The sequence below is a fragment of the Pseudomonas sp. SP16.1 genome (genome assembly GCF_052682975.1).
Map to the genome: position 1 here is coordinate 555,597 of NZ_JBQYFZ010000001.1, position 106,300 is coordinate 661,896.

Genomic DNA, 106,300 nt, shown 5'->3' on the forward strand with positions numbered 1-106,300 from the left:
CAGGCCGGGCGCAGATGCGGGCGGTGCGGCAGCACGAAACGCAGGGGTTTGACGATATGCGGCGCCTTGGCCAGCAGTACCTCGCGTTCGGCCAGAGCCTCGCGCACCAGGCGGAACTCATGATGCTCCAGGTAGCGCAGGCCGCCGTGGATCAGCTTGCTGCTGGCCGAGGAAGTGTGGCTGGCCAGGTCGTCCTGTTCGCAGAGGAACACCGACAGGCCGCGCCCGGCCGCGTCCGCGGCGATGCCCGCGCCATTGATGCCGCCACCGACCACGGCGAGGTCATAGACTTCGGCAACAGGGCTGGTGAGATGATCGTGGGGCATGACGGACGCTCGCTATTGAATTCGAATGTATGAATGTTCACTTTCGAAAACATGCTAGTCGAATGCTTTTACATTCGCCAGCCCGTGGCGCGCTTTCGCGCCGAACGGCTCAGACCAGCTCGAGATGGACCTTGTGCTCGTGCAGCAGCTCCGCCAGCGCCGCGGGCGGAGCGCAGTCGGTGAACACGCGATCGATCAGGGCGACGGAGCCCAGGCGCACCACCGCGTTGCGGCCGAACTTGCTCGAGTCGGCGGCGAGGAATACCTGGCGGGCATTGTCGATGATGGCCTGGGACACCCGCACCTCCTGGTAGTCAAAATCGAGCAGGCTGCCATCCTCGTCGATGCCGCTGATGCCGACGATGGCGTAGTCCACCTTGAACTGCCGGATGAAGTCCACCGCGGCCTGGCCGACGATGCCGCCGTCGCTACGCACCGTGCCGCCGGCCACCAGCACCTCGAAATCAGCCTTGGCGCTCAGCTGGGCGGCCACGTGCAGGTTGTTGGTGATGACCTTCAGACCCTTGTGGTCGAGCAATTCGCGGGCGATAGCTTCGGTGGTGGTGCCGATGTTGATGAACAGCGAGGCGTGGTCGGGGATGTGCGCGGCCACCGCCTCGGCGATGCGCTGTTTTTCCTCGCGCATCTGCCCGGCGCGCATGCCGTAGGCGGTATTGTGGATGCTCGACGCCTCGCAGGCGGCGCCGCCGTGGGTGCGCCGCAGCAGGCCGTGTTCGGCCAGCTGGTTGATGTCGCGACGGATGGTCTGCGGGGTCACGGCGAAGGCCTGGGCCAGTTCGTCGATGCTGACGTAGCCGCGGTCGCGGGCGAGATTGAGGATGTCGTGTTGGCGAGGGGCCAGGTTCATGGCGGCTTCCTTTGGTGACTTGCCATTATAGGCTGCCCTGCGAGCGGTTTTCGGCTAAGGTACGGCAATCTTTCCGGATTGTTTTCACATTCGAACATGACTCCAGCGATCGATCTGTTGAAGAAGGCCAAGGCCGAACACCGGGTGCACAGCTATGCACACGATCCCAAGGCGCCGTCCTATGGCCTGGAGGCCGCGGAAAAGCTCGGCCTGGCGCCGGAGCGGGTATTCAAGACGCTGCTCGCCGCCAGCGACAAGGGCGAGTTGCTGGTGGCGGTGGTGCCGGTGGCCGGCAGCCTCGATCTCAAGGCACTGGCGCAGGCCGCCGCGGTGAAGAGGGCCGACATGGCCGACCCTGGCGCGGCCCAGCGCGCGACCGGCTACCTGGTTGGCGGTATCAGTCCGCTGGGGCAGAAGAAGCGCCTGCGTACCTTCATCGACAGCTCGGCCCTGGCCCACGCCAGCATCTTCGTCAGCGCCGGCCGGCGCGGCCTGGAAGTGGAGCTGGCGGCCGAGGTGCTGGCGCAGCATACCCAGGCCGCCTTCGCCGATATCGGCCGCGAGTGAGGAGTTAGAAGCGTGCGCCGCCCACCCGGTGCGTAGGGCGGATCAGGCTTGATCGATCCAGGGCGTTGCCCAGTGCATCCGGGCAGAACCTTCGTCGACTGCAGTGTGCTGCGGCGGCGGATACCGACATAACAACAAGGAAACGCGCATGTCCCAGTACCTGCTAGCCATCGACCAGGGCACCACCAGTTCCCGCGCCATCATCTTCAGCGCCGAGGGCCTGCCGGTGGCGCGTGCCCAGCAGGAGTTCCGCCAGTATTTCCCGCATGACGGCTGGGTCGAGCACGACGCCGAGGAAATCTGGAGCTCCACCCTCGAGGTGTGCCGCGAAGCCATCGCCAAGAGCGGGCTAGGCGTCGATGCCATCGCCGCCATCGGCATCACCAACCAGCGCGAAACCACCCTGGTATGGGACGCCGTCAGCGGCGAGCCGATCCACCCGGCGATCGTCTGGCAGGACCGGCGCACCGCCGACTACTGCGCCGGGCTCAAGGCCGCCGGCCACGAGACCATGGTGACGGCCAAAAGCGGCCTGCTGATCGACCCCTATTTCTCCGCCACCAAGCTGCGCTGGGTGCTCGACAACATGCCCGGGGCGCGCCAGCGGGCCGAGCGCGGCGAGCTGCGTTTCGGTACCGTCGACAGCTTCCTGCTGTGGCGCCTGACCGGCGGCAAGGTACACCGTACCGACGCCAGCAACGCCTCGCGCACCCTGATGTTCAATATCCACAGCCAGCAGTGGGACGCGGAGCTGCTCGAACTGTTCGACATCCCCGCCAGCCTGCTGCCGGAGGTGCTCGACTGCGCCGCCGAGTTCGGCCATACCGACGCCGCACTGCTCGGCGCCAGCATTCCGGTGCTGGGCATGGCCGGCGACCAGCAGGCGGCGCTGATCGGCCAGGCCTGCTTCGAACCAGGCATGGTCAAGAGTACCTACGGCACCGGCTGCTTCATGATCCAGAACACCGGCAGCCAGCCGGTCAGCTCGAAGAACCGTCTGCTGACCACCGTCGGCTACCGTCTGGACGGCAAGGTCACCTACGCGGTGGAGGGCAGCATCTTCGTCGCCGGCGCGGCGGTGCAATGGCTGCGCGATGGCATCAAGCTGATCGGCCATGCACGCGACTCCGAAGCCCTGGCCGAGCAGACCGGCGATGCCTGCGGCGTCTTTCTGGTGCCGGCCTTCACCGGCCTCGGCGCGCCTTATTGGGACCCCAAGGCGCGCGGCGCGATCTTCGGCCTGACCCGCGACACGGGGATCAAGGAGATCGTCACCGCCGGCCTGCAATCGGTGTGCTACCAGACCCGTGATCTGCTCGAGGCCATGCGCCAGGACGGCGCGGCGGCGCCCAGCGCGCTGCGGGTGGACGGCGGCATGGTGGAGAACAACTGGCTGATGCAGTTTCTCGCCGACATCCTCGGCGTCGGCGTCGAGCGCCCCGAGGTCACCGAGACCACCGCGCTCGGCGTCGCCTACCTGGCCGGCCTGCAGCTGGGGCTGTATGCCGACCTCGAGACGATCGCCAGCCATTGGCATCGCCAGCAGCGCTTCGAGCCGCGCATGGACGCGGCGCACCGCGAGCGCCTCTATGCCGGCTGGCTGGACGCGGTGAAGCGGGTGCGCAGCGAGGGCTGAGGTGAGCGTGCTGTAGTAGCAGCCCGCCTGCTGGCGATCTTTGGCGGTTGAGGCATCGCCAGCAAGCTGGCTCCTACAGGAATGGTGGACAGTGCATACGCTGAGGGGATTTCAATGGCGGTGCCTGCGTTAAGTCCTGGGAGTGGGGGCGAAGGCCCGTAGGGTGGGCTTTAGCCCACCAGCGGTTGTTGGCCTGGGCTAAAGCGGATCGCCGCCCGGCCCACCCGACAAGGCCCCCGCCCTGCGCCTTCCTTGGAGCGCCCGGCAACAGCCGAAAGGACATGGCCATTTCAGTTGCCCGCCAGCATTACCCCTTCATACTGGTTGGTCAGCTCGTGCATCTGCCATAGCAGGGTCTCGGTGGTGGTGGCGATCACCGTGGGTACGTAGCGCGAATCGCCGGCGAGGTCGAAGCCGGCGCGGCTGAAGCGCCACTGGGCCTCGGCCTGTTGCAGGCCCTGGCGGATGGCCGGGGTGTTCTGCCGGGCCTGTTGCAGCTCGGCCAGGGCCAGCTCGAATTCAGTCACGGCCTGGTCGAACTGGGCTTGCAGGCCCTCTACCGGCAGGCGCCAGCTGATGGCCAGGTAGAGTTTGGCGATACGCTGGCTGAGCATGCGCTGGCGGCCGCTGCGGTTGACCAGTACCGCGCTGTGCCCGCCACTGTGCTGTTCCAGCAACTGCACCACTTTTTCACTCTGATTCAGCAGCTGATCGCTCAGGGCCAGTACCTCTAGGGCGCCCGGTTTGTCCGGGCGGCTGAGCACCCGTTCGCGGTACTGCTGCCAGGTCTGTCCGGCCTGCTCCAGTGCACTGCGCACTTCCGCTGTGGGGGCGTACTCGTTCAGGGCCAGGTAGTTGCTTTCGAACTTGGCGATGCTCTGGTCGAGCTGCCGAGCGGCTTGTTGCGGACGGATCTCGGCGCCAAGCATCAGGTAGCTCTTGGCAATACGCTGGCTGAGCATGCGCTGCATGCCGGACAGGTTCATGGCCTCGGCGGCGCTGATAGCGGCCCAGGCCGGCTGGCAGGCGGCCAGCAGTACCAGCAAGGTGGCGAAAAGACGGATGTTCATGGGCTTCTCCACAGGCGCGCGGCGGGGCCGCGCGCCCTCTGCTGGGGTCAGTAGCTGTACTGCACTTGCAGCCAGAGCTTGTCGGTGTCCACGGCGAAGTCGTCGGCGTCGTAGCGCGCCGCCTTGACCAGGCCGGTCAGGCCCTTGAGCCCGGGAATCGGCCGCGCGTAGGAGAGGTTGTACTCGCGGCCGTAATGGCTGCTGCCGCGCTCGGCGCGATAGTCGTGGTACATGGCCAGCAGGTTGCCGCCGAGCAGCGGCAGGCCGGCGCTGAAGTAGCTGTCCTCGATGCCGTCCGCCGGAGTCAGCAGGAAGATGTCGGCCCAGCCCTGGAAGGCGTGCTTGGTCGCCAGCGGGGTCTGAAAGGCGCGGTTGCCCGGACCGCTGTCGCCACCCAGGACCTCGTGACCGGCCTTGAGCGCCACGCCCTTGAGGCTATAGCCCAGCTCCATCAGGTAGTACTCGCTGTCCAGATCCAGCGGATTGTCGGCGTAGTCGCTCTGCCGGGCATATTCCAGGGCGTAGCCGACGCCGGCCACGGCGCCGTGCAGGCGCAGGCCGCGGGTTTCACTCGACTGGCTGCCGGCGGCGAGGTTGTCCAGGCCCAGGCGGTACTGGTAGGCGGTAGCGGTCAGCTCCGGCATCGCCACGTACTGCGCGTTGAACAGGTGGCTGTGGCCTTCGATATTGGCGGGGTTGGCGGCAGTGTCGAAACGGTTGTCGCCGGGGCCGAAGATGCTGTTGACGTTGTCGACATAGGCGTAGCTCAGGGTCAGGCCTTCGACGGGCTTGAGCTGCAGCAGGGCGCCGTCGTAGGTCTGCTCGTTCTGCCGCCAGGCGACGCCGCCGACGAAGCGCTGGTTATCCAGGTTGATGCGCTGGCGGCCAAGCACGACGCTGCCGTACTGTTGGTCGTAGCGCAGCAGCGCCTGGTTGATTTCGCTGCCGTCCGGATCGGCCACCACCGAGTAGTCGCTCTGGCCGTTGCGCGTGCTGTTGTAGCGGGCGTCGCCGATGCGGCTGACATTGTCCGCCTCGATCAGTGCCGACAGGCCGTACCACTTGCCGCTCTGCACCCCGGCGCGGGTGCGCAGGGTCTGGGCGTTGGCGTTGTTCAGAGGATTGTCCTGGTCGACGTGCTCGTAGCGGTAGCGCGCATCGAGGATCGGCTTGGCCTGGCTGAACAGGTTGCCGAAGGCCTCCTCGGCGAGGGCGGCGTGGCTGAAGGTGGTGCTGGCAGCGGCAAGCGCCAGCAGGGTCGGTTTCATCATGCGCATAGCGGTCATTTCCTAAGGGCCATAGGGACTGCTGCCGCCTCGCACGAGCGGCATCACAACGGCAACAGATCCTTGAACGCAAAAAAAAACGTCACGGCGCCCATGGCTCGCAGGAGCAGGGTGCGGTGACGTCGTTGTCGGATGTGTGGCAGACACGCCGTTGTGCTGACCGGGGTGGGGCTAAGCAGGCCCTGTGCCAGAAATTGCAACTATTTGATTTTCATAAGTTTTGATGCTTTGTAAGACGATTTGGCGATAGCGCGATGCACCCTGGCCGCTCGTCGTGCCTTGCCGGGGTGCACAGCTGTACTCCTGCATTGCCGCGCGGCTGTAGTGGGCAGGCGATGCGCGGTTGCGGCATGCTCGGTCTGATAACGGATCGGGAGTCCCCCATGCAGCTCGAGTTTCACCAGGTCGACGCCTTCACCGACCAACCCTTCGCCGGCAACCCGGCCATGGTCTACCGCCTCGAGCGCTGGCTCGACGAGGCCCTGATGCAGCGCATCGCCGCCGAGCACAACCTGGCCGAGACGGCCTTCCTGGTGAAGGAGGGCGAGCGCTGGCACATCCGCTGGTTCACCCCGACCAGCGAGGTGCCGCTGTGCGGCCATGCCACGCTGGCGGCGGCCTGTGTGCTGTTCGATCTTTATGAGGAGCCGGGCGAAGCGCTGGAGTTCGTCTGCCTGTCCGGGGCGCTGCGCGTCAGCCGCCAGGGACCGCGGCTGGAGCTGGATTTCCCGGTGCGTCGCGCCGAGCCGGTGGAGCAGGCGCTGCAAACGGTCGTGGCGCAGGCCCTGGGCCGTGCGCCGCGCCAGGTGCTGGCGCTGCGCAACGGCGACGGCAGCGTGCAGGAGCTGATGGCGGTGCTGGATGCCGAGGCCGAGGTGCGTGCCTTCGCTCCGAACCTGCCGGCGCTGGCCGAGCTGCCGGGGCTCGGCGTGCTGATCACGGCGCCGGGCGAGCGCCACGACTTCGTCTCGCGCTATTTCGCGCCGACGATCGGCATCGACGAGGATCCGGTGACCGGTTCCGCCCACTGCATCCTCACGCCCTACTGGGCCGAGCGCCTGGGCCAGCGTGCGCTGAGCGCCTGGCAGTGCTCGACGCGCGGCGGCGAGCTGTTGTGTCTGCTGGAAGGGCAGCGGGTGAAGATCGCCGGCCACGCCCGGCATATCGCCAGCGGCCGGCTGTTTATCTGAACCTGTGCAGTCCCGGCGATTGCCCTATCGCCCGCACGCGGGCTCCTACTGCCGGAAAGCTGCAAGCGCCTCATCGCTGGCGCCCCCGGTGGCGGCGGATCAGTCGCTGCTGACCCGGCGCACGCCGTCCGACTCGCCGAGCGGCACATGAGCCGCCACGCTGCCGAGGGCCGGGAAGGCCACCAGATGGTCGGCGGCGATGCGGATACCCACCTCGTCGCCCGGCAGATGGTCGGCGTGGCTGGGGAAGATCGACTCCAGCTGGCTGCCGGTGGCCAGTTGCAGGCGGTAGAGGGTGGCGGCGCCGAGGAAGGTCTTGCCGACGATACGCGCCGTCAGCGAACTGCCCGGGTCCGGGACTATGTCGTCCGGGCGCAGCAGCACGTCCACCGCGCTGCCGCTGGGCCAGGTATAGGCGCGGTTGCCGCGAATCGCACCGAGCTCGGTCTGCACCGTATCCGGGCCGAGCAGCTGGCCGCGAATGAAGTAGCCCTGGCCGATGAAGCTGGCGACGAAGGGCGTCGTCGGCTCGTGATAGAGGTTGAAGGGCGTGTCCCACTGCTCGAGGTGGCCCTGGTTGAACACGCCGACATGATCGCTGACGGCGAAGGCTTCTTCCTGGTCGTGGGTGACCAGGATCGCGCTGGTGCCGCGTGCCTTGAGAATCTCGCGCACCTCATGGCTGAGGCGCCGGCGCAGTTCGCCGTCGAGGTTGGAGAAGGGTTCGTCGAGCAGCAGCAGCTGCGGTTCCGGCGCCAGGGCGCGGGCCAGGGCGATGCGCTGTTGCTGGCCGCCGGACAGCTCGTGGGGGTAGCGCCTGGCCAGGTGGCCGAGCTTGACCAGCTCCAACAGCTCGGCAGTGACGCGTTCGGCATCGGCTTGCTGGCGAATGCCGAAGGCGACGTTGTCGGCCACGCTCAGGTGGGGAAACAGGGCGTAATCCTGGAACACCATGCCGATGCGGCGCTTCTCCGGCGCCAGGGTGAAGCCGGCGCGGGAGATGACTTCGCCGGCCAGCACGATCTCGCCTTCGAGCACCGGTTCGAAGCCGGCGATGGCGCGCAGGGTGGTGGTCTTGCCGCAGCCCGAGGGACCGAGCAGGCAGCCGATGTCGCCGACCCTCAGGTGCAGGTGCAGGTCCTGCACCACCCGGTGCGCCTGGTAGCCGCAGCTCAGCCCGCGCAGTTGCAGCAGCGGCTGACTCATGCGTGGTGGTACGCCGGCTCGACCAGCAGTTCCAGCAGCGCCTTCTGCGCATGCAGGCGGTTCTCGGCCTGATGCCAGGCGACCGAACGCGGGTCGTCGAGCAGGTCCTCGCTGATCTCCTCGCCGCGGTGCGCCGGCAGGCAGTGCATGAACAGCACGTCGTCGGCGGCGGCATCGAGCAGATCGCGGGTGACCTGGTAGGGCTTGAAGCGCTGCAGGCGCAGCTGGGCTTCGTCTTCCTGGCCCATCGAGGCCCACACGTCGGTGCTCACCAGGTGGGCACCGGCCACCGCCTCGCGCGGGTCGCGCAGCACCTGCACGCGCTCGCCGGCCAGCGCGAGGAAGCGCGCGTCCGGCTCGTAACCCTCGGGACAGGCGACCCGGAGCTGGAAGTCGAACTGGATCGCTGCCTCTATATAGGAGTTGCACATGTTGTTGCCGTCGCCGATCCAGGCCACGGTCTTGCCGGCGATGCTGCCGCGGTGCTCGAGGAAGGTCTGCATGTCGGCCAGCAGTTGGCAGGGGTGCAGGTCGTCGGACAGGCCGTTGATCACCGGCACCCTGGACTTGGCGGCGAATTCGGTGAGGTTGCTGTGGGCGAAGGTGCGGATCATCACCGCGTCGAGCATGCTCGACATGACGATGGCGGCGTCGCCGATCGGCTCGCCGCGGCCCAGCTGGGTGTCGCGCGGGGAGAGGAAGATGGCCTGGCCGCCGAGCTGGATCATGCCGGCCTCGAACGACAGGCGGGTGCGGGTCGAGGCCTTCTCGAAGATCATGCCCAGCACGCGGTTCTTCAGCGGCTCGAACAGTACGCCGCGATTGCGCAGCTCCTTCAGCTCGATGCCGCGGCGGATCAATCCCACCAGTTCGTCCGGTGTGTAATCCATCATCGAGAGAAAGTGTCTGGCGCTCATCGTTAACTACCTTTTTCACTACGGGTCGCAAGCCCAGGACCGGATACAAAAACCGGCGAAAACAGCGGAGCTTGCGGCAGGAGGCCGCAGGGTGCGACGAAACAGGGGGAAGGCGCGATCTTATAAGGAAATGGCGAGAAGGCGCAAACTGCCCGCCTGGCCATGCCAAAAGGCTGTTTTGTAAGCCTTTTCCCAAAGCTGCGTGCGAGATGTCACAAAACTGACATCCGTGCTTGCACCTTGCCACTGCCCGCTCCTAGGATGCCGCCGCCTTTCCGAGGCAATGCACTGCCCCCGCAATGGGGTATCCATGGAAAATTGTGCAAAGGAGTTTTGCATGAAACACGTAGCCTACGCCGCCGCTTTCTCCGCTCTCGCCCTGCTGACTGGCTGTGCCAGCCAGAACGTTAGCCAGCCGGCCGTTCCGCTGAACGGTACCGTCAAGACTAACCTGCAGGCCGACGTGAAGGTAGGCGAGCCCATCTCCGGTCAGTCTTCGGTGAACATCCTGTTCAATGTGTTCAAGCTGGGTGGCGACAGCCAGTTTGCCGACGGCGTGACCTATGGTGGTGGCGAGGGTGGTTTCGCCCTGGGTCTCGACCCGGTGGCTTCCGCCAAGTCCGCAGCTGCCTACAAGGCAGTCAAGGCCTCGGGTGCCGACGTGATCGTCGCCCCGCGTTACGAAGTGAACGTTCAGGATTACTTCGTGTACAAGACCGTGAACGTCAAAGTGACCGGCAACAAGGGCACCGTGACCTCCATCCGCTAAGCCGGATAGTCGCGACCCTGAATCGGCAGGCATGATGCCTGCCGATTCATGAGACGAACGCTGCTGGCGTCGTCTTTCCAGCCGGCCCATAGTTCCTTTCCCGCGACCCGACCGGTCGTCTCGGAGCAGAACAAGAGGCCAGGCCATGACCAAGTCCCTCCATTACCGTGCGTGCCACCTGTGCGAAGCCATCTGCGGCCTCGCCATCGAGACCGAGATCCAACCTGACGGCAGCACGCAGATCCGTTCGATCAAGGGCGACGCCCAGGACAGCTTCAGCCGCGGCCATATCTGCCCCAAGGCGGTGGCGCTGCAGGACATCCAGAACGACCCCGACCGCATCCGTCAGCCCATGCGCCGCATCGGCGAGCAGTGGCAGGCCATCGCCTGGGACGACGCCTTCGCACTGGTCGCCGAACGCCTCAGCGCGATCCGCACCGAGCATGGGCACAACGCCGTGGCCGTGTACCAGGGCAACCCCAGCGTGCACAACTACGGGTTGATGACCCACAGCAACTACTTCCTCGGCCTGCTGAAGACGCGCAACCGCTATTCGGCCACCTCGGTCGACCAGTTGCCGCACCATCTGACCAGCCACCTGATGTACGGCCACGGCCTGCTGATCCCGATTCCCGACATCGACCGCACCGACTTCATGCTGATCCTCGGCGGCAACCCACTGGCCTCCAACGGCAGCATCATGACCGTGCCGGACGTGGAAAAGCGCCTCAAGGCCATCCAGGCCCGCGGCGGCAAGCTGGTGGTGGTCGACCCGCGCCGTAGCGAGACCTCCGCCATCGCCGACCAGCACCTGTTCGTCCGTCCCGGCGGCGATGCGGCGCTGCTGCTGGGCCTGCTCAATACCCTGTTCGAGGAGGGCCTGAGCCGCGCCAGTCACCTGCCGGTGGCAGGGCTGGAGCAGGTGCGCACGGCCATTGCCGAATTTACCGCCGAGGCCATGAGCGAGCGCTGCGGCGTGCCGGCGCAGGCCATTCGCCAGCTGGCGCGGGATTTCGCCGCGGCCGACAAAGCGGTGTGCTACGGCCGCATGGGCGTTTCCACCCAGGCCTTCGGTACCCTCTGCCAGTGGCTGGTGCAACTGATCAACCTGGTTACCGGCAACCTCGATCGCAGCGGCGGCGCGCTCTGCACCACGCCGGCGGTGGACCTGGTGGCGAGCACCTCGGGCGGGCATTTCAACCGCTGGCAGAGCCGCGTGTCCGGCCTGCCGGAATACGGTGGCGAGCTGCCGGTGGCGGCCCTGGCCGAGGAGATGCTGACGGCTGGCGAGGGACAGATTCGCGCCTTGGTCACGGTGGCCGGCAATCCGGTGCTGTCCACGCCCAACGGTCGCCAGCTGGAGCAGGCGCTCGATGGTCTGGAGTTCATGCTCTCGGTGGACTTCTACATCAACGAGACCACCCGTCATGCCGACCTGATCCTGCCGCCCACCGCGCCGCTGGAGCACGATCACTACGACACCACTTTCAACGTGTTCGCCGTGCGCAACGTCACCCGTTTCAACGAGGCGATCCTGGCCAAGCCGGATGGCGCGCTGCACGACTGGGAAATCTTCGTCGGCCTGGCCAAGGCCTTCGCTGCGCGCAACGGCCTGGAGCTCAAGCCGACCCTGGCGCCGGAGCAGATGATCGACATGGGCCTGCGCTTCGGTCCCTACGGCGATCAGAGCGAGCGCAAACTCAGCCTGGCGGCGCTTCGCGATCACCCGCACGGGGTCGATCTGGGGCCGCTACAGGCGAATCTGGCTGCACGCCTGAAGACCCCGAGCAAGACCGTGCAGGCCGCCCCCGAGCTGCTCTTGGGCGATCTGGCGCGCTTCGCCGCGCAGATGCCGCCGGCGGCGGACCAGCTGCTGCTGATCGGTCGCCGCCACGTGCGCAGCAACAATTCCTGGATGCACAACTACCACCGCCTGGTGAAGGGCAAGCCGCGCCACCAATTGTTGATGAACCCGACCGACCTGGCCCGCCGCGGTCTGATCGACGGCCAGCGCGTGCGGGTACGTTCACGGGTCGGCAGCATCGAAGTGGAGGTGGCGGCCAGCGACGAGATGATGGCCGGCGTGGTCAGCCTGCCGCACGGCTGGGGCCATGCCCGCCCCGGCGTGCAGATGGGCATCGCCCGCGAGCAGCCGGGCGCCAGCGCCAACGACCTGACCGACGAGCGCCAGCTTGATGCGCTGTCCGGCAATGCGGTGCTCAACGGCGTGCCGGTGGAGGTGGTGGCCGCGTAGCTGCGATACGGGTCGTATCAAGGCAAGGTGGCGACGGCAAGGCCGAGCATTGTGCTCGGCTTTTCGCTACAATCGCGCCACCGTGGCGACCGTCGGGTCGCGAAGTCTATGCTGAGGTGCCCAATGGATATCATCGAAACCATCAAAGAGCAGATCGCCAACAACACCGTTCTGCTGTACATGAAAGGCTCGCCCAACGCGCCGCAGTGTGGCTTCTCCGCCCGTGCCGCGCAGGTGGTGATGGGCTGCGGCGAGAAGTTCGCCTACGTCGACATCCTGCAGAATCCGGAAATCCGCGCCAACCTGCCGAAGTACGCCAACTGGCCGACCTTCCCGCAGCTGTGGGTGGCCGGTGAACTGGTCGGCGGCAGCGACATCCTCACCGAGATGTACGAGAAGGGCGAGCTGCAGACCCTGATCAAGGACGCGGTGAGCAAGGCCGGCGCCTGAGTCTCGCGTGATCCAAGCAAAGAACCCGCCTCGGCGGGTTCTTTCGTTTTTGCGGGTAATGAACCAGGGGGCCGTACGCACCTCCTCTGGCCTCGAAGGGCTGGTGCGCACGGCCTGGGCGGCCCCGCGACACCCTACGCTACTTCTTCAGCCACTGCCCGTTCAGCTGGATGAACTGGCCCTGGGGCGTGCGGTCGATGGCCTTCTTGCCGGCGATGGCCTCGACATCGGCCAGGCCGATACCGTTGTCTTTGGCCACCTTCTGGTATTCGGCGCGGCGCGCCTGGTTGATCAGGCGGGCGATCTCCTCGGCCTGGCCGCCCGGCTTGACCACGCCGAGGTAGCCGTTGGGCTGCTCGCCCAACTGGCCGCTGGCCTTGGCGGCGCCGAGTGCGCTCATCGCCTGGTTGAGGTTCAGCGCATAGGCCGGCAGGCTCAGGCATAGCGCCAGCAGCAGGGTGGAAATATGGCGGATCATCGCGTTTCTCCTCAGAACAGGCCGCTGTCTTTGCTGAATACGTCGTCCAAGGCCTTGTCCACCTTGATATAGATCTCGTGTTCGACCTTGACGTTGAGATTGATGTTGATCGGCTCGTTGGGCATGGCCAGTTGCACCGTCGGGGTACAGGCCAGGCACGCGAGCCCCAGGCTCAGGATCGCGAGGAAGCGACACAGACGCATGGGCGCTACTCCTTTGACTCTTGAGGGACGCGCTGGCGCATCCGTTGCTGAATCCGTTGCTGGATGATCTCGCTCACCTTGGCGGTCAGTTGCAGGCTGGCCAGCAGGGTGGGGATGTCCTCTTCCAGGTTGATGTTGAAATGGATCGGCCGGCCCTGCTCGATGGCCGGGTTGCGCCCCTGCAGGCGCATGCCCAGCCTGAGCGTGCCGGAGCGATCATAGTCGAGGCTACTGCCGAGCCGATCGTAGTGGAAGTCTTCGAGGGCGTCGCTGACCAGTTTCATCGCGGGGTTGGCCTGGCCCATGGCCTGGATGCGTGGTGAATGGAAGCGCAGCCGGCCGCCCGGCGCGCGTGCCTCGATGCGGCCGCCTTCGACGCTGACGCCCTGCCCATCCAGGCGCAGCGGGATCACCCCGTCGAGCAGGCCGCTGCCCTGCAGGCCTTCGGCCGGATAAACGCGAAACAGCTGCTGCAGATCCAGGCCGCTCAGACGCAGCGGCAGCAGCTGGCTGGGGTTGTCCAGTCGCCATTCGTTCGGCGCCAGGCTCAGGCTGCCGCCGAGTATCCCAAGCTCGGCGCGCTGATGGCTGAGCACGCCGCCCAGCGGGCGGGCCAGTGCCGCCTGGTAGCGGGCCTGCAGCTGCAGGGGGCCGAGGGCGATGCCCGGGTCGATCTGCTCCACGCTCAGTTGCGGCACTTCCAGCTCCAGGCGGTTGCCGGCGATGGCCAGGTGCAGCGCTCCCGCCACACCGGTGAAGCTGCTGCGGTCGTAGATTCCGCCCAGGCCGCCGGCATTCAGCGCCAGCTGCGCCTGCAGCGGCTTGCCCGGCGGCAGGCGCAGTTGCGCATCGCCCCGCAGACGACCGTTGTCCAGCGACAGCAACTCGGGCCAGTCGCTCAGGGTCTGCGGCAGCGGATTGCCGGCGCGCAGGAACAGCTCGTCCAGTTGCGCCTCGGCGCGCGCCTCGCCCTGGGCGTCGCGCGTCAGGCGCAGCGCCAGGTTCAGCCCCGAGTCGGCCTGCAGGGTACCGGCGAGACTCTGCTGCTCGGCCGAGGCCAGCAGTCGGCCCTGCCATCGCCAGCCCTGCGCGTGCAGCTGGGGCAGTTGCAGGCGCTGCGTGCTCAGGGCCAGCGGGCCTTCGAGTTGCGGCGTCTGCGGCGCGCCGTGCAGGCGTAGGCCGGCCAGCTCGCCCCCCAGTCGCTGCAGCTGCAGATCGCCGCCGCGCAGACGCTCGGCCCTGAGACGCGAGCCGTCGCCGAGGGCGAAGTCCAGGTGCTGGGCATCGGCGCTACCGCTTAGTTGCAGTCGCAGCTGCAGGTCGTCGAGCCGGTTGCCGGCCAGGCGGGCCCGGGCGGCGTCGGCATCGAGGCGCAGGTGCGCCAGGGTCAGCGCCCAGTCCTGCTGCAACTGCAGCTCGATATTGGCCTCGCCCTGCAGGCGCAGCGGTCCCTGGCCCTGCAGTTGCGCGTGCAGGGCCAGGGCGCCGGGTGTGCTCGTGGGCGTCGCGCGCGGGGCGATCTGCAGGCGCAGCTGTTGCGGGCGCAATCCGTCTGGCAGCGCCGTCAGCCAGGGCGCTCCCTGGGGATCGAGCATCAGCTCGGCATGCAGTTCGCGTGCCTGCCAGCTGTCGCCGCCGTTGTGCAGGTCCAGCGCCAGCTCGCCCTGGACCAGACCCAGTGCGGGCAGCGGCCAGGGCTGTTGCAACAGGGCGTCGAGGCGCAGCCAGCCCGGTGCGGCGAGCATGTCCTGCAGTCGCCAGGGGCCGGGCGCCAACTGCACCTGCCAGCGCGCGTCGATGCGCGCCTGCTGGGGCGTCGCCGGCAGCGGCCTGGGATCGAGCAGCAGCCATTGGCCCAGCCAGTCGCCGAACCAGGCCACGTCACCCAGCTGCGGCATGCTCAGGCGGCCGCCCCAGTGCGTGGCACCGGCTTGCGTGCGCACCTGGCTGTCCAGCTGCAGCTGGGGTTCGCCGTCCAGCCGCAGCTCGGCACTGGCCTGCAACGGCCCATCGGATGCCGGGGCGTGCAGTGCGGCCAGCAGCTCGGCGCGGTGCGAGCCGTGCAGCAGCGCTGCCTCCAGGCGCAGGTCGGCGTCCTGCAGTCGCAACGTCGCCTCGCCGCGCAGCGAGCAGCGACCGCTGGCGCAGGGCAGCTGCGCCTCGGCCCGGCGCAGTTCGATGCGCCGCGGCAGCCAGGGCAGCGCCGTGCCGAGCCGTTCGAGCAGCGCGCGCAGGTCGCCCGGCTGATCCGTGGCGTTCGGCTCCGCCTGCCAGTCCAGCAACGGCTCCTCCATCAGCAGGCGATAGCCTGGGCCCTCGCTGGCCAGCCAGTACAGCTGCAGGTGCCGGGCGAGTAGCTGCAGGTGGCCCGATTCGCCCTGCTGGCGCAGGCTGAAGCCCTCCAGACGCAGGCCGCGGGGCGACAGACTCAGCTGTTGCCAGTCGAGGCTGATGCGCTGTTCTTCCAGCAGGCGCTGGGCACGGTAGGCGGCATAGCTGCCAAGTAGCAGCAGCGATATCAGGATCGCCGCGCAGGTGCCCAGCCAGAAGCGCCGGCTGCCCATGATCTCTCCTCGCTCTGGGTCTGCCCGGACGGTACCGCAAGGCTGGCCGTGCACCAAGCCATGGCATGCACATCGCGGCTCGCTTCGGGGATTGCGGTCGGTGAGGGCGGCTGCTCCCGCCGCGGGACGCTGGCGACCCGCCGTAGGGGGACGATATGCCCCTAAACAGAGCGCTGCGCCGATCTGTCGCAGGCAGTTGTGCACATTGATGACGCAGCCTGTCATATCACTGTCAGAGTCGCCGCTAACCGCTTGATTTTTCGTGCCTGATTTTTAAGTCAATGAAAAATATGCATTTTTTCGTTGGTGAAAAAATCGTCAGTTTGTCTGCGGCCCGCATGACACCGGGGCTCGAGGAGCTTTCGAGCAAGTTGTGCACGGAGTTATCCACAGCTTTTGTGGATTGTCCCGGGCGCCCGCTCTAGAACACTCATCGAGCGTTCTGGCAAGGCTTTACCTGGGCGAAAAAAGGAGTAGAGTGGCGCGCCCTTACCGCTACCCCCGCATTCTTATGCCTCGCGCCTTGCCCCTCGCCAGAGACTCCCTGCAATCGCCGCTACCCATGCGTGTCGCCCTCTGGCTGCTCGACAGCCCGCGCCTGGGTCACGCCGCCAGCATCAAGCGCATCGCCGGCAATCTGCTCAAGCAGCCGGCGCGCCAGGGCTGCGTGCAGGCGCAGAGCCGCCTGGGGCAATTGCTGTGCCGCGACTGCGGCAATCCCCGTGACCGGCGCATCGGCTTCGAGCTGCTGCGCCAGGCCGCCCGCGCCGGCGATCGCCGCGCCCAGCTGGAACTGGGCCGGCTGTGCGCGCAGGCCGGCGTCAACGAGCCGCAGCAGGCTCGCCACTGGCTGGAACAGGCCGCCGCCCAGGGTTCCCACGAGGCCCGTCGGCTGCTCGAGCGCCTGCCGCACTGACCCCGGTGGTAGCGCTGGTTATACTGCCGGCGGCCTTATACGGAGCGTCTATGCCATTCGATCCCCTATCCCTTGCGCTCGGCGTCGTCGCCGCGCTGCTTCCCCTGCTTGCCGGGTTGTGGACGCTGCAGCGCCGCCTGGCCCGCGAGCAAGCGCAGCAGGCCTTGTTGCAGGAGCGCCTGGAGCATGCCCAGCTGACCCAGGCCGGCCTGACCGCCCAGCTCGACGACTGCCGCGCGGAGCTGGCCGAGGTCAGCGAGATCAAGGTCGAGCAGCAGAGCGAGCTGGCCGGCCTGCGCCGCGAGAACGAATTGCTCCAGCAGGAACGGCAGATTGCCCGCGAGGCGGCGCAATCCTGGAATCAGCAGCGCGAGCGCAACGAGGCCGAGCTGCGCCGACTGACCGCCGAGTGCGCGGCGCTGTCCGCCGAGCTGCAGGAGCACAAGGACAACCAGCAGCAGCGCCTCGATGACCTGCAGGGGGCGCGCGACGACCTGCGCGCGCAGTTCGCCGAGCTGGCGGCGAAGATCTTCGAGGAGCGCGAGCAGCGTTTCGCCGAGACCAGCCAGCAACGTCTCGGCCAGTTGCTCGACCCGCTCAAGGAACGCATCCAGGCCTTCGAGAAGCGCGTCGACGAGAGCTACCAGCAGGAGGCGCGCGAGCGCTTCTCGCTGGGCAAGGAGCTCGAGCGCCTGCAGCTGCTCAACCAGCGCCTGGGCGACGAGGCGACCAACCTCAGTCGCGCGCTCAAGGGGCAGAAGACCCAGGGCAACTGGGGCGAACTGGTGCTCGAAAGGGTGCTGGAGCACGCCGGTCTGGAGAAGGGCCGCGAGTACCAGACCCAGGTCAGTCTCAAGGGCGCCGGCGGCGAGCGCTTCCAGCCCGACGTGCTGATCCGCCTGCCTGGCGACAAGCAGGTGATAGTCGACGCCAAGGTCAGTCTCAACGCCTATCAACAGTACGTCGCCGCCGACGACGAGGCGCTACGCCAGCAGGCGCTCAAGCAGCACCTGATCTCCCTGCGCGGCCACCTCAAGGGGCTTTCCGGCAAGGATTACCAGCGCCTGGAAGGGCTGCACAGCCTGGATTTCGTGTTGCTCTTCGTGCCCATCGAGGCGGCCTTCGCCGCGGCGCTGCAGGCCGAACCGGGGCTGTTCCAGGAGGCCTTCGAGCAGCAGGTGGTGATCGTCAGCCCGACCACCCTGCTGGCGACCCTGCGGGTGATCGACAGCCTCTGGCGCCAGGAGCGCCAGGGCCAGAACGCCCGCGAGATCGCCGAGCGCGCCGGCCAGCTGTACGACAAGTTCGTCGCCTTTATCGCCGACCTGGACGAGATGGGCAGCCGCTTGCAGCAGCTCGACAAGGCCTACGCCTCCGCGCGCAACAAGCTGGTGGACGGCCGCGGCAACCTGGTCGGGCGGGTGGAGAACCTCAAGCTGCTCGGCGCCCGCGCCGGCAAGAGCCTGCCGGCCGAGTTGCTCGAGCGCGCCGCCGATCTGCCGGCGCTCGACGAGCTGGACGAGTGACGGGCGCTGCGGCTGCGCATCTGGTCTTCGGCCCAGGCTGACCGCGATCCCCGTGTGCCCGTGGCCGTGCGCCTGCAGGCCAGCCATGGCGGCCCGGCGGCGGACTATCCCGGGACCGCGCGAGCGGCTTCCCAGCGCTCGACATGCTCGCGCAGCCAGTCGGCCAGCGCCTGCGGTTGCGCCAGCAACTGCCAGTGACCCGCCTCGACGTTGCGTCGGCGCAGGTTGGGCGCCCAGTGCGGCAGCTGGTCGAACAGCTGGGGTTTCACGAACCGGTCGCGCAGCGGCACGATCAGCTGCACCGGCACCCGCGTGTTGCGTGCGCGGGGGCGCAGCAGGCGGCGGACGAAGTTGGCGCGGTACAGGCGCACGCCATGCGCGCCGTCGGCGCGCTGGGTGCTGCTCGGCGGCAGGCCGCGCACGCCCTCGAGGCGGTGCAGCAGCCAGGGCCAGGCGCGGGCGAAACCCAGACGCCAGCCCAGCTCGGGCAGCAGCGGGGTGTGGAAGAAGGCGATGTACCAGGAGCTGAGCAGTTGCCCGAGCACCTGCAGCCATGCGGCGGGACGCCCGCGCCGCAGGCGCTCGCGCAGCCAGTGGCCGACGTGATCCAGGCAGGGCCCGGAGATGCTGGTGTAGGACGCCAGCAGCGGCTGGATGCGTGGCTCGGTGACCGCCTCCCAGCTCTGGATCGAGCCCCAGTCGTGGGCGACCAGATGCACCGGACGCTCCGCGCTGGTGGCCCGGATTACCGCCTCTAGATCGCCCGCCAGCCGCTCCAGGCGATAGTCGCGCAGCCGCCGCGGCACCTGCGAGGCGCCGCAGCCGCGCACGTCGTAGGCGACGATGCGGTAATCCTTGGCCAGCTCGCGCACCAGTGGCAGCCAGATCTCGTGACTGTCGGGGTAGCCGTGCACCAGCAGCAGGGTCGGCCCGTCGGCCTCGCCCCAGACGTAGGCCTGCAGGCGCACGCCGTCGCCCTGCACCTGAAGGCGTTGCGGCGCCCGTTCGCTGCATTGCTGCGGCGCGTTCATCGGGCGAATTCCGGGGGGATGCTGGGCGTGGGCATGGCGGGCTCCGTGAGTGGCTGACCATTACATCGAATGCTGTAAGGGGCATTGTTGGCTGGCCGGCGCGCGCTTGCCTAGCCGATCCACACTCGGGCGGGCGGCCCTGCCAGGGTGTTACCGGTTGCGCCGGAGCCGCTCTGCGCCGGGGCTTTCCCCGTCTTTTGCCGGTTCGCCGCGAGCGCCGGGCAGGGCAAGTCCAGCCCTTGGTTGGGGGCGTCGGTACGGTTGTTGCCGAAGGAAACGCGCCGCTATGATCGCGGCATGCCCCAAGTCTCCCTGTTTCTCCAGCGACTGCTCGGCAGCGCCGCACCGGTGGCGGCCGTCGCCAGCGAATATACGGTCGACGAGCTGGCGCGGGCCGCGCAGACCAGCGTACGCAACGTGCGCGCCTATCAGGATCGCGGCCTGCTGCCGCCGCCGGTACGGCGCGGGCGGGTCGCCATCTACGGCGGCGAGCATCTGGCGCGGCTGCAGCTGATCGGTCAGCTGCTCGAGCGCGGTTACAGCATTGCCAGCATTCGCGAGTTGTTCGAGGCCTGGACCCAGGGGCGCGACCTGGCCCACGTGCTGGGGCTGGAGCGGGCCATCCGCGGTCCCGGCGAGCCGGAGCAGCCCGGGCGCCTGGCGTTCGTCGAGCTGCAGGCGATCTTCGGCGAGGATCTCGATGATGCCGTGATCGGGCGTGCCCAGGCCCTGGGCCTGCTGCAGTTCGCCGGCGACCACCTGAGCGTGCCCAGTCCCAGGCTGCTGGCCGCCGGGATCGAGCTGTACCGCGCCGGCATCCCGCTGCCGGCATTGCTGGACGAGCTGGAGTCGATCCGCGGGCATGTCGAGCAGGTGTCCGCCGGCATCGTGCGGATGATCGTCGGCCACCTGGTCAATCCGCTGCTGCAGAGCTCGTTGCCGCACGCCGATCAACTGGAAGACCTCAGCGCCCAGCTGTTGCAGCTGCGCCCGCTGGTGGAGCAGGTGGTCGAGGCGGAGCTGGCGCGCGGTCTGCCGGAGGCGGCCAACCGCGAGCTGAGCGAGCGGGTGCATCGGTTGCTGCAGGGTTTTCTGCAGCGTCCCTAGACTGCACTTGCCGGCCGCTCAGCCGCGCAGGGTCAGGTGACGGCTGAGCAGGGCGCGCAGGGCGGCCGGCTTGACCGGCTTGGGCAGGTAGTCGAGGCCGGCGGCATGCACCTCGGCCACCAGCTCCGGGCGGCCGTCGGCGCTGATCACCACGCCGGGCACCGGTTCGCCCAGGCGCGTGCGCAGCCAGGCCATCAGCTCGGTGCCGGTCTCGCCCTCGTCGAGGTGATAGTCGATCAGCGCCAGCTGCGGGCGCACGTCCTCGCTGAGCAGGTGCTCGCATTCCAGGCGGTTGCGCGCCGTCCACACCTGGCAGCCCCAGCGCGACAGCAGGCTGTGCATGCCGGTGAGGATGCTGTCCTCGTTGTCGATGCACAGCACCTGGGTGCCCTGCAGCGGCTGGCCATTGACCTCGCTGGTGGTCGCCGCCCTGGGTTTGGCCGTCGGTTTGCGCGCCAGCGGTACACTGACGCTGAACACGCTGCCCTTGCCCGGCCAGGAACGCACCTCCAGGCGGTGGTCGAGCACCCGGCACAGGCCGTCGGCGATCGCCAGGCCCAGGCCCAGGCCCTTCTCGGCGCGGGTCTGGTGGCTGTCCAGGCGCTTGAATTCTTCGAATATCACCTTGCGCTTGTCCTCGGGGATGCCGGCGCCGCGGTCCCACACCTCCAGGCGCAGATGCTTGCCTTCGCGGCGTACGCCTAGCACCACGCGGCCCTTGGCGTAGCGGAAGGCGTTGGTCAGGAAATTCTGCAGGATGCGCCGCAGCAGCTTGATGTCGCTGTCGATCCACTGGCGGCTGCCGCGCACGCGCAGGTCGATGCCCTGTTCGGCGGCCAGCACGCCGAACTCGGCGCCGAGGGTGTCGAACAGGTTGGCCAGGGCGAAGGGATGGCGGTCCGGGGCGATGCGGCCGTTCTCCAGGCGCGAGATGTCCAGCAGGTCGGTGATCAGATCCTCGGCCGAGCGCAGCGAGCTGTCCAGATGGCGCACCAGCTCCTGCGCCTCGTGCGGCAGGGCCTCGTCCTGATGGGCCAGCGCCGCGGAGAACAGCCGCGCGGCGTTGAGCGGCTGCATCAGGTCGTGGCTGACCGCGGCGAGAAAGCGCGTCTTCGACTGGTTGGCCGCCTCGGCATGGGCCTTGGCTTCGGTCAGCGCCTGGTTGAGTTTCGACAGCTCCTGGGTACGCTCGGCGACGCGCCGCTCCAGGCTTTCGTTGGCTTCCTTGAGGGCGCGTTCGGCCTCGCGGAACTCGGTGATGTCGGTGAAGCTCATGACGAAGCCGCCGCCGGGCATGGGGTTGCCGATCAGCTCGATCACCCGGCCGTTGGGGAACACCCGCTCGTAGCTGTGCGCGGTGCCCTGACGCATCCAGTACAGGCGCTTGGCCACGTTCTCCTCGAGGTCGCCGCCGCCGAGCATGCCGCGCTCGGCATTGAAGCGGATGATCTCGGCGATCGGCCGGCCGACGTAGATCAGCCCCTCGGGGTAGTCGAACAGCTCCAGGTAGCGGTGGTTCCAGGCCACCAGGCGCAGGTTCTGGTCGACCACGCTGATGCCCTGGGTGATGTTCTCGATCGCCCCCTGCAGCAGGGCGCGGTTGAACTGCAGCACCTCGGACGCCTCGTCGACGATGCGCACCACGTCCTCGACCTGCATCTCGCGCCCTTCGATGGCCGCCTTGACCACCGCGCGGGTCGACGAGGCGCCGAGCACGCCGGCCAGCAGGCGTTCGGTGTGGGCGATCCATTCGCTGTTGGCCGGCTGGTTGGGATCGAACGGCTTGCCCTGGCGCAGGGCGAAGCGGATAAAGCTCTGCCGTGCACGCTCCTCGCCGACGAAGCGGCTGGCCAGCAGCAGCAGGTCTTCCACCTGCACCGCCAGCAGGCTGCGGCCGCTGGGCTTGGTGCCGAGGTCGTGGCCGATGAAGCGACCGGCCTGCCAGTGTTCCGACACCCGCGTGCGGGAGAACCAGGAGACCCAGGCGAACAGCAGCATGTTGCCGGCCAGCGACAGCACCACGCCGCGGGTCAGCGGGTCGACCTGCAGGCCGATGGGGGCCTGCAGCAGGGTAGTCAGGCCCGGGAAACTCTCCAGCGACCAGCCCATGCCGCGCGCCGCCAGCGGCAGAACCAGGGTGTAGAACCACAGCAGCGCGCCGACGATCAGCCCGGCGAACACGCCGCGACGGTTGGCCTGCTTCCATACCAGGGCGCCGAACATGGCCGGCGCCAGCTGGCCGATGGCGGCGAACGACACTTGGCCGATGGTGGCCAGGCTGGCGCCCTCGCCGAGCAGGCGGTAGCAGACGTAGGCCAGCAGCAGGATCAATACGATGCTCACCCGGCGGGCGGTGAGCATCCAGTGACGGAAGGCCTCGAACGGCCGCTCGGTGTTCTGCCGGCGCAGCAGCCAGGGCAGCAGCATGTCGTTGGAGATCATGGTCGACAGGGCGACGGACGCGACGATCACCATGCCGGTGGCGGCGCTGGCGCCGCCGATGAAGGCCAGCACTGCCAGGCCCGGATGGGCCTCGGCCAGCGGCAGGCTGATGACGAAGGAGTCCGGGGTGATGCCGGCCGGCAGCAGCATCTGCCCGGCCAGGGCGATGGGCACCACGAACAGCGCGGCCAGCACCAGGTAGGCGGGGAACACCCAGCGCGCCAGGCGCAGGTCCTTGGGTTCGATGTTTTCCACCACGGTGACGTGGAACTGCCGCGGTAGGCAGACGATGGCGATCATCGCCATGCCGGTCTGCACCAGCATCGCCGGCCAGTTCACCGCCTCGGCCCAGAACGCGTCCAGCTCCGGCGTGCTCCTGGCCTTGGCGAACAGGTCGTTGAAACCGCTGTACAGGCCGAAGGTGACGAAGGCGCCGACGGCGAGGAAGGCCAGCAGCTTGACCAGCGACTCGAAGGCGATCGCCAGCACCATGCCGCGGTGGTGCTCGGTGACGTCGAGGTTGCGCGTACCGAACAGGATGGTGAACAGCGCCAGGGCCAGCGACACGATCAGCGCGGTGTCCTGCGCGCTGGTGCCGGTGTCCAGGGCGTGCTCGCCGATCAGCAGGTTGACGCCGAGGACGATGCCCTTGAGCTGCAGGGCGATATAGGGCAGCACGCCGACCAGGCAGATCAGCGCCACCACCACGGCAAGGGATTGGGACTTACCGTAACGGGCGGCGATAAAGTCGGCGATCGAGGTGATGTTCTCCTGCTTGCTGATCATCACCATCTTCTGCAGCACCCAGGGCATGCTCAGCAGCAGGATGATCGGCCCCAGGTAGATCGGCAGGAACGACCACAGCTGCTCGGCGGCCTGGCCGACCGCACCGAAGAAGGTCCAGCTGGTGCAGTACACCGCCAGCGACAGCGAGTAGACCCAGGCGCGCACCTTGGGTGGCATCGGGGTGCTGCGCCGGTCGCCATAGAAGGCGATGGCGAAGAGGATGGCCATGTAGAGCAGGGCGACCGCGGCGATCAACCCGGGGGACAGCGACATGCGGACTCCGGAACGCAGGAGGAAAACAGGAGCGCCGGTAATGCCGGCGGCGACACGCTCCAGTGTTGCACCAAAGCGGATGCGCGTCAGTTGCGACCAAGGTCGCAGGGCGCCAGCCGCGCGCTGCGACAGGGCTCGATTGTGCCGCAGGCGCGCGCCTGATAGCGTGACCGGCTGGCGAGGCTGTCCGAGGAGGGACCCATGTTCAAGCCGCAACTGGTTACTCTGCAGCGCGGCGCGCTGCGTCTGGAGCCGCTGGCCGACGCCGATATCCCGGCGCTGGTGGCGCTGGCCGAGGCCAACCGCGAGGAGCTGCTGTACATGAGCGGCACCCAGCGCCTGGACTGGTACCGCAGCGCCCTGAGCGATCTGCGTGAGCAGCGCGCCCTGCCGTTCGTCATCCGCCTCGGCGAGCAGCTGGTCGGTACCACCCGTTTCGGCGACTTCATGAACAACCTGCCTGCCTGCGAGATCGGCTGGACCTGGCTCGACCGCAGCCAGCACGGCAGCGGCCTGAACGCCAGCATCAAGTACCTGATGCTCAAGCACGCCTTCGACAACTGGCGCATGGTTCGCGTGCAACTGAAGACCGCCGCCAGCAACCTGCGCTCGCAGCGCGCCATCGAGAAGCTCGGCGCCCGGCGCGAAGGCCTGCTGCGCAACCACCGGCGCCTGGCCGACGGTCGCCTCGACGACACCGTGCTGTACAGCATCACCGATCAGGAGTGGCCGCAGGTGCGCGAGAAGCTGGAGGCGCGCTTCGGCGCCTGAGCCATGCAGCGGTCGGCCGGAGGGGAGCGCGCGCGTTTCAGCACCAGCGACGATCTGCACGGGCTGGAGCTGTTGTCGGCGCGTTTCATCGAACACCGTTTCGCCCCGCACGTGCACGACGGTCACGTGATCGCCGTGCTCGAGGCCGGCGCCGAGCGCTATCGCTACCGCGGCGTCGAGCACCTGGCGGGCGCCGGCAGCATCGCCCTACTCAATCCGGACGAGGTGCACACCGGCTCCAAGGGAGTCGAGCAGGGCTGGCAGTACCGGGTGTTCTACCCGCAACCCGGTACCTTCGAGGCGCTGCTGGCTGAACTCGAGATGCCGCCTTCCGCGCCGCCGATGTTCCAGGACAGCGTGCATCACGATCCGATCCTGGCGTCGCGGCTGAGCGCCTTGCACCGCCTGCTGGAAGAGCCACAGGCCGATGCCCTGCAGCGTCAGGCCCTGTGGCGCGAGGCAATGCTCGAGCTGCTGCGGCGCTACGCGCGCCTGCCCACGCCGCGCGCCGCCGGGCAGGAGCCGCGGGCGGTGGCGCTGGCCAAGGAACTGCTGGCCAGCCGGCTGTGCGAGCCGCCGTCACTGGAGGCGCTGGCGGCCGCGGTCGATCTGTCGCCCTTTCATTTCGCCCGGGTGTTTCGCCGCGCCACCGGCCTGCCGCCGCACGCCTGGCTCAAGCAGCGCCGTCTGGAGCAGGCGCGCGCCCTGCTCAAGGGCGGCTGCAGCGCCGCCGGCGTCGCCGCGCAGCTGGGTTTCGCCGACCAGAGCCATCTGACGCGGCAGTTCAAGCAGGCCTATGGCGTCGGGCCAGGCGAGTACCGCCGGGCCCGTCGCCAGTAAATCCGCGAGATCGGCCCAGACTCGCTGCGCACGGCGCACCCTGGCGGCGCAAGATCGTTCAAGAATCCTCCCCGGGGCGCCGTCTAGACTGAGCGGCCCAAGGAGGTTGCATGTCCCGTCATCACGAATTCACCCAGGGCGCCCGCGATATGCTGCCGATGCTGCTCGGCGCCATGCCCTTCGGCATCATCTTCGGCAGCCTGGCCGGCGCCGCCGGACTCAGCCCGGGGCAGACCCTGGGCATGTCGGCGCTGGTGTTCGCCGGCTCGGCTCAGTTCATCGCCGTCAGTCTGCTGGCCGGCGGCGCCGGTATCGCGGTGGTGCTGCTGACCACCTTGGTGGTCAACCTGCGCCATGCCCTGTACAGCGCCAGCCTGCAGCCCTACGTGCGCCACCTACCCAAGCGCTGGCGCATGCCGCTGGCCTTCTGGCTGACCGACGAGGCCTATGCGGTGGTGCTGCAGCGCTATGCCCGCGGCGACAGCGCGGCGCATCGGCACTGGTACTTTCTCGGCGCGGCGCTGGCGATGTACGGCAACTGGCTGCTGTGCACCCTGATCGGCGTGCTGTTCGGCCAGGCGGTGCCGAATATCGGCGCCTGGGGGCTGGATTTCGCCATGCTGGCGACCTTCATCGGCATCGTCGTGCCGATGCTCAGGAGCCAGCCGCAGGTGGCGGCGGCGCTGGTCGCTGCGGCGGTGGCGCTGGCCTGTCATGCGCTGCCCTACAAGCTCGGGCTGATGGCCGCGGCGGCCAGCGGCATCCTGGTAGGGGTGTGGCTGGAGCGGCGCGAGCCACAGCTGCAGGAGGAGGCGGTGTGATGGATGTTTGGTTGCTGATCCTGGGCATGCTGGCGATCACCTTCGCCACCCGCTATAGCCTGTTCGCCTTTCCCGACCTGCGTTTCCCGCCGCTGGCGCGCCAGGGCCTGCATTACGTGCCGACCGCGGTGCTGAGCGCCATCGTGGTGCCCGGCATGCTGCTGCCGGACGGCGCGCACTGGGCGCTGAGCCTGGACAACGCCTACCTGCTCGCCGGCCTGGCGGCCATCGCCATCGCCGCCTTCAGTCGCCATCTGCTGGCGACCATCGGCGGTGGTCTGCTGGTGTTCTTCCTGCTGCGCTGGGCGTTCGGGCAATTGCCGATCTAGTGTGCGCGGATTCCGCTTCGTCGCTACGCAATTCGTGGCCGGCGGTGCGCACGGCGCACCCTACACCAAGGCGCTGATCTTCAGCCCGCGCTGGCTCAAGCGCAGGTACTGCTCGCTGGCCACGAGCAGCAGCGCCTGGTCATCCACCGTCAGCTCGCAGCTCGGCTTGCCCTCGGCCTGGCTGCGATAGCGGCTCTGTTCGGGGCGCCGCTGCAGGCACTGGTAGCGCTGGCTGCGCGCCTCGATCTTGAGACTGAGCAGGTCGACGTAGGCCACCTGCAGCTCTTCGCTTTGCCCTATTTCCAGGGCGCAGCGCCGCAGCAGCGGGGTATGGGTGAAGGGCGAGGCGGAGAGCATGACGTGCTGGCAGTGCTGCAGATCGGGGCGCGGCTTGCCGTTGTGCAGCCAGTTGCCGCGGATATCGCGTTGCAGGCAGAGCTTGCGCGGACCGTGGTTGTCCACCTTGAGCCAGAGGCGGCGGAAGCGCCAGCGCGGGTCGCAGTCGAGCAGGTAGCTGGCGACCATGCTGTCACCCCCGAGGCTCTGCATCAGGTGGCTGCTGGCGTGGATGCCGGCCTCGTCCTGACCCAGGCGCAGGGTCTCGACGCCGGGGTTGCTCCAGGGTTTCCATACCAGGGTTTGCTGCATCGGGCGACTCCATGCCGTGTATCGGTCCACCGGAAGTGCCGCGCGGATCGCGCCGAGCCCCTTCCCTGGTGACTCTCATGGCGCGCAGGATAAACCTTGCGTTTTGTGATGTCTGTCAGCCTTTGCCGACAGTTGCGCAAATCGTTGCGCAGCCGACTCAGTCCTGGCGTCGTAGCGGCGCCTGCTCGAACTGCACGCCGTCCAGGCCGTGGACCATCAGCGCGCGGATATTGCCGTGGTCGCTGCCGTCCGGGGTGGCGCGCACGCTGCGGTAGTGTTCGCCGAAGCAGCGCAGGGTCTCATCCAGGCTGAAGCCTTCGAGCAGGGCCAGGCCGAGGGTCTTGCACGAGCCTTCGTTCTGCCCGGCGGCGTTGTCCACCGTGCCGTTGCGAAAGGCGCTGGGCTGGTAGTGGTAATGCGCGGCGACGAAAGCCAGGGTCTCGGTGAAGGTGAAGTCGTCCTGCTGCAGGCGGCGGCGGAAATCGGCGAGGGCGCTCATGCCTGGTTCCCCTTGTCGAAGGCGGCCTGCTGTTCGGGCGTCGCTTCCTTCTGGTACTTGGCCTTCCACTCGGCATAGGGCATGCCGTACACCGCTTCGCGGGCCTGGTCCGGGCTCAGTTCGACGCCGAGGTCGTCGGCGGCGGCCTTGTACCACTTGGACAGGCAGTTGCGGCAGAAGCCGGCCAGGTTCATCAGCTCGATGTTCTGCACATCGGGGCGCGAACGCAGGTGCTGTACCAGGCTGCGGAAGGCGGCGGCTTCCAGTTCGAGGCGTTCTTGCTCGGTCATCTCGGGCTCTCCGGGGCGGGCTTTTGGCGGCGATGATAGAAGTCCCTTGCGGGGCCGGCAAGCCGAGCGCGGCGCCGCTTAGCGGTGGCCGGCCAGGGTGATCGAAACCGACTCGGCGAAACGCAGGGCATGCGGCTTGTCCACCTCGACCTCGGCGTAGCGCACGGCATCGTGGGCCATGACCAGGTCGAGGATTTCCTGGGTCAGGCGTTCGAGCAGGGCGAAGCGGTTGCCCTCGACGTGGGCGATGATCGCCTTGGTGATGGTGCGGTAGTTCAGCGCATGGTCGATGTCGTTGCCCTGCACCGCGTCCACCGCTGGGTAGAGGATGGTCAGGTTGATCAACACGTCCTGCTTGTTGTTGATCTCCTCCTCCTTGATGCCGATGTAGGTGCGCAGGCGCAGGTCCTTGACGCGGATGCGCGCCATTCCGGGTTCCAGTCGCGGCATTACTTGTTCCGTCCGATCAGTTGCAGGAATTCGTGGCGAGTGTTGCAGGACTCGCGGAAGGCGCCAAGCATCACCGAGCTGCTCATCACCGAATTCTGCTTCTCCACCCCGCGCATCATCATGCACATGTGCTTGGCCTCGATCACCACGGCGACGCCGGCGGCGTTGGTGACGCTCTGGATCGCATCGGCGATCTGCTTGGTCAGGTTCTCCTGGATCTGCAGGCGGCGGGCGAACATGTCGACGATGCGCGCCACCTTGGACAGGCCCAGCACCTTGCCGGTAGGGATGTAGGCGACATGGGCCTTGCCGATGAAGGGCAGCAGGTGGTGCTCGCACAACGAATACAGCTCGATGTCGCGGACTATGACCATCTCGTCGTTATCCGAGTCGAACAGCGCGCCGTTGACGATCTCCTCCAGCGACTGGCGGTAGCCGTGACAGAGGTACTGCATGGCCTTGGCCGCGCGTTTGGGCGTATCGAGCAGGCCTTCGCGTTCGGGGTTCTCGCCGAGGCCGATGAGGATTTCGCGGTAATGTTGGGGCAGCTCTGGGTGCATGACGGTAATCCTTGGCGCTCCCTCACTTGAGGTGGCGGCCGCCATTGAGGGGCACGGTGGTGCCGGTAAGGTAGGGGTTGTCCAGCAGGTAGCGCAGGGTCTGGTAGAAGACCTCGGGGCCGGGCGCGATGCCCAGCGCCGACTTGGCCAGCGCCTTGGCGCGGTACTCGGCGTCGTCGCCTTGGTTGAACATCAGCAGCGCCGGGGCGATGCCGTTGACCTTGATTGCGGGAGCCAGGCGCGCGGCGAACGACAGCGTCAGGCTCTCCAGGCCCGCCTTGCTGGCGCAGTAGGCCGGGCGATTGGCGCTGCCCTTGCGCGTCACGTCATCGCTGACGTGAACGATATCGGCGGGGCTGGAGCGGCCCAGCAATTCGGCGCAGTGCAGGTTGATCAGGTAGGGGGCGAGCATGTGCACCGCGAACAGCTGCTGAAAGGTCGCCGCCTCTTCGCCCGGCGTTTCGGCGAGCCAGTCCGAGGCGTTGTGGACGATGGCGCGCAGGCCGTCGGCATGGGATTTCAGGCGCGCGATGAAGTCGAGGATGCTGGCCTCGTCGCGGAAATCCGCCTGCAGGCACAGGACGCCGCGTTGGCGCAGGCGCTGCACGCCCTCGCGTTCGTGGCGATAGCTGAGTATCACGGACTGGCCCGCATCGAGCAGCCGTTCGGCGCAATACAGGCCGACCCGCTGGCTGGCGCCGGTGATCAGGATGGGGTAGCTGGCAGCGCTCATAAGGCTCATGCACGGGTAAGGGAAGGGGCAGTAGCGACTCCGCGGCAGCGGTCGAACCTGGAGCAAAGTTATACCAGCTATGCTGCTTGTACAACCATGCCTGGTCTGTGGTTTTGTGTGTGCGTAGGCGTACTGCGCTATTTTTCTGGGTTGTAAGGGCTTTTGCTTTTCAGGCTTGCTCTGGATATTTTTTCATTTGTTGTACATTGCGTTGTTTTCGTATAACTTTTGTATGCCCCAGCGTGTCGAGCGGATGCAGCAACTGCCCGGTGTACGGGCTTGGCCCGTGCCGCGCGATGGCGTGGTGCGCCCGCCGACCGAGTGAGCCGAGGTGGGTGCGCCGTGCTGCAGGGGCTGGGTTACAATTGCCGCACCTTTTTCTGCCGCGACGCCCAAGCCATGTCCGAACTCGCCGGTGCCCCCCTGCTCGCGTCCAGCGCCCTGAAACAGGAGGAGCTGTTCCCGATTCGCGAAGTCTCGCGGCTGACCGGGGTCAACCCGGTTACCCTACGGGCCTGGGAGCGGCGCTACGGCCTGATTCAGCCGACCCGTACCGACAGCGGCCACCGCCTGTATTCGCAGGCCGATATCGACGCCGTGCGCAGCATCCTGGCCTGGATCGAGCGTGGCGTGGCGGTGAGCAAGGTGGGCAAGATCCTGGCCAAGAGCGCTGGAGCCCGCAGCGGCGTCGCACCAGTCTACGAGGAGGCCAGCGCCGGCGAATGGGGCGAATGGCAGGGGCAGATCCGCTACGCCCTGAGTGGTTTCGACGAGGGGCGCCTGGAGCGTCTATACGGGCAGATCTTCTCCACCTATCCATTGCCGGTGGTGTTCCAGGACATCTTCATGCCGGTGTGGCAGTCGCTGTTGCTGCGCCAGGATGAGTTCGGCCAGAGCAGCGAGTGGCTGATGCTCGACAGCTTCCTGCGCGGGCGTTGTCTGCAGCGTCTGCAGCTGGGCCGTGGCGCGGTGGAGGAGCGGATACTGCTTGCCGCCCTGCCTGGACACTGCCGCGAACTCGAACTGCTGGTGGCCGCGCTGATGCTCGGCGGCATCGATATCGGCGTCAGTGTGCTGGGGGTGGGCCAGCCGATGCTGGAGCTGCCACTGGTGTGCGAGAAGATGCAGCCGCTGGCGCTGGTGCTGTTCAGCAACCAGCCGCCCAGCGACGACCTGCCGCGGCAACTGTCACGCCTGGCGCTGGCGCTGGATTGTCCGCTGCTGCTGGCCGGCGACAGCGCCGACCTGGCCGAGGACGGCCTGGCCGGCTCGCCCATCGCCTGCCTGGGCAACGAAGGGCGGCTGATGCAGCGGCGTCTGCAGCAGTTTCTGGCCGGCCACCTCGACACCTGATTCCCGCGTTCGCCGCCGGCCTTGAGCGGCTGCGGCGAAGCTGTCATCGGTTTTGGCGCCAAGCGAGTTGGCCGGCTGCGACCTTCAGGCCGCCGGTTCGGAGTGGTGCTGGCGATCGCTGTGCTGCTCGAACAGGTACTGGCGCAGGGTCTGTTCGTCTTCGCTGTGCAGGGGCTGCAGGCTGTAGGCATAGCGGTTGGGGCTGACGCGACGAACCAGGCGGGCACGCACTTGCACGCGGCGCTGCTGCGGCAGCAGCAATTGCAGCAGCTGAACCTTGGCCGGGCTGCGCGGCGCGTCGTGCTGCACCAGCATGCCGTTGTTCGACAATTCCAGGGCCTGCAGGCCGCAGCGGCGGTCGCGTCTGTCCAGCAGCGGCAGCGGTGGGGACAGCGACAGGCGCCAGGGCCGCTCGCTGACCCCCTGTTCGAAGATCAGCGGGGCGCCCAGTTCCAGTCGCGGCTGGCTGTGGCCGTCCTCGATCAGGTGCAGGGGGAAACTCAGATGATCCGCGCCTGAATGGGTATCCAGGCTGAACTGCTCGCCATCGCCGAGGCGACCGAGCAGTTCGCTCAGCTGTTCGCCGAGATCAAGGCGCGGAACGGAGCGGGAGCGACGCTTGCGAGGCGGCGGCGTGGTGAGTTGCTGGATGAAGTCCAGCTCGGCTTGGGTCAGGAGCGGATCGTTTGGCATGGCGGATACTACCTACAGTCCAGCACATTCAGACCGCGTCCCGCAGCAAGAGTTGTGTGCGTTCGTCAGTTATCCAGGCGTGCCCTGAGTTCGGCCAGTTCCGCCTCCAGTTCGTGGATACGTTGCTGGGCTTCGACCTGCTCGGTGACGTCCTTCTGAATACCAATATAGTAGGTCAGCTGGTCGCCTGCGTTGAACACGGGGGTGATCGATAGCTCGTTCCAGAAGGCGCTGCCGTCCTTGCGATAGTTGCGGATGACCTGGCGGCACGGCTGCTGCGTCCTTACCGCCTGGCGGATGGCGTCCAGCCCCGGTTGGTCGCGCTCTTCGCCCTGGAGGAAGCGGCAGTCCTGGTAGAGGATGTCCTCGGCGGCGTAGCCGGTGAGTCGCTCGAATGCGGGGTTGGCATAGATCAGGATGTTGTCGTCGCCTTCCTGTTCGGCCACCACGATGCCGTCGTTGGAGGCGTCGATTACCAGTTGCAGCAGCTTGGCATTGATCATGGTGGCGGTTCCGCGGGCAGGTGGACTGCATTCTAAAACATCGGGTCGGGCTGTCCACTTGCGGCATAATCGCCGGCGTTTTTCCCTGGTATCCGGAGTCGTCATGAGAGTCGCCATTATTTCGGGGTCGGTCTACGGCACCGCCGAAGAAGTCGCCCGCCACGCCGCGCGCCAGCTCCAGGCCGCCGGCCTGGAGGCCTGGCACAAGCCGCAGATGAGCCTGGAAGAGCTGCTGGCCTTCGGCCCAGAGGCGTTCCTGGTGGTCACCTCCACCACCGGCATGGGCGAGCTGCCGGACAATCTGCTGCCGCTCTACGGCGCAATCCGCGACCGCCTGCCGGGCTGGCACGGTCTGCCGGCGGCGGTGCTGGCGCTCGGCGATTCCAGCTACGACACCTTTTGCGCCGGCGGCGAGCTGGTGCGCGAACTCTACGCCGAGCTGGGCCTGCGCGAGGTGGTGGAGATGCTGCGCCTGGACGCCAGCGAGACGGTCACCCCGGAAAGCGATGCCGAGCCCTGGCTGCAGGCCTTCGCCGCGGCGCTGAACGGCTGAGGCGCGCCAGGGCAGGGCGCGCCTGACCCGCTGGGCCAGCAAGATGGCTGCCAGGGCGACTATCGCCGCTTCTGCGTGCGGCTAGACTGCGGACACCACCGACCCCAACGAGATCGAGGTGACCGCCGTGAACGCTCCGCTGACCCTGCCCGAGGTGAAGAACCAGGTATCCGCCGCCGAATGGCGCACCCGCGTCGACCTGGCCGCCTGTTACCGGCTGATCGCCCTGTACGGCTGGGACGACCTGATCTTCACCCATATCTCGGCCAAGGTGCCGGGCACCGAGGATTTCCTGATCAACCCCTACGGCCTGATGTTCGACGAGATCAGCGCCTCCAGCCTGGTCAAGGTCGACCTGGCCGGCAACAAGCTGATGGACAGCCCGTTCGACATCAACCCGGCCGGCTACACCATCCACAGCGCCATCCACGAGGTGCGTCCCGACGTCGGTTGCGTGCTGCATGTCCATACCCCGGCCGGCATCGCCGTGTCGGCGCAGAAGAACGGCCTGCTGCCGCTGTCGCAGCAGTCGCTGTTCGTTCTCTCTAGCCTGGCCTACCACGGCTACGAGGGCGTGGCGCTCAACCACGACGAGAAGGCGCGGCTGCAGGCCGACCTGGGCGAGAAGAACTTCATGATCCTGCCCAACCACGGCCTGCTCACCGCCTTCGGCAGCATCGCCGACGCCTTTCTCGGCATGTTCACCCTGCAGCGCGCCTGCGAGGTGCAGATCATGGCGCAGAGCGGCGGCAGCGAGCTGGTCCACATCCCGCAGCAGATTCTCGACGGCTCCGCCGCGATGCTCGCCGGGGTGATGAAGAGCGCGCAGGGCATGGGCGGCGCCTTGCCCTGGCCGGCGCTGCTGCGCAAGCTCGAGCGCAGCAACCCGGGCTACGAGCGGTGACGGCGCCGTCCGCCATCGCCCTGGACGCCTGGCGCGATCAGGGCCGCAGTTTCAACGTCGCTGGCCATGCGATCCACTACTGGACGGCCGGCGATACGGCGGCCGAGCCGCTGCTGCTGATCCACGGCTTTCCCACCGCCAGCTGGGACTGGCAGCGCCTGTGGCAGCCGCTGACGGCACGCTACCGGGTGATCGCCTGCGACATGCTCGGCTTCGGCTACTCGGCCAAGCCGCGCGGCCATGCCTACAGTCTGATCGAACAGGCCGACGTGCAGCAGGCGCTGCTGGCCCACCTGGGCGAGACGCGAGCGCTGCACGTGCTGGCGCACGATTACGGCGACAGCGTGGCGCAGGAGCTGATCGCCCGACATCAGGAGGGGCGCATCCGCCTGGCCAGCTGCGTGTTCCTCAATGGTGGCCTGTTCCCCGAGACCCATCGTCCGCTGCCGGTGCAGAAGCTGCTGCTCGGTCCGCTCGGCCCGCTGGTCGGGCGCCTGTTCTCGCGACGTCGGCTGGCTGCCGGCTTCGCCCGCATCTTCGGCCCGCACAGCCAGCCGAGCGAAACGGAGCTGGACGATTTCTGGCGGCTGATCGCCCATGACCACGGCCCGGCGGTGATGCACCGCCTGATCCGCTACATCCCCGAACGTCGCCAGCAGCGCGAGCGCTGGGTCGCGGCGATGCAGGCCACGGACGTGCCGATGCGGGTGATCGATGGCGCGTTCGATCCGATCTCCGGCGCGCATATGGTGGCGCGCTACCGCGAGCTGATCGGCGCAGCCGACACCGTGCTGCTCGACGGCATCGGCCACTATCCGCAGTGCGAGGCGCCGCAACTGGTGCTGGAGCATTACCTGCACTTTCGTCAACGTCTGGAGAGACGCGCATGCAACGCCGGACCCTGTTGAAAGGCGCCGCGCTCGGCGGTGTCGCCGTGCTCGGCGCCGGCTTCTGGGCGCTTCCCGGGATGCCTGCGCCGGCTGCGCTCGACCTGCCGGCGGCGCAGCGGCTGCTGCAGCAGCTGAGCGGCCGGCCCCTGGTCAGCCTCGCGGGCTGGCGTCCGGCCGAGGTATTCAACCACTGCGCGCAGAGCATCGAGTATTCGCTGGACGGCTATCCCGAGCTGAAACCGGGCTGGTTTCGCTACAGCCTGGGGCCGGCGGCTTTCGCCCTGTTCAGCGCCCGCGGTGCGATGCGCCATCCACTCGCCGAGGCCATTCCCGGCGCCGCGCCGCTGCTCGCTCCGGCCGGCCAGGACGCCGCCCTGGCGCGCCTGCAGCAGGCCTTCGCCCGTTTCGCCGAGCACCGCGGCGCGCTGCAGCCGCATTTCGCCTATGGTGCCTTGAGCCACGCGGACTATGCCCGGGCGCACGTCATGCACCTGTACGACCACCTGCGCCTGATTCGTCCGGCCTGATCGGCGGGCGCCGGGGTGACCGTTGATCCGCCGGCTCGAACATCGGGCCGTGGCCGCGGGTCGGCTGAAGGGTATGCACTCGAATCTGAGGAGATACCCATGCCCAAGACGCTAACCGCCCTGCTGCTGTCCGGCCTGCTCGGCCTGTCCCTACCCGTGCTGGCGGAAACCGATCCGACCGGCCCGACTGTCCCGGAGCCGACGCCGGAGGAGCCGTCCGACATATCGCCCACCGATCCCACCGACGACGGCGGCTATACCCCTGGCACGCCCAGCGACGATGGCCTGGACACCGACCGCGATGTCGGCGAGCCGATGCCGGAAAACGACACCCGCGGCATCGCTCCCGACGGCACGCCACCCGGCGGCACCGTTCCCGGCACCGGCAATGGCGGCGCGAGCGGCAGCCAGTAGGCGCGCATAAGGTCACATTATCGGCCGTCATTCAGGCAGGCCGCGCGTCCTGTACAGCGCGCGGTCCCTGCCCGACACTCGCCGAATCAGCGACAGTCGAGGAGCCTCCATGAGCGACGCCATCCGTTTCGAAGATCAAGTGGTGATAGTCACCGGCGCCGGCGGCGGCCTCGGCCGCGCCCATGCGCTGCTGTTCGCCCGGCACGGCGCGAAGGTGGTGGTCAACGACCTCGGCGGCAGCACTCATGGCGAGGGCGCCAATGCCTCGGCGGCGGACAGGGTGGTGGAGGAGATCAGGGCCTTCGGCGGCAGCGCCGTGGCCAACCACGACTCGGTGACCGACGGCGACAGGATCGTGCAGACCGCGCTGGACCACTTCGGCCGCATCGACGTGCTGGTCAACAACGCCGGCATCCTGCGCGACAAGAGCTTCCACAAGATGGAAGACGCCGACTGGGAGCTGGTCTACAAGGTTCACGTCGAAGGCGCCTACAAGACCACCCACGCCGCCTGGCCGCACCTGCGCGAGCAGAACTACGGGCGTGTGATCTTCACCTCGTCCACCTCCGGCATCTACGGCAACTTCGGCCAGAGCAACTACGGCATGGCCAAGCTCGGCCTCTACGGGCTGACCCGTACCCTGGCCATCGAAGGGCGCAAGAACAACATCCTGGTCAACGCCATCGCCCCGACCGGCGCCACGCGCATGACCGAGGGGCTGATCCCGCCGCAGGTATTCGAGCAATTGAAACCCGAGCTGGTCAGCCCGCTGGTGGTCTACCTCGGCAGTTCCGCCTGCCAGGACAGCGCCGGCCTGTTCGAGGTCGGCGGCGGCTGGGTCGGCAAGGTGCGCTGGGAGCGCAGCCTGGGTGCCGGCTTCGACCCCAAGGCCGGCTTCGGCCCGGACGATGTGGCCGCCCAGTGGCAGCGCATCTGCGACTTCGAGGGCGCCGCGCACCCGGCCGATAACGTCGAGGCGCTCAGGGAGATGATGGCGAATCTGCAGAAATACGCCCTCTGATCGGCCCGCCGTGCGACGCAAGGCCGGCAGCGATGCCGGCCTTGTTCGTTCCCGCACTTTCGTCGGGTGCTGCAGGCGCTATGGCCGGCTAAGCTCGGCTCATGTCCTTGTCAAGGAATGTCCGATGCGCCGTCTGCTGCTGCCCTTGCTCGTCGTCCTGCTCGCCGGCTGCTCGACCCCCGGGGCCTTCTTCGGCGACCTCGATGGCGAAGCCTTCGTCCCTCATGCGCTCGGCGACGAGAACCACGCGCTGGTCTACCTGTACCGGCCGCGCAACGACTGGGCCGACCAGGAGCTGGAGGCGCCGGGGCTGTTCCTCGACAACCAACTGATCGGCAGCCTGCCGAGCAACGGCTACCTGGTGCTGCAGTTCGAAGCAGCCAACTACCGGTTGGAAATGCGCCGGCCGCTGGTCGGCAGCTTCTGGACCCTGCTGGCCGACGGGCCGCTGGATTTCACCCTGATCGCCAGCTTCACCCTCGACGCCGCCGTGGGCGCCACCTACTACCTGCGCTATGACGAGGATGGGCCGCCGCCGCAGAGCGAGGCCCTGGACGGTGGCGACGGCCCGCTGCAGCTGGTATCGGTCGAGCTCGCCGAGCGCGAGCTGGGCACTACCCGCCTGGTGCAGCCTCTGACCCGTATCGCCGCCAGCCCCGGCGAGGCGGAGCGTCCGCAGCGCGGTTTCTGGCGTGCGGTCGGCCGGGCGCTGGACAAGATCGGGATCTGACGTAGGGGGCGAGCCGCCTCCGCGTCGATTGGTGCATATGGCAAACGTTACGCAGTAGTACCGGGCTGTTACCTGTCGGAAGAAGGAGGGGCGAATAATGGCCTCGTTCCATCCATCCTCAGGAGACGATCATGGCTGCCAAGAAGATTCTGATGCTGGTCGGCGACTACGCCGAAGATTACGAAACCATGGTGCCGTTCCAGGCGCTGCAGATGGTCGGTCACACCGTGCATGCGGTCTGCCCGGACAAGGTCGCCGGGCAGACCGTGCGCACCGCGATCCACGATTTCGAGGGCGACCAGACCTACAGCGAGAAGCCGGGGCACAACTTCGCCCTGAACGCGGATTTCGCCGGGGTGCGCGCCGAGGACTACGATGCGCTGCTGATTCCCGGCGGCCGCGCGCCGGAATACCTGCGCCTGAATGCCGAGGTGGTGGCCTTGGTCAAGGCCTTCGCCAAGGCCGACAAGCCCATCGCCGCGGTCTGCCACGGTGCCCAGCTGCTGGCCGCCTCCGGTGTGCTGGAAGGCCGCGAATGCAGCGCCTACCCGGCCTGCGCACCGGAAGTGGCGCTGGCCGGCGGCCGTTACGTGGAAATCCCGGTGGACCAGGCCCACGTGCAGGGCAACCTGGTCACCGCACCTGCCTGGCCCGCGCATCCGGCCTGGCTGGCGGGCTTTCTCAAGCTGCTCGGCACCGAGATCCGGTTGTAGGGCTCTGGCCGCACAAAGCCGTAGCCCGGATGCAATCCGCGCAGCATCATTGCCTGCGTTCCCCCGGATTACCTCCGGGCTACAGGAGATAAAGCCGATGTGCGAACTCTATGTAAAGGCCGACCCGATTCTCTACGAGTCGCGCTCGCGCTCGCTGCGCATCCACGGCGTGGTGACGACCTTGCGCCTGGAGAACCAGTTCTGGGACATCCTGCGCGAGATCGCCGAAGTGGACGGCATGACCACCAACCAACTGATCGCCAAACTCCACGACGAGGTCATGGACTTTCGCGGCGAGGTGGTCAACTTCGCCTCCTTCCTGCGCGTCAGCTGCACCCGCTACCTGGCGCAGAAGGCCGGGCGGCAGGTGCCGCTGCGGATGGTCGGCGGCGCCGGCTGAATCACTGGTACATCCAGAAGTTCGGGTGATCCTGCACGGCCGCTGCCGTGGGCTTGCGGCTCGGGCGGACGTGCTGGAAAAGGCGTTTGATCGAGGTCATGACGAGACTCCCCGGGTGATGTGGCTGACAGGAGGCATGATCCGGTTCTGGCCTCGATTGAGGAACTGGATTGTGGCTATGAAGCCTATTAGTCAAAAGCTATGAGGTCGGCCGCTTCGGCAGGCGCACGCTGACCTGCAGGCCGCCCAGCGGCGAGTCACCGAGGGCGATGCTGCCGCGGTGCAGCTCGACCACCCGGAGCACGATGGACAGCCCGAGCCCCGCGCCCTGGCCTTCGCCGCCGCGGAAGAAGCGCTCGAACAACCGCTCGCGTAGCGCCCCCGGCACGCCGGGGCCGCTGTCCTGCACGCGCAGGATCAGCGCTTGCGGCTCCTCGAGCAGCTGCACCTGGATGCAGCCACCTGCCGGCGTGTACTGCACCGCATTGCTCACCAGGTTCTGCACCACCAGACCCAGGCTCGGCGCATCGGCGTCCAATCGGTAGTCGGCCGCTTCGTCGGCCTCGAGCACCAGCTCCTGTTGGCGTTCGAGCGCCAGCGGGGTTAGCTCAGCCAGCTCGCCACGGAGGAACGCCAGCAGGTCGAGCCTGTCCATGTTCAACGGCATGGCGTTGGGGTCCAGCCGGGCCAGGGTGAGCAACTGCGCCACCACCCGGGTGGCGCGGTCGACGCCGCCGGCGAGTTGCCCCAGGGCCTCGTCGCGATCGGCGGCATCCGGCGCCTCCAGGGCGTTCTGCGCATGGATGCGCAGCACCGCCAGCGGGGTACGCAGTTCGTGGGCGGCGTCGGCGATGAAGCGCTTTTCCTGTTCCAGCAGCTGATTGACCTGCAGCAGCAGACGATTGATGGCCGCGGCCATCGGTTCCAGCTCGCTCGGCAGCGAGGGAAACATCAGCGGCGCCAGGTTGTCCGGGGCGCGGCCGCGGATGGCGGCGGCCATGCGCCGCAGCGGGCGCAGCCCCCAGCCGACCGTCAGCCAGAGCAGCAGACCGACCAGCGGCAGGCCGATCAGCGACGGCTGCAAGCTGCGCCGGGCGATCTTGCCGATCAGCTCGCCGCGCACGTCTTCGCGCTCGCCGGCCAGTACCCAGTGGTAGTCGCGGCTGTCGTGCAGCACGAAGACCCGCCAGCGGTGCTGGCCGATGCGCAGGCTGTGGTAGCCGATCAGGTCGCCTGACAGCTGTGTCAGGCGCTGGCGCATCGGCAATTCGCCGTCTGGCAGCCTCAGGCCGAGCTGCTCGATCAGGCTGGTCAGCAGGCCCGGCGGCGTGCTGGCGGACTGCAGCAGCAGCTCGCCGTCGTCGTCGAGCATCTGAAACGCCAGCTTGCCTTCGTATTCATGGCCGAGCGTGCCTGGGCCGCGTTGCCGCAGCAAGGCCTGGTCGAGCACCGCCTGCAGCTGGTCGCGCTCGCTCTCGCCCAGCTGATGGCGCACCAGGCCCATGACCAGGCGAGCGCTCTGCGCCAGCTGGGCGTCGAACAGCTCGCGTACTTCATGCACCGAATCGTTGTAGATCCTGTGGCTGATCAGGCCGAAGCTGCCGGTCAGCAGGCCCAGAAGCAGCACCAGCAGGCGCGCGCGGATGGAGCCGAGCAGGCGCGGCAGGCTCATTTGTCCACCAGATAGCCGACGCCGCGCACGGTACGGATCAACTCAGGGAAGAATTTCTTGCGCAGGTGGTGCACATGCACCTCCAGGGCATTGCTCTCGACTTCCTCGTCCCAGCCGTAGAGCGCCTGCTGCAGTTTGTCGCGGGTCAGCACGCGGCCCGGTTGCGCCAGCAGTTCGTGCAGCAGGAGGAATTCCTTGCGCGGCAGGTTGACGCTCTGGCCGAGGTACTCCACCGCCTGGCTGACCGGGTCGAGACGGATGCCGCGGTAGTCCAGGGTCGGCTGCGGACGATTGAAGCTGCGCCGCAGCAGGGCGCGCAGGCGTGCCTTGAGCTCGGCGACGTCGAACGGCTTGACCAGATAGTCGTCGGCGCCGGCGTCGAGCCCGGCGATACGGTCGCCGGTGGCGTCGCGCGCGGTCAGTACCAGCACCGGCACCGGGTTGCCGGCGGCACGCAGTTGCTCGAGCAGCGCCAGGCCGTCCAGGCGCGGCAGGCCGAGGTCGAGGATCACCAGCTCGAAGCTCTCGTGAGCCAGGGCGTGCAGGGCGCTGGCGCCGTCCTGCAGCCAGTCCACGGTATAGCCTTCGGGCTTGAGCGCGGTGCGGATGCCGGCGCCGAGGGCCTGGTCGTCTTCGACGAGAAGAATGCGCATGACGGTTCCTGGAGAAAGGCGTGCGGATTAGTCGAGTTTATCCTCGACCTGCTGCAATAGCGCCCTGGCTTCTGCGCGACGGCCCTTGTCGGCCAGTTCGCGGCCGGGGCGATCCGCCGCGGCCAGGGCCTTCTGCAGGGCGACGCGGGCCTCGTCGTAGCGCTTGTGCCGTTGCAGGAAGTCGCCATGGAAATAGTTGGGGTCGATACCGTCCGGGTTGATCGCCAGTGCCTGCTCGAGCAGCTTTTCCGCCTGCGCGTCGTCGCCGAAGCCGAGCGGCCAGCCGGGCACCTGATAGTAAAGACTGCCGAGGCTGGTATAGGCGGAGCCGGCCAGGGCCTGCGGGTCGATGGCCAGCGCCCGCTCCAGATCGCTCTTGGCCTGTTTGACCAGGCTCAGCGCGCCGAGGCCACCCTTGGCGCCGGCCTGGGTGCTGCGGATGATACCGCGCCAGATCAGCAGCTCGGCCGCCCCGGGTTCGCGCTCCAGCGCCGCGCTGGCCTGCTCGGCGAGCTGGGCGAAGGCCTGTTCCCGCTGTTTCTCCGGCGTCTGGTAGTTGATCTCGGCCCAGCGCGCCTGCAACTGCTGCAGCTGCGCCTGGCCGTTGTCGCTGAGGGCGAAGGCGGGCAGGGCGATCAGGCCGAGCGCGGCGATGATCAGAGTGCGGAAGTGGTTCACGGCGAATCTCCTCAGTGTTTGTGGCGGGCGAAGCGTTGAATGATCGGCAACTGCTTGCGCAGGGCCTGGTCGACCAGGCGCGGCAGCAGACCGTTGAGGCGCACGAACAGGCGCTCTGGCCAGCCCAGGTGGCGTTCCTCCTGGTCGCGGCGAATCGCCCCGAGCAGCTCGTCCGCCACCTGTTGCGGATCGTCCATGGCCACGCCCAGCGCGTCGTTCATCGCCACCACGCTGGGCGCGTTCATCGCCGTGCGGGTGGCGCGCGGGGCGAAATAAAGGACGCGTACCCGGGTGTCGGCCAGCTCGCGGCGCAGCGCCTCGGAGAAGCCGCGCAGGGCGAACTTGCTGGCGCAGTAGGCGGCGAAGCCGGGGTAGCCGATGGCGCCGAAGGTGGAACCGAGGTTGACCAGCAGGGCCTGTGGCTGCGCGCGCAGCAATGGCAGCAGGCGCTGGGTGAGTTGCAGCGTGGCGGTGACGTTCAGTTCGATCAGCTCGGCCAGTTGCTGCTCGTCCTGCTGCTCGAGCAGGCCGAAGCGGTTGACCCCGGCGGCGTTGATCAGGCAGTTCAGCCCGCCGAAGGCCTGCGCGGCGGCCACCAGCGCGTCGCGCCCGGCGCGGCTGGCGATATCCGCCTGCACCAGGCGCACCTGCTGCGGGTAGCGCCTGGCCAGCGGCTGCAGCGGCTCCAGGCGCCGGCCGACCAGCAGCAGTTGGGCGCCTGCCTCGGCCAGACGCTCGGCCAGGGCCAGGCCGATGCCGCCGCTGGCGCCGGTGAGCAGGACCCGGCAATCCTTCGGTTGCATGGCGCTCACTCCTCGCCGGCCAGTGGCAGGCTGCGGAACATGTCGCCATACAAGCGGTAGACCACCTTGGCGGTGTGCACCACCGCGGACTGGTCGTCGGCGTCCTCCAGGCGCTCCATCAGGCCTTTGAAGAACTCGACGTGGCCGATATCCAGGCTGCCGTGCGAGGTCAGGTAGCTGAAGGCCTGGTTCGGCAGGCGCAGCCTGTCCTGGATGATGCCGGCGGCTTCGGTTGCCAGGGCGATGCTGGTGCCCTCGAGCACCAGCACCATGCCGAAGAAGCTCGCCGGGTTGTGCCGGGCGATGCGGTCGTAGACGTAGGCCACCATCAGCTCGGTGGCCAGGCGCGGCGTGCCGCTGCGCACGGCCTGCGGATCGGCGCCGCAGGCGGCGATGTCGCTGAGCACCCATTCCTGATGGCCATACTCCTCCTCGATGTACTCGGCGATGGCGCCGCGCAGCCATTCCAGGCGCTCGGGCAGGCGCGCGCCGCAGGCCATCAGCAGCGGCACGGTGTGCTTGACGTGGTGATAGGCCTCGCTGAGGAAGGCAACATAGCTGGGCAGGGCGACCTGGCCGGCCATGGCCTGGGCGATGATCGGCGCGGCGAGCAGGTAGTCGCGCTCATGCCGGGTCTGCTCGAGCAGGGATTGGTAGAAACTCATGCTTGCACTCCTTCGGCCATCAGCTCGGTGATGGCGGCTTGGTAAAGGTCGAACAGGGCGGTGCGGCGCAGCCGGCCATTGGTCGTGGCCAGGCCGTTGGCTGCGCTGAAGGGCTCGTCGGCGCGCAGCCAGTGGTGCACGCGGGCATAGTCCGGCAGGCCGCGGTTGACCGCGTCCACGGCCGCCTGCAACTGCGCCTCGGCGGTATCGGCGAAGCGCGGCACCAGTACCGCGACGTTGCCCGGCAGCGCCTCGCCGTGCAGCCAGGCCTGGGCGATGGGCAACTGCTGCACCAGCTCGGCCTCGACCCACTCCGGGTTGACGTTGCGCCCGTAGGCGGTGATGAACTGGTGCTTCTTGCGTCCGTGCAGGACCAGGAAACCGTCCTCGCAATGACCGAGGTCGCCGGTGCCCAGCCAGTCGCCCGCGGGCGCCGGCTCGCCGAGGTAGCCGAGCATGCGCGCGCCCTTGACCAGCACCTCGCCGTCCTCCGCCAGCCTGACCTGCAGGTGGCCCAGCGGCTTGCCGGTGCTGCCGATACGGCGTTGCTCGGGGGTGTTGAGGCAGACCACCGAGGCGCACTCAGACAGGCCGTAGCCCTCGAACACCGGCAGCCCCAGCGCCTCGGCGCGTTGCAGCAGCTGCGCCGACACCCGCCCGCCACCGACCGCGACGAAGCGCAGCGAGGCGGGCAGCGGCATGCCGCGTTCGGCGGCGCCGACCAGCGCCAGCAGCAGCTGCGGCAGCAGGATCAGGCTGTGCGGCTGGGCGGCCTGCAGCGCCTGGAGCAAGCGCGGCAGGTCGAGGCCGCTGGCGCCGCTCAGGCCGATTCGCGCCATGGCCATCAGCTCCACTCGCGCCCCGGCCATAAGTGGCGCATAGACGCCGGCGATGTTCTCCAGCAGGGTGGCCAGCGGCAATACGCACAGGTGGCGCTGCACCTCGCGGCTGGCGCCGGCCTCGACCAGGCTGGCGGCCACCGCCAGTTGGCTGGCCAGATCCAGGCAGACGCCCTTGGGCTGGCCGGTGGTGCCGGAGGTGTAGGTGATCTTGCAGGTGCCGGGGTGGAGCGTCGCCGGCTGCGCCACGGCGCGGCGCTGGATGCCGTCCGCCACGCTGGCGAAGCCGGGCGCCGGCGCGCCGATCAGGCAGTCGATGCCGGCGCTGCCCAGCACATGGCGCTGCTGCTCGGCGGAGAAGAACGCCGGCAGCGGCACGCAGACCAGCCCGGCGTGCAGCGTCGCCAGGTCCCACAGCACCCAGTCGATGCCGTTGTCCAGCGCCAGGGCCACGCGGCGGGCGTCGAGCCGTTGCAGCCGCTCGCTGCGCGCCGCGACGGCGCCGAGCAGCTCGGCATAGGTCAGCGTGCGCTCGCCTTCGGCCAGCGCCGTTTGCGGGCCGAACTCGGCCAGGCGGGCGAACAAGGATTCAGCTGCAGACCGCATCGGGCATGCCCTCCAGCGCGTAGAGCGGTTGGTGGCCCAGGCGCGGGTAGGCGCCCAGCTGCAGCAGGCGCTGATGGCCGCCGAGAATGTCGCCGGCCATCAGCATGGGATGGCTGGCGTAGTAGCTGCCCCAGTCGGCCAGCTCCTCGCCCATGCGCGCCGGATCGGCCAGGCCCAGAATTACCGGGCTCAGGCCCAGACGCTGGAAGCTGTTGAGCAGCATCGGCGTACCGGTGAAGGTCACCCAGCGAAAGCCCAGGGCCACCAGCAGATCGGTCAGGGCGACGATCAGCAGGCGCGCCGCACCGGGGCTGTCGGCCGCCAGGTTGCCCACCTCCGCCAGTTCGCTGCGTATCGGCGAGACGCTGCCCAGACGGGCGGCGATGGCCGCCTCGATCGGCTGGTCCAGGTAACGCTCGACGAACAGCGGCCCGCTGCCGCCGCCGCGCACGCCCACCGCGCCAAGCAACTGGCCGGCCGGGTTCTCCAGGCCGAACAGGCAGGGCATGAAATGACGAATGCGCGCGCCATGCTGCAGTTCGAAGCGCTGGCGAATGAACTGCTCGAGCGCGCCACGGCGCGCGCTGCCGGGTGAGGCGAGATGAAGATCGAAGCGTTCGCCGCGGCCGATGCGGGCAACGGGGCGTTCGTGCTGCGTCCAGGCTAGTTCCATGCGCGGAACCTCGTTGATGAACCTGGGCGCGATTGTTGCGGGCGAGGCTTAAGGCCGTATTAAGCGTGGACGGGTTTTGGCGTGAGACTGAGCGAGCGCCGCCCGATCGCCAGGCTGGAGATCGGGCGGCGTCGGGGGCGGGCTGGCGAGCTTCAGCCCACCTGCGCCACCCAGTCGTTGAGGTTGTAGTAGTTGCTGATGCGCGCGACCTTGCCATCCTTGATCTCGAAGAAAGCGCCGGCCGGCAGCACGTAGGTCTGGCCGTTGGCTGGCGGCAGGCCCTCGTCGTCGGCGAGATATTCGCCATGCACCACGAATTCGGCGGCCGCGCGGCTGCCGTCGGCGTTCTGCATCAGCACGATGTCGGCCAGGCGCTCGCGGTAGCAGCGGTTCATCTTGTCCATGAAGGCGGCGAAGGCGGCCTTGCCGACCTGGCGCTCGCCCTGGTTGATGTCGTGCACCACGTCCTCGCTCAGCAGGTCGAGAAAGGCGGGCATGTCGCCGGCATTGAAGGCGGTGTAGTAGGCCTGCAGCAGTTCGGTGGCGGTCATGGGGACGCTCCTGTCGTAGTCCGTTTAGTCGTTTGCCGGCCCGCATGATAAGTTCGCCGCTTTCCGCCGGCATAGCCGCCGGCGTCACCCTCCTGCTGGCGAACGACTCCGTATGGACATTCAATTGCTCCGGGGGCCGCAGATTGCTCCCCATATCGATGACCTGGCGCGCCTGCGCATCGCCGTGTTCCGCGAGTTCCCCTACCTCTACGACGGCACCCTCGACTACGAGGCCGAGTACCTGGCCACCTATGTACGCAGCGAAGACAGCCTGTGCGTGCTGGTGCGCGACCAGGGCCGGGTGGTCGGCGCCTCCACCGCGCTGCCGCTGATGGACGAGACCGAGGAATTCCAGCAGCCCTTCATCGACGGCGGCTGGGAGCCGGCGCGGGTCTTCTACCTGGCCGAGTCGGTGGTGCTGCCGGCCTGGCGCGGGCGCGGCCTGGGCGTGCGCTTCTTCGCCGAGCGCGAGGCCCACGCGCGGCGCCTGGGGCGTTTCGACTGGTGCGCCTTCTGTGCCGTGCAGCGCCCGGTCGATCACCCGCGGCGGCCGGCCGACTACCAGCCGCTGGACGCCTTCTGGGCGCGGCGCGGCTATCGCCATCATCCCGAGCTGCACACCGAGTACCACTGGCGCGACCTGGACGAGAGCGAGGAATCGGCCAAGCCCATGTCGTTCTGGCTGAAGGAGCTTGGCCGATGATCAAGGTTGCCGCCTGCCAGTACCATATCGACCTGCTGGAGAGCTGGGACGCCTACGCCGCGCACCTGACCGCGCTGTGCGAGGAGGCCGCGGGGCAGGGCGCCGAGTTGCTGCTGCTGCCGGAATACGCCGGCCTGGTGCTCAGCGCCCAGTTGCCCGAAGCCGAGCGTGGCGATCTGCACGCCTCCATCGCCGGTATCCAGCCGCTCGTGCCGCGCTGGCTGGAGCTCTGCGAGGCCCTGGCGCGGCGTCTGAAAATCCATCTGCAACCCGGTTCGCTGCCGGTGCTGGACGCCGACGGCCACTACCGCAACCGCGCCTGGCTGTTCGGCCCGCACGGCTGCCTGGGCAGCCAGGACAAGCTGATCATGACCCGCTTCGAGCGCGAGCAATGGCATATCGCGGCCGGCAGCGGGCTCAAGGTGTTCGACACGGCGCTGGGCAAGCTGGGCATCCTGATCTGCTACGACAACGAATTCCCGCTGCTGGCGCGCAGCCTGGCCGAGGCCGGGGTGGACCTGATCCTCGCGCCCAGCTGCACCGATACCGAGGCCGGCTTTCACCGCGTGCGCATCGGCGCCCAGGCCCGCGCCCTGGAGAACCAGATCGCCGTGCTGCAGTCGCCCACCGTCGGCCTGGCACCCTGGTCGCCGGCGCTGGACGAGAACATCGGTCGCGCCGCGCTCTACGTGCCCTCCGATTACGGCATGCCGGCCAGCGGCGTGCTCGCCGAGAGCGCCGAGCTGTGCCCAGCGCGCAGCCACTGGCTGATCGCCGAGCTGGACCTGGACGCGGTGCGTCGGCTGCGTGAGCAGGGCCAGGTGTTCACCCGTCGTGACTGGCCGCGGCAATTCGACGACGGCCTGCTGGTGCTGCGTTGAGCGGTTTCGAGCGCGGCCCGGCAGACTCGCCGCTGGCCGCCTATCGCCGCGCCCTGGCCGCCGGCTTCGTCGCCGATGCCGCGCAGCAGCGCGCGGTAGAGGCGCTTCAGGCCTGCCACGCGGCGTTGCTGCGCGGCGAGCGGCCGCTCGGCGTCTATCTGTGGGGGCCGGTGGGGCGCGGCAAGACCTGGCTGATGGACAGCTTCTGCCACAGCCTGTCGCTGCCGGCGCGGCGTCAGCACTTCCACCACTTCATGCGCTGGGTGCACCGCCGCCAGTTCGAGCTGACCGGTAACCCCGACCCGCTACGTCTGCTCGCCGAGGAGCTGGGCCGCGAGCTGCGCGTGCTGTGTTTCGACGAACTGTTCGTCAGCGATATCGGCGATGCCATGCTGCTCGGCCGCCTGCTCAGCCTGGTGGTGGAGCAGGGCGTGGTGCTGGTGGCCACCAGCAACCAGCCGCCGCAGCAGCTGTATGCGGGCGGCTTCAATCGCGAGCGCTTCCTGCCGGCCATCGCGGCGCTGGAGAGTCATATGCAGGTGCTGGCGGTGGATGGCGAGCAGGATCACCGCCTGCACCCCGGCGCGCCGCTGCAGCGCTACTGGGTGGGCCGGCCGCAGGTGCTGGGCGAGCGTTTCGCCGAGTTGTCGCAGGGTCTGCCGATCTCCGACCAGCCCATCGAGCTGGGCCATCGCCGCCTGCAGGTGCAGGCCCATAGCCCGGCGGCGCTGCTGTGCCGTTTCAGCGATCTGTGCCAGCAGCCGCTTGCGGCGACCGATTTCATCGCGCTGTGCGACCGCTTCCCGGCCATCCTGCTCGGCGGCGTGCCGCGCCTGGGCGGCGAGCAGCGCGAAGGGCGCATCGCCCGTGGCACCGAGGACGGCGTGGAACGTGTCGCCGCCGGCGATAGGCAACTGCCGGCGCTGTCGCGCCACGACGACGCGGTGCGGCGTTTCATCGCCCTGGTCGACGAGTGCTACGACCGCGGCGTGCCGCTGTATATCGAGGCCGAGGTGGCGCTGGACGAGCTCTATACCCAGGGTTACCTGGAATTTCCCTTCCGCCGCACCCTGAGCCGCCTGCGCGAGATGCAGCTGGCGCGCTTCGGCCGCCGCTGAGGCCTCAGTCGGCCAGATACTCTTCGGTGGCAACCACGCTGGCGTAGGCGAACGCCAGGGCGGCCATATAGGCGGCATGCACCTGCTCGGCGGCAATCTTCCGGCCGGCGAATTCCTGGGCGTGGGTGGCGCAGGCGTCGTGCAGCACCGTGGTGGCGTAGCCCAGGTCCGAACTGGCGCGGGCCGCGGCGTCGATGCACATATGGCTCATGGCGCCGACCAGGGTCACCTGCTCGACCCCGGCGGCGTCGAGCAGGGCCTTGAGATCGGTATCGAGAAAGGCGTTGACCCGGTGCTTGAGCACCTGCGCCTCGCCGGCCTGCGGCAGCACGCTGGCATGGATATGCGCGCCCGCCGAGCCGGGGGCGAAGAAGGGCGCGTCCGCGGCCTGGAATTCGTGGCGTACGTGCACCACCAGATCGCCCGCCGCGCGGGCCGCGGCCAGCACCCGGGCGGCATTGGCGGCTGCCGCCTGGATGCCGTCGAGCGGCCATTTGCCGCCTGCGAAGTAGTCGTTCTGGATGTCGATCAGGATCAGGGCGCGCTTGCTCATGGTTTTCTCCGTGGGATGATGTGCGGCAAACCTTAGCCCCGGCGCCGCCGCCGCGGGATGGGCGGGGCCGACAATCTGCGGGGAAAAACTGACAATGAACGAACGCTGCGTGGAGATCGGCCTGTTGCTCTATCCCGGTGCCCAGCTGGCGGCGGTGTATGGCCTGGGCGATCTGTTCGCGGTGGCCAATCGCATGGCCGCCGGCCGGGGCCGTGAGGGGCAGGCGCGGCTGCGCATCAGCCATTGGCAGGCGGACGAGCAGGGCCACTTGCGGCGGGTGTTCGACAGCCAGCCGCAGGCGCCGGGCACGCCGCAGGTGGTGATACTGCCGCCCTGCCTGGACAGCGACGCCGCGCAGCCGCCCGCCAGTTGCTACCGCGACTGGCTGCGCCGGCAGCATGGCGCCGGGGTGATCCTGGCCTCGGTCTGCGCCGGCGCCTTCGCCCTGGCCGAGGCCGGCCTGCTCGACGGCCGCCGGGTGACCACCCACTGGGCGCTGGCGGCGCAGCTGGCGGCGCGCTACCCGCGCGTGACGGTATTGCCCGAGCGCATGGTGGTGGACGACGGCGAGCTGCTCACCGCCGGCGGCCTGATGGCCTGGACCGATCTCGGCCTGGCCCTGGTGACGCGCCTGCTGGGCCCGACCATCGCCGCGGAGACCGCGCGCTTTCTGGTGCTGGACCTCAACCGCGAGTCGCAGCGCCAGTTCAGCAGCTTCGCTCCCAGCCTCGACCATGGCGATGCCGCGGTGCTCGCGGTGCAGCACTGGCTGCAGGGCGCGGGCGGCGCCGAGGCGAGCCTGGCGAGCATGGCGGCGCGCGCCGGCCTGGGCGAGCGCACCTTCCTGCGTCGCTTTCGCGCCGCCACCGGGATGAAACCCACCGAGTACTGCCAGCAGCTGCGCGTGACCAGGGCGCGCGAGCTGCTCGAGTTCACCCGCCAGAGCATCGATCAGGTGGCCTGGCAGGTGGGCTATCGCGATACGGGCGCCTTCCGCAAGGTGTTCGCCCGCCTGGTCGGCGTATCGCCGGGCGACTATCGCCGGCGTTTCGGCACGGCGGCGCGTTAGCGGCCAGCCAGGCGCACAGCCCGCGCAGCGCTGCGCCGGGCACATGGCTGAGCCAGGATCATGCATGGCGTGAACAAGCATCCTTTGCCAGATGGCAGGGGGGATCGTCTAATGCGGCCTGCGCGAAGCGTCGCGCCCGTCCCACGCCTGCAACGAGGAGTATCCGATGATCCTTGGCCAGTCGCTCGCCACCTGGCGCGCACAGTATCCGCTGCTCGACGAGCTGATCGCGCTGCGCGAGACCAGCTGGTTCAACCCGGCCGTCGCGCCTGCCGCCCAGGCTCTGGCCGATGTCGGTCTGAGCGCCGCCGACGTCGCCGATGCCAGCGCGCGCCTTGAACGTTTCGCCCCCTACCTGGCCCAGGTCTTCCCGGAGACCGCCGGCGGCATCATCGAGTCGGACATCCTGGCGCTGACCCAGATGCAGGCCGAGCTCCAGCAGCGTCACGAGCTGAGCGGCGAAATCGGCGCGCTCTGGCTCAAGCGCGACAGCCATCTGCCCATCTCCGGTTCGATCAAGGCCCGCGGCGGCATCTACGAGGTGCTCAAGCACGCCGAGGATCTGGCCCTGGCGGCCGGTCTGCTGAGTCTCGACGACGATTACGCCTGCCTCGACAGCGACGAGATGCGCGCCTTCTTCGCCGGCTACCAGGTCGCCGTCGGCTCCACCGGCAATCTCGGCCTGTCGATCGGCATCATCAGCGCGCGCCTCGGCTTCAAGGCCACCGTGCATATGTCCGCCGACGCCCGCCAGTGGAAGAAGGACCGACTGCGCGGCCATGGCGTGACGGTGGTCGAGTACGCCAGCGACTACAGCGTCGCGGTGGCCGAAGGGCGCCGCCAGGCCGAGGCCGACCCGCGCTGCCATTTCGTCGACGACGAGAATTCCACCCACCTGTTCGTCGGCTACGCCGTGGCTGGCGAGCGCCTCAGGCAGCAACTGGCGGCGGCCAATGTCACGGTCGACGCCGAGCATCCGCTGTTCGTCTACCTGCCCTGCGGTGTCGGTGGCGGGCCGGGCGGCGTGGCCTTCGGTCTGAAGCTGGCGTTTGGCGATGCGGTGCACTGCCTATTCGCCGAACCGACCCATTCGCCGTGCATGCTGCTCGGTGTCCACACCGGCCGGCACGACGAGCTGGCGGTGCAGGACTTCGGCATCGACAACCGCACCGCCGCAGACGGCCTGGCGGTCGGGCGGCCGTCCGGCTTCGTCGGCCGCGCCATGCAGCGGCTGATCGACGGCTACTACACGGTCAGCGACGAGGAGCTGTTCCGCAACCTGGCATTGCTCGAGCAAAGCGAAGGCCAGCGCCTGGAACCCTCGGCCCTGGCCGGCATGCCGGGCCCGTTGCGGGTGCTCGGCGAGCAACAGGGCTACCGTGAACGCATGGGCCTGACCCCGGCACGCCTGGCGCGCGCCACCCACCTGGTCTGGGCCACCGGTGGCAGCATGGTGCCGCAGGCGGAGATGGACGGTTACCTGGCGCGCGGACGGCAGCTGCTGGGCGAGTGAGAGCGGGCAGGCGGGCCGCTGCGGCTCGAAGCGAATAGGGGAGCGTCAGCATGGGCAAACTTTCCCGGGAACTGGGTAGCGGGCTCAACAGCAGCCAGTTCGCCAATCTCTACAGCTTCCAGGCCGCGGCGCGGCACCTGAGTTTCGCCCGGGCGGCGCAGGAGCTGTGCCTGACGCCCAGTGCGGTCAGCCACCGCATCGCCCGCCTGGAGCAGGGCCTGGGCTTTCGCCTGTTCCAGCGCCTGCCCCGGCAGCTGCGTCTGACCGAGGAGGGTGAGCGCATCTTCCTGATTCTCCAGGGGGCCCTGGATGAGCTGCGCGAAGCGCTGCAACCGACGCCAGGCAGCGAGATCGGCGGCCGGCTGGCGATCCATGCGCCGCCGTCGCTGGCGGCCTGCTGGCTGGTGCCCCGGCTGGCCGGGTTCACCGTGCGCCATCCGGCGCTGACCCTGGACCTGCGGGTCGGCAATGGTGGCGTCGACTTCCGCACCCAGAGCATCGATCTGGCCCTTTACTACGGCCAGGGCGAGTTTCCCGGGTTGGTGGCCGAGCGCTGGATGGACGAACGGATCGCCCCCGTGTGCAGCCGACGCTATGCCCAGCAGCATGGCCTGCTGCAGCGAGCCGAGCAGCTGCGCCAGTGCACCCTGCTGCACGATACGCTGGCCTGGGACAATGCCGCCTTCGACGCCGAGTGGGCCTACTGGGCCCGGCAGCGGGGCGTCGAACTGCCCGACCACCATCTGAGTTTCGACCGTTCCGACCTGTGCGTGCTGGCAGCCGCCAGTCACGCCGGGGTCGCCATCGGTCGCTACCGCCTGGTGCGCGAGCGCCTGGCCAGTGGCGAGTTGCTCCTGCCGTTCGGCGAGGCCTGGTTGCCGGCGCCTTCGGCCTACTATCTGGTGCATCCAGCGCGCGATTCCCTGCCTGGCCGCGTGCAGGCGTTCATCGACTGGTTGCGCGAGTGCGCCGCCTGAAAACGCAGAAGCCCGGCACGTGGCCGGGCTTCTGCGGTGCCGCGCGGAGGCTTACTTGACTTCCACCGCCAGGCTGTCGTGGATCTTCTTCTGCCAGATGGCCGGGCCGGTGATATGCACCGACTCGCCCTTGGTGTCGACCGCGACGGTGACCGGCATGTCCTTGACCTCGAATTCGTAGATCGCCTCCATGCCCAGCTCGGGGAAGGCCAGCACCTTGGACTTCTTGATCGCCTGGGCCACCAGGTAGGCGGCACCACCCACGGCCATCAGGTACACCGCCTTGTTGTCGCGGATCGCGTCGATGGCGATCGGGCCGCGCTCGGACTTGCCGATCATGCCCAGCAGACCGGTCTGCTCGAGGATCTGCCGGGTGAACTTGTCCATACGAGTGGCGGTAGTCGGGCCAGCCGGGCCAACCACTTCGTCACCGACCGGATCGACCGGGCCGACGTAATAGATGAAGCGGCCTTTCAGGTCGACCGGCAGTTGCTCGCCCTTGTTCAGCATGTCGACCATGCGCTTGTGCGCGGCGTCGCGGCCGGTGAGCATCTTGCCGTTGAGCAGCACGGTTTCGCCCGGCTGCCAGCTCTGCACCTCTTCCGGGGTTAGGGTGTCGAGGTTGACGCGACGCGCGCTCGGGCCGGCTTCCCAGACGATTTCCGGGTAGGCGGACAGATCCGGCGCTTGCAGTTCGGCAGGTCCCGAGCCGTCCAGCACGAAGTGGGCGTGGCGGGTGGCGGCGCAGTTGGGGATCATGCACACCGGCAAGGAGGCGGCATGGGTCGGGTAGTCCATGATCTTGACGTCGAGCACGGTGGTCAGGCCGCCCAGGCCCTGGGCGCCGATGCCCAGCTGGTTGACCTTGTCGAACAGCTCCAGGCGCAGTTCCTCGATACGGTTCTGCGGGCCGCGGGCCTTCAGCTCGTGGATGTCGATGTGCTCCATCAGCACTTCCTTGGCCATCACCGCGGCCTTCTCGGCGGTGCCGCCGATGCCGATGCCGAGCATGCCCGGCGGGCACCAGCCGGCGCCCATGGTCGGCACGGTCTTGAGCACCCAGTCGACGATGGAGTCGGACGGGTTGAGCATGGCCATCTTCGACTTGTTCTCGGAGCCGCCGCCCTTGGCCGCGACGTCCACTTCCACCTTGTCGCCGGGGACGATGGAGTAGTGGATCACCGCCGGGGTGTTGTCCTTGGTGTTCTTGCGGGCACCGGCCGGGTCGGCGAGGATCGAGGCGCGCAGCACGTTCTCCGGCAGGTTGTAGGCGCGACGCACGCCCTCGTTGATCATGTCGTCGACGCTCATGGTGGCGCCGTCCCAGCGCACGTCCATGCCGACCTTGACGAACACGGTGACGATGCCGGTGTCCTGGCAGATCGGGCGATGACCGGTAGCGCACATGCGCGAGTTGATCAGGATCTGCGCCATGGAGTCCTTGGCCGCCGGCGACTCTTCCTTCAGGTAGGCCTCGTGCATGGCCTGGATGAAGTCGACGGGGTGGTAATAGGAGATGAACTGCAGGGCGTCAGCGACGCTCTGAATCAGGTCGTCCTGCTTGATCACGGTCATTGGGGCGCTCCTCTATCAGGGAACATCTATAAGGAAGCGCCGAATCAGGACCCGGCGCAACGGCGAAAAATGGTCGGGAACGATATGTCACCTCGCCCCGCTACGGTCTGCTGAGGTTGCCGCCAAGCTTGGCGGGCCACAGAAAATTGCCGGGAGCAATTTTTGACGTCGCTCCGCGACGGCCCTTGGGGTTGCCGCCACCGATGACGGCAACAAAAAAGGCGCGGCAGTATAGCGTGCCGGTCGCACTGGGCACAGCCGCCGAAGGTCGATGCTGCTAGCTGTGGGCGGTTATCGGTGCGCTAGGCAATTTGTGATCACGGGGTTAGAGTAACGGCCAGATGCCAGTATGGGATGGAGCCCATGAGCCCAACCAGCCACCGGGTAACGCAACGCGGTCTGCAGAGCCTGCTGCTCAGGCGCTTTGCCATGGCGCTCGCCACCTATCTGCTGATGGCGCTGCTGTGCTGGTTCGCCTATTTCGGTGGCCTGTTCACCGGCTCCCTGGCCACGGCGGTCGGCTTGACCCTCGGCGTGCTCGCCAGCCAACTGGTGCTGCTCTGGCTGTTTCTGTCCGGACGCAACCTGCGTTTCGCCGACCCCAGCCTGACCGAGGCGCAGGTACTGGTGGCGCTGGCCTGGCAGCCGCTGCTGCTGGCCTTCTTCGACAGCGCCCGTGGCAGTCTGCTGGTGTTCTACGTGCTGATCCTGCTGTTCGGCATGTTCCAGCTGTCGCTACGGGTATTCGTGCGTTGCGCCGCGTTCGCCTTCTTCGGTTTCGCCGGCATGATCCTGGTCATGGCCTTCCTCGAGCGGCTCGGCGAGCCGGAGCTGGCCGCGCTGCAGGTCGGCGTGCTGTTCATCCTGCTGGTCTGGTTGTGCCTGTTCACCGGCTACATGCAGGCGATGCGCCAACGCATGCGAAGGCGCCGCTTCGCCCTGCAGGCGCACCAGGACACCCTGCGCGGGATGATGCGCCAGCTCGAGGACCTGGTGGCCACCGACGAGCTGACCGGGCTGTTCAACCGCCGCCATTTCCTGCGCCTGGCCGGCCGTGAGCTGCAGCACCTCGACGCCGGTCGCCAGCACGGCCTGGCGCTGATCGACCTGGACCACTTCAAGCGCATCAACGACGCCCATGGCCATGCCGCCGGCGATCGCGTGCTGCAGACCTTCGCCGCCGTGGCCCGTGCCTGCCTGCGCGACGGCGATGTCATCGCCCGCTACGGCGGCGAGGAGTTCGTCCTGCTGCTGCCCAATACCGACGCCGACCAGTTCACCGCCTGCTGCGAACGCCTGCGCGAGGCCTTCGCCCAGGCTGAACCGGTGGGAGTAAAGGTGGATAATCTCAGCCTGTCCGCCGGCATGACCCTGCTCGGCGCCGGCGACGATCTCGACGAGGCGTTGCAGCGCGCCGACCAGGCGCTGTATCAGGCCAAGCGCGGCGGACGCAATCGATGCGATGCGAGCTGGGAGAGGAGCAGTGCCTGAACTGCGCGTTGGCGCCAAACGACTGCAGGTGGCGACACGAACCAATCTGCTGGATGCCCTGCTGGCGGGCGGCGTCGCCGTGCCGTTCAGTTGCCGCGCCGGCAGCTGCCATGCCTGCCTGGTGCGCTGTCTGGCGGGCGAGCCGCTGGACCTGCAACCCGCGGCACTGGCCGCCGACAGGCGCGCCGAGGGCTGGCGCCTGGCCTGCCAGTGCCAGGTCGGCGGCGATCTCGAAGTCGAACCCTTCGATCCGCAACGCGACGGCCAGGCCGCCAGGGTGGTCGGCCTCGACTGGTTGAGCCCCAACGTGCTGCGTTTGCGGCTGCAACCCGAGCGAAAGCTGCGCTACCAGGCCGGCCAGCATCTGCTGCTGTGGAGTGCGGACGGGGTGGCGCGGCCGTATTCCCTGGCCAGCCTGCCGGGCGAGGATGCCTGGCTGGAATTCCATCTCGACTGCCGCCGGCCCGGCGCCTTCTGCGACGCCGCGCGGCGCCTGCAGCTTGGCGACGGCCTGCGCCTGGGCGAGCTGCGCGGAGGCGCGCTGCACTACGATCCCGACTGGCAGGCGCGGCCGCTCTGGCTGCTGGCGGCCGGCACCGGTCTGGCGCCGCTGTATGGCGTGCTGCGCGAGGCGCTGCGCCAGCAGCATCGCGGCGCCATCCGCCTGCTGCACCTGGCCCACGAGCCGGCCGAGCACTACCTGGCCGATGAGCTGCGGGCGCTGGCTGCCGAGCATGCGCAACTGCAGATCGAGCTGCTGACCGCGGCGCAGTTGCCGGCTGCTTTGGCCGAACTGCGCCTTGTTTCGCGGCAGACCCTCGCCTTACTCTGCGGCCATCCCGAGACAGTCGACAGCTTCGCGCGGCGCCTCTACATGGCCGGTTTGCCGCGCAGCCAGATGTTCGCCGACCCGTTTCTAACCCGTATGTAGGATGCGCGGGGCCACCCAGGCCGGGCACACTGGCGCCGATCACAGTGGGCTTCTGGTGCGCGGCCCAGGCGGTTCCGTGCGCCCATGACCTCGGAGCATCTTATGAGCCAATACCTGCAGATCGAGCGCGACGGCGCGCTGCTGACCCTGCGCATGCAGCGCCCGGACAAGAAGAACGCGCTGACCCGCGCCATGTACGCAGGGATGGCCGAGGTACTGGACCAGGCCGATTGCGACGGTTCGGTACGCGCCGTGCTGCTGACCGGCGGCGAGCACTGCTTCACCAGCGGCAATGACGTCGCCGACTTCCTCCAGGCACCGCCCTCCGGGCTGAACAGCGAAGTGTTCCAGTTCATGCGCGCGCTGTTCGAATTCAGCAAGCCGGTGGTGGCGGCGGTGGCGGGGCCGGCGGTGGGCATCGGCACTACCTTGCTGCTGCACTGCGACCTGGTCTACGTCAGCCGCGATGCGCAGCTGAAGATGCCCTTCGTCAACCTCGGCCTGTGCCCGGAGTACGGTTCCAGCCTGATCCTGCCGCGTCTGCTCGGCCACGCGCGTGCCGCCGAGCTGCTGCTGCTCGGGCAGAGTTTCAGTGGTGAGCAGGCGGCGGCCTGGGGCATCGCCAACCAGGTGCTGGACGATGGCGCCGCGACCCTGGCCAAGGCGCGCGAGGCGGCGCTGCGCTTTCTCGACCTGGCGCCTTCGGCCGTGGCCGACAGCAAGCGCCTGATGCGCGCGCCGGATCGCGAGCAGCTGCGCCGGGTGATCGAGGAGGAGGGCGCGCTGTTCGGCCAGCGCCTGCGCTCGCCCGAGGCGGTCGAGGCGCTGTCGGCCTTCATGCAGCGCAGGAAACCGGATTTTCCCAGGTTCGCCTAGGGTGGATCGCGCTTCACCGATCCACCGCGCAAGTCCGTGGCGGATGATGAAGGCGTCATCCGCCACGCATGGGTAGGAGCCAGGCACAAAAAAGCCGCTCGATGAGCGGCTTTCTCATTACAGCGCGGCAATCACACCAGCGGATCGCCGACATGCAGGATCTTCATGGTGTTGGTGCCGCCGGTACCGTGGTAGCTGTCGCCCTTGGTCAGGATCACCCAGTCGCCGGGCTCGACCACGCCACGCTTGAGCAGCTCGTCCACCGCCGCCTGGCTGACCTTGTTGGCCGGCAGGGCGGCGGGGTCGAACGGCACCGTGTAGACGCCGCGGAACAGCGCCACGCGGGCCTGGGTTTCGCGGTGCGGAGTGAAGGCGAAGATGGGGATGTGCGAGCGGATGCGCGACATGATCAACGGGCTGTAACCGCTCTCGGTCAGGCTAATGATGGCCTTGACCCCGGGGAAGTGGTTGGCGGTGTACATGGTGGCCAGGGCCACGCTCTCGTCGCAGCGCTCGAAGGTGCGGCCGATGCGGTGGCTGGATTTCTGGCTGGTCGGGTGCTTCTCGGCGCCCAGGCAGACGCGGGCCATGGCCTCGACCGCCTCCACCGGGTACTCGCCGGCGGCGCTCTCGGCCGACAGCATCACCGCATCGGTGTAGTCCAGCGCGGCGTTGGCCACGTCGGAGACCTCGGCGCGGGTCGGCATCGGGCTGTGGATCATCGATTCCATCATCTGCGTGGCGGTGATCACCGCTTTGTTCAGACGGCGGGCGTGGGCAATGATCTTCTTCTGGATACCCACCAGCTCGGCGTCGCCGATTTCCACGGCCAAGTCGCCTCGGGCGACCATCACCGCGTCGCTGGCGCGGATCAGGCCGTCCAGCGCCTCGTCGTCGGCCACCGCTTCGGCGCGTTCGATCTTGGCTACCAGCCAGGCGCTGCCACCGGCCTCGGTGAGCAGGCGACGGGCGTATTCCATGTCGGCGGCGTCACGCGGGAATGACACGGCCAGGTAGTCCAGCTCCATTTCGGCGGCGACCTTGATGTCGGCCTTGTCCTTGTCGGTCAGCGCTGGTGCGGTCAGGCCGCCGCCGCGGCGGTTGATGCCCTTGTTGTCCGACAGCGGGCCGCCGATGACCACGCGGCAGTGCAGTTCGTCGGCGCCCTTGAGTTCGACGCGCATGACCACGCGGCCGTCGTCCAGCAGCAGCTCGTCGCCGACGTCGCAGTCCTGGATCAGCGCCGGGTAGTCGATGCCGACCACGTCCTGGTTGCCCGCCGTGCGCGAGTGGCTGGACGACAGGCGGAACAGGTCGCCTTCCTTGAGCTCGATGCGCTTGTTCTCGAACTTGGCGATGCGGATCTTCGGGCCCTGCAGGTCACCGAGCAGCGCCACGTGCCGGCCATGCTTGGCCGCAAGCTCGCGCACCAGGGCGGCGCGGGCCTTGTGATCGTCGGGCGTGCCGTGGGAGAAGTTCAGGCGGGCCACGTCGAGGCCGGCGAGAATCAGCTGCTCGAGCACTTCCGGCGAGTTGCTGGCCGGGCCCAGGGTGGCGACGATTTTGGTGCGGCGAAAGGTCATGCGCGGACTCCCCGATGGAATATGCCGGCGAGGCTACTACGGCCTTTCGCTGTAGTCATCGTTGCGTTGCACTACGTGACGAATCGGCCCGGAACACCAGCAGATCGCAGTCCACGGCCTGCAGAATCCGCTGCGCGGTGTGGCCGATCAGCGCGGTGTCCAGCTGGCCGCGGGCGACGGCGCCCATCAGCAGCAGGTCGATATCGTGCTCATGGACGAAGCGCGGCAGCACCTCTTCGGTGAACCCCTGCAGCAGGTGGGTATCGGGCAGGGGGATAGGGTACTGGCCGATCAGCTGTTCGAAGGCCTTGCGGTGGGCTTGCGCACTGTCGCGCACGTAGCTGTCGTAGTCGGCGACCATCGCCGCGTCGAATACCAGGGTGCGCGGCAGCGGCGCATGGCAGTGCAGGTAATGGGCGTGCAGGCCGAAGCGCTGGCTCAGCTCCATGGCCGTGCGAATCAGCAAGTGGTCCAGCGCCGCCGGCTTGTCGGCACTGTGCAGCGGATCGAGGGCGGCGCACAGGCTGCGCCCCTGCCACTCGGCGTGATGCACCAGCCACAGCGGTACCGGGCAGTGGCGGATCAACTGCCAGCAGCTGTCGGTCAGCAACAGGCGGCGCAGCAGGCTGTTGTGCGCGGCGGACTTGAGCACCAGGTCCGGCTGCAGCTCCGCGACCTTGGCCAGCACTTCCTTGTCCAGGCGCTTGCCCCAGCGGATGTCTACCTGCACCTGCAGGCCGGCGCTGCGCAGCGGCGCGACGCGCTCCTCCAGCCACTGGCCGTGCTGTTCCAGCAGGGCGGCACGGCCCTTGGCCTGCAGCGCGCTGTCGAACAGGCGGCCGTCGAGGCCGGTGTGGTAGTCCACCAGCAGCAGATGCAGTTGCGTGGGGGTGTGCCGGGCCAGCCAGGCCGCCCGTTGCAACGCCGGCTGGCTGTCGCGGTTGGGGTCGATGACCACCAGCAGTCGTTCGAGTTTCATGGCCTGTACCTCGCGCAGGATGACCCGGGCATTGCAGCGCGCCCGATGGACGCCTGCCTTGATATGGGTCAGCTTAGTACCGCAAGGTTACAAGCGATCAGCGCACGCCCGGATTCAGTGCCAGGTCCAGATGGCGGGCGGCCTTGGCGGCGAGTGCGCCGTCCGGGTATTGCACCAGCAGCCTGCGCAGGTAGGCGATGGCCTGGTCGCGGTCGGCCGCGGGGTTGTCCGGCGCCATGTGCATCAGCGCCAGTTGGTACAGCGCCTTCTCCTTGATCTCGGCCGGCACGTGTGGATCGGGCAGGCCCAGCAGGTAGAGCTCCTCGGCCTCGGCGACGCGACCCTTGAGCACGGCGCGGCGCGACAGCAGGGTCATGTCCGGGTCGAGGCTGGGCTGGTACAGGTCGAGATTCTGGCTCGGCTGCCAGTGCGCCAGCAGCTCGCGCGAACTCTTGTGCAGCGGCTCCTCGCCGCGCTGGCGGATCAGCTCGATGCGCTGCTCGGCGCGACCGGCGGCCCGGCTGGCAGGGAACTCGTTGAGTACCCGGTAGAAATAGTTGAGGGCCTTGGCGTCATTGCGCTGTTCGTTGAAGCGGTTCATGTAGATCAGGCCGATCTGGTACAGGGCGATGGCGCGCACCTCGGCGCTCAGCTGGCGGTCGCGGTAGCCGTCCAGATACAGCGTCTCGGCCTGTTCGCTGTGGGCGTCGCGGATGGCCATGGCGCTGTAGGTGAGCAGGTCGCCTTCGTCCTCGATGGCGGCGGTCATGCGTTTGGTCTTCAGCGCCTTGTACTCGACCACCTCGTTGGTGGTGACCTGGGCGATGAACAGCGGTGTGGTGGGCGCACAGGCGGCCAGCAGGGTAGCGCTCAGGGCGATGGCGATCAGGCGGGCGGCGGGCATGCGAACTCCTTGGCCGAAACGGGCCGATGCGGCGCAGTCTAGTCAGCGGCCCTGCCCGCGCCAAGGCGGATGCGGCACAACCCATCGGAGGTTATGCCCGCCCCGCGGACGCCCAGCCAAACGCTGCCGGTTCAGTTTTTTTGGCGGCGGTCGATACACTGCGCAGCGGAGGAACTGCCCATGCGAACCCTGATCATCCTGACCCTGGCGCTGGTCGCCACGGGCTGCACCCGTTGGTCGCTCGACCATCACCTGAACAACGCCTATCGCGCCTACGAGGATGGCGACTGCGCGCGCGTCGCCCTGGAGTTGTCGCAGGCCGAGCGCAAGAGTCGCTCGCGCGGCTACCTGCAGCCGGAGATCTCCCTGCTGCGCGGTCAGTGCCTGGAGCGCGAGAGCCTGTTCGTCGATGCGGTGCAGACCTACCGGTTCATCATCAGCCGCTACCCGACCAGCGAATACGCCTACCGCGCCCGCGCGCGGCTGCAGACCCTGGAGCAGCTTGGCCATCACAACTCGCAGGAGCCGGCCACGGCCAGCCCCGCGGCCCTGTGAGTCGGCGGCGGGCCCGTTTCGGACCGCCGCCGCGCGCTATAAGCTGGCGGCTGTATTTCATGGAGGATCGACATGCGCCACCTGTTGCTGATCGCATCGCTGCTGCCGACGCTGGCCACGGCAGAGATCTACCGTTGGACGGATGCGCAGGGCCGCGTGCATTTCGGCCAGCGTCCGGTGGCCGGCGCCGAGCCGGTGGAGGTCAAACCCCAGGTGGTCGAGCGCGACGCGCAGACCCGCGAGCGCGAGGCGCGCAGCCAGCGTTTCTACGACGCGCGCCGCGATGAACGGCAGCAGGCGGCCGGCGTGGCGGCCGAGCAGCGCGAGGCGCGCGCAGCCGAGTGCCGCGATCTGCGCCAACGCCTGGAACAGATTGCCGAGGGCTACCGCTACTACCGCGAAGGCGCCGACGGCGAACGCATTTATTACAGTGATGAGCAAACCGACGCCGCTCGTCGCCAGTTGCGTACGCGCATCGCCGAGCGCTGTGGTTGAGACTGGTTAAGCGGTGGCTTCCGGGCCATACTCAAGGCCCCTTGTAGCGATTCGCCAGCATGCGCAGCCAACGTCGAATCGAACGCCATCAGTTGCCTTACTACCTGAAGGTGTTCAACCGCGTCACCGACAAGCCGATGGGCTACATCGGCAACGTCTCACTGGACGGCCTGATGCTGATCAGCCAGCTGCCGATGCTGGTGGGTGCGCGCTTCGACATGCGCCTGAAGATTCCCGGCCAGCACGGCCAGCACTTCGTCGACTTCTCCGCTACCTGTCAGTGGAGCCGTGAGGATGTCACCCCGGGCAGCTACGACTCCGGCTTCGCGCTGGTGGCACCGCCGGCCGACTATGTCGAGATGGTTGACGCCCTGCGCTACTACTTCAGCTTTCACAGTCTGGCAGCCTCGGCCTGAGTGTCCGCTCAGGGCCGTGAGTTGAGCCGCAGCATCAGCCGATTTTGTTCGCTAAGGTCGCCGAAGTAGCTGCGGTATAGGGCCTCGCCTTCCTCGGAGCGGTTCAGGCGACTGAGCGCGGTATCCACCAGCAGGCGGAAGTCCTCGTCGTCGCGGGCCAGCGGCATGGCCACCGACTCCACCTCGAACAGGCGCTCCGGGACCCATAGCTGTGCGCCTTGCGGATGCTGGGCCTGGTAGTTGAGCAGAGCCAGACGTTCGGCGAAGAAGGCGTCGACCTGCCGGGTGACGACCTGCTCGACACCCTCTTCATTGCTATCGACCTCGACCAGTCTCGATTGCAGGCCGAGCTGGCGAATGCGGGTCCGCGCCCAGTCCACGCTGACCGTACCCTTCATCACGGCGAAGCTGTGGCGGTTCAGTCCCTGGTTGATGGTGGCGCGCCAGGTCGGGCCGCGCTGAGTCGTTTCGCCCTCGAGAGGGAGTCGCAGGGTCGCGGGTGCGTCCTGACGAACCACGACGCCAAGGCCGGCGGTGAAGATCGGCAGGGAGAAGCTGACTCGGCGGCGGCGCTCCAGGCTTTCCACCACGGGGGCACAGAGGATGTCGACCTTCCCGTCCGCTACCGCGTCGAGCATGTCCGTGGTCGTCAGAGGCTGGTAGCGTAGCTGCAGATTCGGCATGGCTAGCTGTTGTTCTACCTGGTCGGCGACGTGGCGGCACAGCTCGATGGCATAGCCGCTGGCCTGTTGGGAGTCGCCGTCGGAAAAAGGCAGGTTGCCCGGCACGAAGCCCAGCACGAGCTGCCCGTTGTCACGGATGCGCTCCAGGGTGGCGGACGTCGCAACGGCGGGTAGCCATGCGCAGAGGAGTAACAGCCGCGCCAGGTGGGGAATAGGCATGCTGGTACCTCCTATGGCCGGCCGAGGTTGTCGAGGGCGCCGACGAAGCGTTTGGCGATGCTGCCGAACAGCAGGTAGCCGACCACCATCACCAGTGCCGCGCCGAACACCGCATCCAGGCCCGAGGCGTACAGGGCATAGAAGCAGTACAGCATCGCCACCAGCAGAATCACGCTGTTGCGGCGGAATATCTGCGGCGTTACCTGGGCCTTGTACATGATCACCAGCAGGCCGGTCAGGGAGGTGATGTAGGGAATGATGTTGGTCACCGCGGCGAGACCCACCAGCTTGTTGAACTGTGCGCTGGCGTTGGGCGAGATGGTCGACAGGGCGATCACCGTTTGCAGGATGCCGCAGAACAGCAGGCCGAGCAGAGGTGCCTCGCGTGCGCTGACCCGGGTGAACAGCTTGGGAAACATCCCCTGCTCGGCAGTGACCTTGGCGGTCTGCGCCAGGGTGAACTGCCAGCCGAGCAGCGAACCGAGGCAGGCCATCACCGCCAGGGCCATGATGATGTTGCCCACGCTGTCGTTGAACATCTGGGCATAGACCAGGGCGAACGGAGCGCTGGAGTTCGCCAGTTCCGCGTTGGGGATGATGCCCTGGATCACGGTGGTCGACAGCACGTACACCACGGCGGCACCGAGGGTGCCGAACAGGCAGGCGAGCGGCACATTGCGCTTGGGATTGTCCACCGCGTCGGAGTTCTGCGCCGCCGACTCCATGCCGAGAAAGGCCCAAAGGGTCAGCGGAATGCTCTGCGCGATGGCATCGCTGGTCTTTAGGCCGTTGGGGTTCCAGGCCTCGCGGAACAGATCCGGTTCGAACCAGAACCAGCCGATCAGCCCTAGCCCGGCCACGGGGATGATCACCCCCCAGACGGTCACCGCGCCGAGTCGTCCCGTGAGGCTGGGGCCGCCCAGGTTGGCCAGGATGGTCAGCCAGATCAGGCCGATGGTGCCGAGCACCAGGGCGCCGGCGCTGCTGCCCAGCCAGGGGAAGAAGGGCGTGAGGTAACCGACCGCGGAGATGCCGATGGCCACGTTGCCGATCACCAGCGACAGGAAGTACAGGTAGGAGCAGAGGAAGAACGCGGACTTGCCGTGGGCTTCCTCGCTATAGGCCGACATGCCGCCGGGACGCGGGCAGTAGATGCCGCACTGGGCGAAGCCGTAGGCGATGGCCATGGAGCCGACCGCCGTGACCACCCAGGACAGCAGTGACACTGCGCCGAGCTGGGCCATGCTCGAGGGCAGCATGATGATGCCGGAACCCATCATGTTGACGGCCACCAGAGTGGTCAGTCCGATCAGACCCATCTTCTTGCTTGCAGCGGCCATGCTCTGTTCCTTGCGCCGGACCCGGGGCTCGAGCGCTGTGCGAGGCGTTAGAAACCATCCTTTTCCAGATGATCGAAGTCCACCGGGTCACCGGAGTGGACATCGAGCTTCTTGCGGATATCGGCGAACATCGCGTCGTATTCGCCATGGCTACGCATGATCGGGCTGGCATTGGGCGGCAGTCCCAGCTTGGCCGCGGCCTTTGCCAGGCGGCTGGCAAAATTGAAGGCGGTGTCGCGGTGCATATCGAACTCGTCGGTGAAGCTGCGGCCATCCACCTGGCCGGACAGCTTGAAGTGCAGCAGCACGCCTTCCTTGGGATCGCGGCGCACGTCGTAGTACACATCGATGTCGTAGTCGGGGACGCCCGGCATGCCGGGCTGTTTCTTGCGGTTGAGGTGGCCGGGTTCGAACATGTCGAGTCTCCTGTCGATTTGCCTTGGCGTTGCGCCTGGGCCAGGCGTCGCCGGGTTGCGCGCCTGCGTCAGTGGAACGGGAAGATGTAGTTCATCCATGCCGCCATGCGCAGCAGCACCTTGCGCAGAATCGCCACATGGGGAAAGTGTTCGGAGTAGAGCGCTGCCTGGCCGTAGGCGCCGCCCGGTATCAGATCCTTGTAGGGTTCGAAGGCCGGGTCGATGATCTCCAGCACCACCGGCACGCGCCCGGCGTGCATCGGGCCAGTGACGCCGAGCAGGGTGCCGCCTGGTTGCACCTGGCCTTCGGCGATCACCGGTTGTACCTGTTTGACCCGCGCCTGAAAAACCTTGCCGGGCAGGCCGTCGAGGGCGATCTCGGCTTGATCGCCCAGGGTCAGGCGCAGCTGGCTGTTCTGGCGCATCCAGGCCACGTAGAAATATTCTTCCTGGGGGATGAAGATCGCCGACGGGCGCAGCGGCATCTTCACCGCATAGACGCCGGGGCGCAGCACCACCTGGGTCACATAGCCGCGCGACGGTGCCCGGACCACCGTTTGATCCAGTTCGAACTGGGCGATATTGAGCTGTGCCTGCAGGTCGTCCACGCGGGCCGTGGTGATGTCCAGGTCGCGTCGGTTGCCCAGGTTGCGCTTGACCAGTTCGCTGGCACGGAACTGATCGCCCTTGGCGGACACCAGCTGGGCCTTGATCGAGCGCACGCGATTCTCGAAGGGCAGCGGGTCGATGCGGAAGATCACATCGCCCTTTTCCAGTGGCTGGTTGCCGCGCACCGGTACCTCGATCACCTGGCCGCTGACCGCCGGCACTATGGGGGTGCTGACGAAGTAACTGCGCGAGACCTCGGAATAGGGGTGGTTGTAGTTCATCAGGAAGATCAGCGTGCCGATCAGCACGATTCCGCCCAGCACCGCGGTGGGCACCGTCCACTTGTTCAGCGGGATCTTGAAGATCTTGAAGATGGCGACGCAGATGGCGGTGTAGGTGAGTATCAGCAGCAGGTCCATGGCTCAGTCCCTCGCCTCGTGCTGTTCTTCGGTGGCCGGCCGTTCCAGCGCATCCAGCCGGCCCCTGAGCTCAGCGAGCTGTTGTTCCAGCTGCTGCAGGTGTGCCGGATCCACCTTGGGCGTGGTACTGAAACCCCAGCCGCGATCCTCGCGGTAGAGGGTCGCCCAGATCCACAGGAACGGCCAGATCACATGCAGGGTGAACAGGCTGACCCAGCCCGCGACATGAATGGCGTCCTGATGCGGATGCTTGCGGTGCACCGCGATTTCGTAGGGAATGTCGTGGATCGCGATGACGCCGTAGAACAGCACCACGGCGGCGAAGATCAGTACGCCCAAGGCGAAGTAGTCCAGCAGCATGCGGCCCCCCAAGATCATCTGTTCTGACGTCAGTCTGCGCGGCGCCGCCCGACTGACTGGCGGCGCCACTCGATGGCGCTAACGCCCGGCCTTGAGCTGCTCGATGGATTGGCGCATGTCACTGGCCCATACGTCGATCACCGGCTTGACGTTGTCGACGCTCAGAACCTGTTCGTCGTTTTCCAGGCTCAGGCCGGTCCCCTTGCGCACGACCTGGGCGACGACGCGGCTGTTCTGCGCATCGATCACCGCTGCCTCGACGGCGATCTCCACCTCTTGGTCGCGGGTGCCGGCCGCGGTGCTGGCAGCGGCCACGACCAGCGCGATGGGGATGACTTCATAGGGTTGCAGGCCTTCGGTGGATGCCGACACGGCGGTGATGGCCGGACGCAGCACCAGAGTGCCGGCAGAGGGTGAGTCGGTGAGCGGCATGACCTTGCTCAGCTCTCGGCGCAGCGCCGAATCGAAGTAGTTGGTGATGCCCTGCAGCGTTTCCTGGGACAGGCGGGCGCTGGGCTGCGGCCGTGGGTGGAACTGGCTGGGCTCGAGGTACAGCTGGTTGTAACGGGAAATCTGCAGATCCGGATCGACCCAGCGCGCCACTTTCGCTCCAGAGGGTGACTGCTGTTCGCTCAGGCGGCTGTAGTCCTGCAAGAAGCCCGAGTATTGCTCGGGCGCCACCATTGTGCTGGAACAGGCGGCAGTTCCCATGAGCGCCGCCAATATCGACATACCAAAGAGCTTTCGCATGCTAGTCCCCAGAACGAATTACCTCATCGGCAGCACCCGCCGTGCTGGCAGAATGCCGACTCCTTCAGGAGTGTAGTCGAGAAAAGAGCATTAACCGGGCTGGCGAAAGAGTCTCGGATACCTGCCGCATTGCCCCGGCATAGAGCGCCGTCAGTGCAAAGCCGGAGCGCCTTCCAGATTGTGCAGGCGCAGGCTCAGCTGCAGGCGCAGGCCGGGTTCCTCGCACAGCAGCAGGGCGTGTTCGACATCGAAGCGTTCCCCCTGCGGACAGCCCAGGCGCTGGTAGATGTCGGCGCGCGCCAGGTGGTCGGCCAGGCTCGGCGGGCCGATCTGCAGGACCCGCTCGGCGTCCTTGAGCGCGGCCAGTTCGTCGTCCTGCTGCAGGTGCAGCAGGCGCAGGTTGCGTGACAGGCGCTGCAGCATGGCGCGCGCGTCGGCGCGCTGCAGGTGCGCGGCGCTGAGTTCGACATCGGGGCCGAGGTGACGGTAGAGCAGTTCGCGGCAGTCGCGGGTATACAGGCGGCGGCCGCCGCAGGGGTCGAGCAGGTGATCGGCGCCGGGCACGCGCAAAAGGAAATGCCCGGGGAAATTCACGCCCTCCAGCGGGATGTCCTGGCGTCGGGCCAGTTCCAGGGCGATCAGCGCCAATAGTAGCGGCTGCCCGCGACGACGGCGCAGCACCTCGTGGAGCAGCGCATGGCGTGGCCGGGTCACGCCTTCGTCGTCCTCCTGATAGTCCAGCTCGGCTAGTCGGCGCAGCAGCGGCTGGGCCAGTTCGCGCGGGGGCAGGGCGGGCAGTCCGGCGCCGACCTGCAGGTGCAGGCCGTGCAGGTCGCCGAGCATCTGCGCCGGCTGCACCTGCGCATCGTGTTCGGCGGCGACCCACAAGGCGGCCTCGAACGGCGCGGGCGGGTCGCGTTGCAGGCACTGCAGGCAGGCTTGGCGTGGGGTCATCGCTATCTCCCGTGGCTTCCGCTCTTGTAGCCCTTGGCCCGGTCCTCGTCCAGTGCCGCTCGCCGATGCCGCGAGCAGCGTGGCACCGGCCACCTATACTTGGTCCCAAACGTCAGACCGGGAGCTCGCCCCATGTTCGACATGATGGAAGCCGCCCGCCTCGAGGCCCTGCACCTGGCGCAGGATCCGGCTACTGGCCTCAAGGCCGTCATCGCCATCCACAACACCCGTCTCGGCCCGGCCCTCGGCGGTTGCCGCTACCTGGCCTACCCCGACGAGCAGAGCGCCATCCGCGACGCCATCCGCCTGGCCCAGGGCATGAGCTACAAGGCCGCCCTGGCCGGTATCGAGCATGGCGGCGGCAAGGCGGTGATCATCCGCCCGCCGCACCTGGCCAACCGAGCGGCGCTGTTCGAGGCCTTCGGCCGCTTCATCGAGACGCTGAACGGGCGCTACATCACGGCGATGGACAGCGGTACCTCCAGCGTCGACATGGATTGCATCGCCCAGCACACCCGCCACGTCACCAGCACCACCAGCGAGGGCGACCCGTCGCCGCACACGGCGCTCGGGGTGTTCGCCGGGATTAGGGCCACCGCCCAGGCGCGCCTCGGCAGCGACGATCTGGAGGGCCTGCGCATCGCCATCCAGGGCCTGGGCAACGTCGGCTTCGCTCTGGCCGAGGAGCTGCATGCGGCCGGTGCCGAGCTGCTGGTCAGCGACCTCGACGGCGGCCGGGTACAGCTGGCGGTGGAGCAGCTCGGCGCGCACCCGATCGCCAGCGAGGCGCTGCTCACCACGCCGTGCGACATCCTCGCGCCCTGCGGCCTGGGCGGCGTGCTCAACGCGCAGACGGTCGGCCAGCTGCGCTGCGCCGCGGTGGCCGGGGCGGCGAACAACCAGTTGGCCAGCCCGGAGATCGCTGACGAGCTGGAGGCGCGCGGCATCCTCTATGCGCCGGACTACGTGCTCAACGCCGGCGGGCTGATCTACGTCGCGCTGCGCCATCGCGGCGAGGAACTGGCGGCGATCACCGCTCACCTGGCGCAGATCAGCCTGCGTCTGACCGAGATCTACGCTCACGCCCAGGCCGACAAGCGCTCCCCGGCGCGGGTCGCCGACAGCCTGGCCGAGCGCCTGCTCTACGGGCCCTGACAGCCCGCGGCGCGCCGCGCCCATCCGCGCGGCGGCGCCTGCGCCCACGGGCCACCAGCCCGGCGCGCGAAGGTGTCCACAAGATACCGAGGAGATTGCCATGCCCGATCAAGTGAAACTGCTGCATACCCGCTATCTCGCCGCCGACGGTGCGCCCTGCGCCGAGCTGCCGGCCTGGTGCGACGACGTCGACCTGTTGCTCCGCCTGTACCGACAGATGCTGCTGACCCGCCTGTTCGACCAGAAGGCGGTGGCGCTGCAGCGCACCGGGCGCATCGGCACCTACGCGCCAACCATCGGCCAGGAGGCGATAGGCGTGGCCATCGGCGCGCTGATGCGCTCCGACGACGTGCTGGTGCCTTATTACCGCGATACCGCGGTGCAGGTGATGCGCGGCGTGCGCATGGAGGAGATCCTGCTGTACTGGGGCGGCGACGAACGCGGCAGCGCCTATGTCGACCCGGCGGTGGCCGAGGACTTTCCGCTCTGCGTGCCGATCGCCACCCAGGCCCTGCATGCCTGCGGCGTGGCGACCGCGTTCAAGATCCGCGGCCAGCACCGCGTCGCCGTCACCACCTGCGGCGACGGCGCCACCAGCAAGGGCGATTTCCTCGAGGCGCTCAACGTCGCCGGCGCCTGGCAGCTGCCGGTGGTGTTCGTGGTCAACAACAACCAGTGGGCCATCTCGGTGCCGCGGCGCATCCAGTGCGGCGCGCCGACCCTGGCGCAGAAGGCGATCGGCGCCGGCTTCCCCGGCGAGCAGGTCGACGGCAACGACGTGCTGGCGGTCTACGACCGGGTGCAGGCGGCGCTGGAGCGGGCGCGCCAGGGCAAGGGCCCGACCCTGATCGAATGCCTGAGCTACCGCCTGGGCGATCACACCACCGCCGACGACGCGACCCGCTACCGCCCGGCCGAGGAGGTCAAGCAGGCCTGGCAGGAGGAACCGGTGGCGCGCCTGCAGGCCTTCCTGGTGCGCCAGGGCATCTGGAATCCGCAACGCGAACAGGCTCTGGTCGGCGAATGCCAGGCCGAGGTGCAGCAGGCTGTGGAAGCCTTCGAGGCGACGCCCATGCCGGCGGCCGAGGATGCGCTGGAATATGTCTACGCCCAATGGCCGCAGGCCCTGGCCGAGCAGCGCGAATGGCTGCGTGAGCGTGCCGAGCGGCGGGAGGCTGGTCATGAATGAGAAATCAGCCATGAGCGAAAAGAAGGTCAGCCTGCTGGAGGCAGTCAACCTGGCCCTGCACCGGGCCATGGCCGAGGACGACGACGTGGTGGTGCTCGGCGAGGACATCGGCGTCAACGGAGGGGTGTTCCGCGCCACCGCCGGGCTGCGCGAGGCGTTCGGCTTCAAGCGGGTGATCGACACGCCGCTGGCCGAGACCATGATCGCCGGGCTCAGCGTTGGCATGGCGGCGCAGGGGCTCAAGCCGGTGATGGAGATCCAGTTCATGGGGTTCATCTATCCGGCCCTGGATCACCTGATCTGCCACGCCAGCCGCCTGCGCAACCGCACTCGCGGTCGCCTCAGCTGCCCCATGGTGCTGCGTACTCCGATGGGCGCCGGGATTCGCGCGCCGGAGCACCACAGCGAGAGCACTGAGGCGCTGCTGGCGCATATTCCCGGGTTGCGCGTGGTCATCCCCTCGTCGCCGGCGCGCGCCTACGGCCTGCTGCTGGCAGCCATCGACGACCCCGATCCGGTGGTGTTTCTCGAACCGACCCGGCTGTACCGGATGAACCCGCAACCGCTGGCCGACGACGGCAAGCGCCTGCCGCTGGACAGCTGCTTCACCCTGCGCGAGGGCGGCGACCTGACCCTGGTCAGCTGGGGCGCGAGCGTGCACGAGACGCTGCAGGCCGCCGATCGGCTGGCCGAGCGCGGCGTCGCCGCCGAGGTGATCGACGTCGCCTGCGTCAAGCCGCTGGATCTCGACACGCTGGAAGCCTCGGTGCGCAAGACCGGACGCTGCGTGATCGTCCACGAGGCGCCGAAGAGCTGCGCGGTCGGCGCGGAGATCGCCGCCAGCCTGTACGAGCGCGCGCTGCTGGATCTGCAGGCGCCGATCCAGCGGGTTACCGCGCCGGATATTCCGCCGCCGCTGTATCGCCTGGAACAGCTGTACATCCCCGGCGTGGCGGACATCCTCGCCGCCTGCGAAACGGTGCTGGAGTACGCCTGAATCAGTGATACGCGCGGCGCCGCTACGGGTTGGGTGCCGCGTGGGGTGCGCCGTGCGCACCGGCAGAATCGACGGGAGAACGCACGATGAAATACTTCAAACTGCCCGATCTGGGCGAGGGCCTGCAGGAAGCCGAGATCGTCGAGTGGCACGTCAAGGCCGGCGACGAGGTCAAGGCCGATCAGTTGCTGGTGTCGGTGGAAACCGCCAAGGCCATAGTGGATATCCCGGCGCCCTACGACGGGGTGCTGGTCAAGACCTTCGGCAAGGAGGGCGACATCCTGCATGTCGGCGAGCCGCTGGCGGCCTACGAAGGCGAAGCCGACGCCGGCACCGTGGTCGGCCGCCTGGAGGGTGGTGGCGAGGCCGGTGCGGACAGCTTCTTCGTCGGCGCTGCGCCGAGCACCCGCGAGCACCTGGCGCCTCGGGCGACGCCGGCGGTGCGGCAGCTGGCGCGGCAGCTCGGCGTCGACCTGGGCGCCATGCAGGGCAGCGGCGCCGATGGCCTGATCACCCGCGCCGATGTCGAGGGCGCCAGCCAGGGCGCGCGCGAGCGCTTCGGCGGCGAGAAACTGCGCGGCGTACGGCGCAGCATGGCGCTGAACATGGCCCGCGCGCATGCCGAGGTGGTGCCGGTGGTGATAGTCGGCGACGCCGACCTGCACCGCTGGCGCGAGGCGCGCGACCCGCTGGTGCGCATCGCCCAGGCCATCGCCGTGGCCTGCGAGGCCGAGCCGGTGCTCAACAGCTGGTTCGATGGCAAGGGTCTGTCGATCAAGCGCCATGCCCAGCTCGACCTAGGCATAGCCGTGGACACCCCCGACGGCCTGTTCGTGCCGGTGCTGCGCAACGTCGGCGCGCGCAGCGCCGAGGATCTGAAAGAGGGCGTGGCACGCCTGCGCGCCGACGTGCGTGCGCGCTCCATTCCGCCGCAGGAGATGATGGGCGCGACCCTGACCCTGTCCAACTTCGGCACATTGTTCGGCCGCTACGCCAACCCTGTGGTGGTGCCGCCGCAGGTGGCGATCATCGGCGCCGGCGGCATCCGCGACGAGCCGGTGGCGGTCGATGGTCAGGTGGTGGTGCACCCCATCCTGCCGCTGTCGCTGACCTTCGACCACCGCGCCGTCACCGGTGGCGAGGCGGCGCGCTTTCTCAAGGCGCTGGTCGAGGCGCTGCAGCAGCCGGAGTGATGGTCTCGGCCAAGAGACCCTAGCCCGAATGCGATCCGGGAGCGGCAGGCTCGGCATCCCGGTGCCGTTCGCCGTTTTGCGGTGAACGGCACCGGGGTGCTGCTCAGCTTTTGGGTGCGAAGCGAAACACCAGTGCCAGGCCCAGCAGGATGGCCGCCATGCCGGCCGTGGCGCTGGGCGACAGCAGGTTGCCCAGCAGCAGGTAGTCGAGCAGGGCGGTGACCAGCGGCACCAGGTAGAACAGGCTGGTGACGTTGACCAGATTGCCGGCGCGGATCAGCCGGTACAGCAACAGCTGCGCGCCCACCGAGATCACCAGGCCCATCCACAGCAGCGGCAGGAGCAGCCCGACATCGAACTGCACCCGCCACTCCTGGGTCGGCAGCAGCGCCAGGCTGGCCAGCAGGCACAGGCCGTACTGCAGCGGCAGGGCGCGTATGGGCGCTTGGTGCAGCCCCTTCTGAGCGATGGCGCCGAGCGTGATGCAGACCAGCGCGGCGAGCGCCAGCAGTACGCCGGCCAGTGGCAGCGAGGCGTGCAGCAGGCTGTCGCCAACGATCAGCGCCAGGCCGAGCAGGGCCAGCAGCAGACCGGTCAGGCGCAACGGCGAGGCGCGCCGCTCCAGCAGCATCAGGGTAAGGATCGGCTGTATGCCGAGCAGGGTGGCGAGCACACCGGGGGTGATGCCGCTGTCCAGCGCCAGCAGGTAGCACAGGCTGTAGCCGCCGATCATCAGCAACCCGGCCCTGGCCGTGGGCCAGCGCAGGCCGCGTTCGGGCAGCCAGGTGCCCGAGTATGCGGCGATCAGCGCCAGCGCCAGGCAGGCGAGGGCAAAGCGCAGGATGAGAAAGGCGAAGGGTGAGGCGTGATCAAGACCCAGGCGGGCGAAGATCGCGCCGCCGGACCAGAGCAGCACGAACAGTGCCGTCGAGCCGCAAGCGGCCAGGGACGTGGTATCGAAACGCATGGTGAAGTACCTGTCGAAACATCCGCATGAGCTCCGTGCGCGCAGACGCGCCTCGGTCAGACCGATGACAAACGGAGCGGAATGGTTGCGGGGATGGCCCGCTTAGACGCTGGCCGGCGGGGGAGGAGGGGTGCCGGCGCGGCAGACAGGTGGAGGCGCGCAAAGTAGAGCCACAGCGCTGCGCGAGGCGGCGTTGGAAGCGTGGAGATTGCGCGTAAGGGAAGTCATCGAAATAGGCTTCGGTATGACGGGAAAGGCTGCAGGCTAGCTCGGCTCCGGGAGTCGGTCAACCGCCGCCGAACTCGCCCTGATAGCACACCGGCGAGCTGGGCGCGGCATGCCGCTCCAGCTCGTCTTCGAGAAACTCCGCCAGTACCCGGGCGTTGTTGTGCGCCTCGTCGCGGGCGGCATAGAGCAGGGTCAGGGGGCCGCTCACGGCCCAGTGCAGCAGCTGCTGCCAGTGTTCGGGATGGCCGGCCAGCTCCTGCAGGTAGGCGCGGCGAAACTCGTCGAAGGCGCCGGTCCTATGGCCGAAGGCCTTGCGCAGTGCGGTGGAAGGCGCCACCTCAGGCAGCCAGGCGTCCAGCTGCACGGCGTCCTTGGCCAGGCCGCGTGGCCACAGACGGTCGACCAGCACGCGGCGGCCATCCTCCGCAGTGGCTTCGAGGTAAACCCGCTTGTACTGGATCATCCGGCACCTCCTTGCACAGAGCCTAGCCCATGGCCCTGCGGCAACGCCGCACTTGGCGCCTTGGCGGCACTGGATTAGCGTGGCGGGCGAGGAGAAATGCCATGGACTACTTCATCATCGTCGTCACCACGGCCGCCGGGCTGTATTTCCACTGGTGGCTGTTCCGCCGCATCCGCCAATGGAGCGATCGCGATCTGGCGCTATCACTGGCCGCAGGCGATGTGCCCATGCGTCAGTACATGCTCGAGCAATTGGCCCGCGCTCGGCAGGAAGGTGTCCCTCGACGCGATCTGCCAGCCTGGCTGGAGCGCGCAGCGGCGCAGTACCGGGCAGCCGATACCGGCAGGGCCGGCGACCCGTCGTAGGACGCGCCGATGGCTGAACGGCGGTCCCGTTCTCCGCAGGTCATCCGCGCAAGGGCACGCGACAGGTCATAACGGGGCCGCCGATCATCCCGCTGCGTGCGGAACTCCGTGCTTTTCCATCGCCGTGGTTTGTCCGGCGGTGGGTGCCAGTGGGGGCAAGGCGATGCCATGTCCTCCCGCTGAGGCGGCTTTATCCGCGAACACTGCAGCCCTGGCCGGCATCCGCAAAAAAGCCCCGCCACCCGGATGGGCGACGGGGCCAGGGGGAGAGCGTCACGCGCTGGCGGCGTTGTCGTCGAGCTCATCGAGGGCATCGGGCTGGCTCTTGAAGGCCTTGGCGAAGATCTCGCGATTCTTGGCCATGAAGATGCCCAGCTCCTCGCCCTGTTCCTCGCTAAGCGAGGGCACCGCCTTGTGCAGCACCTGGCTCAGGCGTTCGGCCAGCTCCAGCATCTTGTCATGGCGGTCGGCTTCGGCCTTATCCATAAACAAGCGCTCCGGGTCCCGGCTGCTGCGGTACACCACTTCGACGGCCATTCATCACCTCGTCTGCCTTCATGTGTGTCGGTTACTGGTTGTTTGTACAGTGATTGCGAGCATAAAGAACTCGCCGCCATTTGGCCAGCGGCGAGTTCACCGGTGCCGGCAACCCCCTGCGGCAATCTGCGCCTGTGCCTTTGCGCCGAGCGCCGGCATCATCTGCCGATTGGCGTTTGACGCATGACCGCTGGGGCGGGCCTCCATCTCGGAAGCCCGGGCGTTGTGCCGGAACGATGGAGAATGACGCGATGAAGTGGGCGGAACGTCTGCGCGAAGACATGCACGGCCTGGCCGAGTCCCTGGGCAACCTGCTGATGGAGGCCTTCCACTACCTGGCGTTGTTCGCCATCGGTGCGATCACCGCCTGGGCGGCGGTGCTGACCTTCCTCGGCATGCTGGACAAGGGCCAGATCACGGTCGACGACATCCTGCTGCTGTTCATCTACCTGGAGCTGGCGGCGATGGTGGGGATCTACTTCAAGACCAACCATATGCCGATCCGCTTCATGATCTACGTGGCGATCACCGCGTTGACCCGCCTGATGATTTCGGACATCTCGCACAACCACAAACCGGACTGGGGCGTGGTGATGATCTCCGGCGCGATCCTGCTGCTGGCCATGGCGATTCTCGTGGTGCGCTTCGCCTCGGCCCGCTATCCGGCGGTGGTGGCACCCGGAGCGCGGGGCAGGGTGCGCAACCGCGCCGATGCCGAGGCCGAGCGCGACGACACCACCGATTGAGCCTCGGCTATTTCACCCGCAGCTCGCAATCGAAGGTGCGGGCCGGCGCCACCGCGGTTTCCCAGGGCCGCTGGTAGGTCAGCAGCAGGCGGCCCTCGCCCGCCTCGCGCGCCTGGAAACGCCAGGTGGACTGGCCGGCGGCGCCCACCAGGCCGGCGTCTTCGGGGTTGCTGTAGACCTCGGGGCCGAGGCTGTGCAGCAAGGCTGGGGCTGCGTCGCGCAGTATCCAGCGAAAGCCCGTGGTGGGATTGCTGGGCAGGCTGAGGATCAGTTGCTGGCCCTGGTCCAGCGTCAGCGGGCACTGCGCGTCCTCGCTCAGGTGCAGGCTGCTCGGCTGGTGCGCGCAGGCGGCGAGCAGGGCCAGGCCGGCGAGGGGCAGCAGGCGGTGGGCGGCGATCATGGCGGACTCCTGTCGAGCGAAACGCGCCCAGCATAGCCGTACTGCGCATGGCTGGCGATCCGTAGGGTGGATCACGCTTCACCGATCCACCATGGCGCCGCGATGGTGGATGCAAAGAGCGTCAGCCACCCTACAGGCTGCCGTGCGAGGCGCACGCCGCTTTTACTCGAACAACACCCTGGCCACATCGGCGTAGCGCCTGGCGAAGTGCACGGTCAGGCCCTGCTTGAGGTAGTCCGGCAGTTCCTCGTAGCTGCCGCGGTTGGCTTCCGGCAGGATCAGCTCGTTGATCTTCTGCCGGCGCGCGGCGATCACCTTCTCGCGCACGCCGCCGATTGGCAGTACCTGGCCGGTCAGGGTCAGTTCGCCGGTCATGGCCACACCTTTTTTCGGCGCCTGGTTGCGTGCCAGCGACAGCAGCGCGCTGGCCATGGTGATGCCGGCGCTGGGGCCGTCCTTGGGCGTGGCGCCTTCCGGCACGTGCAGGTGGACGAAGGCCTGGTCGAAGAAGCTCGGGTCGCCGCCGTACTGCTTCAGATGCGAGCTGACGTAGCTGTAGGCGATCTCCGCCGACTCCTTCATCACGTCGCCGAGTTGGCCGGTGAGCTTGAAGCCGCGATTGAGGGTGTGGATGCGCGTCGCCTCAATCGGCAGGGTGGCGCCGCCCAGACTGGTCCAGGCCAGGCCGGTGATCACGCCGATGCCCGAGAGCAGCTGTTCGTTGCGGAACACCGGCATGCCCAGGGCCTCTTCCAGATCCTTGCTGCCGATGCGGATCTTCGCCTCGGGATTGTCCAGCAGCTTGACCACCGCCTTGCGCACCAGCTTGCCGAGTTGCTTCTCCAGCTGGCGCACGCCGGCTTCGCGGGCATAGCCTTCGATCACCGCGCGCAGCGCCGCATCGCTGATGCCCAGGCGCGCCTTGGGGACGCCGGCCTTGGCCAGCTGCTTGGGCCACAGGTGGCGCTTGGCGATGGCCAGCTTCTCCTCGGTGATATAGCCGGACAGGCGGATCACCTCCATGCGGTCGAGCAGTGGTCCGGGAATCGAGTCGAGGGTGTTGGCGGTGCAGACGAACAGCACCTTGGACAGGTCCAGGCGCAGGTCCAGGTAGTGGTCGAGGAACTCGACGTTCTGCTCCGGATCGAGGGTTTCCAGCAGCGCCGAGGCCGGATCGCCCTGGTAGCTGGCGCCCATCTTGTCGATCTCGTCGAGCATGATCACCGGGTTCATCACCTCGGCTTCCTTCAGCGCCTGCACCAGCTTGCCGGGCATGGCGCCGATATAGGTGCGGCGGTGGCCCTTGATCTCCGCCTCGTCGCGCATGCCGCCGACACTGAAGCGGTAGAAGGGCCGGCCGAGGGACTCGGCGATGGACTTGCCGATGCTGGTCTTGCCGACCCCGGGCGGGCCGACCAGCAACACGATGCTGCCGGCGATCTCGCCCTTGAAGGCGCCTACGGCGAGGAACTCGGTGATGCGCGTCTTGATGTCGTCCATGCCGGCGTGGTGCTTGTCGAGTACCTTGCGCGCGTGGGCCAGATCGAGCTTGTCCTTGCCATAGACGCCCCAGGGCAGGTTGGTGGCCCAGTCCAGGTAGTTGCGGGTGACGGCGTATTCCGGCGAGCCGGTCTCGAGGATGGCCAGCTTGTTCAGCTCCTCGTCGATGCGCTTGCGCGCCTGCTCGGGCAGGGTCTTGCCCTCCAGGCGGGCGCGGAACTCGTCGGCGTCGGCGCTACGGTCGTCCTTGACGATGCCCAGCTCCTGCTGGATCACCTTGAGTTGCTCCTTGAGGAAGAACTCGCGCTGGCGCTCGCCGATCTTGCGATTGACCTCGGCCGACAGCTCGCTCTGCAGGCGTGCCACCTCGACTTCCTTGCGCAGCAGCGGCAGCACCTTCTCCATGCGCCTGAGCATCGGCACGGTATCCAGCACCTCCTGCAGCTCGGCGCCCGATGCCGTGGTGATGGCCGCGGCGAAGTCGGTGAGCGGGGCGGGATCGTTGGGGCTGAAGCGGTTCAGGTAGTTCTTCAACTCCTCGCTGTACAGCGGGTTGAGCGGCAGCAGTTCCTTGATCGCATTGATCAGCGCCATGCCGTAGGCCTTGACCTCGTCGCGCGGGTCGGCCGGGCTGCGCGGATATTCCACCTCGGCCAGGTACGGTGGCTTGCGGCTGAGCCAGCCGCGGATGCGCACGCGGGCCAGGCCCTGGGCGACGAACTGCAGCTTGCCGCCTTCCTCGCTGGCGTGGTGTACGCGCACCAGGGTGCCATGCTCGGGCAGGCTGTCGAGGTCCAGGGCGCCGTGCTCGCCGGGCGGGGCGTCGACGTAGAACACCGCCAGGCACTGGTGCTCGGTGTTGCCGACCCGCTCCAGGGTCTTGCCCCAGGGGTCCTGGTTGACGATCACCGGCAGCACCTGCGCCGGGAAGAACGGGCGGTTGTGGATGGGAATGACGTAGAGCTTGTCCGGCAGGCGCATGGCCGGCAGCACCAGCCCGGTACCCTGCGCCTGGGCGCCGTCTTCGACTGCTTCTGGATTGCTGTCCTGATCGTTCATGGAGCACCTTTGCTTGCACGTTGAGTGCTACATGGGGCGGTGCTCCGGATTTTTCAACGGCCGCTTTCGGCCGCAGTTCAGGCCAGGGTGAGGCGAATGCCTTGCAGGCGCTGCTCGATCAGTGGAGTGAGCAGGGCGAAGCAGTCGGCGGGGGCCAGGCGCACCTGCGGCGCGTCGATCAGCTCCTGGCGCAGGCGCTCGAGCAGTGGCTGCAGGGGTTGGTCCAGCTCCCGCTCGTCGAGACGCGCGCAGAGCGAACGCATCTGTGTCTGCAGGCCGGGCGGGCAGCGCGAGTAGTTCGCCGCGCGCACCGCGAGACCGCGCAGGCGGGCGAGATCCTCGAGGGCACGGCAGGCTTCGCCGAGGCCGCGAATGGCCGGATGCCGTTGCTGGTAGAGGCGATCCTCGAGCTGCTCGATGACCTCCAGCAGCGCGTCGATCAGCCGGCTGTGCGCCTCGAAATCGGCAGGCTTGCGCCGCAGCAGCGGCCAGTGCTGCTGTAGCGCCGGCAGTTGCAGGCTGGCGCCGGGCCAGTTCAGCCACAGCTCGTCGAGCTGGCGAGCCAGGGCATTGCGCTGGCTGACGCTGGCGATGTCCTGCTGGGCGCCTAGGCCGCGGTGTTTCTGCAACGCCTGCAACAGCTCCAGGCAGCGTTGCAGGGTCCGGCTCTGCAGCTTGCCCAGGGCCAGGCCATGACGGCGTTCGGCGCGCTGACTGAGGTACTGGCCGAGCGTGAGCAGGGCGACGGCCAGGCTCAGGGCGATAAGGAGTTGCAGATTCATGGGGGCCTCGCTTGGTTGGATCCGCTGGCTGAGCCATGTCGATCGTCCTTCGACCGAGCAAATCTCCTGCCAGTTGTCCGCGAGCCTCGGATCGCCTGAGGTCGACCACTGCACCAGGGGGTGGAGCGTGCCCTCTAATGGCGCCGGTTGCGACTTCATTACCCCAATCTGGTGCGCTGCATGTAAAAGGTGCAACCCGCCCATTTGTCGCGGGTTGCGGCGTTTTCATCAATAAAAGAGTAAAGTGCAACCCTTGTTTCGTGCCGACAATCTTTCGCCATGCTGCAAGCCCGAGTGATTCGCCTGGATGAACAGGCTCATGTCCATGCCCACGACCATCACCAGCTGGTGATGTCCCTGGTCGGCCGCGCCGAATTCGAGGTCGGCGGCCGCGGCGGCGAAGTCTGCCGCATGCGCGCCTGCCTGGTGCCGGGCGACGCCGCCCACCAGTTCGCCGGCATGGGTGACAACCGTATGCTGATCCTCGACCTGGACGAGCAGGACACCCCCAGCGAAGACCTGGAGCTGCTCCATCGCCTGTTCGAGGCCCCGCGCTACCCTGCGCTGGACGCCGATTTCCAGCACCTGCTGAGCTATGCCGGCGCGGAGCTCGAGCGCTTCGGCAGTGACTCGATCCTGGCACGCTCCCTCGGTGGCGTGCTGTTGCGCGCGCTGCACCTGCGCCTGTTCGGCGAACAGCGGCGCCAGCCGCAGGGGGCGCTGGACCTGCAACGCCTCGATAGCTATATCGACGAGCACCTGGCGCGACGCATCAGCGTCGCCGAGCTGGCCCAGGTGATGTGCCTGAGCCCCAGCCACTTCCACGCCCAGTTCAAGGACAGCGTCGGCCTCACCCCGCACCAGTATCTGCTCAAGACCCGCCTCGACCGTGCCGCGCGGATGCTGCGCGAAAGCAAGCTGCCGCTGGTGCGGATCGCCGAGGAGTGTGGTTTCTCCAGCCAGAGCGCACTGACCACGGCGATGCGCCGTTACCTGGGGCTGACGCCCAAGCGCCTGCGCACCGCCTAGGGTGCGCCGGGCGTACCACCTTCCCGTGCTTTGTAGCCCGGTTGCAACCCGGGGATTACTTGCGCAACTGCACGTTGCGTCGGGTGGGGCGGGCGGCGCTCCGCTTCAGCCCCGCATGCCCGGCGCCGCAGATTTCCTGCGCCCTGCGAGGCATCCCCTTTACCGTCACTCCGCGCAGGCGGGAGCCCAGTTACTGCGAGGCTCCTGGGTTCCCGCCTGCGCGGGAATGACGATCATCTAGGGGCAGGTGCTCAGGCGTAGTTCTGCGGGCTGAGCTTGCGCTCGATCAGCTCGATGAGGATGTGCAGCACCTTGATATGCAGCTCCTGCACGCGGTCGGCGTAGTCGCCGCCGGGGGCGCAGATGCACACGTCGGCCAGGCTCTCCAGCAGCGAGCCGGGTTTGCCGGTCAGGGCGATCACCTTCACGCCCAGGGCCTTGGCCGCTTCGGCGGCCTTGACCACGTTGGGGCTCTTGCCGCTGGTGCTGATGGCGACCAGCACGTCGCCGGCGCGGCCATGGGACTCGATATAGCGCGAGAAGATATGGTCGTAGCCGAAGTCGTTGGCCACGCAGCTGATATGGCTGGGGTCGCTGATCGACACCGCGGCGATGCCGGGGCGGTTGTTGCGGTAGCGCCCTGTCAGCTCCTCGGCAAAATGCATGGCGTCGCACATCGAGCCGCCATTACCGCAGGAGAACGCCTTGCCCCTGGCCTCGAAGCTCTCGATCAGCAGTTCGGCCGCCTTCTCGATATTGCCCAGGGTCTGCTCGTTGGCGAGGAAGGCCTGCAGCGCGCGCTGGGCTTCCTGCAGGCTGTTGCGGATATGTTCGATCATCGCGGGGCTCGCTCTCAGGGCAGTTCGGGGCTTGAGTAGAAGGCGGTCAGCACCTTGAGCAAATGATCCAGGTCATGGCTGCCGGCCAGTTCGCGAATCGAGTGCATGGCGAAGGTGGGCAGGCCGATGTCGACGGTGCGCACGCCGAGCTGGCTGGCGGTCAGCGGGCCGATGGTGGAGCCGCAGCCCATGTCGCTGCGCACCACGAAGCTCTGCACCGGCACCTCGTTCTCCAGGCACAGGTGGCGGAAGAAGCCGGCGGTCTCGCTGTTGGTGGCGTAGCGCTGGTTGCTGTTGATCTTGATCACCGGGCCGGCGTTGAGCTTCGGCCCGTGGTTGCCGTCGTGCTTGTCGGCGTAGTTGGGGTGCACGCCGTGGGCGTTGTCGGCCGACACCAGCAGCGAACGCTGGATGGTGCGGACGAAGGCGTCGCCTTCCGGCAGCACGCGGCGCAGCACCTGCTCGAGGAAGGGGCCGTCGGCGCCGCAGGCCGAGCAGGAGCCGACCTCCTCGTGGTCGGTGCAGACCAGCACGCAGGTTTCCTCGTCGCCGGAGTCGATCAGCGCCTGCAGGCCGGCGTAGCAGGACAGCAGGTTGTCCAGGCGCGCACCGGCGATGAAGTCCTGGTTGAGTCCGACGATGGCGGCGCTCTGGGTGTCGTAGAAACTCAGCTCGTAATCCAGCACCGCATCGGGGTTGAAGTCGTGCTCCATGGCCAGCTGTTCGGCGAGCAGGGCGCGGAAATCGGCGGTCTCGCTGCTCGCCAGCTGGGCGAGAATCGGCGGCAACTCGTTCTGCGCGTTGATCGCCCAGCCCTGGTTGGCCTCGCGGTTGAGGTGGATGGCCAGGCTGGGGATCACGGCGATCGGCTGGTAGAAATCGATCAGCTGGCTCTCGACCCTGCCGTCGCGGCGGTAGGTCACGCGGCCGGCCAGCGACAGGTCGCGGTCGAACCAGGGGGCGAGCAGGGCGCCGCCGTAGACCTCCACGCCGAGCTGGAAGAAGCCCTGGCGCTGCAGTTCCGGGTTGGGCTTGACGCGCAGGCAGGGGCTGTCGGTATGCGCGCCGACCAGGCGAATGCCGCCGTCGACGGCCGGGCGCTTGCCGAGCTTGAAGGCGATCAGCGAGGAGTCGTTGCGGGTCACGTAGTAGCGGCCACCGGCTTCGGTGTGCCAGGGCGCGCGCTCGTCGAGGTGACGATAACCGGCCGCCTCCAGGCGCATGGCCAGGCTGGTGGTGGCATGAAACGGGGTAGGCGAGGCGTTGAGAAAGTCGATCAGGCCTTGATTCAGTTCTTCGCGCATAGGGACTCCGGACAACGATGGCGCGAGTTTACCCAATTTGCCTGCTGCTGTGCCGGCTGCGCGCTCGCCCGGGACGATAGTCAACGTCTATCGCGCACGCCTGCTGCGCCTTGAAGCACCTCTTGGCAATATGCGGAGTGCTTGTAGGAGCCGCGCCCCGCGGCGAAGGCGGTCGGCCTGGCAATCTGGAGTCCGGAAAGCTTCGCCCCGGGGCGGGGCTCCTACGTGAGCCGATATCAGCCACAGTATTGCGGTGGCCTGTTCGCGGGCGCTACGGGCAGTCGGTGTTCTGGGTCGCCCTGGAGGCGTCCTGCGCTCGTGTTCAGAACGGCGCCGGGCACTCGAAGCGCAGGCGTTCGCCAGTTTGCGGGTGGGTCAGGGCCAGCATGCTGGCATGCAGGCACAGGCGCTGATGGGCGGCCAGGGCCTGCTGGTGGGCATACAGGCGGTCGCCCAGCAGCGGATGGCCGATGGACAGCATATGCACGCGCAACTGGTGCGAGCGGCCGGTGATGGGGGTGAGTTCGACTCGGCACCAGTCGCCGCAGCGCTCGAGCACGCGCCAATGGGTCAAGGCGTGCTTGCCCAGCTCATGGTCGACCACGTGGCGCGGCTTGGTCGGCGGGTCGTAGCGCAGCGGCAGGTCGATGCTGCCGCTGTCGGCTTCGGGCTGGCCCCAGCACAGCGCGGTGTAGGCCTTTTCGGTTTCGCGGTCGTGGAACTGGCGCGACAGCTCGCGGTGGCTGTCGGCGTCGCGGGCCAGGACGATGATGCCGGAGGTTTCCCAATCCAGGCGATGGACGATGCGCGCCTCGGGGTAGCCGTTGTCCTGCAGGCGGGTGACCAGGCAATCCTTGTTGTCCTCGGCGCGCCCGGGTACCGAGAGCAGCAGGGTGGGCTTGTTGATCACCAGCAGGGCGGCGTCCTGGTGGAGTATTTCGATCTGGCTCAGCGGCATGGGGCTTCCAGCAAATGCAATCGGCGACCGAGGTCGCCGATTCCGTGCAAGGGGTCTTCGATGTAGGAGCCGGCTTGCTGGCGATCCGGTACTGATCGCCAGCAAGCCGGCTCCTACCAAGGGCGGATCAGCGATCCGGCAGAGTGATATTGAGCTCCAGGATCGAGCAGCTGCCCTGGTTCTCCAGGGCGACCTGGACCTGATCCGAGTCGATATTGACGTACTTGCGGATCACTTCAACCAGTTCCTGCTGTAGCGCCGGCAGATAGTCCGGCTGGCTGCGCTGACCGCGTTCGTGGGCGACGATGATTTGCAGACGCTCTTTCGCAATCGACGCCGGGGTTTCCTTTTTGCGTTCGCGAAAGAAGTCGAAAATATTCATTAGCGAGCTCCGAATAAGCGTTGCATGAGTCCTTTCTTCTGCACGTCGAGGAAGCGATGCGGCACTTCCTTGCCGAGCAGGCGTTCGACCGCGTCGCTGTACGCCTGGCCGGCGTCGCTCTGCTCGTCGAGGATCACCGGCACGCCCTGATTGGAGGCCTTGAGCACCGCCTGCGACTCGGGAATCACGCCGAGCAGGCGGATGGCGAGGATTTCCTCGACGTCCTCGACGCCGAGCATCTCGCCCTTGGTCACGCGCTCGGGGTTGTAGCGGGTCAGCAGCAGGTGTTCCTTGATCGGCTCCTCGCCCTTCTCGGCGCGGCGTGACTTGCTCGCCAGCAGGCCGAGCATGCGATCGGAGTCGCGCACCGAGGAAACTTCCGGGTTGGTCACGACGATCGCCTCGTCGGCGAAGTACATCGCCAGGTGCGCGCCCTTCTCGATGCCGGCCGGCGAGTCGCAGACCACGTAGTCGAAGTTCTGCGACAGCTCGCCGATCACCTTCTCCACGCCATCCTGGGTCAGCGCGTCCTTGTCGCGGGTCTGGCTGGCGGCCAGCACGAACAGGTTCTCGATGCGCTTGTCCTTGATCAGCGCCTGGGTCAGGGTGGCTTCGCCGTTGACCACGTTGACGAAGTCGTACACCACGCGGCGTTCGCAGCCCATGATCAGGTCGAGGTTACGCAGGCCGACGTCGAAGTCGACGATGACGGTTTTGTGCCCGCGCAGGGCGAGGCCGGTACCGATGGCAGCGCTGGTGGTGGTTTTACCGACGCCACCCTTGCCGGAAGTAACTACGAGGATTTTGGCCAAGGTGATTCACCCCAAGAAATGAAGAAAAAGCGGGAATCCGTAGGCTTCTATCGGGCTTCCGGATGCCTTTTGGTGTCCCTGAAAATTGGCCGCAGTATCCGTTAAAGGCGGGTGATGTTCAACACGTCACCCGACAGGCTGACATGCACCGCCTCGCCCCACAGCGGGTCGCGGCGCAGGTCTTCGGCGACCTTGTAATGACCGGCGATCGACAGCATTTCGGCGCCCATTTGTTGGCAGAAAATCCTTGCCTTGCCGTTGCCCTTGACGCCGGCCAGGGCGCGGCCGCGCATAGGCGCGTAAACATGGATGTTGCCGTCGGCGAGAAGTTCCGCCCCGGCGCTGACCGGGGCCAGGACGATCAGGTCGCTGCCCTGGGCGTAGACCTGCTGGCCGCCGCGCACCGGGCTGGTGATGATCCTGCTCGGCTTGTGTTCGGGTTCGGCCGGCTTCTCGACCTTCTTCGGTGCCGGGTCGAGCGGTCGTTCGCGCGCGCCGGAGGGCGGCAGCACCGGCAGGTCCATGGCCTCGGCGGCGGCGATATCGGCCTCGCGGCTGGCGCGGATGGCCAGGGTGCGCAGGCCGTGGCGGCGGCACAGGGCCATCAGCTCGGCCAGGTCCAGTTCGCCTTCGCCCTCCGGCAGTTTGTCCAGGGCCAGCACCAGCGGGGTGTTGCTGAAGAAGGCCGGGGCCTGGGCGACCTTTTCCGCGAGCTGCGCGTCGAGGCGGGCCAGGTCGTTGTGCGCCAGCTCCATCACGGTGATGGCGAGCATGCTGCCCTTGAGCTGGAACACGGGGTCTTGGGCGAGGAGGTCGGCTTGGCTCATGGGAGGGCGATGGGCCTTGTGGCGAGTCGGAAAGTTGCCCGGACTTATAGCGATTCGAGCTGCAAGCCGCAAGCCGCCGACACCCTGGCTTCCGAGTCGGCGGGAAAACTGCGTTAGAATGCGCGGCTTTGCTCGTGCTCGGAAACCTTTCATGGATCGCCCACGCTTTCGCGCCTATTTCCTCCACCCGCGCTTCTGGCCGCTGTGGCTCGGCCTGGGCCTGCTGTGGCTGGTGGTGCAACTGCCCTACGCGTTGCTGCTTAGGCTGGGGCGCGCGCTGGGCTGGCTGATGTACCGCACGGCCGGCTCGCGCCGGCGCATCGCCGCGCGCAACCTGGAACTGTGCTTCCCGCAGCTGAGCGCCGCCGAGCGCGAATGCCTGCTCAAGGAGAACTTCGCCTCCACTGGCATCGCCTTCTTCGAGATGGCCATGAGCTGGTGGTGGCCCAAGGCGCGCCTGGCGCCGCTGGCGCATATCGAGGGCCTGGAACACCTGCAGCAGGCGCAGGCCGAAGGCCAGGGGGCGATCCTCATGGCTGTGCACTTCACCACCCTGGAGATAGGCGCCGCGCTGCTCGGCCAGCGTCACACCATCGACGGCATGTACCGCGAGCATAAGAATCCGCTGTTCGACTTCATCCAGCGCCGTGGCCGCGAGCGGCACAACCTCGACGCCAGCGCCATCGAGCGCGAGGACATCCGCGCCATGCTCAAGGTGCTGCGCGCCGGCCGCGCCATCTGGTATGCGCCGGACCAGGACTACGGGCGCAAGCAGAGCATCTTCGTGCCGCTGTTCGGCATCCCCGCCGCCACCGTCACCGCCACCAGCAAGTTCGCCCGCCTGGGCAAGGCGCGGGTGATCCCCTTCACCCAGCAGCGCCTGGCCGATGGCAGCGGCTACCGCCTGGTCATCCACCCACCGCTGATGGATTTCCCTGGCCAGAGCGAGGAGGCCGACTGCCTGCGCATCAACCAGTGGATCGAGCAGGTGGTCGGCGCTTGCCCCGAGCAGTACCTGTGGGCCCATCGGCGCTTCAAGACCCGCCCCGAGGGCGAGGCCAAGCTGTACGGGAAGCGCAAGTAGCGCACCTATACTCAACAGAAAAATCAGGATTGGCCCCGATGACCGTCATTGTCCGCCATCACGAGCCCGTCACCGGGCTGATCCTTTCCGGCGGCGGGGCACGGGCGGCCTATCAGGTCGGGGTGCTGGCCGCCATCGCCGACCTGCTGCCGGACGCCGCGCGCAATCCCTTTCCGGTGATAGTCGGCACCTCGGCCGGCGCGGTGAACGCCGTCGGCCTGGCCTGCGGCGCGCTGCACTTCAGCGAGGCAGTGCGGCGCCTGACTGCGGTGTGGCAGGGCTTTCACACTCATATGGTGTACCGCAGCGACTGGCCGGGGGTGCTGCGCCAGGCATCGCGCTTCGTCGGTCACAGTCTGCTCGGTCTGGGCCGCGAGCTGCCGGTGGCGCTGCTCGACAATTCGCCGCTGCGCGTCTTGCTGGAGCGCGAACTGGACTTTTCCGGCATCGCTGCGGCGGTGCGTCATCGCCAGCTGCGCGCGGTGGCGGTCAGCGCCTTCGGCTACGAGAGCGGCCAGGCGGTGACCTTCTACCAGGGGCGCGCCACCATCGATCCCTGGTTTCGTCATCGCCGGGTCGGCGTGCCGACCCGGCTGCAACTGGAGCACCTGCTGGCCAGCGCGGCGATCCCGCTGATCTTCCCGCCGGTGAAGATCAACCGCGAATACTTCGGCGACGGTGCGGTACGCCAGGCGGCGCCGATCAGCCCGGCGCTGCATCTGGGGGCCAGCCGCGTGCTGGTGATCGGCGTCAGTGGCAACGACCAGTTCGACCCCGGCGAGCCGCTGCCGCGTGTCGCCAGCAGCCGGCCACCGAGTCTGGCGCAGATCGGCGGGCATCTGCTCAACAGCACCTTTATCGACAGCCTGGAGACCGACATCGAGCTGCTCGAGCGGCTCAACCAGATGAGCGCGCTGGTGCCGCCGGAGCGCCGCCCGCGCGGCCTCGGCCTGAATCCGGTGGAGGTGCTGGTGATCGCGCCGAGCCGGCCGCTGGACCAGATCGCCGCACGCCACCAGCGCGAGCTGCCCAGGGCGCTGCGCCTGTTCCTGCGTGGCCCGGGGGCGACCAAGGCGGGCGGCGCCGGAGTGCTCAGCTACCTGTTGTTCGAGCCGGGTTACTGCAGCGAGCTGATCGAGCTGGGTTACCAGGACGCCATGGCGCGTCAGGCCGACCTGCTCGCCTTCCTCGGCCTCACCGAGGCGGTGCCCTCGCCCTGAGCCGGGGGGCCAGTTGGCACCGTGGGCCAGGGTCCCGCCGAGCAGGCTGACGCATCTATGGCGAATGGCTTACACGCCCCGGAGGCATCGGCCGCTGTTGGCGGCACGGGCCGCTGCGTAATCTACACCCATCCCCTGCAGCGACGGATCGCTGAGGATCAAGGAAGATGACCAGGCCACGATGGCTACCGACAGGATGTCGGATGGTAGGGAAGAAACCCGCTTCGGCGGGTTTTTTGTTGCCTGTTGTTCCGGTGGCAGAGCGTAGGGTGCGCTGTGCGCACCACCGGCAGCTAGCGCGCCGAGTCGGCCAGCACGCGCGTCGCTCCCTGCGCCTTGCGCGTATACCACAACACCCGGCTCACCCCGCGGGTGATGGCCACGTAGGCCAGGCGCAGGGCTTCGTCCTGCATGGCCTGATCGTAGCTGCCGGCGAAGAAGCCGCAATGGGCATAGAGCGCATTGCGCAGCGGATGCCTTTCCTGCGGCAGGCAGTCGTCGAGGATGATCGCCACCTCGGCCTGCAGGCCCTTGGCGCGGTGGATGGTCATGGTCTTGACCGGCAGTTGCTTGTCCAGTTGCGCGCGGATCTGCTGCAGCGGTTCGTTGCGCCGGCTCAGCAGCAGCACGGCGGTGCGCTCGGCCTGGGGGCGGCTGGCGACATGCGCGCATTGCGCACGAATCTCCTCGAGCAGGCGCGGCATGCCACCGGCCAGCTCGAAACGCTGGACCAGCTTCACGCCATGGTCGCCCGGCTGCATGGCCTTGTGCGCGATGCTGGTCTTGGCCTGCTTGTGGGTCACCCCGGCCAGGACCCGTTCGCCATCGCGAATCACCGCCTCGACGCTGCGGTAGTTGGTGCCGAGCAGCAGCGTCGTGCTCTTGCCGCGGCCCTTGCAGGGGAAGTGGCGGTCGAAGTCGATGAACAGCTCCGGCGAGCTGCCGCGCCAGCCATAGATCGACTGCCAGTCGTCGCCGATGGCCATCAGGCTGACCGCTTCGCCATTCCGGGCGAGGCGGCGCTGCACCGCCTGCAGCCACTGCAGGATCTGTGGCGAGATGTCCTGGAATTCGTCGATCAGCAGGTGGCCGAGGGCGAGCAGCGCCTTGCCCGGCTTGCCGGCGTCCTGTTGCAGGCGCTCGGTGAGTTGCTGGAAGCCGCCGTTGAAGCTGATCAGCCCCTGGCGTTGCAGCAGCGCGGCGAAGTGGCCCTGGAACAGCCGCAGCGCTTCGAGGAAGTCGCGTTCGCGCGGCCCGGTAGCCACCGCCTTGACGTCGAGGCGGTCGAGGCGCAGCCCCAGGCTCTCGGCGAAGCCGGCCTGGCTATGGAACACCTCGAACAGCGGCTGGGCGACGAACTCACCGGTGAGCTTGAAGGTATCCAGCGGTGCCTTGGGCTTGCCTGCGGGCGGCTCCTCGGGCGCGGGCAGCCCGAGCAGGCGATGCACCAGCTGGCGAAAGCGCGCCTCGCCGGCGTAGCAGTCCTGATAGGCCTGCTTGAGCAGGCGCTGCTGGGCCGGACGCAGGCGGCCGCCGGTCAGCGGGTTGTCCGGCTCTTCGCCGGGCTCGTCGAGCTGCTCGAACCAGCGCGGGTTGCCCAGCTCTTCCTTGGCCAGCGCGGCCATGGCTGAGTGGAAGGTGCGCACGCACTGGCGCGTATCGTGCGGGTAGTGCCAGAACTCCAGCAGCCGCTGCAGGCGTTCGCGCAGCTCGGCGCAGGAGGCGTTGGTGAAGGAAATCACCGTCAGCCGCGCCGGGTCGAGGTTCAGGTGGCAGAGCATGAACACCAGGCGCAGCACCAGGGTGCTGGACTTGCCCGAGCCGGCGCCGGCGAAGATCCGTGTCAGCGGCGCACGGCAGAGGATCATCGCCCACTGCTCGTCCGACGGTGCGCCGATCAGCCCGGCGCTCACCGCTTCGGCGACGCGCTGGCGCATGGCCTGCACCTGTGCGTCGTCGACTTTCAGCTTGGCGGCGCCGTAGATCCCTGCGGGGCCGGGTTTGTCGGCGGCTTTCTTACGACTACCGGCTTTGCCGCCGGCGGCTTTCTTCTTCGCGGTCTTGCGCGCCGGCTGGCGCGGCTGGGCGGCCTCGCGCTCGGCGCGCAGGTAGGCGGTGGTGTGCGGGAAATAGCGGGCGAGAGCGCTGGACAGCAGTTTCTTGTAGCGCGATACGGCGGACAGCATGCGGAGGGCAGTACCTGATTGGCAAAGCCCGCATGATAAAGCCAGGGCGGCGATGGCAGGCAGTGATGGCGCAGGTTTAAAGCGCAACTTTATGCAAGCGCACCCCCACGGGCTGGCCGCAGACTGGCGGCAGTCATGGGAGATACTCGATGAACCTGTCGCTTTACCTGCTCACCGTGCTGATCTGGGGCACCACCTGGATCGCGATCAAACTGCAGATGGGCGAGGTGGCCGTCGCCGCCTCCATCGCCTACCGCTTCGCCCTGGCCTCCGCCGTGCTGTTCGCCCTGCTCTGGCTCAGCGGGCGGCTGCAGCGCCTGGATCGGCGCGGCCAGGCGATCTGCCTGGCACAGGGGCTGTGCCTGTTCTGTCTGAACTTCCTCTGCTTCTACACCGCCAGCCAGTGGATACCCAGCGGCCTGATCGCCGTGATCTTTTCCACTGCGACCTTGTGGAACGCGCTCAACGCGCGGCTGTTCTTCAAGCAGCGCATCGCCGCCAACGTGCTGCTCGGCGGCGCGCTGGGGCTGGCCGGCCTGGGTTTGCTGTTCTGGCCGGAACTTGGCGGCCACCAGGCCAGCCGCGAGAGCCTGCTGGGCATCGGCCTGGCGCTGCTCGGCACGCTGTTCTTTTCCGCCGGCAACCTGCTCTCCAGCCTGCAGCAGAAGGTCGGGCTCAAGCCGCTGACCACCAATGCCTGGGGCATGCTCTACGGCGCGCTGATGCTGGTGGGGATCTGCCTGGTCAGCGGAACGCCGTTCGCCTTCGAGTGGAACGCGCGCTACATCGGCTCGCTGTTGTACCTGGCGATTCCCGGATCGGTGATCGGCTTTACCGCCTACCTGACCCTGGTCGGGCGCATGGGGCCGGAGCGTGCGGCCTACTGCACCGTGCTGTTCCCGGTGGTGGCGCTGAATATCTCGGTGTTCGTCGAGGGCTACCAGTGGACGGCGCCGGCGCTGCTCGGCCTGGTCCTGGTGATGCTCGGCAACGTGCTGGTGTTTCGCAAACCCAGGGCGGTGCAGGCAGAGGCGCGCACCGCCTGAGTCGGCGACGGCCGCCTTGCGCGGCCGTCGATGAGCGACTCAGAAGTCGAGCTGATAGCCGAGGACGAAGGTCCGCCCGCGTCCGGCGAAGTACTGATCGTCGCGGGTGCTGGCGGCCTGCGCGTAGTAGGTCATGTAGTCGCGGTTGAGCAGGTTCTCCACGCCCAGGCTGGCCTCGCCGACCGGCAGGCGGTAGTTGACCGAGGCGTCGACCAGGCTGTAGCCATCGAAGTCCAGGCCGGGCGCGTCGAAGCTGCGGCTGGCGTAGTGGTTGGCCTGCACGCGGGTGTTGAGCCTGTCGCTCCACTTGGCCTGCCAGCTCATGCCGTAGCGGTCCGGAGCGATATTGGCGCCGTCCAGGTCGGTGTCCACCTTGCCGTCGCCGTCGGTGTCCGACTGGCCGTTGAGCTTGGCGTAGCTGGCCTGCAGGCGATGCACGGCGTCGATCTGCCAGCCGGCGCTGGCCTCGATGCCGTCGATCTCGGTGCGCTCGCGACGAACCTGGTAGACGCCGCCGACCCTTTCCAGGCGCGAGCCGAGGTCGGAGTCGGATTCGAAGTAGCTGATCTCCATGTCGACCTTGTCCCAGTTCAGGCGCAGGCCGATCTCGCGGTTGTCGGTGACGATCGGCTGCAGGTCGAGGAAGCTGTCCACGCTCAGGCCCGGCTGGCTGATGCCGCGCAGCACGCGGCCGACGTCGGGCATGCCGAAGCCTTCGGAGTAGTTGGCGAAGACCTGCGCCCAGTCGCTGGCCTGCAACACCAGGCCGGCGTTGTACAGGGTCTCCTCGAAATCCGGCTTGCCGCCCTCGACCTGAACGCCGCCGCCGGCGCTGGCGATGGTGCGGAACGGATCGACTTCCAGCTTGGCGAACTCATGGCGCACGCCGCCGTGCAGGGTCAGGCGCTCGTGGGCACGTACCTCGGCCTGGAGGAAGGGGGCGAGGTTCTTGAACACGGTTTCCGGCACCCACTCGCGGTCGGTGGCGATCAGCATCTGGCTGGTGGTGTCCTGCAGGAAGTCCAGGCCGCCGGTGAGCTTGAGCAGGCCATCGAACATGTCGTCGCGGCTGAGCGAGAGCTTGCCGCCGTACTTGTCCGACTCGTTCTGCGACTGGTCGAACAGGGTGCCGACCGGGGCGATCGCCGGGTCCTGGAAGCTGGTCAGGATGTTGCCGCCGTAGCGGGCCCGGAAGCGCTGGCTGTACAGCTGGGCGGTGAGCTGGTTGCCGGCCAGATCGCTGTTGTTGTAGGTCAGGCTGGTGGCCAGCACCTCGTTCTGCGGTGCCTTGCCTGGCGGAGTGCCCTTGCGCGAGGTGGCCGGCACGTCGGCGTCGCGGTCGCCGGGGACGTTGACGTACTCGTGCTCGCCCTCGAGCTGGAAGCGGTTGACCATCAGCTCGAGGTTCTGCTCGGCGTCGAACCAGTAGCCGAGCTTGACCAGCAGGTCGCTGCTGGTGGAGTCCATGATGTCGCCCTGGGTGTCGTCGACGCCGATCAGCTCGCCGTCGGCGTCGTAGAACATGCCACGGGTCTGGCCGCTGATGGCGGCGAGGTAGTCCCAGTTGCCCTGGTTGCCTTCGACGCGGTAGTCCAGCTTGTAGCCCAGGCCCTCGCCGTCGAAGTCGTCGCCCGCCTCCAGGCTGACGCCGACGTGCTGCTTGAGGCTGCCGCCCTGCGGTCGGCGGGTGACGTAGTTGATGATCCCGCCGGTGGCACCCAGGCCGTGTTCGGCGCTGGCGCCGTGGATCACCTCGATGCGCTCGACCATCGACAGGTCGATGGTGTAGCCGTCGCGCCCGCCGGCCCGCAGCGGTGTGGACTGCGGCACGCCGTCGATCATCACCAGCGCGGTACGGCCACGGAAGGTCTCGCCGGCGTTGCTCAGCTTCTGCCGGCTCGGCGAATAGGAGGGGATCAGGTTGCTCAGCACCTGGCCGTGGTCGCTGGTGATCGCCAGCTGCTGCTCGATCTGTTCGCGGCTGATGACGGTGATCTTCTGCGGCGTCTTGCCCACTTCGATATGACCACGGGTGGCGCTGATGGTCATGGTGTCCAGTTCGAGTTGTTGTTCGCGGCTGTCTTCGGCCAGAACGCTGCTGCCCAGGCAGGCGAGGCTGATGGCGAGACAGAGGCGGGACTTGCGATGCATACGGCGGCTCCGTTACGGCTGGAGATGAGAATCGGTTCATAAGGTTAATGCAAATGCGAATTTGATGCATTAGATCTTTTCGCGGAGGCGCAGCGCACCAGCCCTAGGGTGCGCCGTGCGCACCAGGGCGGCGTGATGAGCAGGTAGAGGACAGGGGTGGGGCAAACGGGGCTCAGCCGCTTTGGGTGACGCACGGCCTGGGCGGCCCCGCGACACCCTGCGGGCCCGCGACAGCCTAGCTGCCGCGGATCAGCCGGCGCAGGGCGAAGCGGTTGGGATGGCAGGCCTCGGCCACGTCGCGCGGCACGGGCAGCGGCTCGTCCTCCAGCCAGGCGGCGATCAGCTCGCCGGACAGCGGCGCGGTGATCAGCCCCCGCGAGCCGTGGCCGCTGTTGACGTACAGGCCGGGCAGCCAGGGGCAGGGCACATCCGGCACCTGGCGGGCGTCCTTGGCCAGCACGGCGTAGGCCTCGGCGAAGGCCTCGGCATCGGCCAGCGGGCCGACGATGGGCAGGTAGTCCGGGCTGGTGCAGCGGAACGCGGCGCGGCCGTCCAGCGTGGCGGGGTCGAGGGTGTGGGCCTGCAGCCGCTCGGCCAGGTCGGCGGAGATTTCCTCGAGCAACTGCAGATTGCCGGCATGCTCGGCGACGCTCGGGGTCAGGTCGTCGCTGTGGAAGTCGAAGCTGGCGCCGAGGGTGTGTTCACCGCCGCGCGGCGGGGCGACGTAGCCTTCGGCGCAGACCACGGTGCGTAGCGCGCTGCTGGCCGGATTGGCCGGCAGCCGGCTGATCTGCCCGCGGATGCGCTTGAGCGGCAGCTCGGCGCTCTGCGCGAAGCGGCGGATCTCCGCGGCGGCCGCCAGTACCACCACCGGCGCGCTGGCCAGCGTGCGCTCGCCCGCCAGCACCTGCCAGTGATCGTCGTGGCGCTGCAGTTCTAGTGCCTCGCGATGGGTCAGCAGGTCGATGGCGGGATGCGCGATCAGCGTTCGGCACAGCGCCGGCGGATGCACCCAGCCGGCCTCGGGGTAGAACAGGCCGCCGGCCGGCAGGCCGATGCCGGCCAGCGACTCGGCCTGCTCGCGCGTCAGCGGCTGCACCAGGTCGGCGGGGAAGGCCGCGGTCAGCTTGGCCTGGCGCTCGGCCTCCTTGGCGTCGAAGGCCAGTTGCAGCACGCCGCAGGCGTCCCAATCGGCGCCGCGCTGCAGGCGTTCGAGCAGGCGCCGGGTATGGCCGAAGCCGGCGACGATCAGCCGCGAAAGCGCCGTGCCATGAGCCGACAGCTTGAGATAGAGCACCCCCTGCGGATTGCCCGAGGCCTCGCTGGCGACCGCCGCGTGACGCTCCAGCAGGCTCACTCGCCAGCCGCGCGCGGCCAGGCTGGCGGCCGTGGCGCAGCCGGCCAGACCGGCGCCGATCACCACGGCGTGCTTTTCCGCTGCCGGGCGCGCAGGGCGGGCGAACCAGGGTTTGGCCCCGTCGTGTGGGCTGGCCACGAACTGCCCTTTGAGCACCTCCCACTTCTTGCCCAGCCCCGGCACGCGGCGCATCGCGAAGCCGGCGTCGATCAACGCCCGGCGCACCACGCCGGCGCTGGTGAAGGTGCCCAGGGTCGCGCCCGCGGCGGACAGCCTGGTCAGCTCGGCGAACAGCTCGGGCGTCCACATCTGCGGGTTCTTCGCCGGGTTGAAGCCGTCGAGAAACCAGGCGTCGATGCGCGCATCGAGCTGCTGCAACTGCTCGGTGGCATCGCCGATCAGCAGGGTAAGGGTCACCCGGCCGCCGGTGAATGTCAGGCGCTGAAAGCCCGGATGGATCGCCCGGTACTGCGCCAGCAGCGGTGCGCTGAACGGCGCCAGCTCCGGCCACAGGGCCAGGGCGCGTTGCAGATCGTCGAAGCGCAGCGGGTACTTTTCCACGCTGACGAAGTGCAGGCGCGCGCCGGCCGGCACTTTGCGCTCGAACAGCTGCCAGGCGCAGAGAAAATTCAGCCCGGTGCCGAAGCCGGTCTCGCCGATGCACAGGCACTGGCCGTCGCCGAGGGCGGCGAAGCGCTCCGCCAGGTCGTTGTTGGCGAGAAAGACGTAGCGCGTCTCCTCCACGCCGTCGTCCTGGGAGAAATAGATATCGTCAAAATCGCGCGACAGGGGCTGGCCGCGCTCGTCCCAGTCGAGCTGGGCGTTGTGCATATCGGGCATGGTCGTGTTCCGGGCAAGGCAGGCGGCGATTCTACCCGCTGCGCCGGAGCTTTACCTGGCGCAGATCAATGCGTCCGGGGCGGGCGCATACGGCGGGAAAGCTTCGCCCCGGGGCGGGGCTCCCACAGGTTCGGTGCACGCCCCAGCTCTTGTAGGAGCCGCGCCCCGCGGCGAATGGGATCCGATCATAACCCTCGATTCCATCGCCCCGGTTTGCTGCGCGGCGGGGGCAGGACTCCGGCTCGGGCAAAGTCGCGATCGATCCGTTAGGCTGTAACGACCATTTCCAGGGAGGTCACAGCATGTTCGAATCCGCCGAAATCGGCCGCAGCATCGACAAGGACCTGTTCGAGGCCGAGGAACCGGCGCTGCGCGAGGCACTGCTGGAGGCACAGTACGAGCTCAGGCAGCAGGCGCGCTTCCCGGTGATAGTGCTGATCAACGGCATCGAGGGCGCCGGCAAGGGCGAGACGGTCAAGCTGCTCAGCGAGTGGATGGACCCGCGGCTGATCCAGGTCAGCACCTTCGACGTGCAGACCGACGAGGAGCTGGCGCGGCCGCCGGCCTGGCGCTTCTGGCGCCAGCTGCCGCCCAAGGGGCGGATCGGCGTGTTCTTCGGCAACTGGTACAGCCAGATGCTCCAGGGCCGCGTGCACGGGCGGATCAAGGACGCCGTGCTGGATCAGGCCATCGATGGCGCCGAGCGCCTGGAGCGCATGCTCTGCGACGAGGGCGCGCTGATCTTCAAGTTCTGGTTCCACCTGTCCAGGAAGCACATGAAGGCGCGCCTGGAGGCGCTCAAGGACGACCCGCTGCACAGTTGGCGCATCAGCCCGCTGGACTGGCAGCAATCGAAGACCTACGACAAGTTCGTCCGCTACGGCGAGCGCGTGCTGCGCCGCACCAGCCGCGACTATGCGCCCTGGTACGTGATCGAGGGGGTCGACCACTACTACCGCAGCCTGACCGTCGGGCGCATCCTGCTCGAAGGCCTGCAGGCCGCGCTGGTCGAGAGCGCGCCGCGTACCCGCTTGCAACCGCACGCCGCACCGCTGGTGTCGAGCCTGGACAACCGCGGCCTGCTGGCCAGCCTGGACATGACGCAGGCGCTGGACAAGGACGACTACACGGAGCAACTGGCCACTGAGCAGGCGCGCCTATCCGGGCTGATGCGCGACAAGCGCATGCGCAAGCACGCGCTGATCGCGGTGTTCGAGGGCAACGACGCGGCCGGCAAGGGCGGCGCCATCCGCCGCGTCACCGGCGCGCTGGACCCGCGCCAGTACCGCATCGTGCCGGTCGCCGCGCCGACCGAGGAGGAGCGTGCGCAACCCTACCTGTGGCGTTTCTGGCGGCACATTCCGGCGCGCGGCAAGTTCACCATCTTCGACCGCAGCTGGTATGGCCGGGTCCTGGTGGAGCGGGTCGAGGGTTTCTGCAGCGAGGCCGACTGGCTGCGCGCCTACGGCGAGATCAACGATTTCGAGGAGGAGCTGACCAGAGCCGGGGTGGTCCTGGTGAAGTTCTGGCTGGCCATCGACCAGGCGACCCAACTGGTGCGTTTCAAGGAGCGCGAGCAGATCCCCTTCAAGCGCTTCAAGATCACCGAGGACGACTGGCGCAACCGCGACAAGTGGGACGACTATGCCGACGCGGTGGGCGACATGGTCGATCGCACCAGCACCGAGATCGCCCCCTGGACCCTGGTGGAGGCCAACGACAAGCGTTTCGCCCGGGTCAAGGTGCTGCGCACCATCAACCAGGCCATCGAGGCGGCGTTTGCCGGGGATTGAGGCTGGGATGCGGTACCTAGGAGCCAGCTTGCTGGCGATCCGCAATGAAAAGCATCGCCGGCAAGCCGGCTCCTACCCGGCCCCGGATTGCACCCAGGCTACGTCCCTGGCCCCATCGACGCGTATACGCCGGATCAATGATGGTCGCGTAGCGGCATCGCACGGATTTATCTTCGGCGCACCCGCCATCCAAGAACAACGAGGTGCGTCATGCGTGAAGTGGTGATAGTCGACAGCGTGCGGACTGGCCTGGCCAAGTCCTTCCGCGGCAAGTTCAACCTGACCCGGCCGGACGACATGGCCGCCCACTGCGTCGACGCGCTGCTGGTGCGCAATGGCATCGATCCGGCACTGGTCGACGACTGCATCGTCGGCGCCGGCTCCAACGAGGGCGCGCAGGGCATGAACATCGGCCGCAACGTCGCGGTGCTCTCGCGCCTGGGCAACCCGGTGGCCGGTATGACCCTCAACCGCTTCTGCTCCTCGGGCCTGCAGGCCATCGCCATCGCCGCCAACCAGGTGGCGTCCGGCTGCAGCGACGTCATCGTCGCCGGCGGCGTCGAGTCCATCACCATGACCCTGAAAAGCATGAACATGGATAACCTGTTCAACCCGCTGCTGCAGCAGGACAACCCCGGCATCTACTACCCCATGGGCAAGACCGCCGAGATAGTCGCCAACCGCTACGGCATCAGCCGCGAGGCCCAGGACGCCTATGCCCTGCAGAGCCAGCAGCGCACCGCGCGGGCCCAGGCCGAGGGCCTGTTCTTTGATGAGATCGTGCCGATGACGGTCAGGTATCAGGTCGAGGACAAGGCCAGCGGCGAGAAGCGCATCGTCGACGGCGTGGTCGAGGCGGACGACTGCAACCGCCCCGACACCACCCTGGAATCCCTGGCCAAGCTGCAGCCGGCCTTCGATGCGGCCGGCAGCGTCACCGCCGGCAACGCCTCGCAGCTGTCCGACGGCGCCTCCATGACACTGGTGATGAGCCTGGAGAAAGCGCTCGAGCTGGGTCTCAAGCCCAGGGCCTATTTCCGTGGTTTCACCGTTGCCGGCTGCGCGCCGGACGAGATGGGCATCGGCCCGGTGTTCTCGGTGCCCAAGCTGCTCAAGGCCAAAGGCCTGACGGTCGACGACATCGACCTGTGGGAGCTCAACGAGGCCTTCGCCTCGCAGTGCCTGTACTGCCGCGACAAGCTCGAGATCGACAACGACAAGTACAACGTCAACGGCGGCTCGATCTCCATCGGCCACCCCTTCGGCATGACCGGCTCGCGCCAGGTCGGCCACCTGGTGCGCGAGCTGCAGCGCCGCGAATTGCGCTACGGCATCGTCACCATGTGCGTCGGCGGCGGCATGGGCGCCACCGGCCTGTTCGAGGCCTATCGCGGGTAACACGATGTTGGCGTGCGTCGTGCGCACCACGGTCTTTGATTATCGGCGGCAGGTTCGCGCCGGGCGGGTTCTCTGGCGGCAGGCGGTGCGCATGGCGCACCCTACGGTTTGAGCGGTGCGCTGTTTATACTCCCGGTCTGTCCTACAGACGGAGCCTGCGCCGATGCCCTTCGCCGAAAACCTGATCGCCTTCATCCTGGCCGCCACCCTGCTGACCCTCACGCCCGGCATCGACTCCGCGCTGGTGCTGCGTACCGCCGCCGTGGAGGGCCGCGGCCAGGCGCTGCGCGCCGCCCTCGGCATCAACGCCGGCTGCCTGCTGTGGGGCGCCGCCGTGGCCTTCGGCCTCGGCGCGCTGCTGGCGGTGTCCGAACTGGCCTACAACCTGCTCAAATATTGTGGCGCCGCCTACCTGGCCTGGCTCGGGCTAAACATGCTGCTACGCCCGCGCAGCTCGCTGGCGCAGGTCAGCGGCAAGGCCGGCGCCAACTGGTTCGTACGCGGCCTGCTGGGCAACCTGCTCAACCCCAAGGTGGGCATCTTCTACGTGTCCTTCCTGCCGCAGTTCATCCCCCAGGGCCAGCCGCTGATCGCCTGGACCTTCGGCCTGGTCGGCATCCACGTGGCGATCAGCCTGGTCTGGTCGCTGGCGCTGATCGGTGCCACCCGGCCGCTGGCGCATCTCCTGCGGCGCGCGGCGGTGATCAAGTGGCTGGACCGCACCACCGGGCTGCTCTTCGTGCTGTTCGCCGCGCGTCTGGCCCTGAGCCGGCGCTAAGCCTTCGCCACAGATAACCAGGCGGTGACGATGGACCGATTCCAGGAAATGCGCGTGCTGCTGGCGGTGACCGAGGCCGAGAGCTTCGCCGGTGGCGCCAAGCTGCTGGGCATTTCGCCGCCCAGCGTGACCCGCGCCGTCGCCGCGCTGGAGGCGCGCCTCGGTACCTTGCTGCTGGCGCGCAGCACGCGCAGCCTGCGCCTGACCGAAGCCGGCCAGCGCTATGTCGAGGACTGCCGGCGCATCCTGGCGGAGCTGGAAGAAGCCGAGGAGCTGGCCGCCGGCGGCAGTGTACGCCCGCGCGGACGGCTGACGGTGACGGCGCCGGTGATGTTCGGCGAGCTGTTTCTCATCCCGCTGATCGCCCAGTACCTCGACACCTACCCGGAGGTGGAGATCAACGCGCTGCTGGTCGACCGCGTGGTGAACATGGCAGAGGAGGGCATCGACGTGGCCGTGCGCATCGGCCACCTGCCCGAGGGCGAACACCCCGCCCTGCAGGTCGGGCAGGTCCGTCTGGTGCTGTGCGCGGCGCCGGCCTTCCTCGACCGGGTCGGCCGGCCGCGTCATCCGGACGAGCTGCGCGATGCGCCGATCGTCATCTCTTCGGCCAGCAGCCTGCCGCCGCACTGGCGGTTCCTCGGCGCGGACGGGCCGCTCGGCTTCACGCCGAACCCGCGGTTGACCGTCAGCTCCAACCAGGCGGCGATCGGCGCCGCGCGTCTGGGCTGGGGCTATACCCGCGTGCTGTCGTACCAGGTGGCCGAGGCGGTGGCGCGCGGAGAGCTCGAACTGGTGCTCGAAGCCTTCGAACCGCCGCCGTTGCCGGTGCATATCATCCACCAGGGCGGGCGCCAGGTCTCGGCGAAGGTGCGCAGCTTCGTCGACCACTGCGCCGCGCGCTTTCGCGCCGACCCGGCGCTGCGTGCGGCGGGAACGCCGCCGGCGGCATGAGCCATCACCGCGAGATGCAGGTGTTCCTCGCCGTGGCCGAGGCGGGCAGCCTGGCCGCGGCGGCGCGGGAGCTGGCGCTGTCGCAGGCCACCGTGATGCGCACTGTCGCTGAGCTGGAAGCCCGTCTGGACAGCACGCTGCTGCAGCGCGGGCCGCGTGGCGTACGCCCGAGCCCGGCGGGCGAGCGCTTCGCCGCCGACTGCCGGCGTATCCTGCAGCGCGTGGCGGAGGCCGAGCAGTCGGTCGCCGGCCTGCACGCGCGGGCGGCCGGGCAGCTCAGGCTGGCCCTGCCGCTGCTGATGAGCCATCAGGTGCTGATGCCCATCGCCGTCGACTACCTGGCGGCCTTTCCCGAGGTGAGCCTGGCCACCCTGGCGCGCGAGGAACTGCCCAGGTTGCTGGAGGAAGGCATCGACCTGGCGCTGGTGGCCGGCCATCTGCCCAGCTCGTCCGGCTTCGCCGTGCCGCTGGGCCGGGTGCGCCCGCTGGTGTGCGCCGCGCCCGGCTACCTGCAACGCTGGGGGCGACCGGCCAGCCCGGAGGAGCTGCACGCACACCGCACCATCGCCACCTCCTCGACCGGCCATGCCGGCGACTGGCGCTTCGCCGAGCGCAGCATCAGGCTCGCTCCGCGCCTGACCTGCAGCACGCCACAGGCGGCGATTCGCGCCGCCCTGGCCGGTTTTGGCCTGACCCGCTGCCTGAGCTACGAGGCGCACCAGGAACTGCATGGCGGCGGGCTCGTTGCGGTGCTGGAAGAACATGCCGCGCCGCCGGTGCCGGTGCAGCTGTACTACCGCGAAGGGCGTCGCGCCGCCGCACGGGTGCGCAGCTTCCTCGATTTCGCCGTGCCGCGCCTGCGGGCCCACCCGGCCTTCCAGGTCTGAGATTGCAGAAAGTGAAATAGTGGATTGCCCAGGTTGGCGATTCTTTCCAAGGCTGGATAGGGCCAGCATGGCCCTCATCGTCGCGAAGGCCAGCCCCCTCGCGGTGACCCCAGCCAACCTCGGAGGAATCGTCCCATGTCCCGTCCCGCCATCAAGCTGTACAACTTTCCCCGCTCCGGCCACGCCCATCGCATCGAGCTGATGCTGTCGCTGCTGCAGCTGCCCACCGAGCTGATCTTCGTCGACCTGGCCAAGGGCGAGCACAAGCAGCCGGCGTTCCTCGCCCTCAACCCCTTCGGCCAGGTGCCGGTGATCGACGATGGCGGCACCGTCGTCGCCGATTCCAACGCCATCCTCGTCTACCTGGCCAAGCGCTACGGCAATGGCGACTGGTTGCCGCAGGAGCCGGCCGCCGCCGCCCGGGTGCAACGCTGGCTGTCGGTGGCCGCCGGGCCGCTGGCCTTCGGCCCGGCCGCCGCGCGCCTGGTCACCGTGTTCGGCGCCGCCTTCAATCCCGAGGAGGTGATCAACCGCGCCCACGCCCTGTTCACCGTGATGGAAGGCGAGTTGAGCGCCAGCCCCTTCCTCACCGGCGAGCAGCCGAGCATCGCCGATGTCGCCAACTACTCCTATACCGCCCATGCGCCGGAGGGCAACGTCTCGCTGGAGGCCTACCCCAACATCCGCGCCTGGCTGGCACGCATCGAGGCGCTGCCGGGCTTCGTGCCGATGCCGCGTACCGCGGCCGGCCTGCAAGCCTGATACCTCGCCGCTGCCGGGGCCGCCGGCAGCACCACTTGCGGAGGGCAGAACATGCAACAGCTTCCCAACCAGCCGCGCTCGCCCTGGCACGCCGGCGAAAAGCACCTGCAGGAGAAGGTCGGCGTCGCCGAGCGCATGGAAGCGCTCGGGCAGAAGGTGATCCGCGACCATATGCCCGATCAGCACCGCGACTTCTACCACCAGCTGCCTTTCATGATCGCCGGTGCCGTGGATGGCACGGGCCAGCCCTGGGCCAGCCTGATCGAAGGCGAGGAGGGCTTCGTCAGCTCGCCCGATCCGCGCCGCCTGGTGTTCGACCTGACCGCCATGCCGCTGGACCCACTCGACCCGGCCTCCGCCGGCCTGGGCAGCGGCGAGGCCGTCGGCCTGCTCGGCATCGAGCTGCACACCCGGCGGCGCAACCGCATCAACGGGCGGATCGTGCAGGCCTCGGCGCGGCGCCTGGAGATCGCCGTTGAGCATTCCTTCGGCAACTGCCCGCAATATATCCAGCTTCGCGAATACCGCCGTTCTCCGGTTGGACGCGGCAGCGAGCGTCTGGATGCCTGCGCGCTGGACGAACGCGGCGCGGCGCTGATCCGCGGCGCCGACACCTTCTTCGTCGCCAGCTACGTCGAGCACGAGGACGGCAGCCGCTCGGTGGATGTCTCGCACCGTGGCGGGCGCGCCGGTTTCGTGCGGGTCGAAGGCAATCGCCTGACCATCCCTGACTACGCCGGCAACCTGCACTTCAACACCCTGGGCAATCTCAGCGTCAATCCGCGCGCCGGCCTGCTGTTCGTCGACTTCGCCAGCGGCGACGTGCTGCAGCTGGCCGGCCGCGCCGAGATCGTTCTCGACAGCCCGCTGATAAACGCCTTCGAGGGCGCCGAGCGGCTGTGGACCTTCGACGTCGAGCAGGTGGTGCTGCGCCCCGCGGCGGTCTCGCTGCGCTGGGCCTTCCACGAATACGCGCCGACCAGCCTGATGACCGGCACCTGGGCGCAAACCGAGGCGCGCCTGCGCGAGCAGCGCAACCCCTGGCAACGCTGGCGGGTGCTGGGCCTCGAGCAGGAGAGCACCGATATCCGCTCGCTGACGTTGGCGCCGGAGCAGGGCGACGCGCCGCGTTTCGCCGCCGGCCAGCACCTGCCCATCCGCATCAGCGCCGCAGGCGAAAGCCTGCTGCGCACCTACAGCCTGTCCAGCGCGCCGTCGGACGGCTTCCTGCGCATCAGCGTCAAGGCGCAGGGACGGGTGTCGCGCCATCTGCACGAGCAGGTTCGCGTGGGCGACGTGCTGGAGGTACGCGCGCCGTTGGGCAGCTTCACCCTGAACAGCGACAGCCCTCGGCCGCTGGTGCTGATCGGCGCCGGCGTCGGCATCACGCCGCTGCTGTCGATGCTGCGCGAGCAGGTGGCGCTGGGGCAGGGCAAGCGCATCCACCTGTTCCAGGGCGCGCGCACGCTGGGCGACCTGCCGTTCAAGACCGAACTGGCCGAGCTGCGGCAGCGCGCCGGCGATCTGCTGCAGGTCCACCGCGCGCTCAGCGCGCCGGGGGCGGACGCGCTGCTCGGGCGCGACTACGAGCAGCACGGGCGCCTCGACCTGGCGCGGATCAAGGCGGCCCTGCCGTTCGACGACTACGACTTCTACCTCTGCGGTCCGGCGGCCTTCACCCAGACGATCTACGACGGCCTGCGCGAGCTGAACGTCGCCGACGCGCGCATCCACGCCGAAGCCTTCGGCCCCTCGACGTTGCAGCGCCGCACGGACGGCCAGGCCGCCACCTTGGTGCAGCCGCCGCCGGCGACCGCCCCGGTGCCGGTGTACTTCGCCGTCTCGGCCAAGGAGGCGCGCTGGGCGCCGGACAGCGGCAGCCTGCTGGAGCTGGCCGAGAGCCGCGGCCTGGCCCCCGAGTTCAGCTGCCGCGGCGGCTCCTGCGGCACCTGCAGGACCCGCCTGGTGAGCGGCCAGGTGCACTACCCGAACCCGCCCGCCGAGCTGCCGCAAGGCGATGGCGTGCTGATCTGCTGCGCCGTGCCGGCGCAGGGCGAGGATGGCGCGCAGCCGCTGGTGCTGGATATCTGAGGAGGCAGGCGAGATGAATGCGCGAGCCCATCCCGCACCGGCCTGGCGCGAAAGCGCGCAGGCCACGCCGCGGTCGTGCTGCGCTCACACCGAGGTCGAGGCCGGGTATCTGCTGCCGCAACTGCTGGCTTCGGCGGAACTGCCGGCGTTCACGCCGCGTGCCTCGACGCTGGCGCGGCTATGGTGCTGGCTGGGTGGGGCGCGACGCTAGCGTGGCCGGGACGGGCCGCTTGGCACAGGCCTTCAGCCGTTGACGAGCCCGCGCCGCGCCATCCAGCGCCAATAGCGGCGGGTACGCAGCGCGTCGCTAAGCTGCTGGTGGAGCAGCGCCCACAGCGGCGATACCGCGGGTTGCGTCGCGCGGCCCAGGCTCAGCTTGCGCAGCTGATACTTGACCACCGCCATGTTGGCCAGCGAGGCGAGCAGCTTGTTGCCCCAGGTGATCGGCGGCAGTGGCCTGGCCACGTTGCCAGTCGCGAGGCAGGTTCGGCTCGATGGCCAGGGCGGCGCCGATGCCGACCATCTCGATGCCGCCGGTGACCATCAGCGGCATCTGCGCCACCGCGCGGATCTCGCGGGCGAACTCCAGGAAGTAGGCCTCGCGCGCCAGGGTGCGGCCGTCGCGCGCCTCGCCCTGCATGGCCGGCGCCTCGTAGCTGCCGTCGGACAGCTCGACCAGGTCCACCGCCAGCGCATTGAGCAGCCGAACCACCTACTCTGCGTCGTCGGCGCTGAAGCCGCCCTGCTGCGCGGCGGTGATCAGGTTGAGCACCAGCACGGCCTCCTGCGGGTAGCTGCGATAGCCGTTGGCCTGGCGCTGCACCAGCTTGAGCAGGCCGATGCTCTCGTAGAAGCGGATGCGCGAAGCCGCCAGGCCCGTGCGCTGCGCCAGCTCGCCGATCTTCATGCGTGGGGTTTCCTCTGCCGGCCGATGGTTGCCGACTACAGGCTAACTTCAACCTTCCGGTCGGGCCAAGCGCCTGCCGCATTGCCGTAGCCTGTGGCGCGTCATGCCGGCGAACATGGGCTGCCAAGCAGGGTCTATGCTTGCGTTGCCATCCCGATCAGAGCTCACCTTTGAACGCCGTCCAATCCTTCAGGCGCAACCCATGAAGCATTCGACACTCGCTGCAGCGCTGCTCTGCCTGCTGCTCGGCGCGTTTGCCCGGGCCGAGCCGTATCGAATCGTCACCGAGGAGTGGGCGCCCTACAACTACCGGGAGAACGACCGGCTCACCGGCATGGCCACGGAAGTGGTGCGCGCCATCATGGCCCTGACCGGCGACGACTTCGAAGTGATGGTGCGGCCCAGCATGCGCACCACCCGCGCCCTGCAGACCCGACCCCGCACCATCATGTACTCGCTGTTCCGCACGCCGGAGCGCGAGCCCTTGTATAAGTGGGTCGGGCCGATCGTGGAAGAGTCCATCTACCCCTACCAGCTGGCCGATGCAGCGCAACCGATCGACACCCTGGAACAGCTGTTGCGCGCGCCGCGCATCACCACGCGACATGCCGGCCTGGTGCCCAAGCTGTTGCAATCGCTGGGCTTCGACAACCTCGACAGAAGCGCCACCGAGAGCCAGCAGCTCTACCGCATGCTGCTGGCCGGGCGTACCGACATCATCGTCGGCGACACCGACGCGGGGGTTGCCTACTACAGCCGCAAGCTGGACATCGCCCCCGGCACGCTCAGGCGGATTCCCATCGAACTCTTTCGTTCGTCGCTGTACATCGCCTTCAGCCGCGACAGCGACGACGCGCTGGTGGCCGCCTGGAGCCGCGCCTTGCAGCAGCTGCGCGAGTCGGGCGAGCTGGAGCGCATTCGGCGGCGTTACGAGCTACCTGATGGGCGATGATGGCGGACCGTTTGCCCCTGCCCCCTAGCCGCTAGCGCAATGTCGCGAGACACGCCGGCACGGCACGATCGTCGGGGCAAGGACGAGGCCGCAAATAGTTAGTTGCTTGCCCTCGCGGCCCGCCCCGGGCGGATCTACTCTGCATG

The 106,300-nt window shown here is 68.0% G+C and carries 108 protein-coding genes and 1 pseudogene (1 of these 109 running past the window's edge); 54 read left to right on the forward strand and 55 right to left on the reverse strand.

Features of this window, described 5'->3' with window-relative positions; translation table 11 throughout:
- Positions 1-326, reverse strand: partial view of a glycerol-3-phosphate dehydrogenase gene (gene glpD, locus ACUTAF_RS02855; protein WP_445578548.1) — the 5' portion only. Its footprint begins 1,195 nt before the window's first position; only the first 326 of its 1,521 coding nucleotides appear in the window; the start codon lies at positions 324-326; the stop codon falls past the left edge of the window.
- Between the two features lie 109 nt (positions 327-435).
- The gene (locus ACUTAF_RS02860; RefSeq protein ID WP_445578549.1) at positions 436-1,194 is read right to left on the reverse strand and encodes a DeoR/GlpR family DNA-binding transcription regulator; all 759 of its coding nucleotides are present in this window, start codon (positions 1,192-1,194) and stop codon (positions 436-438) included.
- A gap of 96 nt (positions 1,195-1,290) precedes the next feature.
- Between ACUTAF_RS02860 and ybaK the strand changes: the two genes are divergently transcribed.
- Positions 1,291-1,761, forward strand: a complete 471-nt coding sequence (gene ybaK / locus ACUTAF_RS02865) for a Cys-tRNA(Pro) deacylase (RefSeq protein ID WP_445578550.1) — start codon at positions 1,291-1,293, stop codon at positions 1,759-1,761.
- A 148-nt stretch (positions 1,762-1,909) separates the two neighbouring features.
- On the forward strand, positions 1,910-3,397 hold the full coding sequence (gene glpK / locus ACUTAF_RS02870; RefSeq protein ID WP_445578551.1) for a glycerol kinase GlpK: 1,488 nt from the start codon (positions 1,910-1,912) through the stop codon (positions 3,395-3,397).
- Between the two features lie 290 nt (positions 3,398-3,687).
- Here the strand turns inward: glpK and ACUTAF_RS02875 are convergent, their stop codons facing one another.
- Together ACUTAF_RS02875 and ACUTAF_RS02880 are read right to left on the reverse strand one after the other, a co-directional pair.
- A complete protein-coding gene (locus tag ACUTAF_RS02875) occupies positions 3,688-4,467 on the reverse strand; it encodes a type IV pili methyl-accepting chemotaxis transducer N-terminal domain-containing protein (RefSeq protein ID WP_445578552.1) in 780 nt (259 codons plus the stop codon).
- A 47-nt stretch (positions 4,468-4,514) separates the two neighbouring features.
- Positions 4,515-5,744, reverse strand: coding sequence for an alginate export family protein (locus tag ACUTAF_RS02880; protein WP_445578553.1), 1,230 nt, complete (start codon positions 5,742-5,744; stop codon positions 4,515-4,517).
- A 392-nt stretch (positions 5,745-6,136) separates the two neighbouring features.
- On the opposite strand from ACUTAF_RS02880, the gene ACUTAF_RS02885 reads away from it, so the two are divergent.
- Positions 6,137-6,943: a PhzF family phenazine biosynthesis protein gene (locus tag ACUTAF_RS02885; RefSeq protein ID WP_445578554.1), complete on the forward strand. Its 807-nt coding sequence runs from the start codon at positions 6,137-6,139 to the stop codon at positions 6,941-6,943.
- A gap of 99 nt (positions 6,944-7,042) precedes the next feature.
- Here ACUTAF_RS02885 and ACUTAF_RS02890 read toward each other — a convergent pair whose 3' ends face one another.
- Positions 7,043-8,149 (reverse strand): ABC transporter ATP-binding protein, encoded by a 1,107-nt coding sequence (locus ACUTAF_RS02890; RefSeq protein ID WP_445578555.1) that lies wholly within the window; start codon positions 8,147-8,149, stop codon positions 7,043-7,045.
- Positions 8,146-9,066: an ornithine carbamoyltransferase gene (argF, locus tag ACUTAF_RS02895; protein ID WP_445578556.1), complete on the reverse strand. Its 921-nt coding sequence runs from the start codon at positions 9,064-9,066 to the stop codon at positions 8,146-8,148. Before argF ends, ACUTAF_RS02890 begins: the two co-directional genes overlap by 4 nt.
- 337 nt (positions 9,067-9,403) lie before the next feature.
- Here argF and ACUTAF_RS02900 point away from each other — a divergent pair, with 337 nt between their 5' ends.
- From ACUTAF_RS02900 to grxD, 3 genes are all read left to right on the forward strand, one after another.
- On the forward strand, positions 9,404-9,835 hold the full coding sequence (locus tag ACUTAF_RS02900; RefSeq protein ID WP_445578557.1) for a hypothetical protein: 432 nt from the start codon (positions 9,404-9,406) through the stop codon (positions 9,833-9,835).
- Between the two features lie 145 nt (positions 9,836-9,980).
- Positions 9,981-12,089, forward strand: a complete 2,109-nt coding sequence (locus tag ACUTAF_RS02905; RefSeq protein WP_445578558.1) for a molybdopterin oxidoreductase family protein — start codon at positions 9,981-9,983, stop codon at positions 12,087-12,089.
- Between the two features lie 123 nt (positions 12,090-12,212).
- Positions 12,213-12,539: a Grx4 family monothiol glutaredoxin gene (grxD, locus tag ACUTAF_RS02910; RefSeq protein WP_003246056.1), complete on the forward strand. Its 327-nt coding sequence runs from the start codon at positions 12,213-12,215 to the stop codon at positions 12,537-12,539.
- A gap of 139 nt (positions 12,540-12,678) precedes the next feature.
- Here the strand turns inward: grxD and ACUTAF_RS02915 are convergent, their stop codons facing one another.
- From ACUTAF_RS02915 to ACUTAF_RS02925, 3 genes are read right to left on the reverse strand one after another with little or no spacing between them, the layout of a single operon-like run.
- Complete coding sequence (locus ACUTAF_RS02915) at positions 12,679-13,017, reverse strand: YdbL family probable chaperone protein (protein ID WP_445578559.1); 339 nt, start codon at positions 13,015-13,017, stop codon at positions 12,679-12,681.
- Positions 13,018-13,028: 11 nt separating this feature from the next.
- A complete protein-coding gene (locus ACUTAF_RS02920; protein ID WP_445578560.1) occupies positions 13,029-13,220 on the reverse strand; it encodes a YnbE family lipoprotein in 192 nt (63 codons plus the stop codon).
- A gap of 5 nt (positions 13,221-13,225) precedes the next feature.
- Positions 13,226-15,784, reverse strand: coding sequence for an intermembrane phospholipid transport YdbH family protein (locus ACUTAF_RS02925; RefSeq protein WP_445578561.1), 2,559 nt, complete (start codon positions 15,782-15,784; stop codon positions 13,226-13,228).
- 562 nt (positions 15,785-16,346) lie between these two features.
- Between ACUTAF_RS02925 and ACUTAF_RS02930 the strand changes: the two genes are divergently transcribed.
- Together ACUTAF_RS02930 and ACUTAF_RS02935 are read left to right on the forward strand one after the other, a co-directional pair.
- A complete protein-coding gene (locus tag ACUTAF_RS02930) occupies positions 16,347-16,700 on the forward strand; it encodes a tetratricopeptide repeat protein (RefSeq protein ID WP_445578562.1) in 354 nt (117 codons plus the stop codon).
- A 164-nt stretch (positions 16,701-16,864) separates the two neighbouring features.
- On the forward strand, positions 16,865-18,226 hold the full coding sequence (locus ACUTAF_RS02935; RefSeq protein WP_445582390.1) for a DNA recombination protein RmuC: 1,362 nt from the start codon (positions 16,865-16,867) through the stop codon (positions 18,224-18,226).
- Positions 18,227-18,330: 104 nt separating this feature from the next.
- Here the strand turns inward: ACUTAF_RS02935 and ACUTAF_RS02940 are convergent, their stop codons facing one another.
- Entirely contained in the window at positions 18,331-19,257 is a 927-nt protein-coding gene (locus tag ACUTAF_RS02940; protein ID WP_445578563.1) for an alpha/beta fold hydrolase, read from the reverse strand.
- A gap of 297 nt (positions 19,258-19,554) precedes the next feature.
- On the opposite strand from ACUTAF_RS02940, the gene ACUTAF_RS02945 reads away from it, so the two are divergent.
- Positions 19,555-20,364: a MerR family transcriptional regulator gene (locus ACUTAF_RS02945; protein WP_445578564.1), complete on the forward strand. Its 810-nt coding sequence runs from the start codon at positions 19,555-19,557 to the stop codon at positions 20,362-20,364.
- Positions 20,365-20,382: 18 nt separating this feature from the next.
- On the opposite strand, the gene ACUTAF_RS02950 is transcribed toward ACUTAF_RS02945, so the two are convergent.
- The gene (locus tag ACUTAF_RS02950) at positions 20,383-23,865 is read right to left on the reverse strand and encodes a hybrid sensor histidine kinase/response regulator (RefSeq protein WP_445578565.1); all 3,483 of its coding nucleotides are present in this window, start codon (positions 23,863-23,865) and stop codon (positions 20,383-20,385) included.
- Between the two features lie 201 nt (positions 23,866-24,066).
- On the opposite strand from ACUTAF_RS02950, the gene ACUTAF_RS02955 reads away from it, so the two are divergent.
- The 4 genes from ACUTAF_RS02955 to ACUTAF_RS02970 all read left to right on the forward strand — a co-directional run bounded on the left by ACUTAF_RS02955 (position 24,067) and on the right by ACUTAF_RS02970 (position 26,626).
- Positions 24,067-24,636, forward strand: a complete 570-nt coding sequence (locus tag ACUTAF_RS02955) for a GNAT family N-acetyltransferase (RefSeq protein ID WP_445578566.1) — start codon at positions 24,067-24,069, stop codon at positions 24,634-24,636.
- 3 nt (positions 24,637-24,639) lie between these two features.
- The gene (locus ACUTAF_RS02960; protein WP_445578567.1) at positions 24,640-25,476 is read left to right on the forward strand and encodes an AraC family transcriptional regulator; all 837 of its coding nucleotides are present in this window, start codon (positions 24,640-24,642) and stop codon (positions 25,474-25,476) included.
- Positions 25,477-25,586: 110 nt separating this feature from the next.
- Positions 25,587-26,297: an AzlC family ABC transporter permease gene (locus tag ACUTAF_RS02965; protein ID WP_445578568.1), complete on the forward strand. Its 711-nt coding sequence runs from the start codon at positions 25,587-25,589 to the stop codon at positions 26,295-26,297.
- A complete protein-coding gene (locus ACUTAF_RS02970) occupies positions 26,297-26,626 on the forward strand; it encodes an AzlD domain-containing protein (RefSeq protein ID WP_445578569.1) in 330 nt (109 codons plus the stop codon). The genes ACUTAF_RS02965 and ACUTAF_RS02970 overlap by 1 nt, the downstream gene beginning before the upstream one ends.
- 60 nt (positions 26,627-26,686) lie before the next feature.
- On the opposite strand, the gene ACUTAF_RS02975 is transcribed toward ACUTAF_RS02970, so the two are convergent.
- From ACUTAF_RS02975 to folM, 6 genes are all read right to left on the reverse strand, one after another.
- Positions 26,687-27,274 carry a putative glycolipid-binding domain-containing protein gene (locus ACUTAF_RS02975; protein WP_445578570.1) on the reverse strand — a complete coding sequence of 196 codons (588 nt, stop codon included), beginning with the start codon at positions 27,272-27,274 and terminating at the stop codon, positions 26,687-26,689.
- A gap of 157 nt (positions 27,275-27,431) precedes the next feature.
- The gene (locus tag ACUTAF_RS02980; RefSeq protein WP_445578571.1) at positions 27,432-27,773 is read right to left on the reverse strand and encodes a HopJ type III effector protein; all 342 of its coding nucleotides are present in this window, start codon (positions 27,771-27,773) and stop codon (positions 27,432-27,434) included.
- On the reverse strand, positions 27,770-28,063 hold the full coding sequence (locus ACUTAF_RS02985) for a DUF1244 domain-containing protein (protein ID WP_445578572.1): 294 nt from the start codon (positions 28,061-28,063) through the stop codon (positions 27,770-27,772). The genes ACUTAF_RS02980 and ACUTAF_RS02985 overlap by 4 nt, the downstream gene beginning before the upstream one ends.
- Before the next feature lie 78 nt (positions 28,064-28,141).
- Entirely contained in the window at positions 28,142-28,513 is a 372-nt protein-coding gene (gene folX / locus ACUTAF_RS02990) for a dihydroneopterin triphosphate 2'-epimerase (protein ID WP_445578573.1), read from the reverse strand.
- Entirely contained in the window at positions 28,513-29,073 is a 561-nt protein-coding gene (folE, locus tag ACUTAF_RS02995; protein ID WP_445578574.1) for a GTP cyclohydrolase I FolE, read from the reverse strand. Before folE ends, folX begins: the two co-directional genes overlap by 1 nt.
- Before the next feature lie 22 nt (positions 29,074-29,095).
- Entirely contained in the window at positions 29,096-29,806 is a 711-nt protein-coding gene (gene folM, locus ACUTAF_RS03000; protein ID WP_445578575.1) for a dihydromonapterin reductase, read from the reverse strand.
- A 399-nt stretch (positions 29,807-30,205) separates the two neighbouring features.
- Here folM and ACUTAF_RS03005 point away from each other — a divergent pair, with 399 nt between their 5' ends.
- Positions 30,206-31,159: a MerR family transcriptional regulator gene (locus ACUTAF_RS03005; RefSeq protein ID WP_445578576.1), complete on the forward strand. Its 954-nt coding sequence runs from the start codon at positions 30,206-30,208 to the stop codon at positions 31,157-31,159.
- 84 nt (positions 31,160-31,243) lie between these two features.
- Here the strand turns inward: ACUTAF_RS03005 and ACUTAF_RS03010 are convergent, their stop codons facing one another.
- Positions 31,244-31,852: a hypothetical protein gene (locus ACUTAF_RS03010; RefSeq protein WP_445578577.1), complete on the reverse strand. Its 609-nt coding sequence runs from the start codon at positions 31,850-31,852 to the stop codon at positions 31,244-31,246.
- A 65-nt stretch (positions 31,853-31,917) separates the two neighbouring features.
- Complete coding sequence (locus ACUTAF_RS03015; protein ID WP_445578578.1) at positions 31,918-32,355, reverse strand: PAS domain-containing protein; 438 nt, start codon at positions 32,353-32,355, stop codon at positions 31,918-31,920.
- Between the two features lie 103 nt (positions 32,356-32,458).
- On the opposite strand from ACUTAF_RS03015, the gene ACUTAF_RS03020 reads away from it, so the two are divergent.
- From ACUTAF_RS03020 to ACUTAF_RS03060, 9 genes are all read left to right on the forward strand, one after another.
- Positions 32,459-32,908 carry a flavodoxin gene (locus ACUTAF_RS03020; protein WP_445578579.1) on the forward strand — a complete coding sequence of 150 codons (450 nt, stop codon included), beginning with the start codon at positions 32,459-32,461 and terminating at the stop codon, positions 32,906-32,908.
- 127 nt (positions 32,909-33,035) lie between these two features.
- On the forward strand, positions 33,036-33,812 hold the full coding sequence (locus tag ACUTAF_RS03025; RefSeq protein WP_445582391.1) for a class II aldolase/adducin family protein: 777 nt from the start codon (positions 33,036-33,038) through the stop codon (positions 33,810-33,812).
- Entirely contained in the window at positions 33,809-34,720 is a 912-nt protein-coding gene (locus tag ACUTAF_RS03030) for an alpha/beta fold hydrolase (protein WP_445578580.1), read from the forward strand. The genes ACUTAF_RS03025 and ACUTAF_RS03030 overlap by 4 nt, the downstream gene beginning before the upstream one ends.
- Positions 34,699-35,229, forward strand: a complete 531-nt coding sequence (locus ACUTAF_RS03035) for a DUF1569 domain-containing protein (protein ID WP_445578581.1) — start codon at positions 34,699-34,701, stop codon at positions 35,227-35,229. Before ACUTAF_RS03030 ends, ACUTAF_RS03035 begins: the two co-directional genes overlap by 22 nt.
- A 99-nt stretch (positions 35,230-35,328) precedes the next feature.
- Complete coding sequence (locus ACUTAF_RS03040; RefSeq protein WP_445578582.1) at positions 35,329-35,643, forward strand: hypothetical protein; 315 nt, start codon at positions 35,329-35,331, stop codon at positions 35,641-35,643.
- A 109-nt stretch (positions 35,644-35,752) separates the two neighbouring features.
- A complete protein-coding gene (locus ACUTAF_RS03045) occupies positions 35,753-36,664 on the forward strand; it encodes an SDR family oxidoreductase (RefSeq protein WP_445578583.1) in 912 nt (303 codons plus the stop codon).
- A 124-nt stretch (positions 36,665-36,788) separates the two neighbouring features.
- Entirely contained in the window at positions 36,789-37,394 is a 606-nt protein-coding gene (locus ACUTAF_RS03050) for a DUF2846 domain-containing protein (protein WP_445578584.1), read from the forward strand.
- A gap of 128 nt (positions 37,395-37,522) precedes the next feature.
- Positions 37,523-38,107: a DJ-1/PfpI family protein gene (locus ACUTAF_RS03055; RefSeq protein ID WP_445582392.1), complete on the forward strand. Its 585-nt coding sequence runs from the start codon at positions 37,523-37,525 to the stop codon at positions 38,105-38,107.
- A 97-nt stretch (positions 38,108-38,204) separates the two neighbouring features.
- Entirely contained in the window at positions 38,205-38,507 is a 303-nt protein-coding gene (locus tag ACUTAF_RS03060; RefSeq protein WP_445578585.1) for a ribbon-helix-helix domain-containing protein, read from the forward strand.
- 199 nt (positions 38,508-38,706) lie between these two features.
- Here ACUTAF_RS03060 and ACUTAF_RS03065 read toward each other — a convergent pair whose 3' ends face one another.
- The 8 genes from ACUTAF_RS03065 to ACUTAF_RS03100 form a co-directional block, all read right to left on the reverse strand.
- Positions 38,707-40,179 carry an ATP-binding protein gene (locus ACUTAF_RS03065; RefSeq protein WP_445578586.1) on the reverse strand — a complete coding sequence of 491 codons (1,473 nt, stop codon included), beginning with the start codon at positions 40,177-40,179 and terminating at the stop codon, positions 38,707-38,709.
- Entirely contained in the window at positions 40,176-40,832 is a 657-nt protein-coding gene (locus ACUTAF_RS03070) for a response regulator (protein ID WP_445578587.1), read from the reverse strand. The genes ACUTAF_RS03065 and ACUTAF_RS03070 overlap by 4 nt, the downstream gene beginning before the upstream one ends.
- A gap of 27 nt (positions 40,833-40,859) precedes the next feature.
- Positions 40,860-41,510 (reverse strand): tetratricopeptide repeat protein, encoded by a 651-nt coding sequence (locus tag ACUTAF_RS03075; protein ID WP_445578588.1) that lies wholly within the window; start codon positions 41,508-41,510, stop codon positions 40,860-40,862.
- 11 nt (positions 41,511-41,521) lie between these two features.
- The gene (locus tag ACUTAF_RS03080) at positions 41,522-42,313 is read right to left on the reverse strand and encodes an SDR family oxidoreductase (protein WP_445578589.1); all 792 of its coding nucleotides are present in this window, start codon (positions 42,311-42,313) and stop codon (positions 41,522-41,524) included.
- A gap of 5 nt (positions 42,314-42,318) precedes the next feature.
- Positions 42,319-42,978: a TenA family transcriptional regulator gene (locus ACUTAF_RS03085; protein WP_445578590.1), complete on the reverse strand. Its 660-nt coding sequence runs from the start codon at positions 42,976-42,978 to the stop codon at positions 42,319-42,321.
- Positions 42,975-44,423 (reverse strand): AMP-binding protein, encoded by a 1,449-nt coding sequence (locus ACUTAF_RS03090; protein ID WP_445578591.1) that lies wholly within the window; start codon positions 44,421-44,423, stop codon positions 42,975-42,977. The genes ACUTAF_RS03085 and ACUTAF_RS03090 overlap by 4 nt, the downstream gene beginning before the upstream one ends.
- Entirely contained in the window at positions 44,407-45,096 is a 690-nt protein-coding gene (locus tag ACUTAF_RS03095) for a thermostable hemolysin (protein ID WP_445578592.1), read from the reverse strand. The genes ACUTAF_RS03090 and ACUTAF_RS03095 overlap by 17 nt, the downstream gene beginning before the upstream one ends.
- 152 nt (positions 45,097-45,248) lie before the next feature.
- Complete coding sequence (locus ACUTAF_RS03100; RefSeq protein WP_445578593.1) at positions 45,249-45,647, reverse strand: nuclear transport factor 2 family protein; 399 nt, start codon at positions 45,645-45,647, stop codon at positions 45,249-45,251.
- A gap of 112 nt (positions 45,648-45,759) precedes the next feature.
- On the opposite strand from ACUTAF_RS03100, the gene ACUTAF_RS03105 reads away from it, so the two are divergent.
- The 3 genes from ACUTAF_RS03105 to zapE are packed head-to-tail and all read left to right on the forward strand — an operon-like array spanning position 45,760 to position 48,349.
- Positions 45,760-46,350, forward strand: a complete 591-nt coding sequence (locus ACUTAF_RS03105; RefSeq protein ID WP_445578594.1) for a GNAT family N-acetyltransferase — start codon at positions 45,760-45,762, stop codon at positions 46,348-46,350.
- Positions 46,347-47,231 (forward strand): carbon-nitrogen hydrolase family protein, encoded by an 885-nt coding sequence (locus tag ACUTAF_RS03110; protein ID WP_445578595.1) that lies wholly within the window; start codon positions 46,347-46,349, stop codon positions 47,229-47,231. The genes ACUTAF_RS03105 and ACUTAF_RS03110 overlap by 4 nt, the downstream gene beginning before the upstream one ends.
- The gene (zapE, locus tag ACUTAF_RS03115) at positions 47,228-48,349 is read left to right on the forward strand and encodes a cell division protein ZapE (RefSeq protein WP_445578596.1); all 1,122 of its coding nucleotides are present in this window, start codon (positions 47,228-47,230) and stop codon (positions 48,347-48,349) included. The genes ACUTAF_RS03110 and zapE overlap by 4 nt, the downstream gene beginning before the upstream one ends.
- A 4-nt stretch (positions 48,350-48,353) precedes the next feature.
- On the opposite strand, the gene ACUTAF_RS03120 is transcribed toward zapE, so the two are convergent.
- On the reverse strand, positions 48,354-48,902 hold the full coding sequence (locus ACUTAF_RS03120; protein ID WP_445578597.1) for a cysteine hydrolase family protein: 549 nt from the start codon (positions 48,900-48,902) through the stop codon (positions 48,354-48,356).
- Between the two features lie 94 nt (positions 48,903-48,996).
- Here ACUTAF_RS03120 and ACUTAF_RS03125 point away from each other — a divergent pair, with 94 nt between their 5' ends.
- From ACUTAF_RS03125 to dsdC, 3 genes are all read left to right on the forward strand, one after another.
- A complete protein-coding gene (locus tag ACUTAF_RS03125) occupies positions 48,997-49,971 on the forward strand; it encodes a GlxA family transcriptional regulator (RefSeq protein ID WP_445578598.1) in 975 nt (324 codons plus the stop codon).
- 166 nt (positions 49,972-50,137) lie between these two features.
- The gene (gene dsdA, locus ACUTAF_RS03130; RefSeq protein ID WP_445578599.1) at positions 50,138-51,484 is read left to right on the forward strand and encodes a D-serine ammonia-lyase; all 1,347 of its coding nucleotides are present in this window, start codon (positions 50,138-50,140) and stop codon (positions 51,482-51,484) included.
- Positions 51,485-51,534: 50 nt separating this feature from the next.
- Positions 51,535-52,461: a DNA-binding transcriptional regulator DsdC gene (dsdC, locus tag ACUTAF_RS03135; protein ID WP_445578600.1), complete on the forward strand. Its 927-nt coding sequence runs from the start codon at positions 51,535-51,537 to the stop codon at positions 52,459-52,461.
- A 51-nt stretch (positions 52,462-52,512) separates the two neighbouring features.
- On the opposite strand, the gene ACUTAF_RS03140 is transcribed toward dsdC, so the two are convergent.
- Positions 52,513-54,036: a fumarate hydratase gene (locus tag ACUTAF_RS03140; protein ID WP_445578601.1), complete on the reverse strand. Its 1,524-nt coding sequence runs from the start codon at positions 54,034-54,036 to the stop codon at positions 52,513-52,515.
- A gap of 363 nt (positions 54,037-54,399) precedes the next feature.
- On the opposite strand from ACUTAF_RS03140, the gene ACUTAF_RS03145 reads away from it, so the two are divergent.
- The 3 genes from ACUTAF_RS03145 (at position 54,400) to ACUTAF_RS03155 (ending at position 57,334) form a co-directional block, all read left to right on the forward strand.
- Entirely contained in the window at positions 54,400-55,527 is a 1,128-nt protein-coding gene (locus ACUTAF_RS03145; RefSeq protein WP_445578602.1) for a GGDEF domain-containing protein, read from the forward strand.
- Complete coding sequence (locus tag ACUTAF_RS03150; RefSeq protein WP_445578603.1) at positions 55,520-56,458, forward strand: iron-sulfur-binding ferredoxin reductase; 939 nt, start codon at positions 55,520-55,522, stop codon at positions 56,456-56,458. Before ACUTAF_RS03145 ends, ACUTAF_RS03150 begins: the two co-directional genes overlap by 8 nt.
- A gap of 102 nt (positions 56,459-56,560) precedes the next feature.
- Positions 56,561-57,334, forward strand: coding sequence for an enoyl-CoA hydratase (locus ACUTAF_RS03155; RefSeq protein ID WP_445578604.1), 774 nt, complete (start codon positions 56,561-56,563; stop codon positions 57,332-57,334).
- A 131-nt stretch (positions 57,335-57,465) separates the two neighbouring features.
- On the opposite strand, the gene pyk is transcribed toward ACUTAF_RS03155, so the two are convergent.
- From pyk to ACUTAF_RS03170, 3 genes are all read right to left on the reverse strand, one after another.
- Entirely contained in the window at positions 57,466-58,917 is a 1,452-nt protein-coding gene (pyk, locus tag ACUTAF_RS03160; protein WP_445578605.1) for a pyruvate kinase, read from the reverse strand.
- Positions 58,918-58,972: 55 nt separating this feature from the next.
- The gene (locus ACUTAF_RS03165; RefSeq protein ID WP_445578606.1) at positions 58,973-59,896 is read right to left on the reverse strand and encodes a universal stress protein; all 924 of its coding nucleotides are present in this window, start codon (positions 59,894-59,896) and stop codon (positions 58,973-58,975) included.
- Positions 59,897-59,993: 97 nt separating this feature from the next.
- Positions 59,994-60,800 carry a tetratricopeptide repeat protein gene (locus ACUTAF_RS03170; protein ID WP_445578607.1) on the reverse strand — a complete coding sequence of 269 codons (807 nt, stop codon included), beginning with the start codon at positions 60,798-60,800 and terminating at the stop codon, positions 59,994-59,996.
- 180 nt (positions 60,801-60,980) lie between these two features.
- Here ACUTAF_RS03170 and ACUTAF_RS03175 point away from each other — a divergent pair, with 180 nt between their 5' ends.
- The 3 genes from ACUTAF_RS03175 (at position 60,981) to ACUTAF_RS03185 (ending at position 62,266) form a co-directional block, all read left to right on the forward strand.
- Positions 60,981-61,355 (forward strand): tetratricopeptide repeat protein, encoded by a 375-nt coding sequence (locus ACUTAF_RS03175; protein WP_445578608.1) that lies wholly within the window; start codon positions 60,981-60,983, stop codon positions 61,353-61,355.
- A 72-nt stretch (positions 61,356-61,427) separates the two neighbouring features.
- A complete protein-coding gene (locus ACUTAF_RS03180; protein WP_445578609.1) occupies positions 61,428-61,850 on the forward strand; it encodes a DUF4124 domain-containing protein in 423 nt (140 codons plus the stop codon).
- Positions 61,851-61,909: 59 nt separating this feature from the next.
- Positions 61,910-62,266, forward strand: a complete 357-nt coding sequence (locus ACUTAF_RS03185) for a PilZ domain-containing protein (RefSeq protein WP_445578610.1) — start codon at positions 61,910-61,912, stop codon at positions 62,264-62,266.
- Positions 62,267-62,274: 8 nt separating this feature from the next.
- Here the strand turns inward: ACUTAF_RS03185 and ACUTAF_RS03190 are convergent, their stop codons facing one another.
- From ACUTAF_RS03190 to ACUTAF_RS03220, 7 genes are all read right to left on the reverse strand, one after another.
- A complete protein-coding gene (locus ACUTAF_RS03190; protein WP_445578611.1) occupies positions 62,275-63,168 on the reverse strand; it encodes an amino acid ABC transporter substrate-binding protein in 894 nt (297 codons plus the stop codon).
- A gap of 11 nt (positions 63,169-63,179) precedes the next feature.
- Complete coding sequence (gene potE / locus ACUTAF_RS03195) at positions 63,180-64,508, reverse strand: putrescine-ornithine antiporter (protein WP_445578612.1); 1,329 nt, start codon at positions 64,506-64,508, stop codon at positions 63,180-63,182.
- Positions 64,509-64,555: 47 nt separating this feature from the next.
- Entirely contained in the window at positions 64,556-64,924 is a 369-nt protein-coding gene (locus ACUTAF_RS03200) for a DUF5064 family protein (RefSeq protein ID WP_445578613.1), read from the reverse strand.
- A gap of 68 nt (positions 64,925-64,992) precedes the next feature.
- A complete protein-coding gene (locus tag ACUTAF_RS03205; protein ID WP_445578614.1) occupies positions 64,993-65,952 on the reverse strand; it encodes an HlyD family secretion protein in 960 nt (319 codons plus the stop codon).
- Between the two features lie 3 nt (positions 65,953-65,955).
- On the reverse strand, positions 65,956-66,309 hold the full coding sequence (locus ACUTAF_RS03210) for a DUF3302 domain-containing protein (protein WP_445582393.1): 354 nt from the start codon (positions 66,307-66,309) through the stop codon (positions 65,956-65,958).
- Positions 66,310-66,390: 81 nt separating this feature from the next.
- A complete protein-coding gene (locus tag ACUTAF_RS03215; protein ID WP_445578615.1) occupies positions 66,391-67,023 on the reverse strand; it encodes a DUF3313 domain-containing protein in 633 nt (210 codons plus the stop codon).
- 189 nt (positions 67,024-67,212) lie between these two features.
- Positions 67,213-68,016 (reverse strand): SirB1 family protein, encoded by an 804-nt coding sequence (locus tag ACUTAF_RS03220; protein ID WP_445578616.1) that lies wholly within the window; start codon positions 68,014-68,016, stop codon positions 67,213-67,215.
- Positions 68,017-68,148: 132 nt separating this feature from the next.
- Between ACUTAF_RS03220 and ACUTAF_RS03225 the strand changes: the two genes are divergently transcribed.
- The 4 genes from ACUTAF_RS03225 to ACUTAF_RS03240 all read left to right on the forward strand — a co-directional run bounded on the left by ACUTAF_RS03225 (position 68,149) and on the right by ACUTAF_RS03240 (position 72,550).
- Positions 68,149-69,171, forward strand: coding sequence for a Leu/Phe/Val dehydrogenase (locus ACUTAF_RS03225; RefSeq protein WP_445578617.1), 1,023 nt, complete (start codon positions 68,149-68,151; stop codon positions 69,169-69,171).
- A 100-nt stretch (positions 69,172-69,271) separates the two neighbouring features.
- The gene (gene pdhA / locus ACUTAF_RS03230) at positions 69,272-70,360 is read left to right on the forward strand and encodes a pyruvate dehydrogenase (acetyl-transferring) E1 component subunit alpha (protein WP_445578618.1); all 1,089 of its coding nucleotides are present in this window, start codon (positions 69,272-69,274) and stop codon (positions 70,358-70,360) included.
- 10 nt (positions 70,361-70,370) lie between these two features.
- The gene (locus ACUTAF_RS03235; RefSeq protein ID WP_445582394.1) at positions 70,371-71,357 is read left to right on the forward strand and encodes an alpha-ketoacid dehydrogenase subunit beta; all 987 of its coding nucleotides are present in this window, start codon (positions 70,371-70,373) and stop codon (positions 71,355-71,357) included.
- Positions 71,358-71,443: 86 nt separating this feature from the next.
- Entirely contained in the window at positions 71,444-72,550 is a 1,107-nt protein-coding gene (locus ACUTAF_RS03240) for a dihydrolipoamide acetyltransferase family protein (RefSeq protein ID WP_445578619.1), read from the forward strand.
- Between the two features lie 103 nt (positions 72,551-72,653).
- Here the strand turns inward: ACUTAF_RS03240 and ACUTAF_RS03245 are convergent, their stop codons facing one another.
- Together ACUTAF_RS03245 and ACUTAF_RS03250 are read right to left on the reverse strand one after the other, a co-directional pair.
- Entirely contained in the window at positions 72,654-73,517 is an 864-nt protein-coding gene (locus ACUTAF_RS03245) for an EamA family transporter (RefSeq protein WP_445578620.1), read from the reverse strand.
- Between the two features lie 286 nt (positions 73,518-73,803).
- A complete protein-coding gene (locus ACUTAF_RS03250; protein ID WP_445578621.1) occupies positions 73,804-74,208 on the reverse strand; it encodes a DUF488 domain-containing protein in 405 nt (134 codons plus the stop codon).
- A gap of 101 nt (positions 74,209-74,309) precedes the next feature.
- Here ACUTAF_RS03250 and ACUTAF_RS03255 point away from each other — a divergent pair, with 101 nt between their 5' ends.
- Positions 74,310-74,573, forward strand: coding sequence for a hypothetical protein (locus tag ACUTAF_RS03255; RefSeq protein ID WP_445578622.1), 264 nt, complete (start codon positions 74,310-74,312; stop codon positions 74,571-74,573).
- Positions 74,574-74,846: 273 nt separating this feature from the next.
- Here ACUTAF_RS03255 and ACUTAF_RS03260 read toward each other — a convergent pair whose 3' ends face one another.
- Positions 74,847-75,110 (reverse strand): YebG family protein, encoded by a 264-nt coding sequence (locus ACUTAF_RS03260; RefSeq protein ID WP_445578623.1) that lies wholly within the window; start codon positions 75,108-75,110, stop codon positions 74,847-74,849.
- 251 nt (positions 75,111-75,361) lie between these two features.
- Between ACUTAF_RS03260 and ACUTAF_RS03265 the strand changes: the two genes are divergently transcribed.
- The gene (locus ACUTAF_RS03265) at positions 75,362-75,856 is read left to right on the forward strand and encodes a phosphate-starvation-inducible protein PsiE (protein ID WP_445578624.1); all 495 of its coding nucleotides are present in this window, start codon (positions 75,362-75,364) and stop codon (positions 75,854-75,856) included.
- A 7-nt stretch (positions 75,857-75,863) separates the two neighbouring features.
- On the opposite strand, the gene ACUTAF_RS03270 is transcribed toward ACUTAF_RS03265, so the two are convergent.
- The 3 genes from ACUTAF_RS03270 to ACUTAF_RS03280 form a co-directional block, all read right to left on the reverse strand.
- The gene (locus ACUTAF_RS03270; RefSeq protein ID WP_445578625.1) at positions 75,864-76,256 is read right to left on the reverse strand and encodes a protease inhibitor I42 family protein; all 393 of its coding nucleotides are present in this window, start codon (positions 76,254-76,256) and stop codon (positions 75,864-75,866) included.
- Positions 76,257-76,418: 162 nt separating this feature from the next.
- Positions 76,419-78,815, reverse strand: coding sequence for an endopeptidase La (gene lon, locus ACUTAF_RS03275; protein ID WP_445578626.1), 2,397 nt, complete (start codon positions 78,813-78,815; stop codon positions 76,419-76,421).
- Between the two features lie 77 nt (positions 78,816-78,892).
- Positions 78,893-79,597: a hypothetical protein gene (locus ACUTAF_RS03280; protein WP_445578627.1), complete on the reverse strand. Its 705-nt coding sequence runs from the start codon at positions 79,595-79,597 to the stop codon at positions 78,893-78,895.
- Positions 79,598-79,876: 279 nt separating this feature from the next.
- Here ACUTAF_RS03280 and ACUTAF_RS03285 point away from each other — a divergent pair, with 279 nt between their 5' ends.
- Positions 79,877-80,626 (forward strand): helix-turn-helix domain-containing protein, encoded by a 750-nt coding sequence (locus ACUTAF_RS03285; protein WP_445578628.1) that lies wholly within the window; start codon positions 79,877-79,879, stop codon positions 80,624-80,626.
- A 251-nt stretch (positions 80,627-80,877) separates the two neighbouring features.
- Here ACUTAF_RS03285 and lpcA read toward each other — a convergent pair whose 3' ends face one another.
- From lpcA to minC, 6 genes are all read right to left on the reverse strand, one after another.
- Positions 80,878-81,465 carry a D-sedoheptulose 7-phosphate isomerase gene (gene lpcA, locus ACUTAF_RS03290; protein WP_445578629.1) on the reverse strand — a complete coding sequence of 196 codons (588 nt, stop codon included), beginning with the start codon at positions 81,463-81,465 and terminating at the stop codon, positions 80,878-80,880.
- 14 nt (positions 81,466-81,479) lie between these two features.
- Complete coding sequence (locus tag ACUTAF_RS03295; RefSeq protein WP_445578630.1) at positions 81,480-82,769, reverse strand: M18 family aminopeptidase; 1,290 nt, start codon at positions 82,767-82,769, stop codon at positions 81,480-81,482.
- 322 nt (positions 82,770-83,091) lie between these two features.
- A complete protein-coding gene (locus ACUTAF_RS03300) occupies positions 83,092-83,727 on the reverse strand; it encodes an RluA family pseudouridine synthase (protein ID WP_445578631.1) in 636 nt (211 codons plus the stop codon).
- A 127-nt stretch (positions 83,728-83,854) separates the two neighbouring features.
- The gene (minE, locus tag ACUTAF_RS03305) at positions 83,855-84,109 is read right to left on the reverse strand and encodes a cell division topological specificity factor MinE (protein WP_021443221.1); all 255 of its coding nucleotides are present in this window, start codon (positions 84,107-84,109) and stop codon (positions 83,855-83,857) included.
- Positions 84,109-84,921 carry a septum site-determining protein MinD gene (gene minD, locus ACUTAF_RS03310; RefSeq protein WP_445578632.1) on the reverse strand — a complete coding sequence of 271 codons (813 nt, stop codon included), beginning with the start codon at positions 84,919-84,921 and terminating at the stop codon, positions 84,109-84,111. Before minD ends, minE begins: the two co-directional genes overlap by 1 nt.
- Before the next feature lie 101 nt (positions 84,922-85,022).
- Positions 85,023-85,748 carry a septum site-determining protein MinC gene (gene minC, locus ACUTAF_RS03315; RefSeq protein ID WP_445578633.1) on the reverse strand — a complete coding sequence of 242 codons (726 nt, stop codon included), beginning with the start codon at positions 85,746-85,748 and terminating at the stop codon, positions 85,023-85,025.
- A gap of 151 nt (positions 85,749-85,899) precedes the next feature.
- Between minC and ACUTAF_RS03320 the strand changes: the two genes are divergently transcribed.
- Both ACUTAF_RS03320 and ACUTAF_RS03325 read left to right on the forward strand, forming a co-directional pair.
- On the forward strand, positions 85,900-86,832 hold the full coding sequence (locus ACUTAF_RS03320) for a lipid A biosynthesis lauroyl acyltransferase (RefSeq protein WP_445578634.1): 933 nt from the start codon (positions 85,900-85,902) through the stop codon (positions 86,830-86,832).
- A gap of 38 nt (positions 86,833-86,870) precedes the next feature.
- A complete protein-coding gene (locus ACUTAF_RS03325) occupies positions 86,871-88,052 on the forward strand; it encodes a patatin-like phospholipase family protein (protein ID WP_445578635.1) in 1,182 nt (393 codons plus the stop codon).
- 293 nt (positions 88,053-88,345) lie between these two features.
- On the opposite strand, the gene ACUTAF_RS03330 is transcribed toward ACUTAF_RS03325, so the two are convergent.
- Positions 88,346-90,238 (reverse strand): UvrD-helicase domain-containing protein, encoded by a 1,893-nt coding sequence (locus ACUTAF_RS03330; RefSeq protein WP_445578636.1) that lies wholly within the window; start codon positions 90,236-90,238, stop codon positions 88,346-88,348.
- Between the two features lie 149 nt (positions 90,239-90,387).
- On the opposite strand from ACUTAF_RS03330, the gene ACUTAF_RS03335 reads away from it, so the two are divergent.
- The gene (locus ACUTAF_RS03335; RefSeq protein ID WP_445578637.1) at positions 90,388-91,284 is read left to right on the forward strand and encodes a DMT family transporter; all 897 of its coding nucleotides are present in this window, start codon (positions 90,388-90,390) and stop codon (positions 91,282-91,284) included.
- Positions 91,285-91,323: 39 nt separating this feature from the next.
- Here the strand turns inward: ACUTAF_RS03335 and ACUTAF_RS03340 are convergent, their stop codons facing one another.
- Positions 91,324-93,435: a TonB-dependent receptor gene (locus ACUTAF_RS03340; RefSeq protein ID WP_445578638.1), complete on the reverse strand. Its 2,112-nt coding sequence runs from the start codon at positions 93,433-93,435 to the stop codon at positions 91,324-91,326.
- Between the two features lie 235 nt (positions 93,436-93,670).
- Positions 93,671-95,632, reverse strand: coding sequence for a bifunctional tRNA (5-methylaminomethyl-2-thiouridine)(34)-methyltransferase MnmC2/FAD-dependent 5-carboxymethylaminomethyl-2-thiouridine(34) oxidoreductase MnmC1 (mnmC, locus tag ACUTAF_RS03345; RefSeq protein WP_445578639.1), 1,962 nt, complete (start codon positions 95,630-95,632; stop codon positions 93,671-93,673).
- 302 nt (positions 95,633-95,934) lie between these two features.
- Here mnmC and pap point away from each other — a divergent pair, with 302 nt between their 5' ends.
- From pap to ACUTAF_RS03385, 8 genes are all read left to right on the forward strand, one after another.
- Complete coding sequence (pap, locus tag ACUTAF_RS03350; RefSeq protein ID WP_445578640.1) at positions 95,935-97,425, forward strand: polyphosphate:AMP phosphotransferase; 1,491 nt, start codon at positions 95,935-95,937, stop codon at positions 97,423-97,425.
- Positions 97,426-97,635: 210 nt separating this feature from the next.
- Positions 97,636-98,823 (forward strand): thiolase family protein, encoded by a 1,188-nt coding sequence (locus ACUTAF_RS03355; protein WP_445578641.1) that lies wholly within the window; start codon positions 97,636-97,638, stop codon positions 98,821-98,823.
- Between the two features lie 163 nt (positions 98,824-98,986).
- Positions 98,987-99,601 (forward strand): LysE family translocator, encoded by a 615-nt coding sequence (locus tag ACUTAF_RS03360; protein WP_445578642.1) that lies wholly within the window; start codon positions 98,987-98,989, stop codon positions 99,599-99,601.
- 30 nt (positions 99,602-99,631) lie between these two features.
- Positions 99,632-100,555: a LysR family transcriptional regulator gene (locus ACUTAF_RS03365; protein ID WP_445578643.1), complete on the forward strand. Its 924-nt coding sequence runs from the start codon at positions 99,632-99,634 to the stop codon at positions 100,553-100,555.
- On the forward strand, positions 100,552-101,442 hold the full coding sequence (locus tag ACUTAF_RS03370) for a LysR family transcriptional regulator (protein ID WP_445578644.1): 891 nt from the start codon (positions 100,552-100,554) through the stop codon (positions 101,440-101,442). The genes ACUTAF_RS03365 and ACUTAF_RS03370 overlap by 4 nt, the downstream gene beginning before the upstream one ends.
- Positions 101,443-101,577: 135 nt before the next feature.
- On the forward strand, positions 101,578-102,204 hold the full coding sequence (locus tag ACUTAF_RS03375) for a glutathione S-transferase family protein (protein WP_445578645.1): 627 nt from the start codon (positions 101,578-101,580) through the stop codon (positions 102,202-102,204).
- Between the two features lie 51 nt (positions 102,205-102,255).
- Positions 102,256-104,295: a pyridoxamine 5'-phosphate oxidase family protein gene (locus ACUTAF_RS03380; protein ID WP_445578646.1), complete on the forward strand. Its 2,040-nt coding sequence runs from the start codon at positions 102,256-102,258 to the stop codon at positions 104,293-104,295.
- A gap of 13 nt (positions 104,296-104,308) precedes the next feature.
- Positions 104,309-104,506: a hypothetical protein gene (locus ACUTAF_RS03385; RefSeq protein ID WP_445578647.1), complete on the forward strand. Its 198-nt coding sequence runs from the start codon at positions 104,309-104,311 to the stop codon at positions 104,504-104,506.
- A 32-nt stretch (positions 104,507-104,538) separates the two neighbouring features.
- Here ACUTAF_RS03385 and ACUTAF_RS03390 read toward each other — a convergent pair.
- Positions 104,539-105,202: pseudogene (locus tag ACUTAF_RS03390) on the reverse strand (MerR family transcriptional regulator).
- A 202-nt stretch (positions 105,203-105,404) separates the two neighbouring features.
- On the opposite strand from ACUTAF_RS03390, the gene ACUTAF_RS03395 reads away from it, so the two are divergent.
- Positions 105,405-106,154, forward strand: a complete 750-nt coding sequence (locus tag ACUTAF_RS03395; RefSeq protein ID WP_445578648.1) for a substrate-binding periplasmic protein — start codon at positions 105,405-105,407, stop codon at positions 106,152-106,154.
- The last annotated feature ends 146 nt before the right edge of the window (positions 106,155-106,300 follow it).

What these genes read in the sequence shown, in the direction of transcription:
- ACUTAF_RS02860 (WP_445578549.1), bottom strand. Translation starts at nt 1,194, where the DNA reads ATGAACCTGGCCCCTCGCCAACACGACATCCTCAATCTCGCCCGCGAC.
- ybaK (WP_445578550.1), top strand. Translation starts at nt 1,291, where the DNA reads ATGACTCCAGCGATCGATCTGTTGAAGAAGGCCAAGGCCGAACACCGG.
- glpK (WP_445578551.1), top strand. Translation starts at nt 1,910, where the DNA reads ATGTCCCAGTACCTGCTAGCCATCGACCAGGGCACCACCAGTTCCCGC.
- ACUTAF_RS02875 (WP_445578552.1), bottom strand. Translation starts at nt 4,467, where the DNA reads ATGAACATCCGTCTTTTCGCCACCTTGCTGGTACTGCTGGCCGCCTGC.
- ACUTAF_RS02880 (WP_445578553.1), bottom strand. Translation starts at nt 5,744, where the DNA reads ATGCGCATGATGAAACCGACCCTGCTGGCGCTTGCCGCTGCCAGCACC.
- ACUTAF_RS02885 (WP_445578554.1), top strand. Translation starts at nt 6,137, where the DNA reads ATGCAGCTCGAGTTTCACCAGGTCGACGCCTTCACCGACCAACCCTTC.
- ACUTAF_RS02890 (WP_445578555.1), bottom strand. Translation starts at nt 8,149, where the DNA reads ATGAGTCAGCCGCTGCTGCAACTGCGCGGGCTGAGCTGCGGCTACCAG.
- argF (WP_445578556.1), bottom strand. Translation starts at nt 9,066, where the DNA reads ATGAGCGCCAGACACTTTCTCTCGATGATGGATTACACACCGGACGAA.
- ACUTAF_RS02900 (WP_445578557.1), top strand. Translation starts at nt 9,404, where the DNA reads ATGAAACACGTAGCCTACGCCGCCGCTTTCTCCGCTCTCGCCCTGCTG.
- ACUTAF_RS02905 (WP_445578558.1), top strand. Translation starts at nt 9,981, where the DNA reads ATGACCAAGTCCCTCCATTACCGTGCGTGCCACCTGTGCGAAGCCATC.
- grxD (WP_003246056.1), top strand. Translation starts at nt 12,213, where the DNA reads ATGGATATCATCGAAACCATCAAAGAGCAGATCGCCAACAACACCGTT.
- ACUTAF_RS02915 (WP_445578559.1), bottom strand. Translation starts at nt 13,017, where the DNA reads ATGATCCGCCATATTTCCACCCTGCTGCTGGCGCTATGCCTGAGCCTG.
- ACUTAF_RS02920 (WP_445578560.1), bottom strand. Translation starts at nt 13,220, where the DNA reads ATGCGTCTGTGTCGCTTCCTCGCGATCCTGAGCCTGGGGCTCGCGTGC.
- ACUTAF_RS02925 (WP_445578561.1), bottom strand. Translation starts at nt 15,784, where the DNA reads ATGGGCAGCCGGCGCTTCTGGCTGGGCACCTGCGCGGCGATCCTGATA.
- ACUTAF_RS02930 (WP_445578562.1), top strand. Translation starts at nt 16,347, where the DNA reads ATGCGTGTCGCCCTCTGGCTGCTCGACAGCCCGCGCCTGGGTCACGCC.
- ACUTAF_RS02940 (WP_445578563.1), bottom strand. Translation starts at nt 19,257, where the DNA reads ATGAACGCGCCGCAGCAATGCAGCGAACGGGCGCCGCAACGCCTTCAG.
- ACUTAF_RS02945 (WP_445578564.1), top strand. Translation starts at nt 19,555, where the DNA reads ATGCCCCAAGTCTCCCTGTTTCTCCAGCGACTGCTCGGCAGCGCCGCA.
- ACUTAF_RS02950 (WP_445578565.1), bottom strand. Translation starts at nt 23,865, where the DNA reads ATGTCGCTGTCCCCCGGGTTGATCGCCGCGGTCGCCCTGCTCTACATG.
- ACUTAF_RS02955 (WP_445578566.1), top strand. Translation starts at nt 24,067, where the DNA reads ATGTTCAAGCCGCAACTGGTTACTCTGCAGCGCGGCGCGCTGCGTCTG.
- ACUTAF_RS02960 (WP_445578567.1), top strand. Translation starts at nt 24,640, where the DNA reads ATGCAGCGGTCGGCCGGAGGGGAGCGCGCGCGTTTCAGCACCAGCGAC.
- ACUTAF_RS02965 (WP_445578568.1), top strand. Translation starts at nt 25,587, where the DNA reads ATGTCCCGTCATCACGAATTCACCCAGGGCGCCCGCGATATGCTGCCG.
- ACUTAF_RS02970 (WP_445578569.1), top strand. Translation starts at nt 26,297, where the DNA reads ATGGATGTTTGGTTGCTGATCCTGGGCATGCTGGCGATCACCTTCGCC.
- ACUTAF_RS02975 (WP_445578570.1), bottom strand. Translation starts at nt 27,274, where the DNA reads ATGCAGCAAACCCTGGTATGGAAACCCTGGAGCAACCCCGGCGTCGAG.
- ACUTAF_RS02980 (WP_445578571.1), bottom strand. Translation starts at nt 27,773, where the DNA reads ATGAGCGCCCTCGCCGATTTCCGCCGCCGCCTGCAGCAGGACGACTTC.
- ACUTAF_RS02985 (WP_445578572.1), bottom strand. Translation starts at nt 28,063, where the DNA reads ATGACCGAGCAAGAACGCCTCGAACTGGAAGCCGCCGCCTTCCGCAGC.
- folX (WP_445578573.1), bottom strand. Translation starts at nt 28,513, where the DNA reads ATGCCGCGACTGGAACCCGGAATGGCGCGCATCCGCGTCAAGGACCTG.
- folE (WP_445578574.1), bottom strand. Translation starts at nt 29,073, where the DNA reads ATGCACCCAGAGCTGCCCCAACATTACCGCGAAATCCTCATCGGCCTC.
- folM (WP_445578575.1), bottom strand. Translation starts at nt 29,806, where the DNA reads ATGAGCGCTGCCAGCTACCCCATCCTGATCACCGGCGCCAGCCAGCGG.
- ACUTAF_RS03005 (WP_445578576.1), top strand. Translation starts at nt 30,206, where the DNA reads ATGTCCGAACTCGCCGGTGCCCCCCTGCTCGCGTCCAGCGCCCTGAAA.
- ACUTAF_RS03010 (WP_445578577.1), bottom strand. Translation starts at nt 31,852, where the DNA reads ATGCCAAACGATCCGCTCCTGACCCAAGCCGAGCTGGACTTCATCCAG.
- ACUTAF_RS03015 (WP_445578578.1), bottom strand. Translation starts at nt 32,355, where the DNA reads ATGATCAATGCCAAGCTGCTGCAACTGGTAATCGACGCCTCCAACGAC.
- ACUTAF_RS03020 (WP_445578579.1), top strand. Translation starts at nt 32,459, where the DNA reads ATGAGAGTCGCCATTATTTCGGGGTCGGTCTACGGCACCGCCGAAGAA.
- ACUTAF_RS03035 (WP_445578581.1), top strand. Translation starts at nt 34,699, where the DNA reads ATGCAACGCCGGACCCTGTTGAAAGGCGCCGCGCTCGGCGGTGTCGCC.
- ACUTAF_RS03040 (WP_445578582.1), top strand. Translation starts at nt 35,329, where the DNA reads ATGCCCAAGACGCTAACCGCCCTGCTGCTGTCCGGCCTGCTCGGCCTG.
- ACUTAF_RS03045 (WP_445578583.1), top strand. Translation starts at nt 35,753, where the DNA reads ATGAGCGACGCCATCCGTTTCGAAGATCAAGTGGTGATAGTCACCGGC.
- ACUTAF_RS03050 (WP_445578584.1), top strand. Translation starts at nt 36,789, where the DNA reads ATGCGCCGTCTGCTGCTGCCCTTGCTCGTCGTCCTGCTCGCCGGCTGC.
- ACUTAF_RS03060 (WP_445578585.1), top strand. Translation starts at nt 38,205, where the DNA reads ATGTGCGAACTCTATGTAAAGGCCGACCCGATTCTCTACGAGTCGCGC.
- ACUTAF_RS03065 (WP_445578586.1), bottom strand. Translation starts at nt 40,179, where the DNA reads ATGAGCCTGCCGCGCCTGCTCGGCTCCATCCGCGCGCGCCTGCTGGTG.
- ACUTAF_RS03070 (WP_445578587.1), bottom strand. Translation starts at nt 40,832, where the DNA reads ATGCGCATTCTTCTCGTCGAAGACGACCAGGCCCTCGGCGCCGGCATC.
- ACUTAF_RS03080 (WP_445578589.1), bottom strand. Translation starts at nt 42,313, where the DNA reads ATGCAACCGAAGGATTGCCGGGTCCTGCTCACCGGCGCCAGCGGCGGC.
- ACUTAF_RS03085 (WP_445578590.1), bottom strand. Translation starts at nt 42,978, where the DNA reads ATGAGTTTCTACCAATCCCTGCTCGAGCAGACCCGGCATGAGCGCGAC.
- ACUTAF_RS03090 (WP_445578591.1), bottom strand. Translation starts at nt 44,423, where the DNA reads ATGCGGTCTGCAGCTGAATCCTTGTTCGCCCGCCTGGCCGAGTTCGGC.
- ACUTAF_RS03095 (WP_445578592.1), bottom strand. Translation starts at nt 45,096, where the DNA reads ATGGAACTAGCCTGGACGCAGCACGAACGCCCCGTTGCCCGCATCGGC.
- ACUTAF_RS03100 (WP_445578593.1), bottom strand. Translation starts at nt 45,647, where the DNA reads ATGACCGCCACCGAACTGCTGCAGGCCTACTACACCGCCTTCAATGCC.
- ACUTAF_RS03105 (WP_445578594.1), top strand. Translation starts at nt 45,760, where the DNA reads ATGGACATTCAATTGCTCCGGGGGCCGCAGATTGCTCCCCATATCGAT.
- ACUTAF_RS03110 (WP_445578595.1), top strand. Translation starts at nt 46,347, where the DNA reads ATGATCAAGGTTGCCGCCTGCCAGTACCATATCGACCTGCTGGAGAGC.
- ACUTAF_RS03120 (WP_445578597.1), bottom strand. Translation starts at nt 48,902, where the DNA reads ATGAGCAAGCGCGCCCTGATCCTGATCGACATCCAGAACGACTACTTC.
- ACUTAF_RS03125 (WP_445578598.1), top strand. Translation starts at nt 48,997, where the DNA reads ATGAACGAACGCTGCGTGGAGATCGGCCTGTTGCTCTATCCCGGTGCC.
- dsdA (WP_445578599.1), top strand. Translation starts at nt 50,138, where the DNA reads ATGATCCTTGGCCAGTCGCTCGCCACCTGGCGCGCACAGTATCCGCTG.
- dsdC (WP_445578600.1), top strand. Translation starts at nt 51,535, where the DNA reads ATGGGCAAACTTTCCCGGGAACTGGGTAGCGGGCTCAACAGCAGCCAG.
- ACUTAF_RS03140 (WP_445578601.1), bottom strand. Translation starts at nt 54,036, where the DNA reads ATGACCGTGATCAAGCAGGACGACCTGATTCAGAGCGTCGCTGACGCC.
- ACUTAF_RS03145 (WP_445578602.1), top strand. Translation starts at nt 54,400, where the DNA reads ATGAGCCCAACCAGCCACCGGGTAACGCAACGCGGTCTGCAGAGCCTG.
- ACUTAF_RS03155 (WP_445578604.1), top strand. Translation starts at nt 56,561, where the DNA reads ATGAGCCAATACCTGCAGATCGAGCGCGACGGCGCGCTGCTGACCCTG.
- pyk (WP_445578605.1), bottom strand. Translation starts at nt 58,917, where the DNA reads ATGACCTTTCGCCGCACCAAAATCGTCGCCACCCTGGGCCCGGCCAGC.
- ACUTAF_RS03165 (WP_445578606.1), bottom strand. Translation starts at nt 59,896, where the DNA reads ATGAAACTCGAACGACTGCTGGTGGTCATCGACCCCAACCGCGACAGC.
- ACUTAF_RS03170 (WP_445578607.1), bottom strand. Translation starts at nt 60,800, where the DNA reads ATGCCCGCCGCCCGCCTGATCGCCATCGCCCTGAGCGCTACCCTGCTG.
- ACUTAF_RS03175 (WP_445578608.1), top strand. Translation starts at nt 60,981, where the DNA reads ATGCGAACCCTGATCATCCTGACCCTGGCGCTGGTCGCCACGGGCTGC.
- ACUTAF_RS03180 (WP_445578609.1), top strand. Translation starts at nt 61,428, where the DNA reads ATGCGCCACCTGTTGCTGATCGCATCGCTGCTGCCGACGCTGGCCACG.
- ACUTAF_RS03185 (WP_445578610.1), top strand. Translation starts at nt 61,910, where the DNA reads ATGCGCAGCCAACGTCGAATCGAACGCCATCAGTTGCCTTACTACCTG.
- ACUTAF_RS03190 (WP_445578611.1), bottom strand. Translation starts at nt 63,168, where the DNA reads ATGCCTATTCCCCACCTGGCGCGGCTGTTACTCCTCTGCGCATGGCTA.
- potE (WP_445578612.1), bottom strand. Translation starts at nt 64,508, where the DNA reads ATGGCCGCTGCAAGCAAGAAGATGGGTCTGATCGGACTGACCACTCTG.
- ACUTAF_RS03200 (WP_445578613.1), bottom strand. Translation starts at nt 64,924, where the DNA reads ATGTTCGAACCCGGCCACCTCAACCGCAAGAAACAGCCCGGCATGCCG.
- ACUTAF_RS03205 (WP_445578614.1), bottom strand. Translation starts at nt 65,952, where the DNA reads ATGGACCTGCTGCTGATACTCACCTACACCGCCATCTGCGTCGCCATC.
- ACUTAF_RS03215 (WP_445578615.1), bottom strand. Translation starts at nt 67,023, where the DNA reads ATGGGAACTGCCGCCTGTTCCAGCACAATGGTGGCGCCCGAGCAATAC.
- ACUTAF_RS03220 (WP_445578616.1), bottom strand. Translation starts at nt 68,016, where the DNA reads ATGACCCCACGCCAAGCCTGCCTGCAGTGCCTGCAACGCGACCCGCCC.
- ACUTAF_RS03225 (WP_445578617.1), top strand. Translation starts at nt 68,149, where the DNA reads ATGTTCGACATGATGGAAGCCGCCCGCCTCGAGGCCCTGCACCTGGCG.
- pdhA (WP_445578618.1), top strand. Translation starts at nt 69,272, where the DNA reads ATGCCCGATCAAGTGAAACTGCTGCATACCCGCTATCTCGCCGCCGAC.
- ACUTAF_RS03235 (WP_445582394.1), top strand. Translation starts at nt 70,371, where the DNA reads ATGAGCGAAAAGAAGGTCAGCCTGCTGGAGGCAGTCAACCTGGCCCTG.
- ACUTAF_RS03240 (WP_445578619.1), top strand. Translation starts at nt 71,444, where the DNA reads ATGAAATACTTCAAACTGCCCGATCTGGGCGAGGGCCTGCAGGAAGCC.
- ACUTAF_RS03245 (WP_445578620.1), bottom strand. Translation starts at nt 73,517, where the DNA reads ATGCGTTTCGATACCACGTCCCTGGCCGCTTGCGGCTCGACGGCACTG.
- ACUTAF_RS03250 (WP_445578621.1), bottom strand. Translation starts at nt 74,208, where the DNA reads ATGATCCAGTACAAGCGGGTTTACCTCGAAGCCACTGCGGAGGATGGC.
- ACUTAF_RS03255 (WP_445578622.1), top strand. Translation starts at nt 74,310, where the DNA reads ATGGACTACTTCATCATCGTCGTCACCACGGCCGCCGGGCTGTATTTC.
- ACUTAF_RS03260 (WP_445578623.1), bottom strand. Translation starts at nt 75,110, where the DNA reads ATGGCCGTCGAAGTGGTGTACCGCAGCAGCCGGGACCCGGAGCGCTTG.
- ACUTAF_RS03265 (WP_445578624.1), top strand. Translation starts at nt 75,362, where the DNA reads ATGAAGTGGGCGGAACGTCTGCGCGAAGACATGCACGGCCTGGCCGAG.
- ACUTAF_RS03270 (WP_445578625.1), bottom strand. Translation starts at nt 76,256, where the DNA reads ATGATCGCCGCCCACCGCCTGCTGCCCCTCGCCGGCCTGGCCCTGCTC.
- lon (WP_445578626.1), bottom strand. Translation starts at nt 78,815, where the DNA reads ATGAACGATCAGGACAGCAATCCAGAAGCAGTCGAAGACGGCGCCCAG.
- ACUTAF_RS03280 (WP_445578627.1), bottom strand. Translation starts at nt 79,597, where the DNA reads ATGAATCTGCAACTCCTTATCGCCCTGAGCCTGGCCGTCGCCCTGCTC.
- ACUTAF_RS03285 (WP_445578628.1), top strand. Translation starts at nt 79,877, where the DNA reads ATGCTGCAAGCCCGAGTGATTCGCCTGGATGAACAGGCTCATGTCCAT.
- lpcA (WP_445578629.1), bottom strand. Translation starts at nt 81,465, where the DNA reads ATGATCGAACATATCCGCAACAGCCTGCAGGAAGCCCAGCGCGCGCTG.
- ACUTAF_RS03295 (WP_445578630.1), bottom strand. Translation starts at nt 82,769, where the DNA reads ATGCGCGAAGAACTGAATCAAGGCCTGATCGACTTTCTCAACGCCTCG.
- ACUTAF_RS03300 (WP_445578631.1), bottom strand. Translation starts at nt 83,727, where the DNA reads ATGCCGCTGAGCCAGATCGAAATACTCCACCAGGACGCCGCCCTGCTG.
- minE (WP_021443221.1), bottom strand. Translation starts at nt 84,109, where the DNA reads ATGAATATTTTCGACTTCTTTCGCGAACGCAAAAAGGAAACCCCGGCG.
- minC (WP_445578633.1), bottom strand. Translation starts at nt 85,748, where the DNA reads ATGAGCCAAGCCGACCTCCTCGCCCAAGACCCCGTGTTCCAGCTCAAG.
- ACUTAF_RS03320 (WP_445578634.1), top strand. Translation starts at nt 85,900, where the DNA reads ATGGATCGCCCACGCTTTCGCGCCTATTTCCTCCACCCGCGCTTCTGG.
- ACUTAF_RS03325 (WP_445578635.1), top strand. Translation starts at nt 86,871, where the DNA reads ATGACCGTCATTGTCCGCCATCACGAGCCCGTCACCGGGCTGATCCTT.
- ACUTAF_RS03330 (WP_445578636.1), bottom strand. Translation starts at nt 90,238, where the DNA reads ATGCTGTCCGCCGTATCGCGCTACAAGAAACTGCTGTCCAGCGCTCTC.
- ACUTAF_RS03335 (WP_445578637.1), top strand. Translation starts at nt 90,388, where the DNA reads ATGAACCTGTCGCTTTACCTGCTCACCGTGCTGATCTGGGGCACCACC.
- ACUTAF_RS03340 (WP_445578638.1), bottom strand. Translation starts at nt 93,435, where the DNA reads ATGCATCGCAAGTCCCGCCTCTGTCTCGCCATCAGCCTCGCCTGCCTG.
- mnmC (WP_445578639.1), bottom strand. Translation starts at nt 95,632, where the DNA reads ATGCCCGATATGCACAACGCCCAGCTCGACTGGGACGAGCGCGGCCAG.
- pap (WP_445578640.1), top strand. Translation starts at nt 95,935, where the DNA reads ATGTTCGAATCCGCCGAAATCGGCCGCAGCATCGACAAGGACCTGTTC.
- ACUTAF_RS03355 (WP_445578641.1), top strand. Translation starts at nt 97,636, where the DNA reads ATGCGTGAAGTGGTGATAGTCGACAGCGTGCGGACTGGCCTGGCCAAG.
- ACUTAF_RS03360 (WP_445578642.1), top strand. Translation starts at nt 98,987, where the DNA reads ATGCCCTTCGCCGAAAACCTGATCGCCTTCATCCTGGCCGCCACCCTG.
- ACUTAF_RS03365 (WP_445578643.1), top strand. Translation starts at nt 99,632, where the DNA reads ATGGACCGATTCCAGGAAATGCGCGTGCTGCTGGCGGTGACCGAGGCC.
- ACUTAF_RS03370 (WP_445578644.1), top strand. Translation starts at nt 100,552, where the DNA reads ATGAGCCATCACCGCGAGATGCAGGTGTTCCTCGCCGTGGCCGAGGCG.
- ACUTAF_RS03375 (WP_445578645.1), top strand. Translation starts at nt 101,578, where the DNA reads ATGTCCCGTCCCGCCATCAAGCTGTACAACTTTCCCCGCTCCGGCCAC.
- ACUTAF_RS03380 (WP_445578646.1), top strand. Translation starts at nt 102,256, where the DNA reads ATGCAACAGCTTCCCAACCAGCCGCGCTCGCCCTGGCACGCCGGCGAA.
- ACUTAF_RS03385 (WP_445578647.1), top strand. Translation starts at nt 104,309, where the DNA reads ATGAATGCGCGAGCCCATCCCGCACCGGCCTGGCGCGAAAGCGCGCAG.
- ACUTAF_RS03395 (WP_445578648.1), top strand. Translation starts at nt 105,405, where the DNA reads ATGAAGCATTCGACACTCGCTGCAGCGCTGCTCTGCCTGCTGCTCGGC.